At 61.8% G+C, this 113,544-nt stretch carries 109 protein-coding genes and 2 pseudogenes (1 of these 111 only partly in view); 31 read left to right on the plus strand and 80 right to left on the minus strand.

Translation table 11 applies throughout. The features are described 5' to 3' along the window. From V7S54_RS22525 to V7S54_RS22535, 3 genes and pseudogenes are all read left to right on the plus strand, one after another. Positions 1-1,881, plus strand: a pseudogene (locus tag V7S54_RS22525) (DUF5801 repeats-in-toxin domain-containing protein); the annotation flags it as partial. 91 nt (positions 1,882-1,972) lie between these two features. Continuing rightward, positions 1,973-3,826 carry a type I secretion system permease/ATPase gene (locus tag V7S54_RS22530; RefSeq protein WP_336408790.1) on the plus strand — a complete coding sequence of 618 codons (1,854 nt, stop codon included), beginning with the start codon at positions 1,973-1,975 and terminating at the stop codon, positions 3,824-3,826. Then, on the plus strand, positions 3,823-5,154 hold the full coding sequence (locus V7S54_RS22535) for an HlyD family type I secretion periplasmic adaptor subunit (protein WP_176707637.1): 1,332 nt from the start codon (positions 3,823-3,825) through the stop codon (positions 5,152-5,154). The genes V7S54_RS22530 and V7S54_RS22535 overlap by 4 nt, the downstream gene beginning before the upstream one ends. A gap of 538 nt (positions 5,155-5,692) precedes the next feature. Here V7S54_RS22535 and V7S54_RS22540 read toward each other — a convergent pair. Continuing rightward, positions 5,693-5,854, minus strand: coding sequence for a hypothetical protein (locus V7S54_RS22540; RefSeq protein ID WP_176707638.1), 162 nt, complete (start codon positions 5,852-5,854; stop codon positions 5,693-5,695). A 61-nt stretch (positions 5,855-5,915) separates the two neighbouring features. On the opposite strand from V7S54_RS22540, the gene V7S54_RS22545 reads away from it, so the two are divergent. Then, positions 5,916-6,173: a hypothetical protein gene (locus V7S54_RS22545; protein ID WP_058324660.1), complete on the plus strand. Its 258-nt coding sequence runs from the start codon at positions 5,916-5,918 to the stop codon at positions 6,171-6,173. A 56-nt stretch (positions 6,174-6,229) separates the two neighbouring features. Here the strand turns inward: V7S54_RS22545 and gndA are convergent, their stop codons facing one another. From gndA to V7S54_RS22600, 11 genes are all read right to left on the minus strand, one after another. Further along, positions 6,230-7,654 (minus strand): NADP-dependent phosphogluconate dehydrogenase, encoded by a 1,425-nt coding sequence (gndA, locus tag V7S54_RS22550; protein WP_336408791.1) that lies wholly within the window; start codon positions 7,652-7,654, stop codon positions 6,230-6,232. A gap of 26 nt (positions 7,655-7,680) precedes the next feature. Next, a complete protein-coding gene (locus V7S54_RS22555; protein ID WP_336408792.1) occupies positions 7,681-8,712 on the minus strand; it encodes an L-idonate 5-dehydrogenase in 1,032 nt (343 codons plus the stop codon). A 9-nt stretch (positions 8,713-8,721) separates the two neighbouring features. Beyond that, complete coding sequence (locus V7S54_RS22560; RefSeq protein ID WP_336408793.1) at positions 8,722-9,669, minus strand: 2-hydroxyacid dehydrogenase; 948 nt, start codon at positions 9,667-9,669, stop codon at positions 8,722-8,724. Beyond that, complete coding sequence (locus V7S54_RS22565) at positions 9,669-10,244, minus strand: gluconokinase (protein ID WP_442892597.1); 576 nt, start codon at positions 10,242-10,244, stop codon at positions 9,669-9,671. Before V7S54_RS22565 ends, V7S54_RS22560 begins: the two co-directional genes overlap by 1 nt. Then, positions 10,213-10,980 (minus strand): SDR family oxidoreductase, encoded by a 768-nt coding sequence (locus V7S54_RS22570; RefSeq protein ID WP_336408794.1) that lies wholly within the window; start codon positions 10,978-10,980, stop codon positions 10,213-10,215. The genes V7S54_RS22565 and V7S54_RS22570 overlap by 32 nt, the downstream gene beginning before the upstream one ends. A 45-nt stretch (positions 10,981-11,025) precedes the next feature. Further along, on the minus strand, positions 11,026-11,700 hold the full coding sequence (locus V7S54_RS22575; protein WP_065376073.1) for a 4-carboxy-4-hydroxy-2-oxoadipate aldolase/oxaloacetate decarboxylase: 675 nt from the start codon (positions 11,698-11,700) through the stop codon (positions 11,026-11,028). Between the two features lie 99 nt (positions 11,701-11,799). Further along, on the minus strand, positions 11,800-12,636 hold the full coding sequence (locus V7S54_RS22580) for an ABC transporter substrate-binding protein (RefSeq protein WP_336408795.1): 837 nt from the start codon (positions 12,634-12,636) through the stop codon (positions 11,800-11,802). 33 nt (positions 12,637-12,669) lie between these two features. Then, a complete protein-coding gene (locus V7S54_RS22585; RefSeq protein ID WP_336408796.1) occupies positions 12,670-13,437 on the minus strand; it encodes an amino acid ABC transporter ATP-binding protein in 768 nt (255 codons plus the stop codon). Beyond that, on the minus strand, positions 13,434-14,198 hold the full coding sequence (locus V7S54_RS22590; protein ID WP_336408797.1) for an amino acid ABC transporter permease: 765 nt from the start codon (positions 14,196-14,198) through the stop codon (positions 13,434-13,436). Before V7S54_RS22590 ends, V7S54_RS22585 begins: the two co-directional genes overlap by 4 nt. Next, positions 14,195-14,902 (minus strand): amino acid ABC transporter permease, encoded by a 708-nt coding sequence (locus V7S54_RS22595; protein ID WP_336408798.1) that lies wholly within the window; start codon positions 14,900-14,902, stop codon positions 14,195-14,197. Before V7S54_RS22595 ends, V7S54_RS22590 begins: the two co-directional genes overlap by 4 nt. Continuing rightward, positions 14,899-15,657: an SDR family oxidoreductase gene (locus tag V7S54_RS22600; RefSeq protein WP_058322056.1), complete on the minus strand. Its 759-nt coding sequence runs from the start codon at positions 15,655-15,657 to the stop codon at positions 14,899-14,901. The genes V7S54_RS22595 and V7S54_RS22600 overlap by 4 nt, the downstream gene beginning before the upstream one ends. A gap of 148 nt (positions 15,658-15,805) precedes the next feature. Between V7S54_RS22600 and nac the strand changes: the two genes are divergently transcribed. Next, positions 15,806-16,711 carry a nitrogen assimilation transcriptional regulator NAC gene (gene nac / locus V7S54_RS22605; protein WP_065376067.1) on the plus strand — a complete coding sequence of 302 codons (906 nt, stop codon included), beginning with the start codon at positions 15,806-15,808 and terminating at the stop codon, positions 16,709-16,711. A gap of 11 nt (positions 16,712-16,722) precedes the next feature. On the opposite strand, the gene V7S54_RS22610 is transcribed toward nac, so the two are convergent. The 7 genes from V7S54_RS22610 to V7S54_RS22640 are packed head-to-tail and all read right to left on the minus strand — an operon-like array spanning position 16,723 to position 22,724. Further along, positions 16,723-17,925 carry a pyridoxal phosphate-dependent aminotransferase gene (locus V7S54_RS22610; protein ID WP_336408799.1) on the minus strand — a complete coding sequence of 401 codons (1,203 nt, stop codon included), beginning with the start codon at positions 17,923-17,925 and terminating at the stop codon, positions 16,723-16,725. A gap of 49 nt (positions 17,926-17,974) precedes the next feature. Then, a complete protein-coding gene (locus V7S54_RS22615) occupies positions 17,975-18,742 on the minus strand; it encodes a LamB/YcsF family protein (RefSeq protein ID WP_336408800.1) in 768 nt (255 codons plus the stop codon). 9 nt (positions 18,743-18,751) lie between these two features. Beyond that, on the minus strand, positions 18,752-19,744 hold the full coding sequence (locus V7S54_RS22620; RefSeq protein ID WP_336408801.1) for a biotin-dependent carboxyltransferase family protein: 993 nt from the start codon (positions 19,742-19,744) through the stop codon (positions 18,752-18,754). Continuing rightward, entirely contained in the window at positions 19,741-20,451 is a 711-nt protein-coding gene (gene pxpB / locus V7S54_RS22625; RefSeq protein WP_336408802.1) for a 5-oxoprolinase subunit PxpB, read from the minus strand. Before pxpB ends, V7S54_RS22620 begins: the two co-directional genes overlap by 4 nt. Next, positions 20,448-20,915 carry a hypothetical protein gene (locus tag V7S54_RS22630; RefSeq protein ID WP_336408803.1) on the minus strand — a complete coding sequence of 156 codons (468 nt, stop codon included), beginning with the start codon at positions 20,913-20,915 and terminating at the stop codon, positions 20,448-20,450. Before V7S54_RS22630 ends, pxpB begins: the two co-directional genes overlap by 4 nt. Further along, the gene (locus V7S54_RS22635; protein ID WP_336408804.1) at positions 20,902-22,299 is read right to left on the minus strand and encodes an acetyl-CoA carboxylase biotin carboxylase subunit; all 1,398 of its coding nucleotides are present in this window, start codon (positions 22,297-22,299) and stop codon (positions 20,902-20,904) included. The genes V7S54_RS22630 and V7S54_RS22635 overlap by 14 nt, the downstream gene beginning before the upstream one ends. Further along, the gene (locus V7S54_RS22640) at positions 22,299-22,724 is read right to left on the minus strand and encodes an acetyl-CoA carboxylase biotin carboxyl carrier protein (protein ID WP_336408805.1); all 426 of its coding nucleotides are present in this window, start codon (positions 22,722-22,724) and stop codon (positions 22,299-22,301) included. Before V7S54_RS22640 ends, V7S54_RS22635 begins: the two co-directional genes overlap by 1 nt. 276 nt (positions 22,725-23,000) lie before the next feature. Between V7S54_RS22640 and V7S54_RS22645 the strand changes: the two genes are divergently transcribed. The 4 genes from V7S54_RS22645 to V7S54_RS22660 all read left to right on the plus strand — a co-directional run bounded on the left by V7S54_RS22645 (position 23,001) and on the right by V7S54_RS22660 (position 27,269). Beyond that, positions 23,001-25,358, plus strand: a complete 2,358-nt coding sequence (locus V7S54_RS22645) for an Orn/Lys/Arg decarboxylase N-terminal domain-containing protein (protein ID WP_336408806.1) — start codon at positions 23,001-23,003, stop codon at positions 25,356-25,358. Positions 25,359-25,381: 23 nt separating this feature from the next. Then, positions 25,382-25,942, plus strand: coding sequence for a GNAT family N-acetyltransferase (locus V7S54_RS22650; RefSeq protein WP_336408807.1), 561 nt, complete (start codon positions 25,382-25,384; stop codon positions 25,940-25,942). Between the two features lie 266 nt (positions 25,943-26,208). Next, on the plus strand, positions 26,209-26,664 hold the full coding sequence (locus V7S54_RS22655) for a pirin-like C-terminal cupin domain-containing protein (protein ID WP_336408808.1): 456 nt from the start codon (positions 26,209-26,211) through the stop codon (positions 26,662-26,664). A gap of 11 nt (positions 26,665-26,675) precedes the next feature. After that, on the plus strand, positions 26,676-27,269 hold the full coding sequence (locus tag V7S54_RS22660; RefSeq protein WP_065376056.1) for an NADPH-dependent F420 reductase: 594 nt from the start codon (positions 26,676-26,678) through the stop codon (positions 27,267-27,269). Between the two features lie 396 nt (positions 27,270-27,665). Here the strand turns inward: V7S54_RS22660 and V7S54_RS22665 are convergent, their stop codons facing one another. From V7S54_RS22665 to V7S54_RS22695, 7 genes are all read right to left on the minus strand, one after another. After that, positions 27,666-28,211: a flavin reductase family protein gene (locus tag V7S54_RS22665; protein WP_336408809.1), complete on the minus strand. Its 546-nt coding sequence runs from the start codon at positions 28,209-28,211 to the stop codon at positions 27,666-27,668. Positions 28,212-28,270: 59 nt separating this feature from the next. Continuing rightward, on the minus strand, positions 28,271-29,020 hold the full coding sequence (locus V7S54_RS22670) for an SDR family oxidoreductase (protein WP_336408810.1): 750 nt from the start codon (positions 29,018-29,020) through the stop codon (positions 28,271-28,273). Positions 29,021-29,169: 149 nt separating this feature from the next. Next, positions 29,170-30,099: an AraC family transcriptional regulator gene (locus V7S54_RS22675; protein WP_336408811.1), complete on the minus strand. Its 930-nt coding sequence runs from the start codon at positions 30,097-30,099 to the stop codon at positions 29,170-29,172. A gap of 91 nt (positions 30,100-30,190) precedes the next feature. Then, positions 30,191-30,556 carry an Atu4866 domain-containing protein gene (locus V7S54_RS22680; protein WP_442892598.1) on the minus strand — a complete coding sequence of 122 codons (366 nt, stop codon included), beginning with the start codon at positions 30,554-30,556 and terminating at the stop codon, positions 30,191-30,193. 12 nt (positions 30,557-30,568) lie between these two features. Then, positions 30,569-31,300, minus strand: a complete 732-nt coding sequence (locus V7S54_RS22685; protein WP_336408812.1) for an SDR family oxidoreductase — start codon at positions 31,298-31,300, stop codon at positions 30,569-30,571. Positions 31,301-31,350: 50 nt separating this feature from the next. Then, positions 31,351-31,644 carry a DUF1330 domain-containing protein gene (locus V7S54_RS22690; protein ID WP_336408813.1) on the minus strand — a complete coding sequence of 98 codons (294 nt, stop codon included), beginning with the start codon at positions 31,642-31,644 and terminating at the stop codon, positions 31,351-31,353. 127 nt (positions 31,645-31,771) lie between these two features. Continuing rightward, positions 31,772-32,134, minus strand: a complete 363-nt coding sequence (locus V7S54_RS22695) for a hypothetical protein (RefSeq protein WP_336408814.1) — start codon at positions 32,132-32,134, stop codon at positions 31,772-31,774. Between the two features lie 9 nt (positions 32,135-32,143). On the opposite strand from V7S54_RS22695, the gene V7S54_RS22700 reads away from it, so the two are divergent. From V7S54_RS22700 to V7S54_RS22710, 3 genes are all read left to right on the plus strand, one after another. Beyond that, positions 32,144-33,073, plus strand: a complete 930-nt coding sequence (locus V7S54_RS22700; protein WP_336408815.1) for a LysR family transcriptional regulator — start codon at positions 32,144-32,146, stop codon at positions 33,071-33,073. A gap of 362 nt (positions 33,074-33,435) precedes the next feature. Next, the gene (locus V7S54_RS22705) at positions 33,436-35,334 is read left to right on the plus strand and encodes a potassium transporter Kup (protein ID WP_065376046.1); all 1,899 of its coding nucleotides are present in this window, start codon (positions 33,436-33,438) and stop codon (positions 35,332-35,334) included. Between the two features lie 48 nt (positions 35,335-35,382). Then, a complete protein-coding gene (locus tag V7S54_RS22710; protein ID WP_113478428.1) occupies positions 35,383-36,348 on the plus strand; it encodes a magnesium and cobalt transport protein CorA in 966 nt (321 codons plus the stop codon). Between the two features lie 365 nt (positions 36,349-36,713). Here the strand turns inward: V7S54_RS22710 and V7S54_RS22715 are convergent. The 8 genes and pseudogenes from V7S54_RS22715 to V7S54_RS22750 form a co-directional block, all read right to left on the minus strand. Beyond that, positions 36,714-37,744: pseudogene (locus V7S54_RS22715) on the minus strand (LLM class flavin-dependent oxidoreductase). Between the two features lie 11 nt (positions 37,745-37,755). Further along, entirely contained in the window at positions 37,756-38,691 is a 936-nt protein-coding gene (locus tag V7S54_RS22720) for an ABC transporter substrate-binding protein (RefSeq protein ID WP_336408816.1), read from the minus strand. A 68-nt stretch (positions 38,692-38,759) separates the two neighbouring features. Continuing rightward, positions 38,760-39,704 carry an ABC transporter substrate-binding protein gene (locus V7S54_RS22725; RefSeq protein ID WP_336408817.1) on the minus strand — a complete coding sequence of 315 codons (945 nt, stop codon included), beginning with the start codon at positions 39,702-39,704 and terminating at the stop codon, positions 38,760-38,762. A 74-nt stretch (positions 39,705-39,778) separates the two neighbouring features. Beyond that, complete coding sequence (locus V7S54_RS22730) at positions 39,779-41,554, minus strand: amino acid ABC transporter permease/ATP-binding protein (RefSeq protein WP_336408818.1); 1,776 nt, start codon at positions 41,552-41,554, stop codon at positions 39,779-39,781. 62 nt (positions 41,555-41,616) lie between these two features. Continuing rightward, positions 41,617-42,180: a GNAT family N-acetyltransferase gene (locus V7S54_RS22735; protein WP_336408819.1), complete on the minus strand. Its 564-nt coding sequence runs from the start codon at positions 42,178-42,180 to the stop codon at positions 41,617-41,619. 10 nt (positions 42,181-42,190) lie between these two features. Then, complete coding sequence (locus V7S54_RS22740; RefSeq protein WP_336408820.1) at positions 42,191-43,378, minus strand: M20 aminoacylase family protein; 1,188 nt, start codon at positions 43,376-43,378, stop codon at positions 42,191-42,193. Positions 43,379-43,400: 22 nt separating this feature from the next. Then, complete coding sequence (locus V7S54_RS22745; protein ID WP_336408821.1) at positions 43,401-44,750, minus strand: LLM class flavin-dependent oxidoreductase; 1,350 nt, start codon at positions 44,748-44,750, stop codon at positions 43,401-43,403. Positions 44,751-44,771: 21 nt separating this feature from the next. Next, positions 44,772-45,767 (minus strand): MsnO8 family LLM class oxidoreductase, encoded by a 996-nt coding sequence (locus V7S54_RS22750; RefSeq protein ID WP_336408822.1) that lies wholly within the window; start codon positions 45,765-45,767, stop codon positions 44,772-44,774. A 251-nt stretch (positions 45,768-46,018) separates the two neighbouring features. On the opposite strand from V7S54_RS22750, the gene V7S54_RS22755 reads away from it, so the two are divergent. The 3 genes from V7S54_RS22755 to V7S54_RS22765 all read left to right on the plus strand — a co-directional run bounded on the left by V7S54_RS22755 (position 46,019) and on the right by V7S54_RS22765 (position 48,624). Further along, entirely contained in the window at positions 46,019-46,456 is a 438-nt protein-coding gene (locus V7S54_RS22755) for a VOC family protein (RefSeq protein ID WP_336408823.1), read from the plus strand. Between the two features lie 471 nt (positions 46,457-46,927). After that, a complete protein-coding gene (locus tag V7S54_RS22760) occupies positions 46,928-47,071 on the plus strand; it encodes a hypothetical protein (protein WP_176707599.1) in 144 nt (47 codons plus the stop codon). A 512-nt stretch (positions 47,072-47,583) separates the two neighbouring features. Continuing rightward, the gene (locus V7S54_RS22765) at positions 47,584-48,624 is read left to right on the plus strand and encodes a fatty acid desaturase (RefSeq protein WP_336408824.1); all 1,041 of its coding nucleotides are present in this window, start codon (positions 47,584-47,586) and stop codon (positions 48,622-48,624) included. Here the strand turns inward: V7S54_RS22765 and V7S54_RS33285 are convergent. Next, on the minus strand, positions 48,586-48,948 hold the full coding sequence (locus V7S54_RS33285) for a hypothetical protein (protein WP_442892599.1): 363 nt from the start codon (positions 48,946-48,948) through the stop codon (positions 48,586-48,588). The genes V7S54_RS22765 and V7S54_RS33285 overlap by 39 nt on opposite strands. A 211-nt stretch (positions 48,949-49,159) precedes the next feature. On the opposite strand from V7S54_RS33285, the gene V7S54_RS22775 reads away from it, so the two are divergent. From V7S54_RS22775 to V7S54_RS22790, 4 genes are all read left to right on the plus strand, one after another. Beyond that, positions 49,160-49,780, plus strand: a complete 621-nt coding sequence (locus V7S54_RS22775) for a hypothetical protein (protein WP_336408825.1) — start codon at positions 49,160-49,162, stop codon at positions 49,778-49,780. Between the two features lie 312 nt (positions 49,781-50,092). After that, positions 50,093-51,079, plus strand: a complete 987-nt coding sequence (gene nuoH / locus V7S54_RS22780) for an NADH-quinone oxidoreductase subunit NuoH (RefSeq protein WP_336408826.1) — start codon at positions 50,093-50,095, stop codon at positions 51,077-51,079. A gap of 131 nt (positions 51,080-51,210) precedes the next feature. Next, positions 51,211-51,777, plus strand: a complete 567-nt coding sequence (locus V7S54_RS22785) for an NADH-quinone oxidoreductase subunit I (protein ID WP_336408827.1) — start codon at positions 51,211-51,213, stop codon at positions 51,775-51,777. A gap of 41 nt (positions 51,778-51,818) precedes the next feature. Next, positions 51,819-52,259, plus strand: a complete 441-nt coding sequence (locus V7S54_RS22790; RefSeq protein WP_336408828.1) for a CBS domain-containing protein — start codon at positions 51,819-51,821, stop codon at positions 52,257-52,259. A 58-nt stretch (positions 52,260-52,317) separates the two neighbouring features. Here V7S54_RS22790 and nuoG read toward each other — a convergent pair whose 3' ends face one another. The 16 genes from nuoG to V7S54_RS22870 all read right to left on the minus strand — a co-directional run bounded on the left by nuoG (position 52,318) and on the right by V7S54_RS22870 (position 68,889). Beyond that, complete coding sequence (gene nuoG, locus V7S54_RS22795; RefSeq protein ID WP_336408829.1) at positions 52,318-54,894, minus strand: NADH-quinone oxidoreductase subunit NuoG; 2,577 nt, start codon at positions 54,892-54,894, stop codon at positions 52,318-52,320. A gap of 28 nt (positions 54,895-54,922) precedes the next feature. Next, the gene (gene nuoF, locus V7S54_RS22800; RefSeq protein ID WP_336408830.1) at positions 54,923-56,188 is read right to left on the minus strand and encodes an NADH-quinone oxidoreductase subunit NuoF; all 1,266 of its coding nucleotides are present in this window, start codon (positions 56,186-56,188) and stop codon (positions 54,923-54,925) included. Positions 56,189-56,192: 4 nt separating this feature from the next. Further along, complete coding sequence (gene nuoE, locus V7S54_RS22805) at positions 56,193-56,705, minus strand: NADH-quinone oxidoreductase subunit NuoE (protein ID WP_336408831.1); 513 nt, start codon at positions 56,703-56,705, stop codon at positions 56,193-56,195. Positions 56,706-56,721: 16 nt separating this feature from the next. Beyond that, positions 56,722-57,936 carry an NADH dehydrogenase (quinone) subunit D gene (gene nuoD, locus V7S54_RS22810; protein WP_336408832.1) on the minus strand — a complete coding sequence of 405 codons (1,215 nt, stop codon included), beginning with the start codon at positions 57,934-57,936 and terminating at the stop codon, positions 56,722-56,724. A 92-nt stretch (positions 57,937-58,028) separates the two neighbouring features. Next, entirely contained in the window at positions 58,029-58,565 is a 537-nt protein-coding gene (locus V7S54_RS22815) for an NADH-quinone oxidoreductase subunit C (RefSeq protein ID WP_065376027.1), read from the minus strand. Then, positions 58,562-59,065: a NuoB/complex I 20 kDa subunit family protein gene (locus tag V7S54_RS22820; protein WP_065376026.1), complete on the minus strand. Its 504-nt coding sequence runs from the start codon at positions 59,063-59,065 to the stop codon at positions 58,562-58,564. The genes V7S54_RS22815 and V7S54_RS22820 overlap by 4 nt, the downstream gene beginning before the upstream one ends. Continuing rightward, on the minus strand, positions 59,053-59,418 hold the full coding sequence (locus V7S54_RS22825) for an NADH-quinone oxidoreductase subunit A (RefSeq protein WP_058322069.1): 366 nt from the start codon (positions 59,416-59,418) through the stop codon (positions 59,053-59,055). The genes V7S54_RS22820 and V7S54_RS22825 overlap by 13 nt, the downstream gene beginning before the upstream one ends. Before the next feature lie 153 nt (positions 59,419-59,571). Then, positions 59,572-61,011: an NADH-quinone oxidoreductase subunit N gene (locus V7S54_RS22830; protein ID WP_336408833.1), complete on the minus strand. Its 1,440-nt coding sequence runs from the start codon at positions 61,009-61,011 to the stop codon at positions 59,572-59,574. Beyond that, entirely contained in the window at positions 61,008-62,483 is a 1,476-nt protein-coding gene (locus tag V7S54_RS22835; protein ID WP_336408834.1) for an NADH-quinone oxidoreductase subunit M, read from the minus strand. Before V7S54_RS22835 ends, V7S54_RS22830 begins: the two co-directional genes overlap by 4 nt. Positions 62,484-62,491: 8 nt before the next feature. Beyond that, positions 62,492-64,267, minus strand: a complete 1,776-nt coding sequence (locus V7S54_RS22840) for a Na(+)/H(+) antiporter subunit D (RefSeq protein WP_336408835.1) — start codon at positions 64,265-64,267, stop codon at positions 62,492-62,494. Then, positions 64,260-64,514 (minus strand): hypothetical protein, encoded by a 255-nt coding sequence (locus tag V7S54_RS22845; protein WP_065376022.1) that lies wholly within the window; start codon positions 64,512-64,514, stop codon positions 64,260-64,262. Before V7S54_RS22845 ends, V7S54_RS22840 begins: the two co-directional genes overlap by 8 nt. Beyond that, the gene (locus tag V7S54_RS22850; protein ID WP_065376021.1) at positions 64,511-65,974 is read right to left on the minus strand and encodes a monovalent cation/H+ antiporter subunit D family protein; all 1,464 of its coding nucleotides are present in this window, start codon (positions 65,972-65,974) and stop codon (positions 64,511-64,513) included. The genes V7S54_RS22845 and V7S54_RS22850 overlap by 4 nt, the downstream gene beginning before the upstream one ends. Positions 65,975-65,978: 4 nt before the next feature. Beyond that, positions 65,979-66,281, minus strand: coding sequence for an NADH-quinone oxidoreductase subunit NuoK (gene nuoK, locus V7S54_RS22855; protein WP_065376020.1), 303 nt, complete (start codon positions 66,279-66,281; stop codon positions 65,979-65,981). After that, positions 66,281-66,781, minus strand: a complete 501-nt coding sequence (locus tag V7S54_RS22860; protein ID WP_336408836.1) for an NADH-quinone oxidoreductase subunit J family protein — start codon at positions 66,779-66,781, stop codon at positions 66,281-66,283. Before V7S54_RS22860 ends, nuoK begins: the two co-directional genes overlap by 1 nt. Positions 66,782-67,013: 232 nt before the next feature. After that, the gene (locus V7S54_RS22865; RefSeq protein ID WP_336408837.1) at positions 67,014-68,009 is read right to left on the minus strand and encodes an ABC transporter permease; all 996 of its coding nucleotides are present in this window, start codon (positions 68,007-68,009) and stop codon (positions 67,014-67,016) included. 46 nt (positions 68,010-68,055) lie between these two features. Further along, on the minus strand, positions 68,056-68,889 hold the full coding sequence (locus V7S54_RS22870; RefSeq protein WP_442892600.1) for an ATP-binding cassette domain-containing protein: 834 nt from the start codon (positions 68,887-68,889) through the stop codon (positions 68,056-68,058). 99 nt (positions 68,890-68,988) lie between these two features. Here V7S54_RS22870 and V7S54_RS22875 point away from each other — a divergent pair, with 99 nt between their 5' ends. The 5 genes from V7S54_RS22875 (at position 68,989) to V7S54_RS22895 (ending at position 73,405) form a co-directional block, all read left to right on the plus strand. Beyond that, positions 68,989-69,969, plus strand: coding sequence for an NAD-dependent epimerase/dehydratase family protein (locus V7S54_RS22875; protein ID WP_336408838.1), 981 nt, complete (start codon positions 68,989-68,991; stop codon positions 69,967-69,969). A gap of 47 nt (positions 69,970-70,016) precedes the next feature. Next, entirely contained in the window at positions 70,017-71,009 is a 993-nt protein-coding gene (locus V7S54_RS22880; RefSeq protein WP_058327842.1) for a sugar-binding protein, read from the plus strand. A 183-nt stretch (positions 71,010-71,192) separates the two neighbouring features. Next, positions 71,193-72,089 carry an NAD-dependent epimerase/dehydratase family protein gene (locus tag V7S54_RS22885; protein WP_336408839.1) on the plus strand — a complete coding sequence of 299 codons (897 nt, stop codon included), beginning with the start codon at positions 71,193-71,195 and terminating at the stop codon, positions 72,087-72,089. Between the two features lie 43 nt (positions 72,090-72,132). Continuing rightward, complete coding sequence (locus V7S54_RS22890) at positions 72,133-72,915, plus strand: FadR/GntR family transcriptional regulator (protein ID WP_336408840.1); 783 nt, start codon at positions 72,133-72,135, stop codon at positions 72,913-72,915. Positions 72,916-73,201: 286 nt separating this feature from the next. Next, the gene (locus V7S54_RS22895; protein WP_057248747.1) at positions 73,202-73,405 is read left to right on the plus strand and encodes a cold-shock protein; all 204 of its coding nucleotides are present in this window, start codon (positions 73,202-73,204) and stop codon (positions 73,403-73,405) included. 85 nt (positions 73,406-73,490) lie between these two features. Here the strand turns inward: V7S54_RS22895 and V7S54_RS22900 are convergent, their stop codons facing one another. The 6 genes from V7S54_RS22900 to V7S54_RS22925 form a co-directional block, all read right to left on the minus strand. Further along, complete coding sequence (locus V7S54_RS22900) at positions 73,491-73,784, minus strand: hypothetical protein (protein WP_336408841.1); 294 nt, start codon at positions 73,782-73,784, stop codon at positions 73,491-73,493. Positions 73,785-74,035: 251 nt separating this feature from the next. After that, entirely contained in the window at positions 74,036-74,632 is a 597-nt protein-coding gene (locus tag V7S54_RS22905; protein ID WP_336408842.1) for an NUDIX domain-containing protein, read from the minus strand. Positions 74,633-74,699: 67 nt separating this feature from the next. Then, on the minus strand, positions 74,700-75,071 hold the full coding sequence (locus tag V7S54_RS22910; protein ID WP_176707598.1) for a nuclear transport factor 2 family protein: 372 nt from the start codon (positions 75,069-75,071) through the stop codon (positions 74,700-74,702). Positions 75,072-75,094: 23 nt separating this feature from the next. Then, positions 75,095-75,940 carry a PhzF family phenazine biosynthesis protein gene (locus V7S54_RS22915; RefSeq protein ID WP_336408843.1) on the minus strand — a complete coding sequence of 282 codons (846 nt, stop codon included), beginning with the start codon at positions 75,938-75,940 and terminating at the stop codon, positions 75,095-75,097. Positions 75,941-75,987: 47 nt separating this feature from the next. Then, a complete protein-coding gene (locus V7S54_RS22920) occupies positions 75,988-76,617 on the minus strand; it encodes a LysE family translocator (RefSeq protein ID WP_336408949.1) in 630 nt (209 codons plus the stop codon). 35 nt (positions 76,618-76,652) lie between these two features. Further along, positions 76,653-77,057: a VOC family protein gene (locus V7S54_RS22925; RefSeq protein WP_336408844.1), complete on the minus strand. Its 405-nt coding sequence runs from the start codon at positions 77,055-77,057 to the stop codon at positions 76,653-76,655. A 130-nt stretch (positions 77,058-77,187) separates the two neighbouring features. On the opposite strand from V7S54_RS22925, the gene V7S54_RS22930 reads away from it, so the two are divergent. Next, complete coding sequence (locus tag V7S54_RS22930) at positions 77,188-78,555, plus strand: aminotransferase-like domain-containing protein (protein WP_336408950.1); 1,368 nt, start codon at positions 77,188-77,190, stop codon at positions 78,553-78,555. Positions 78,556-78,743: 188 nt separating this feature from the next. On the opposite strand, the gene V7S54_RS22935 is transcribed toward V7S54_RS22930, so the two are convergent. The 4 genes from V7S54_RS22935 to V7S54_RS22950 form a co-directional block, all read right to left on the minus strand. Further along, positions 78,744-79,880: an aldo/keto reductase gene (locus V7S54_RS22935; protein WP_336408845.1), complete on the minus strand. Its 1,137-nt coding sequence runs from the start codon at positions 79,878-79,880 to the stop codon at positions 78,744-78,746. 47 nt (positions 79,881-79,927) lie between these two features. Continuing rightward, positions 79,928-80,647, minus strand: a complete 720-nt coding sequence (locus V7S54_RS22940; RefSeq protein ID WP_336408846.1) for a DUF4405 domain-containing protein — start codon at positions 80,645-80,647, stop codon at positions 79,928-79,930. 13 nt (positions 80,648-80,660) lie between these two features. After that, entirely contained in the window at positions 80,661-81,137 is a 477-nt protein-coding gene (locus V7S54_RS22945) for a cytochrome P460 family protein (protein ID WP_336408847.1), read from the minus strand. A gap of 137 nt (positions 81,138-81,274) precedes the next feature. Beyond that, positions 81,275-82,168, minus strand: a complete 894-nt coding sequence (locus V7S54_RS22950) for a LysR family transcriptional regulator (protein ID WP_336408848.1) — start codon at positions 82,166-82,168, stop codon at positions 81,275-81,277. Between the two features lie 187 nt (positions 82,169-82,355). On the opposite strand from V7S54_RS22950, the gene V7S54_RS22955 reads away from it, so the two are divergent. Beyond that, a complete protein-coding gene (locus V7S54_RS22955) occupies positions 82,356-83,345 on the plus strand; it encodes an aldo/keto reductase (protein ID WP_336408849.1) in 990 nt (329 codons plus the stop codon). Positions 83,346-83,436: 91 nt separating this feature from the next. Here the strand turns inward: V7S54_RS22955 and V7S54_RS22960 are convergent, their stop codons facing one another. Together V7S54_RS22960 and V7S54_RS22965 are read right to left on the minus strand one after the other, a co-directional pair. Then, positions 83,437-85,887 (minus strand): GcvT family protein, encoded by a 2,451-nt coding sequence (locus V7S54_RS22960; RefSeq protein ID WP_336408850.1) that lies wholly within the window; start codon positions 85,885-85,887, stop codon positions 83,437-83,439. An 85-nt stretch (positions 85,888-85,972) separates the two neighbouring features. Next, positions 85,973-86,758, minus strand: a complete 786-nt coding sequence (locus V7S54_RS22965) for a DeoR/GlpR family DNA-binding transcription regulator (RefSeq protein ID WP_336408851.1) — start codon at positions 86,756-86,758, stop codon at positions 85,973-85,975. Positions 86,759-86,972: 214 nt separating this feature from the next. On the opposite strand from V7S54_RS22965, the gene V7S54_RS22970 reads away from it, so the two are divergent. After that, positions 86,973-87,539 (plus strand): AraC family transcriptional regulator, encoded by a 567-nt coding sequence (locus V7S54_RS22970; RefSeq protein WP_336408852.1) that lies wholly within the window; start codon positions 86,973-86,975, stop codon positions 87,537-87,539. After that, complete coding sequence (locus V7S54_RS22975; protein ID WP_336408853.1) at positions 87,536-88,006, plus strand: helix-turn-helix domain-containing protein; 471 nt, start codon at positions 87,536-87,538, stop codon at positions 88,004-88,006. The genes V7S54_RS22970 and V7S54_RS22975 overlap by 4 nt, the downstream gene beginning before the upstream one ends. 75 nt (positions 88,007-88,081) lie before the next feature. Here V7S54_RS22975 and V7S54_RS22980 read toward each other — a convergent pair whose 3' ends face one another. The 7 genes from V7S54_RS22980 to V7S54_RS23010 form a co-directional block, all read right to left on the minus strand. Further along, positions 88,082-90,091, minus strand: coding sequence for a putative 2-aminoethylphosphonate ABC transporter permease subunit (locus V7S54_RS22980; protein ID WP_336408951.1), 2,010 nt, complete (start codon positions 90,089-90,091; stop codon positions 88,082-88,084). 8 nt (positions 90,092-90,099) lie between these two features. Next, positions 90,100-91,275, minus strand: coding sequence for a putative 2-aminoethylphosphonate ABC transporter ATP-binding protein (locus V7S54_RS22985; RefSeq protein WP_336408854.1), 1,176 nt, complete (start codon positions 91,273-91,275; stop codon positions 90,100-90,102). Between the two features lie 84 nt (positions 91,276-91,359). Next, on the minus strand, positions 91,360-92,382 hold the full coding sequence (locus tag V7S54_RS22990; RefSeq protein ID WP_442892601.1) for a putative 2-aminoethylphosphonate ABC transporter substrate-binding protein: 1,023 nt from the start codon (positions 92,380-92,382) through the stop codon (positions 91,360-91,362). 363 nt (positions 92,383-92,745) lie between these two features. After that, a complete protein-coding gene (gene phnY, locus V7S54_RS22995) occupies positions 92,746-94,200 on the minus strand; it encodes a phosphonoacetaldehyde dehydrogenase (protein ID WP_336408855.1) in 1,455 nt (484 codons plus the stop codon). 10 nt (positions 94,201-94,210) lie between these two features. Continuing rightward, positions 94,211-95,473 (minus strand): phosphonoacetate hydrolase, encoded by a 1,263-nt coding sequence (gene phnA, locus V7S54_RS23000; protein ID WP_336408856.1) that lies wholly within the window; start codon positions 95,471-95,473, stop codon positions 94,211-94,213. Between the two features lie 15 nt (positions 95,474-95,488). Then, a complete protein-coding gene (locus V7S54_RS23005) occupies positions 95,489-96,691 on the minus strand; it encodes a 2-aminoethylphosphonate--pyruvate transaminase (protein WP_336408857.1) in 1,203 nt (400 codons plus the stop codon). A 103-nt stretch (positions 96,692-96,794) separates the two neighbouring features. Continuing rightward, positions 96,795-98,447, minus strand: coding sequence for a Na/Pi cotransporter family protein (locus V7S54_RS23010; protein WP_336408858.1), 1,653 nt, complete (start codon positions 98,445-98,447; stop codon positions 96,795-96,797). A 116-nt stretch (positions 98,448-98,563) separates the two neighbouring features. Between V7S54_RS23010 and V7S54_RS23015 the strand changes: the two genes are divergently transcribed. After that, positions 98,564-99,439, plus strand: a complete 876-nt coding sequence (locus tag V7S54_RS23015; RefSeq protein WP_336408859.1) for a LysR substrate-binding domain-containing protein — start codon at positions 98,564-98,566, stop codon at positions 99,437-99,439. 19 nt (positions 99,440-99,458) lie between these two features. On the opposite strand, the gene pta is transcribed toward V7S54_RS23015, so the two are convergent. The 8 genes from pta to tauA all read right to left on the minus strand — a co-directional run bounded on the left by pta (position 99,459) and on the right by tauA (position 108,040). Continuing rightward, the gene (gene pta / locus V7S54_RS23020) at positions 99,459-100,469 is read right to left on the minus strand and encodes a phosphate acetyltransferase (RefSeq protein ID WP_336408860.1); all 1,011 of its coding nucleotides are present in this window, start codon (positions 100,467-100,469) and stop codon (positions 99,459-99,461) included. Continuing rightward, the gene (locus tag V7S54_RS23025; RefSeq protein WP_336408861.1) at positions 100,469-101,506 is read right to left on the minus strand and encodes a YeiH family protein; all 1,038 of its coding nucleotides are present in this window, start codon (positions 101,504-101,506) and stop codon (positions 100,469-100,471) included. Before V7S54_RS23025 ends, pta begins: the two co-directional genes overlap by 1 nt. Before the next feature lie 75 nt (positions 101,507-101,581). Continuing rightward, positions 101,582-103,357: a sulfoacetaldehyde acetyltransferase gene (gene xsc / locus V7S54_RS23030; protein WP_336408862.1), complete on the minus strand. Its 1,776-nt coding sequence runs from the start codon at positions 103,355-103,357 to the stop codon at positions 101,582-101,584. A gap of 34 nt (positions 103,358-103,391) precedes the next feature. Then, positions 103,392-104,792, minus strand: a complete 1,401-nt coding sequence (locus V7S54_RS23035; RefSeq protein ID WP_336408863.1) for an NAD(P)/FAD-dependent oxidoreductase — start codon at positions 104,790-104,792, stop codon at positions 103,392-103,394. A gap of 17 nt (positions 104,793-104,809) precedes the next feature. Continuing rightward, complete coding sequence (locus tag V7S54_RS23040) at positions 104,810-105,196, minus strand: nuclear transport factor 2 family protein (protein WP_336408864.1); 387 nt, start codon at positions 105,194-105,196, stop codon at positions 104,810-104,812. 111 nt (positions 105,197-105,307) lie between these two features. After that, a complete protein-coding gene (locus V7S54_RS23045) occupies positions 105,308-106,135 on the minus strand; it encodes an ABC transporter permease subunit (protein ID WP_336408865.1) in 828 nt (275 codons plus the stop codon). After that, entirely contained in the window at positions 106,128-106,940 is an 813-nt protein-coding gene (locus tag V7S54_RS23050; protein WP_065375984.1) for a taurine ABC transporter ATP-binding protein, read from the minus strand. Before V7S54_RS23050 ends, V7S54_RS23045 begins: the two co-directional genes overlap by 8 nt. 83 nt (positions 106,941-107,023) lie before the next feature. Beyond that, a complete protein-coding gene (gene tauA / locus V7S54_RS23055; RefSeq protein WP_336408866.1) occupies positions 107,024-108,040 on the minus strand; it encodes a taurine ABC transporter substrate-binding protein in 1,017 nt (338 codons plus the stop codon). 136 nt (positions 108,041-108,176) lie between these two features. On the opposite strand from tauA, the gene pdxR reads away from it, so the two are divergent. Both pdxR and V7S54_RS23065 read left to right on the plus strand, forming a co-directional pair. Beyond that, entirely contained in the window at positions 108,177-109,682 is a 1,506-nt protein-coding gene (pdxR, locus tag V7S54_RS23060; RefSeq protein ID WP_336408867.1) for a MocR-like pyridoxine biosynthesis transcription factor PdxR, read from the plus strand. Between the two features lie 737 nt (positions 109,683-110,419). Further along, entirely contained in the window at positions 110,420-111,979 is a 1,560-nt protein-coding gene (locus V7S54_RS23065) for an ABC transporter substrate-binding protein (protein ID WP_336408868.1), read from the plus strand. A 437-nt stretch (positions 111,980-112,416) separates the two neighbouring features. Here V7S54_RS23065 and V7S54_RS23070 read toward each other — a convergent pair whose 3' ends face one another. Beyond that, a complete protein-coding gene (locus V7S54_RS23070; protein ID WP_336408953.1) occupies positions 112,417-113,088 on the minus strand; it encodes a hypothetical protein in 672 nt (223 codons plus the stop codon). Between the two features lie 16 nt (positions 113,089-113,104). After that, a protein-coding gene (locus tag V7S54_RS23075) for a hypothetical protein (protein ID WP_336408869.1) crosses the window boundary here: on the minus strand, positions 113,105-113,544 show its end. It continues 745 nt past the right edge of the window; only the last 440 of its 1,185 coding nucleotides appear in the window; its start codon lies off the right edge, out of view; its stop codon occupies positions 113,105-113,107.

Genomic DNA, 113,544 nt, shown 5'->3' on the forward strand with positions numbered 1-113,544 from the left:
CTGTCGCTGACCTTCAACGACACCGATCCGACGCTTGAGATCACGGCCGCACCGGTGGTTGGTGCCGCCGTGGTGGTTGAGGCGAGCGGGGCTGGCGGGCAGGACGAGGTGACGATCACACCCCCGACCTTCGACGCCAGTGCGGTCGACGGCAAAACGACGAATGTGAGCTACGCGCTCTCCCTGGCGGGCGCACCGGCGACCGGGCTGCTGACGACGCAAGGCAACTTTGCGATCACGCTGGTGGCCGTCTCGGCCACCCTGATCTCGGGCCAGTACGACAGCGACGGCGACGACGTGCTCGATGCGACGGCGTTCGAGGTGACGCTGTCTGGCACGACGGTGACGCTGTCCTCGATGGTTGCCCTTGAGCACGATAACTCGCAAGGCGCGACCGAGGACAACACCCTCGACCTCAACGGCCTGATCAACGTCGTGGCAACGGTGACGGTGACGGACGGCGACGAAGACGTCGTGTCTGAGGAAAGCACCAGCTTGGGTCTGTCGCTGACCTTCAACGACACCGATCCGACGATCACGGCACCGTTCGACGCTGATCCCGTTGCTCCTGGCATCCAAACACCGGAGCACCTCGCCAACACGCTCAACGCGACGGCCAGCGGCACCTTTGGCTACGACATGACCGACAAGCACACGGCCGCGGAGTATGCGGCGGGTGCCAGCGACTTTGTCGATACCGACGCTGTTACGTTGGGCATTCAGATCGGGCTCACCGGCACGGTCGATAACGCGCAGAACCCGGCCATCACCCAAGCGGTCGCAACCCGCACGGCTGAGACCGAAACATCTGCAACATTCAACTTCTCGTTCCACTACGACAAGGATCCGATCACGGCTGGCGTGCAGGACGCAACGGCGGGCGGCACACTTGTCTTCAACAAGGAGGACGACACCTACACCTTCACCTTGTCGGACGTGATCGAAGGCTTCAGCTTCGACGTGCTGCACACCAGTGAGTTGGTGGCCAAGGCCCCCACCGGCAACACCGGCCATCCGCTGATTGTAGCGGAGCAGCTCACGCAGGACGACGATCCAAACCCGTTCTTTGTTCAGTTCACCGCGAACACGACCACCCGGCAGATCGGGTTCGGGTTCAACTCAACCGGCGATGGAGCGCCGGCTGGACCGCCTACCGATACCTCATTCACGCAGGGTGCCCATGACATGGTCACCAACGTCAATGAAGACTGGGTTAGTGCAACCCAAGCGACAAACGGGGTCGCCGGCGACACGATCCAGAAGGGTGAACTTCTGACCTTGCGGTTCTTCCAAGAGGACATTCTGCCGGATGTAAACCCGGGCGCGCCCGGTGGTGGCACTGAGAAGGTTGACCCAACCGCGAAAGCCAGTGGCATTGTCATCAAGTTCGATGGCATCGGCAACAGTGAAGACCTCGTCCTGATCCTCGACCTGAAGGACGCCAACGGGAACTCGATCACGCGGGCGGTTAACGTGCAGAACTCGGACCTGATCAAGGGGAACGCCAATGTCCCACCCCCGTACAACACCGAGTTCACGCTCGATAACAACGATGCCTTGCTCATCATCGAGCAGAACGACTACACGGTCGCTGGCGAAACCTACCAGATCCAGGGCATCCAGATCATGCAGAGCGCCAATGGGTTGACGGGTAACGGCATCAACCTGAACGGGGCGACCGGGGCGGCCAATGGCAGCAATGCCACCAGCAACCTGACTGCTTTCGACACGACCGACAACGATGTGCTGAAGATCGTGGACATCGGGTTTGTCCAAAACACGTCGGGAACGATCTCGGCCGACCTCGACTTCGCCTTCCAGGTCGCAGACGCGGACGAGGACCAGACAGACACGCAGCACATCCTAGTTGACGTCGCCTGACACTTCTGCACGGGGGCAGCCAAGCCTGCCCCCGTAATCTGCCGGGGTGTCCCGCTAAGCGTTCTTCTGGTTCCGCGTAGAGTTGTAAAAGATGAAAACAGGCCAACAGCCCCCTGCCCTGCAGGTTGTAGTGAAAGAAGCCAGACGCGCCATCAGGCCGCTTATCTGGTTCAGTGCCGGCATTAATGTGCTGATGCTGACGGGAGCGCTCTACATGCTCCAGGTATATCATCGGGTGTTGTCCAGCCATAGCCTGGAGACGCTGGTGATGCTGTCGCTGATGGCGGCAGGGGCGCTCGCCGCAATGGCGGGGCTCGAGGTGGTGCGCGGGCGTCTTCTGGCCAAAGTCGGGTCATGGATGAACGCGCGGTTGGCGCCGGTTCTCCTGACAGCATCGGTAGAGTATGCCGCCTCGGCACCCGGTCAGGTCAATGTCCGTCCGCTGCGTGACCTGGATCAAGTCCGGAATTTCTTCACGAGCCCGAGCATCTTCCCGATCCTTGATGCGCCATGGTCGCCGCTGTTTTTCGCAGCCATATTCCTCATGCACCCCTGGCTGGGTTGGTTGGCGCTGGGCGGCGGGATCGTCCTGTTTGGGTTGGCATTGCTCAACGAATATCTCACACGAAAGCCGTTGACCGACGCTGCAACTGCACAGACGCAAGCCTATGGGCAGGCCGAAGCGGCTATCCGCAACGCGGAGGTCGTGCAGGCGATGGGCATGCTGAAGCCGCTTATGGAGGCCTGGAAGACGCAGCAGGACAAGGCAAACAAAGGACAAGTTCTTGCTGCCAACCGGGGCGGCGTCATCTCGGCCCTTGCGCGGTGTCACCGGTTGGCCCTGCAAATGGCAATCCTCGGCCTTGGGGCCTATCTCGTGCTTCGGAACGAGGCATCACCCGGTATCATGATCTCCGCCTCGATCCTGATGAGTCGCGCGTTGTCTCCGGTCGAGCAGGCGATCGGCACATGGAAGGCGACAGTGGGAGCACGGGCCGCTTACCGTCGTCTTGCCGCAGTCGCCGGACAGCACCCGGAAGGCACACCGGTTCTGCCGCTACCGCGGCCGAAAGGCAGGTTTGAAGTCGATAGCCTTGTGCTTGCCCGACAGGGCGGCGAGCATATCCTCAAAGGGATCAGCTTCCAGCTCAAGCCGGGCGAGGTAATGGCGTTGATCGGCCCGAGCGCGGCCGGCAAGACAAGCCTGGCGCGCGTACTGGCCGGCGCCTGGCGCCCATCCGGAGGACGCGCGTTGCTTGATGGCATGGACGTCGCCCAATGGGCGGCAGAGGACCGTGGCCGCTATGTCGGTTACTTGCCGCAGGACATAGAACTTTTCGCAGGCACGGTCTCCGAAAACATCTGCCGCTTCGCGCAGCTGGACGCGTCGACCTTCAAACATGTGGTCAGGGCCGCGGAGCTGGCCGGAGTTCACGAACTGATCAAGCGACTGCCGAAGGGCTACGCCACCGAAATCGGCGAGTCTGGCGCAGCATTGTCCGGTGGGCAGCGTCAACGCATCGGGTTGGCGAGGGCGCTCTACGGCGACCCGGCACTCCTTATTTTGGACGAGCCAAATTCCAATCTCGACCGCGAAGGTGAGGGCGCGTTGATCGCAGCCCTCAGCGCGATCAAGGCCGCAGGCACGACGATTATCCTGATCGCGCACCGACCGAACATCATGGAGAAAGTTGACAAGATACTGGTTCTCAACCGAGGCCAACAAGATCTCTTCGGTCCGCGTGACCATGTCTTCAACGAACTTGCCAAGCGCAACGGCGCGGTAACCCAAATCACAGCCATAGCCGCGAACCAAGGCGTCGGCGCTGGTCCGGCCCGTCGATTCACAGTCCGAAATTCGTCACCTATGTCAGAAATTGTTGCCGGAAGCATTTCAGGAGGAGATGCAGACGCGGCACAACCACCGGAATGGAAAAAGATATGACCGTTGTGCCGCTACCCGCGCCACCATCCCCGATGCCGAAGCCGATACCCTTGCGTATCGCGGGCGTGACGTGGGCCGGATTCGCGATCATGTTCCTCTTCTTCGGCATGGCCGGGGGGTGGGCGGCACTGGCGCCGTTGGACAGCGCCGCAGTGGCACCGGGCGTTGTCAAGGTCGCCGGCGACCGCAAGCTCATCCAGCACCTCGAGGGCGGCATCATCTCGGAGTTGAACGCCGCCAACGGTGACATCGTCAAGGCCGGCAAGGTTCTGATCCGGCTCGACGACACGCAGGCCAAGGCACAACTGGACCTGGTTCAGAACCGAATCGCAACGCGCGAGGCGCTGGCCGCGCGGCTCAGGGCGGAGCGTGACGACAAGGCCGAGATCGACTTTGATCCGGCGCTGCTCGCAAACCGTGCGACCTCTGCCAAGGACGCGGTAGCCACGCAGCGCGACGTGTTTGCGGCAAAGCGCCACAACTTGAATGACGAGCGGACCATTCTCGGACAACGCCGCCACCAGGCCGAGGAGGAGATAACGGGACTGGAGAGACTCGTTGCGACCGAGGACAAGCAGATCGAGGCTCTCGAAGGGGAGACCAAGGATCTTGAAGCTCTGCTCAAAAAGGCACTCACCACCCGCGCACGGAACCTGCTGCTTAGACAACAACAGCGCGAGATCGAGGGGGAGCGCGCTACCAATATCGCGGCGATCGCTCGTGCCAGAAGCGCCATGGCCGAAATTGACGCGCAGATTCTGAACCTTAACACCGTGCGGCTGAAAGATGCTGTCGAGGAATTGAGCAAGGTCGAGGCGGAATTGTTTGACCTCAAACAACAGGAGCGTTCCGCCAACGACGTGCTTGCCCGCACCGACATCGTCGCACCGGTTGACGGCATCATCATGGACCTGAAGGTCCACACGGACGGCGGTGTCGTGAAGCCCGGTGAAACGCTAATGACCTTGGTCCCGCTCGGACAACAACTCGTGGTCGAGGCTATGGTGAAGCCGGAGGATGTCGAGACAATCGCCCCCGGACAGCCGGCGCGTGTCAGCTTTCCAGCCTTCGCACGCTACAACCTGCCGCCACTCGACGGCGTCGTGGAGATCGTATCGGCGGACCGCATGGTAGAGGAACGCAGCGGGATGCCATACTTCACCGCAACCGTGTTGATTGACAGACACGAGCTCGCCAAGCTCGAGGGTCGTAAACTGTTGCCCGGCATGTCGAGCGAAGCCATGATCCGAACGGGCGCCCGCACCGTGCTTGCCTACCTTGCAGAACCAATCACGCAGAACTTCCGCCGGGCGCTACGGGAAAAATAGGGAGCCAGCCCGGTTGCGGAGGGAGCAGCTTCCCGCCGGCAAGCTTGTCGAGCTCTTGCTCATCGACCACGATGATTGCGGAGGCAGCGCCGGTTCTGTCGTCGATGAGGCGCTCGGCGGATACGAATTCAAGTGCAAATTTCTCCGTTCGCAAACTTCTTTCGCGCGCTCTGTCTCATCATGGTCTGGGTGTTCCCGCTTACGTTTTTTGCAGCATGTTCCCACGTCGCTACGCAGAAACCGGATGGTCGACCGAGCGGGCTCCAAGGTCTGCCAACGGAGCCCAACTGATTGGCCCAGCGGTCGATTTTCGGGAGCCATTTCGTTGAGATCTTGTCAGACTTAGGTCTGATGCGCTCTGGCAAAGGTCGGAGCGGCGTTGCTCATTCCGAATCCGCTCGCCATTCTGTTTGAGCGCCAAGAGCCAAGGACTGCCCTCCGTCATTGGCGCTAGTGATCCCAGAGCGCTCGCCCCAGTCCCACCCGACTAAGCGCTCTGGGATCCACCCACTCCTCGTTCCGACACAAGCGCGTTTGGTCATTCGGCCGAGACGCGGCTGTCTAGCGACTGGTGTTTGTTCTTGACCTCGTCAACATCACTCCTGACGCTACTGATCTCACTGGTCGGATTGAGGATTTCCATCTCGCGGTCCTGGCGCGCGATCAATTGCCGCTGCAGAGACTGCACGGTCATATTCATGTTGCTACCTATCGGATTGTGGAGGACACTGGCCTTCAGGCGTTACCTAAAGGCTGAAACGATGGATTTCGAGAAGATCGGACGGGCACGCCTGATGATGCGGCTGCCGAGGCATCGGCAACAGCTTGCGGAGCTAAGGTTCCTGTCGCTGAGTACCCTTTTAGAGGCCTATGGCATCGCGGTGATCACCCGGGATGAACTCCGAGAGCACGCGATTTCAGGCGAACCACTGACCGCCCGGTACGAGAACGACTGTCAGGCGATCGAAGACAAAGTCGTGAGTTTGCTCACCAATGTCAGTCCTCGCTTTGTCAATTGAGCGCCCGCCTCTGAGCTCCTGAAAGGATTCGAACCGTTGCAATTTATGGGTGCCAGCTAGAAGCCACTGCCCCACGGGCCGTGGTGGCTGTCGGCGCCGTCAATGCGGTCGAAGCCGTGGGCGCCGAAGAAGTCGCGCTGCGCCTGGATGACGTTGGCCGTGCCGCGGCCGCGGCGGTAGCTGTCGAAATAGCCGAGCGCTGAGGCAAGGGCCGGCACCGGCAGGCCGCCGAGAACGGCAGCCGAGACGACGCGGCGCAGCGCTGCGTCGGTTTCCTTGACCATGGCGGCAAAGGCCGGCGTGACGATCAGGTTGGCGGCATCCGGCGCCTTGGTGAAGGCGGTGGTGATTTCGTCGAGGAACTGCGAGCGGATGATGCAGCCGGCACGCCAGATCTTGGCGATGGTCGGCATCGGCAGGTTCCAGTTGAACTCCTTCGATGCCGCCGACATCACCGCAAAGCCTTGCGCATAGGCGCCGATCTTGGCGGCCAGCAGCGCGCTTTCGAGATCCCTAATGAAGGCCGCCCTGTCGGCCACCTGGAAGGCGCCGACCTCAGGAAGCCCGAGGATCTTTTCGGCCGCCTCACGCTCGTCCTTCATCGAGGAGATGCTGCGCGCGGCAACCGCCGCCTCGATGCCGGTTGCCGGCACGCCCATGTTCTGCGCCTCGATCACCGACCATTTGCCGGTGCCCTTCTGGCCGGCCTTGTCGAGGATCAAATCGACGATCGGCTTGCCGGTCAGGGGATCAGCGGCCTTCAGCACCTTCTCGGTGATCTCGATCAGGTAGGAGTTGAGCCGCCCCTTGTTCCAGGTGCCGAAGACATCGCCGATCTCGGTCGCCGACATCTTCAGGCCGTCGCGCAGGATGCCGTAGATTTCGGCGATCATCTGCATGTCGGCATATTCGATGCCGTTGTGGATGGTCTTGACGAAGTGGCCGGCGCCGTTTTCGCCGAGCCAGGCAACGCAGGGGTCGTTGTCATACTTGGCGGCGATCGAGGTCAAAACGTTCTCGACGCGCTTCCAGGACTCCTCCATGCCGCCGACCATGATCGACGGACCGTGGCGCGCGCCTTCTTCACCGCCGGAAACCCCCATGCCGATGAAGGTCAGACCACTGTCCTTCAGCGCCTCGAAGCGGCGCATCGTGTCGCGGAAGTTGGCGTTGCCGGCGTCGATCATGATGTCGCCGTTGGCAAGATAGGGCTTGAGGATCTCCATCTGCTGGTCGACCGGCTCGCCGGCCTTGATCATGATGATGATCGGGCGCGGCGGGCGAATGGCGGCGACAAATTCCTCAATGGTGTCGCAGGGCACGATCTGGCCCTTGAGTTCGCCGGCTTCCGCGTAGAACTTGTGCGTCGCCTCGACGGTGCGGTTGAACACCGCGATCTTGTCGCCCTTTTCAGCGATGTTGAGCGCCAGGTTCGAGCCCATGACGCCGAGACCGATTAGGCCGATTTCCGCCTGTGACATTGCTATTCTCCAAACCTGTCGCCACTTCAGAAGCTCAACTGCACCTTCATCGAACGGCTACGATCGCCGGCGGTTTCGAAGGCGCGCACCGCATCTTCCAGGGGGAAGATGCCAGTCAAGAGTGGGGTCAGGTCCACCCGGCCGGCGTTGATGAGATCTACGGCCAGCCCGAACTCTTCGTGGAACCGGAACGTACCGCGCATCTCGATCTCTTTTGCCACCACAAGGTTTTGCGGGATGGCGACGTCGCCGCCAAGCCCGAGCTGGACGAGCACCGACCGCGGCTTGAGGACGTCGAGACCGGAGCGCACCGCCTGCGCATTGCCCGAGGCCTCGAATTGGACGTCGAAGGTGCCCTTATTGGCGGCATAGGCGGCAAGCTGATCGGGATTGTTGGCAACGTTGATCACCCGGTCGGCGCCGATCGACAGCGCCTTGTCGAGCACACCGTCCATTACGTCGGTCGCGACGATCTCACGCGCGCCGTGAGCGCGCGCGGCGATGATCGCCAGCGCCCCGATCGGGCCGCAGCCGGTGACGAGAACGCGTTTGCCGAGCAGCGATCCCGCCCGCGCCACCGCATGCAGCGTCACGGCAAAGGGTTCAGCCATGGCCGCCTCGTTGCTTGAGACACCATCAGCGATTTTGTGGCACTGCCAGGCCTCGGCGACCAGGCGCTGTCGGAACGCACCCTGGATATGCGGCATCGGCATGGCGCTGCCGTAGAAGCGCATGTTCAGGCAATGGTTCTGCTGGCCGCGCTGGCAATAGTCGCACGTTCCGCAGGGGCGGCTCGGCGACACCGCCACCCGGTTTCCGACGGCCAACGTCGAGACATCGTCACCGAGCGCCTTGACCGTGCCGGCAACCTCATGGCCGAGGATCATCGGTTCGCGCAGCCGCACCGCGCCGAAGCCGCCATGGTTGTAATAGTGGAGGTCCGACCCGCAGATACCGCCGGCTTCGATCTGGATCTCGACCTGACCCGTTCCCGGCGCCTGCGTCTCCCGATCCTCGATCCGCAAATCCTTGGCGGCGTGAATGACAACGGCTTTCATTTCAGGACCTCAAACGACAGGGGTGGGCAGAGGCTCGCCGGCAAAATGCGCAGCGAGATTGTCGCGCACCAGCTTGCCCATCGCCTTGCGGGTCTCGATGGTGCCGGAGGCGTGGTGCGGCTGCAGCAGGACATTGTCGAGCTTCAGGAAGCGGGCATTGAGCATCGGCTCACCCTCAAAAACATCGAGCGCCGCCGAACCGAGCGCACCGCTTTCGAGCGCATCGAGCAGCGCATCCTCGTCGATGTTGGAGGCCCGCGAGATGTTGATCAGCATGCCCTCCGGACCGAGCGCTTCGATGACCTTCTTCGAGACGATGTGCCGCGTCGCAGCCGAGGCCGCGAGCGTCACGAACAGCACATCCGACCGTTCTGCCAGAGCAACCGGATCGGCGACGAAGGTCATGCCGTCCGCATAGGTTTTTTCGGAGACGTCGCTATAAGCGATGTCCATATCGAAGCCCTTGAGGCGCTTGGCCACCTCAAAGCCGATGCGGCCAAGGCCGAGCACACCGGCGCGTTGCCCCCAGACCCGCCGTTTCAGCGGGTAGAGACCCTTGACTGCCCAGCTTCCGTCCTTCACCCAGCTTTCCGCGCCGATCATGCCGCGCGACTGGCAAAGCATCATGGCGACGCCGAGATCGGCAACGTCGTTGGTCAGCACATCAGGGGTGTTGGTAACGCGAATGCCCCGCTCCCGGCAGGCCGCGAGATCGACGGCATCATAGCCGACACCATAGACGGAGACGATCTTGACCTGCGGCAGCCTGCCGATCAGATCCGCCGATGCGCCGAGTTCGCCTCGGGTGGCAATCGCCTGGATCTTCGGCCCATGCGCTGCAAGGAAGGCGTCCCGATCCTCGGCCTCGTAGATCTTGTGGACCGCGTAGCGGGCTTCGAGTTCCATCAGGTCCCAATCCGGATAGGGACCCATCAGCAGGATGTCCGGTTTCGTCATCAGTTTCCTCCCGTGGTTTGTTCACTGGCCGCGCGATCGGCGCGGATCGCCAGCGTGTTCATCGCCAGCGCAACGATGCGCTCCAGCGACTGATCGATTTCAATGGTAACGACGTCCGCCTCCCCCGATGGCAGTTCGAGGGTGGCAAGTTGACTGTCGAGCAGCGACAGCGGCATGTAGTGGCCCTTTCGCTCTCCCAGACGCGCGGCGAGCAGCGCCCGCGTTCCCTGCAGGAAGACGAACGTGATCGGCTGCCAGGCGACTTCCCTTAGGCGTTCGCGATAGGCTCGCTTCAACGCCGAGCACGACACGACGGTCGCGGCCGGACTGGCCAGACGGGTGCCGATCTCGTCGAGCCAGGGCCAGCGGTCAGAATCGGTCAGCGGGGTGCCGCTGCGCATCTTCTCGATATTGGCCGCCGAATGCAGGCTGTCGCCCTCGATGAAGCGCGCGCCGAGATAGCTGGCGAGCCGTTCGCCGACGGCGGACTTGCCGCAGCCGGATACGCCCATGACGACGACCGGGCCGACGCCGGGGCCGACCTCAGAGACTGGTAGTGATGCCGCCATCGACATAGAGCGTGTGTCCGTTGACAAAAGAGGAAGCGTTGCTCGCCAGGAAGACCGCCGCACCCACCAGTTCTTCGACGTCGCCCCAGCGGGCCGCCGGCGTGCGCTTTTCCAGCCAGGAGGAGAACTCGGCGCTGTCGACCAGCGCCTGGTTCAGCGGTGTCTTGAAGTAGCCGGGCGCAATCGCATTCACCTGCAATCCATACTTCGCCCAGTCGGTGCACATGCCGCGCGTCAGGTTCCTGACCGCGCCCTTCGTCGCCGTGTAGGGCGCGATCGATGGGCGCGCGAGTTCGCTCTGCACCGAGGCGATGTTGATGATCTTGCCGGCGCCGCGACCGATCATGTGCCGGGCGACCGCCTGGCCGACATAGAAGACGCTGGAGACATTCGTCTTCAGCAATTGCTCCCAGCGCTCGGCGGGAAAGTCTTCAAGCGGCGCGCGGAACTGCATGCCGGCATTGTTGACGAGGATGTCGATGGCGCCGATATCCTGCTCGATCTGATCCACGCCGCGCTTTACCGCGTCCGCGTCCGTGACGTCGAAGGCCGCGACATCGACAGTGTCGCCGGCATCCTTCAATGCGGCAGCGGCCGCCTCCAGCTTCGAACGGTCGCGACCGTTGAGCACAAGTGCCGCGCCGTGCGCGGCGAGACCACGCGCCAACGCCAAGCCTATCCCTTGCGACGAGCCCGTCACCAAGGCGCGCCGCCCGTTGAGGTCGAAAAGTGGAAATGACAAACCTATTCTCCTTAACCGCCGGGCGCTTGCACGAGGAGCCCTTGGTCAGCCTTCGACCACGAGCCCTTTTGCCTTCAGCACCGGCTCGAGCTTGCTGACTTCGATGACCGATTTTCCTGCCTTGTATGCGGCAATGTACTCGGCTTCGGCATCTTCGCGCGCCTGCGACAGCTTCGCGACCTCAAATGCTTCTTCCCGCCGCACCACGACAAGGCCGTCCGCGTCGCCGACGATGATGTCGCCGGGACGGACAACCTCTCCACCGATGATGATCGGGTCGTTGGTCGAGGTCAGGGTTTCCTTGACCGTGCCCTTGATGCAGACGCTGAGCGAAAACACCGGGAAACCGAGTTCGCGCAGTTGCAGCGTGTCGCGCACGCCGCTGTCGGTCACAAGACCGCCAATTCCCTTGGCAAGGCAGGCGTTGGCTAGCACGTCGCCGAACGATCCGGCCTCTTCGTATTCGCCCGCCGAAACGACGATGATGTCGCCCGGCTGAGCGTAGTTGATTGCAAGCTGCAGCATGATGTTGTCGCGGGGTGCGCAGCGGACCGTAAAGGCCGGACCGCAGAGCTTCATGCGATAGTCGACGGGCTTGATGCGGGAGGACAATGCCCCCCGGCGTCCCTGCGCCTCATGGATCGTTGCCGGCGAGAATTTGGCCACCGCTTCCACTTCGGCGGCACTCGGGCGAACGGGCATTTTCTTGATATGCGTCATGATTTTTCCCATGGGTGGTCGCGGCGGGCGCGACGCCCGCCGTTTGCGTTGTTCAAGACATTTGGAAAAACGGGGTCGCTTACGCGTGACCCGGCCCCATCAGGGGATCGGGTCGAACTTCAGTTCTGAGAGCGGCGCAACCTTGTCGGTGCGAGCCATCTTGTATTCGGTGTTCGGGCCAAGCCATTTGTCCCAGATCTGGTTGATCTCGCCGCTATCATCGAGCTTGTGCAGCACTTCGTTGATCTTGGCCGTCAGTGCCGGCTGATCCTTCGCCATACCGACGCCGATCGGCTGGAACAGCATCGGCTCCGGGATCATGCGCATTTCCTTGCCGCGGGTCTTCGATTCGTTGACCAGCTTGGTGGTTGTCATCGTGTTGGCGACCATGCCGCGGGCTTTGCCTTGCTGCACGGCCAGGTAGGCCGATGCGGTGTCCTGGAAGGTGAGCGGCTCGGACTTGTTGAGCTTGATCGACATTTCGGAGGTGGAGCCCTTGGTAGAAGCAAGGCGCTGGCCGGCATAATCGGTCTTTGCCTTGCCTGCATCGTCCGCCGGCACGATCAGCATTTCCTTGGCCAGATAGTAGGGGTCGCTGAACTGGATCTGTTCGGCACGGCTCTGGGTGTAGGCAAGGTTGGCGACGGTGATGTCGACGCGACCGAGTTTGACCTCCGGCACGCGGGCTTCAACCGAAACTGGCTTGACCTCGGCCTTCACGCCAAGTTCGCGGGCGATTGCGCCGCAGAGATCGACGTCGAAGCCGACCATTTCACGCGTCTTGGCGTCTGGAGCGGCGAAGGGCGGCACGTCCGCGAAAGTCGCGCACCGCAGTGTCTTGTTCGCGAGGATGTCTTCGAGCTGATCGGCCTTCGCCGGTCCCGCGAGCGCTGCCGCCGCGACGGTCATTCCAAGAATAAGATGGCTGAATTTCATTGCTGTTCTCCTTCGTTGTTGGTCTTGCTTGTTCTAGTGGCGCAGATCGGCGAGAAACCGCTGCGCACGCGGATGCCTGGGGTTCTTGAAGAATTCCTCAGGCGTCGCGGTCTCGATGATCTGACCTGCGTCGATGAACCAGATGCGGTCGGCGACATCACGGGCGAATCCCATTTCGTGCGTGACGCACATCATGGTCATGCCTTCGGCGGCGAGCGACTTCATGACGTTCAGCACTTCTCCGACCATTTCCGGGTCGAGCGCGCTGGTCGGCTCGTCGAACAGCATCACGGGCGGCTCCATGGCGAGGGCGCGAGCGATCGCAACGCGCTGCTGCTGCCCGCCGGACAACTGGCCCGGATAGGAGTTGGCCTTTTCGCGAAGGCCGACGCGGTCAAGCAGCTTCAACGCCTTCTCGTGGGCCTCTGCCGGGGCCACGCCCTTCACCCGGATCGGGGACATCGCGACATTGTCGACCGCGGAGAGGTGCGGGAAGAGGTTGAAGCTCTGGAAGACGAAACCGATGCGGCTACGCAGGCGGTTGAGGTCTCGACCGCTCATCGAAGCGTGAACGTCCTGCCCTTCGAAGAAGATCGAACCGCTGTTGATCTCCTCGAGCCGGTTCACCGTCCGGATCAAGGTCGACTTTCCCGAACCGGACGGGCCGCAGATGACAACCACCTCGCCCCGCGCCACTGTCGCGTCGATGCCTTTCAAGACGTCATAGTCGCCATAGCTCTTGCGGACATCGGCGAGCCGGATCGCCTGATCCTTTGCAATAGTGGAGGTTGACGCGGTCATGGCTGCTCCGTGGCGTTCGGTGTCAGAGAAATCGGCAACTGCCCGCGGCGTTTCGGGGCAACAAGGCCAGCGCGTCGGCGTGTAATGCGCCGCTCGACGACATTGGTGAGCCAGGTGAGCGACCAGCAGATCACGTAGTAGGTCAGCGCCAGGATGAGGAAGACCTGGAAGGGCTGCGTGAGGAGCTGGTTGTTGACCTGGCTGGCCGCGAAGGTGAGGTCCGGCACATTGATGACGTAGCCGAGCGTCGTGTCCTTGATGGTTGCGACGAAGGTCGACAGCATGCTCGGGATCATGTTGTAAAGCGCCTGAGGCAGGATCACGTAGCGCATCGCGCTGAAATAGCTGTGACCGAGCGCGCGAGCCGCATCCATCTGACCCTGCCCCAAGGCAACGATGCCTGCCCGGATGATCTCGCTCAGGAACGCGCCCTGGTAGACAACCAGGGTCGTCAGCATGGTGAGGAAGCTCGGCACATCGGCGCCCGTGAGTAGCGGCACGAGGAAGTAGCTCCAGAGCACCAGCATCAGCAGCGGCACGCCGCGCGTCACATAGACGAGCACGGTCACCGGCCAGCGCAGGACCCGGTACTTGGAAAGTCTGGCGAAAGCCAGGAGGATCGCGAACGGAAAGGCAATCGCGATGCTGAGCGCCGACAGGATCAGCGTATTGGCAAGGCCGCCGAGCGGTCCGTTCGGGTACTGCCCGATAAGGAGCAGCAACCAGTATTGGTCGACGATGGCGATCAGGTCATGGATCATCGTCTCGCTCCATTCGCCGGATCAGCTCGCCAGGTGAGGTAGGCACCAGCGCCCATGATTATCAAGGTGAAGAAGAGATAGAGGACCGTACCGACCAGATAGATTTCGAAGGTTCGGAAGGAGAGGTTCTCGATCTCCTTGACGGCATGGGTGAGCTCCGGCGCGCCGATCACGATGGCAAGGCTGCTGTTCTTGAAGAGCGAGACGCTGTGATTGACGAGCGCCGGCAAGGCATTGCGTACACCCTGCGGGATCAGCACGAAACGCATTGCAGAGAGATAACCGTGACCCAGGGCACGCGCCGCCTCCATCTGGCCGGGATTGACCGAGCGCAGGCCGGAGCGCAGGTCCTCGCTGAAGTAGGCCGCCTGGCAGAGACCGAGCCCGAGGACGGCGAAGATCATTTCCGCGGAATGCGCAGAAAGCCAGTCGGCAAGCCCGGTGGGCAGGATGGTGTAGATGCCGAAGTACCAGAGCATGAGCTGCACGAGCGTCGGCACGTTTCGGTGGTAGGAGACGTAAGCTGCGACCACCGCATTGCCGATGCGGCCGGGAGAAAAACGGACGGCGAGCAGGATGACCGCAAGCGTCATCGCCAGGGTCCACGAGCACACGGCGATGATGAAGGTCATCTCGATGCCATGCAGCAGCATGGCCACGTATTCCGGGTTCCCGAGGATCGCGGCGAGTTCGAAGCCCTTCACGACCGTGGTTCCTTCGTCTGCGGCTTGGCCGTCTGCAGGCCGCCCATCACCTGAAGCGTCGGGGTGATTTCCATGTGCCCGATGTTGACCGCGACGGGTGCGGCGATCGCAAAAGCGATCGCATCGGCGATGTCGCTCGCCTGCGGCAGTTCAAAACCGTCGATGAAGCGCTCGCGGATAGAAGGGTCGTTGCCGTGTACATGGTTGAAGATGTCGGTTGCGACCCGGCCCGGGCAGATCTCGGTTACACGCACGCGCTTGCCGAAGGTGTCGATGCGCAGCTGGTTGGACAGCATGCTGACGCCGGCCTTGGTCGCGTGATAGGTGGAGTTGCCATTGAAGTTGTAGTTGCCGGCAATCGAAGAGATGTTGATCACATGGCCGCGGTCGCGTTCAGCCATGCCAGGCACGATCAGCCGGCAGAGATGGAGGACGGCGCGCAGGTTGACATCGACGAGGAGATCGATGTCGCCATCCTCCGCTTCGAGAAATTTCTTCGGCCGGTCGACGCCGGCATTGTTCACAAGAATGTCGAACTCAACTTCACCGGCAAGCTTCGCCAGTGCGGCACGGTCGGTTACGTCGATTGCGTGAGAAATGCAGCCCGTGCGCTCGGCAAGTGCCTTCAGCGCATCGGCGCTGCGGGCGACCGCGTGCACTTCGAGGCCCTCGCGGCGGAGCCGCTCGACGACCGCAGCACCGATCCCGGAGGATGCGCCCGTCACGAGTGCGGTTCTGTAATCGGAAAAGGACATTTTGGTTCCCCTGTTGTTGAAAGAGAGAGTAGCGAAGCTTTCCGGCTCTGAATAAGACCGTTTGAATCTGGATGGATAAGGATGGCTTATGGACTTGCGGCGAGCCCGTTGCCCTGTAACATCTGGGGCGAACAGGCAGGCAGGGCATATGGATATCAGGCGTCTCAAATCCTTCATCGTCATCGTCGACACCGGCAGCATCACGCGGGCCGCCGATGTTCTCCACATCGCCCAACCGGCCCTCAGCCAGCAGCTTGCCGCGCTGGAAGATCATTTCCGCCAGAAGCTTCTGATCCGCAGCCAGCAGGGTGTCTCGATGACCGAGGCCGGCAGGGCCGTGTACCGTCACGCCCAAATCATCCTGCGGCAAATGGACCAGGCACAGGCAGACGTAAAGGTGGCAGGCGACACGCTTGTCGGGCGCGTCTCGGTTGGTCTCGTGCCCTTCTCAAGTGCTGCAACGCTCTCGGTCGACCTGTTGACAGAAACGCGCAAGCGCCATCCCGGCATCCTACTGCATCTGACCGAAAGCGTGGGTCAGACCTACAGCCAGATGATCATGAACGGCCGGCTGGAAATGGCGCTGATCCATGGCACCGGACCCATTAAGGGTGTTCGGTTCGAGCCTGTGTTCGTGGAAGAATTTCATCTCGTGGCGCATCGCGATTTCGGCATCGAGCCGGGTGACGCGCCGCTGCCCTTGAGCACGCTTAACGACGTTCCGCTGCTTCTTCCGCCGCCTTACAATTTCGTGCGCAGGGCGATCGACCTTGCCTTCACGCGCGCCCGCTTCTCGCTGAATGTCGTGGCCGAGGTCGAGATCGTCCGCACCCTTGCGCGCGCCGTCAGCGCCGGGGTCGGCGCGACCATCATGCCGCGCGCCATAGCTGAGCGGATCATTGCAGAGTCCCCTGAACCTCTCGTCTCGCGCATGGTCACGCCGAAGATCGAAGAGACCCTATCGCTCTGCGTTTCCGATCAAAGCGAACTGTCAGAGCCGGCACTGGCGGTGAGATCCATTCTCGTGGAACTCACCGCTCGTCTCAAGGTTTAACGGCTGAGCGCTTACCGCAATCCGGCGCAGAAATCAGCGATGCGGTCGCAGGCCTCACTCAGTTGCTCCATGCTGGTGGCATAGGAAATGCGGAGGAACGGGCTCATACCGTAGGCGGCCCCCTGCACGGTCGTCACGTGATGTTCGTCGAGCAGGGCCAACACGAAATCCGTGTCGTTCTCGATCCTGCGACCCTTCCTGCTGGTTCGGCCGATGAGCTCGGCAATGTTCGGGAAAACGTAGAAGGCGCCTTCCGGCTTGTGGCAGCGGATTCCTTCGATAGCACTCAGCCGCTCCACCACGAAGTCGCGTCGCTTCCTGTAGATAGTCGCCCGTTCCCTAAGAATGTCCTGCGGACCGTCCAGCACGGCGGCAACAGCGGCCTGGGTGATCGTCGACGTGCCCCCGCTGTTCTGGCCGTTGACGTTGCTGATCGCCTTGATCAGGTCTTTCGGACCGCCGCAGAAGCCGAGGCGCCAGCCGGTCATCGCATAGGCCTTCGATGCACCGTTGACCGTCAGTACGCGATCCCTCAGGCGCGGTTCGACCTCGGCGATCGTGCAGAATTCGAAGTCGTCGTAGATCAGGTGCTCGTACATGTCGTCGGTCATGATCCAGACATCCGGGTGCCTGAGCATCACCTCGGCAATCGCTTTCATCTCGGCGCGTGAGCAGGCAGCACCAGTCGGGTTGTTCGGGAAGTTCAGAAACAGCCATTTGGTGCGCGGCGTGATCGCGGCCTCGAGGTCTTCGGCCCGGAGCTTAAATCCGTTCTGTTGCGGGCAATCGACCGGGACGGGTACCGCGCCGGCGAATTTCACGATATCCGCATAGCTGATCCATGAGGGGGAAGGGATGACGACCTCGTCGCCGGGATTGCAGGTGGCAAGGACGGCGTTGAAGATGATCTGCTTGCCGCCGCCGGCCACAACGATCTCGGAGGGATCGTAGTCGAGGTTGTTGTCCCGCTTGAACTTGCGCGCAATGGCCTGCCGAAGTGCCGGCGTTCCGTCGAGCGGTGGATACTTCGTGTCGCCGGCAAGGGCTGCGGCATGGGCCGCCTCGACGGCGTTGGCGGGCGTCGGAAAATCCGGCTCGCCTGAGGAGAGGCTGATAACCTTGATGCCGTTTGCTGCAAGGTCGCGGGCGCGCTGGCTCATGGTAGCAGAAGCGGAAACGGAAACGTTCTTTAAGCGGTCGGCAATAGCGGGCATGATCGTTGCTTTCGATAGGGACGGATAAGGTTTTGCAGTGTGCGAGGGCTCAACCCAGAAGCTTGGAGACGGGCGTGACCACGCCCCCAGCCGCCTCGATTTCGCTGCGGACGGTACGGGCAAGTTCAAGCGAACCCGGCGTATCGCTGTGCACGAGGATGGAACGGGCCCGCATCGGGATGACGGTTCCGTCGATCGCGGTTACGGTCCCCTCGATCAGAAACTGCCGCACCCTTGCGCGCACCAGGGCCTGCTCCTTGACGAGGGCACCGGGCATGCCACGAGGCACGAGTTTGCCTTCGGCGTCATGGGCGCGGTCCGCCAGGAAGAGGGTCAGCGTCTTGAGCCCGGCATCGAGCGCCGCGCGTTCAATGACGCTGCCGGACGTACCGAAGACGATCAATTCGGGATCGACGGCACGGATCGCCGCCATCATCGCCGCCGCCAGGGTCGGGTCGCGATTGACCATGTTGCCCATGGCAGCGTGGAAACTGACATGTGAAACGCGTACATCTTCCGCGCGGGCGATCGCAATCAGCGCGCCCAGTTGGTAGAGCATCTGCTGGCGCAGTTCGTCGGGTCCGAAGGGCAGTTCGCGACGGCCGAAACCTTGCCGGTCCGGCAAACCCGGATGCGCACCGACGTCAACTCCCCTCGCCCGTGCGAGACGCACCATCCGGGCCATCGTCTCCGGGTCGCCGGCATGAAAGCCGCAGGCGACGTTGGCAGAGGTCACGACATCCATCATCGCCTCATCATCGCAAAGCGAATAGGGTCCGAAACCCTCACCCATGTCGGAATTGAGGTCCACCTTCATCAATGTCTCCTAAGCCATGGCGGCGAGCGCCTTGCTGACGAGGCGCGCGGTATTTCTGATGTCTTCGACATAGGCAGCGAGCGCCTTCTCTATAGCCCTAGCCTCAGCGTGCTTGGCCGGCACGAAGCGCAGCGTCGAACCGATGCGAGCCTGCCCCATCCGCCAGAGATCCGCCTCGATGACGCCGGCGATCTTCGGATAACCTCCGGCCGTGTTGGCATCGCTCATCTGGACGATCGGCTCGCCTGCAGGCGGCACCTGGATGACACCGGGCACCACGCCGTGCGAACGCATCTCCACCACCTCCACCGGATGGATCGGATCTCCGTTGAGACGGTAGCCGGTGCGGTCGCTGCGCGCCGAGATCTTCCACGGCTGGCGCCAGAACCGGTCCGCGTCGGCTCCGAAGAGGTCGTGTTCGCCGGCCGGCAGTGCGCGAATGAGAAGCGCACCATCTTCGTCGACTGGAAACACATCCTTCAAGGCAACCGCTGGCGGCACAACGCCGAAACCACCTTTCGGCAGGACAGCCGGTTCGACCGGACCCGTCGCGATGCCGTCGCCGGCGGCAAGGGTCCTGCCGGAAAACCCGCCGAAGCTTCCACGCAACGACGTGCTGCGCGATCCCATCACCTGCGCCACATCGACCCCGCCAGCCAGGCTCACATAGGCCCGTGCATCGCGAAGCGGCGGGAAGAGCTCCAGCACCTGACCGGCCTCAGCTTCCGCAGCCCACCAGGGCGGCAGGGCGACACCATCGAGCTTCGCCCGGCAATCGGCACCCGTAAGTGCGAATGCGCCACCTTTGGCAAAACATAGCCGGAAGGGGAAAGTCTGGACCTCGATGACGGCGGCCCCCTGCGGATTGCTAAGGAGGACGTTCCCTATCTCCAGTGCCACGGGGTCCATTGCTCCTGAGGCCGTGACCCCGATATTCCGATAGCCCGGACGCCCCCGATCCTGGACAGTGTTCAGCGGGCCGGTTTCGAGGATTTCGATCACAACTCGATCCTTTCAGGGCGGAAGCGCACGGTATCGCCAGGCGCCATCAAGGCGGGCGCTGCAGCCTGGGGGTCGAACATCTGAAGTTCGGCAAAGCCGATCGAATTCCATCCGTTCGGGCCGGTCAGCACGGCCACACCGGTTTGCATGCCGCCGATCGTGACGCAGCCCCGCGCCATCTTGAGCGAGGGCACGGTCTTTCGCGGCATATGGATGCGTGGATCAAGCCCGTGCAGGTACCCGAAGCCCGGCGCACTGCCGAGAGCGAAGACGCGATAGATGCCTTCGTGATGAATACGCACGACTTCCCGGTCGCTGAGACCGCTGAGGTCACAGAGCGCCGGCAGATCCGTGGCATGTTCGCCGCCATAGGTGACGGAGACCTCAATTTGTCGACCGGCAAGATCAATGCCCTGCGAACGCTGCCATTCGTCCTGCAGTTGCCGGACGACCGCTTGCGCATCGTCCGGGGTCTCCTTCAAGATCACGAGCAGGTTCGTCATGCCAGGAACGATCTCGGCGACGTCTTCGTGCGTCTCGAGCGCGCGGGAGAGCGCCCAGATGCGCCTCTGGTTCGGCAGGTCGAAGGCCCCGGGTGCTTCGAGCAGAAAGGCACGCGTGCCGATGAAGGATATCTTCGCCAGTTCCTCGGTATTCGGGACGATTGAGGCAGGCGACGGGAACGGGGCCTGTTGCAGGAGGCTCATTGGGCGTGTTCCATGGTCAAAACGGGGTCTCCGTAGCCGATCAACTCTCCGGCACGGGCATGAACGCCAGCGACGATCGCAGTCGCCGGCGCGATCACCGGGAGCAGGATGGGTCCGACCTCCACGAAACCGGCGACGCCGCCCACCTCAAGCGTGCAGCCCTCACCGGCAAGCGGTGAAGCATCCAAGCTACCGGGATGTCGATCACGAAACACCCCGGCGAGCGGCGCCTTGACGGCCCACCCCTCAGTCACCGGCGAGGTGACATCCTGAGCCTCGTCACGACGCCTCACCGGGTTGGCGTCGGGGGCCAGCACAATCTTCAGGGCGTGGCCGTCCTTCGTGCTGATCTCCAACTCGCTCGCGCCGGAAGCGCCAAGCCAGGTGGTCAGAGTGGAGATGAGAGCCGGATCGGAGAAGTCACCGATCCCGGATCTGCCTGACGAGCGGTCACGCCTTGACACCGGCTTCCTCCCTCAAACGTTTTTCAAGATGATGGATATCGACGCAGCCCTGCATGAAATCCGGATCTGCAAAGATCCTTTCGTGCAGCGGAAGGTTGGTGGAGATGCCCTCGATACTGGTTTCCGAAAGGGCGACCTGCATGCGCCGGATCGCCTCGTCGCGGGTCGGCGCATGGACGATCAGCTTGGCAATCAGGGAATCATAGTACGGGGAAACCCGGTATCCGGCCGAGATATGGGTATCGACGCGAATGCCCGGTCCGCTCGGAAAACGAACCGCTGAAATGCGACCGGGGGCGGCCACGAAAGTGGTTGGGTCCTCCGCGTTGATCCGGCATTCGAAGGCGTGTCCCCGCGCCTCGCCGCGAAAACGGCCCGTGTCGAGCACGTCGCCCTGGGCTGAACGCAGCTGTTCGTGCACGAGATCGACACCGGCTGTCGCCTCCGTCACGGGATGTTCGACCTGCAGCCGGGTGTTCATTTCGATGAAGTAGAACTCTCCGTGCTCGTACAGGAACTCGAAGGTCCCAACGCCGCGATAGCCGATCTGCCGGCAGGCTTCTGCGCAGCGCGCGCCGATTTTCTCTGCGAGTTCCGGTGCAATACCGGGTGCCGGCGCCTCCTCGACGACCTTCTGGTGCCGTCGCTGAACGGAGCAATCGCGATGACCAACCCAGACGGCATTGCCGTGATTGTCGCAGAGCACCTGGAACTCGACATGGCGCGGGTGCTCCAGAAACTTCTCCACGTAGAGCTCAGGCTTGCCGAAGGCGCGGCGCGCCTCCTCGCGCGTGATCGCGACCGCATCGGCTATATCGGCGCCGTCGCGCACGACGCGCATGCCCCGCCCGCCGCCGCCACCGGCCGCCTTGACGATGACCGGGTAGCCAATGGCCTCGGCGATGGTGCGCACGGCGTCCAGGTCATCAGGTAGAGGTTCGCCCGGTCCCGGCACGCAAGGGACGCCGGCAGCCATCATAGCGCGCTTGGCAGCGATCTTGTCGCCCATGATGCGGATTGCCGAGGCCGGTGGACCAACGAAACCCAGTCCGGCTTTTTCGACCGCTTCGGCGAAATCCGCATTCTCCGAGAGAAACCCGTAACCCGGATGGATCGCCTCCGCGCCGGTCACACGCGCTGCAAGCAGGATCGCCGCCTGGTTGAGGTAACTCCTGGCTGGCGCCGACGGCCCGATCGAGAGTGGACCACCTTCGCCCGGAGCTGCCGCTCCCACCCTATCCGCCTCGGATGCAACACGGATCGCGCGAAGGCCGAGTTCCTTGCAGGCCCGTTCGATCCGCACGGCGATTTCTCCGCGATTGGCGATGAGGACAGACTGGAATGGGTGGCCGATTTTCCGGGCGGCCTCGAAAGACGCGTCCATCACCCGATCTCCACGAGCGGGTCGCCAAAGGCGACCTCCTGGCCGTCCGCAAAGAAGATGCGTTTGACGATACCGCCGAACGGAGCCGATATAGTCGTGAAGACCTTCATCGCCTCCACGATGCAGAGAGCTTGCCCCACCTCTACCGGATCGCCTGCCGCCACCATTGGAGCGGATCCCGGGCTGTTTGACTGATGTACGATGCCTGAGGTCGAAGCACGAACAAGCTGCGTTTGCGGCTGGTCATCCAACCTTGGTGGCTCGACCGTCGATGGCGTTGCCTGCACTGCGGTTGGGATTTCCAGGTTGGCTAAACGAGCCGGATTGCGAATGACGACAGTCGTGTCGGCATCGCTGACTGTCAACTCCGAGACACGCGAGCGCCCGACAAAGTCGAGAAGCGTCTTGATCTTTTGCAGATCCATTGTTTTCCCCACGGAACGAAGATCACCGGGGTTCGGCCCTGAGGGCCGTGATCCGTCCGGTGCAGTTGGGGAAATCTTACACAGCATCCCGTTTGATGGGGGCAGACAAACTTTGAATAGAGAGACCACTGCCCCCTCTCCCGCTGCTCCACGAGGACTCTTGGACGAATGGCCGGCACGCGTCGGTCTGCAAGATCACAGATAATCCGGGCCGCTGTCACAACATCGTCACGAAACACACGAACAACTCGCTGCTTATTGATGGCGGAGGCTCAGATGGACTACTTCAGGCGCTTCACCTTTTTGTTCGCGACACCCGCCTTCGACAGCGAGGATCTGGAGGGAGCCCGCTACCACCAAATCGTCGAGGAGATTGAACGGTCCGGTTTCGAGGTGGTGCGCGCACGCAATCTCGAAGACGCTGAGATCGCCGTCCAGACGGACGCTGCCATCGGCTGCATGATGGTCGATTGGGGCAAGAAGGGCATGGAGGGCAAGACAGCCTCTCTCATCAACCTGATGCGCCGTCGCGGCCTCGAATTCCCCATCATTCTCTTGATCCGCCGCAAGCGCTTCGAGGATGTGCCGGTAGAGGTGCTCGACTTCATCGACGGTTATGTCTTCCTGTCCGAGGAGACCCCTGCCTTCATCGCGAAAAACCTCATCAGCCGCCTCAAGCAGTATGCCGAGACGATGAAGACACCTTTCTTTGGCGCGCTGGTGGACTACGCCGAGGAAGGCAACCAGCTCTGGACATGTCCCGGCCATAATGGCGGTGTGTTCTATAGCCGCAGCCCGGTCGGCCGCGTGTTTATGGAGCATCTGGGCGAAGCGGTTTTCCGCGACGACCTCGACAATTCCGTGCTCGACCTCGGCGATCTCCTGACCCATGAGGGCCCGGCGCTCGCGGCGCAGAAGGAAGCCGCCAAGATTTTTGGCGCGGAGAAGACTTACTTCGTCCTCAACGGCACCTCGACCTCCAACAAGGTCGCGCTCTCCGCCCTCGTCACCGATGGCGACCTGGTTCTGTTCGACCGCAACAATCACAAAGCGGCGCATCACGGCGCGCTGATGATTTCCGGCGGTATCCCGGTTTACGTGCCGACCGCACGGAACGCCCATGGCCTGATAGGCCCCATGGATTTTGGCTCCCTGAACGAGGAGACGCTGCGAGCGCGTATTCGCACCCACCCACTGGTCAAGGACCCTGACGCCTGGCAAAAGCCGCGCCCGTTTCGGGTGGCGGTCGTGGAACAGTGCACCTATGACGGCACGATCCACAATGCCGAGATGATCCTGAAGGCCATCGGGCATCTGTGCGACTACATCCTGTTCGACGAGGCCTGGGCGGGCTTCATGAAGTTTCATCCGCTCTATGCCGGTCGTTTTGCCATGGGCCTCGCAGAACTCGGACCCGAAGCGCCGGGCATCATCGCCACGCAATCCACGCACAAGCAGCTTGCGAGCTTTTCACAGGCTTCGCAGATCCACATGAAGGATCGGCACATCACTGGCCAGAAGCGCCGGGTCGAGCACCGGCGCTTCAACGAGAGCTTCATGCAGCACGCTTCGACCTCACCCTTCTATCCCCTCTTCGCCTCCCTGGACGTCGGCGCGCAGATGATGAAGGGCCGCTCTGGCGAAGTGTTGTGGGATGATACGATCCGCCTCGGCATCGAACTGCGCAAGAAGATACGGGCTGTGCGCCGGGAGTTCGAGGAGAAGGAGCGTCGGCCCGAGCGCCGCTGGTTTTTCGAGCCGTTCGTGCCGGACCGGGTGGCGATGCCGGATGTGGCAAGCCCTGGAGCGGTGCACGACGTGCCCTGGGAGAGCGTCGCCACCGATCAGCTCGCCATCAATCCGGCCTTCTGGCACCTCGCCCCAGGTGCTGCGTGGCACGGCTTTTCCGACATGGCGCCGGGCTTCGCAATGACCGATCCCAACAAACTCACGCTGCTCACGCCCGGATTCGACAGGTCGACCGGCGCATATGCCGACCACGGCATTCCGGCGCCGATTGTCGCGCAATACCTGCGTGAAAACCGGATCGTCGCGGAAAAGAACGACCTGAATTCCCTGCTGTTCCTGCTCACCCCCGGCGTCGAGGCAAGCAAGGCGGGCACATTGATCAGCGGCCTTGTTGCTTTCAAGCGGCTTCATGACGACAATGCGCCTCTGGAAGAGGCAATCCCGGAATTCTATCGCCGCCGACCCGGTCGTTACGCCGACGTGCGGTTACGCGACCTGTGCGGCGATATGCATCGCTTCTTCCGCGACGCCAATGTCAGCGCGCTGCAGGCGAAGCAATTTTCAGAAGCGCACCTGCCTGATATTGCCCTTTCGCCCCACGACGCGGCGCGCTGCCTCGTGCGCAACGATGTGGACTATCTGCCGATCGACGCCATCGCCGGGCGGATCGCAACGACGCCTTTCGTCGTCTATCCGCCGGGGATCGCCACCATCGTGCCGGGCGAGCGGTTGACCGAGCGAGCGCAGCCGATGATCGACTATCTCAAGATGTTCGAAGCCTGTTTCAACACGTTTCCCGGCTTTGACGTTGAGATCCAAGGTCTCTACCGTGAAACGGACGCATCGGGCCGCGTACGACTTCATACCTACGTCGTCGCCGAATAGGATTTAGGAATTTCGGATCCCTCATGCAGCAGGACAAGTCAATCGTCATTCGCCCATCGCGGGACGGCGACGTGGACGCGATGCTGGCGATCTATCGCCGCCACATTCGCCGCGGCATCGAGGAGGGTGTGGACGAGGGTGACACGCCGCAGCCGGACGATCTGCGCGAGCGGCGGAAGAACTTCAAGAGCCGCCGCTTCCCGCACCTTGTCGCGATCAAGGAGGGCGCAGTGGTCGGCTACGCCTATGTCGTCCTGTTTCGCAAGCGACCTGCCTACCGCTACACCGTCAAGCACTCGATCTATGTTCATCACGAGCATCTTGGCCAGGGCCTCGGAGGTCTGCTCATGCGCGGCCTGATCGACGCCTGTGCCGCAGCCGGCTTCCGGCAGATGATCGGCTATATCGATGCCGAGAATGTTGCCTCGCTGTCTCTGCACGATCGGTTCAACTTCGTTCGCGTTGGCCTCCTGCAGGGGGTAGCCTATCGCTACGGGCGCTGGGCGGACAGCGTCATGGTCCAACGTTCGCTCGGCACCGGCGCGACAACGCCACCGCCTCCCCCGCCCCTCTCCACCCGTTGACGATCGAAGTTCGAAAACCCAGTGGGCTGCGCCCGCTTGAGCCCCCCAAGAGGCGGCCGCGACTCCCCGACCTTCATTCAGCACTCGATCTCTGGCGCCGGCTAAAAACCTTTGCGTAAACTGAGGGTGTCTTTCCGACATAACCAAAGAACGCACTCGAAAACGCGGAGCTCGAAGAGAAACCGACCATGCACGAGGAAACGGACCCTGGCTTCCAGCATATTGCGGCGGATGCGCTGCCGCGCATCGAGGGGGAAGGCGTCGACATGCACCTGATCGCAGGCTCGCTTTATGGCGAGCGCGCGCCGGCAAGAATGTTCTCCGACATGTTCAACGCCGACGTGGCCCTTGCCGCCGGCGCGCGCTTCCGCCTCGACGGCGAGCACATCGAACGGGCCGCCTTCGTCATCAGCGGCACGATCGAAGTCGCCGCACAGCAAGAGCGGTTCACTCAGGATCAACTGGTTGTGTTCAAACCCGGCTCCGAAATCGTCCTCAAAGCGATCGTCCCGACGCGGCTCATGGCGCTCGGCGGCGAACCGCTCGCCGAGAAACGGCACATCTTCTGGAACTTCGTGTCAAGCCGCCGCGACCGCATCGAGCAGGCGGCCTTCCACTGGCAGAACCGCTCATTCCCCGGCGTGCCGGGAGAAACGGAGTTTACGCCGCTGCCCGACGGGCCCAGAAACATCACCTGGCCCCATCCCAAACAAGGAAACTGAAGGAAATCGAAATGACCTACGCAATCATCGGATCCGGTGCCATCGGCTCGGCGCTCATCGCACATTTCGCGTCAAAGGGCATACCTGTCAAAGTGGCAAACAGCCGGGGACCCGCATCGCTTGCCGCCGCCAGGAAGTCCGCCGACACGACAATCCCCGTCGAGATCGACGAAGCCGTGGCGCAGGATATCGTCATCCTCGCCCTGCCGTTCACGGCGGTGCCTGATCTGGCAAAGATTCGCAACGACTGGACGGGGACGATCGTCATCGACGCCACCAATGCGATCACTTTCCCCGAATTCCGTCCCGCCGACCTGGGCGGCAGGCTTTCGAGCGACATCGTCGCCGAGACGCTTCCAGGCGCAAAAGTGGTCAAGGCCTTCAATACGCTTCCGGCCGCCTTGCTCGCAGCCGACCCCGCCGAGGCCTCGGGGCGCAGGGTGGTGCTGCTGTCCGGCAACGATGAGGGCGCCAATGCCAGCGTCGCAGGTCTTATTGAGAACCTGGGCTTTGCAGCGCTCGATCTCGGTGACCTCAAGGCCGCCGCGCCCATGCAACAGTTCGGCGGTCCTCTGGTGGCGGTCAATCTGATCAAGAAGGGCTGACGGCGCCCTTTCACGGCCGCCCGGAAATATCCGTTGTCGGAAGCGCAGCGCGCGCATGCCGACATTCTCGAACGCCGCAGCGACGGCCCCACGGTGCTCGTCCCTTGATCGCGTTCGAAGGAAACCGTCATGTCCGGTTGTGACAATCTTCATCCCGCCTTCCGGGATATTGCGGCGGCCGACGACAACCGCCGCAGGCGCCCCGCCCGTCGCTGGTCGAAACTCTCGCCGCAACGGTCGTCCTGCTGCTCGTGCTTGCGGTCAACTTCGATCGATGGAACGGTAATGCCAATGCCGGAGCGCCCTCGGCGCTAGCCGCTTTCGACTGGACCGGGCCGGAGCTCGACCATTGCCCGAGGAGTTTCCTACCCGGCGACTGCTAGGGCGGCGATGGCGTCACCTCGGAAGGTGATGCCATCTCACCATATGCTCGCTGAGATCGAGCACATCGCCGTCGGCGGCAAAAACACCGTCGCCGCGATGATGCAGGGTCCGCCGCTCCTTGCGGTCCGTGTCGATCCACAGCCGTTCGGCCTTAAGGATGAAGAGGTTATAGGCTTCGACGATATCGACCACCCTGCATTCGATATTGGCAAGGCACTCGCCGATCAGTGGCGCCGCGACGCTGCGTGCCGGCTGCGGCGTCAGGCTGAAACGCTCGAACTTGTCGACCGTGTCGCCCGAGCAATTGCCGATATCGACGACCGCTCTTGCCAGATCGATGGTCGGGACGGCGATGACGCATTCGCCGGTCGCCCTCAGCGCGCGGTAGCTATGATCACAGGGACCGATGACGCAGCCGATCAGCGGCGGCGCATGCTGGATCATCATGTGGAAGCCCATCGTCATGACGTTGGGCGTTCCTTCATAGCTGGTCGTCACGAGCACGATCGGACCCGGTTCGAGCTGACGAAAGACCCCGGAGGCCGGTACTTCCTTCATGGGAAAACTCCTTGATCGTCGGCCTCCCCGTCCCGGACGGGAAGGCCGATGGTTTACGACTACCAGCCCTGTTCAACCGGCAGGACGAAGAGCTCGGCCACATTGACGTGCGCGGGTGCCTGGGCCGCAAACACGAGCGTGTCGGCCACGTCGGCGCTTTGCAGGAAGGTCATCTGCTTGGCGAGATCGTCCATCTGCTGGCGGTAGCCCGGATCCGTGATCTGGTCATAAAGTTCGGTCGCGACCGCGCCGGGCTGAATGCAGGTGACGCGGATGTTGTGCTTCTGGCCGACCTCCATGCGCAGGCCGTCGGAAAAGGCGGTCACGGCATGCTTCGTGGCGCAATAGACCGACAGCCCCTTGAAGACCTTGCGGCCGGCGATCGAGGAGGTGTTGAAGATATGGCCGGAATGCTGCTTGATCATCTGCGGCAGCACGGCTGCCGTCGTGTTCAAGAGACCCTTCACGTTGACATCGACCATGCGAAGCCATTCGGCGGTCTTGAACTGGTCGATGTCGGAAAGCGGCATCAGGCCGGCATTGTTGAAGAGAATGTCGATCGCGCCATAAGCATCAATCAGCTTCTTCACGCCAGCTTCGACGGAAGCCGGGTCGACCACGTCCATCTCGATGACCAGGGCTTCGCCACCCTTCTCAGTGATTTCTGCCTTCAGCTCTTCCAGACGATCGGTGCGCCGTGCAGCGATGCCAACCTTTACGCCGGCTTCGGCAAGCGCACGCGCCGTTGCTGCGCCAATGCCGCTCGAAGCACCGGTGACCAGTGCGACTTTGCCGTTGATATTCGTCATCAAGATATCTCCTTGTTGCTTGCAACCCGCTCCGGAAGCGGAGAGGTGTTTGCTTTCGACAAGGAGAACCCTATGAAATCTGGGATTTTTCCTCTCGCGGTGGCTTGCCGAGGCTATCGGGATTTTGCTCCATTCTGTGCCGAATGAGCCTAGCCCCTGCGATAGTCGCTCGGCGTGAGCCCCGTTTCACGGCGGAAAATCTGGGCGAAGTGGCTGGGACTGGAATAGCCGACCGAAAGGCCGATCTCGATGATGCTGGTGTCGGTTTCCTGCAGCAGCTGCTGGGCCTTGGCTACCCGCTGCCGGATGAAATAGTGTGAGGGAGGAAGACCCGTCGCCTTCTTGAACAGCCGGCTGAAATGGAATTCGCTGATGCCGACCTCCTGAGCCAGGCGGCCGAGGTCGAACTGTTCTTCCAGCCGGTTCTCCATGAAGGCGATCGCTCTCCTGAGCTTTGCGCCGGGCAAGGCGTTCTGCGCACGCATCTCGGTATTGGCGACCGCATAGTGGCGCACGAGATGGACGGCAAGGCTTTGCGCCAACCCTTCGACATAAAGCGGGCTGCCACCGCCATCCGCTGCCAGTTCCTCGTTAAGGAGAGTGAGGATATGCGAGAGCGTCGCATCGCGGCCGCCGGAGACGTCCTTCAAGGTAACGTTCCCGGCGTCCTTGCCGAACATCGCCTCGACTATCCGCTCGAACAGCGGCACGGAAACGTAAAGATGCATTACGCGAAATGATTGGTCCCCCTCAGCCTGCCAGCGCATTTCATAGGGCACCGGCGAACAGGTCAGGAAAAAATCGCCGACCTCGACGCGGTTTGCCATCCATTCTCCGCCGAGATCGCGCTCCTCGACAACCGCGCTGCCGGACATGACCCACACGATGAGCGGTTCGGCGACGGCAGGCACCAGGAACGGGTGCTGAGCGCGGTGGCGCGAGAGCACCTGCACGAAGATATCTCTCCACGCCGGTCCGTCGCCGCTGACCAGCGTGTTTCCGCTGATATAGTTTTCGAGACCGACCGGGGAGGTTCGCTCAGGGATGGGCAGACACGCGGATGGTTCGTCCAAAGCCATCATCCCTCCCGACAGATGCCTCCAGCCAATGTGGCGCCGGAATCAAGGATATCCAGCGCCACGGAAAAGGAAAGAACGAAGACTTCGCCGCTTACTCCGGCTTCTTTCCGTCGCGATAGAGGATCATGCCGGCATGGTGCAACACTCCCTCGATGAAGTCGCCATCGGCGGTAAATCCGGTATCGTCCCAATAGTCGATGTGATTGCCGCGGACTTCGTACCGCCCCTGATAGGCGCTCTCCTGTCGACCGCGCGCCTCGTCGTACCGACCGTTCGGCAACAGGTTGTGACGAATGCGGCCATCCGCGGTGATCCACATACCGACATAGGGATGCGTTTGGTCTGGCACAGTTGTGTTCCGGATCATTTTCATCTGGGAATATCCTTCCTGGGCGGAGGCCATGCAGAACAGCATCGCGGCAAGGCCCACCGTTGCAAGTCCAGATCGGTTCGACATCCCGTCCTCCGATCACATGCTTGCCGTGGGCCGGATGACGATTTCGCTGGTATCGACATCCGCAGGTTGGCCGATCACATGCACGATCGCGTCAGCGATGGCCTCCGGCTTCAGGGCTATCTGGCGATAGGCGACCATCGCTTCGGCGGCAGTCGGATCGGTGATGCTATCGGCCAGTTCCGATTCCACGACGCCCGGATAGACGCAGGTCACGCGGATCCGGTCGTTCTCCTGTCGCAACCCGTCGGAAATGGCCCGCACGGCATATTTGGTGGCGCAGTAAACGGCGGCCGTCGGCGATACGGAAAGGCCTCCGATGGACGAGACGTTGATCACCTGCCCGGCGCCCTGCCGGTTCATGGCGGGCAGCACGGCGGCGATGCCGTAAAGCACGCCCTTGATGTTGACGTCGACCATCCGGTCCCATTCATCCACTTTCAGCGAAGCCATCGGCGAAAGCGGCATGACGCCGGCATTGTTGACGATGACGTCGATGCGCCCAAAGGCATCGAGCGCGGTATCGGCGAAGGCCTGGACATCCGCGCGGGATGTGACGTCGAGGCTCCGGTAGAGTGCCTTGCCGCCTGTGGCAGTGATCTCGGCGGCCAGGGTTTCGAGGCGGTCGATGCGTCGTGCCCCAAGCACGACCACGGCGCCGGCCCTGGCAAGGGCGCGCGCCGTCGCCTCGCCGATGCCGCTGCTGGCGCCGGTGACGAGAACGATCTTGTTTGCGATATTGCTCATGGGATTGATCCTTTCTTGAAGTGGCGATGGTCAGGCGGCGCCGACGGCCGTCACACCGGCTCGAAACCGCGCAGGGCGATGATCCGCGATCCCGCCGCAGACTGTCTTTGCCTTGCGAGAGGCGCATAGGCCGGCGAGGCGAAAAGAGCGCGGATCGCCTGCATGTCGGGGAATTCGATGATCAGCATGTTGCTCGCCTCCCAGCCTTCGAGCTGGAGCGGGGCATCATCAAGGGCAATGAGCCGGCCGCCGGCTTCGGCGACGAGCGGCAGGGCCTTGGAACGGTAATCGGCAATCGCATCATGGTCTTGAATGTCGAGATCGACAACGAGGTAGGCTGACATGCGTGGCTCCTGTTTGCTGCGGCCTCATCCAATCCGGACGGGTCGACTGAACCTAGGCTCATCACCGGCAGAACTCTCTTGCCGGCTTGCGCGAGCCGTCGGGATCTTGCGCAAGGCGTTTCTCTGGCTACGCCGCAGGCGCCTGTCTGGCATCGAACAGCGACATGCGCTTCTGCGCGATCAGCAGAGCTTTTTCGTCCAGCAGATAGCCGGCATAGCGAATGACGTTAAAAGGCGTTTCGACGATTTCTTTCCGGGAAGCCCCAAGGGGCGCTTTGTGGCCATCCTGCGGGCAAGCGGCAACCTGGCCGGCAACTGCGCCGACGATTGCCCCGGTGGCAAACATGATTTTCAAAGAGGTCATCGTACTTCCTTTCATCGCGGGTGCCGTTTCGATCCCCACTCGCCGTCTGCGCCGTGGGATGAAGGAAGGATAGATGCGGTTGATTGTCGTCGGAATTCCCTTATAGCTAATCAGATTGGTTAGCATGGCACGACAATGATGCTGGATCTGAACCTGCTGCCGCTTTTCCTCGCGGTGGCCGAGGAGGCGAATTTCGTGGCCGCCGCCACCCGCCTCGGCGTCACTCGCTCGGCCGTCAGCCAGGGCATCCGGCGGCTGGAAGACGGCTGCGGAATAGCGCTCGTCACCCGCACCACGCGCAGCGTCCGGCTCACCGAAGCGGGTGAGCGCCTGCGCGACACGCTTTCGCGTCCCATGGCCGACGTCCTGTCTGCGCTCGAAGATGTCGGCGGCAACGCCAACCCCCACGGTGTGCTTCGCATCGCGGTGACCTCGATTGCCGAAGATTTTCTCTCCGGGCCGCTTGTCGCCTCCTTTGCCGAGGCCTACCCCAGTATCATCGTCGACGTGACGGTGACGGACGATACGTTCGATATCGTCGCCGGCGGCTTCGATGCAGGGGTGCGGCTGGGGGATGTCATCGAGCAGGATATGGTGGCCGTTCCGCTGTCGGGCGAACAAAAGGAAGTCGTCGTGGCGAGCCCCGCCTATTTCGAAACCCACGGGTTTCCGACACATCCGAGGGACCTGATCCATCACCGCTGCATCGGATGGCGTCCGTCACCGGACACGGCTCCCTACCGGTGGGAATTCGCCGAGGAAGGGGAAGCCTTCGACATTTCGGTCGAACCCCAGATCACCACGAATGACCTGCGCCTGATGATACGGACAGCGCTGGCCGGCGGCGGCATTACATTCGCGCTGGAGGAGACCTTTCGCCCCTATCTCGAACGAGGCGAGTTGGTTTCAATCCTGGAAGACTATCTGCCGCCCTTCCCGGGTTTTTTTCTCTATTTCCCCAGCCGGCACAATATGGCGCCCAAGTTGCGCGCCCTGGTCGACCACGTCCAGCGCTTCAGGCGCGAACGCCTCAGGACCAAAACAAGTGCTACGCACTTGGCGTGAGTCATCCGGTTTCCAGCAGGATCGGCAAGTACCCGTGACACAATGCCAAATGGCTGGCCGCAAGCCGGCGAAGCCGAAGGGCCGCTGCCCGAACTTTCGGGCAACGGCAACTTTCCTTACTTGATCTGAACGCTGTAACCACCATCGGCGATGACGACGGAGCCAACGATGAAGCTCGCGCGGTCGGAGGCGCTCGCTCCACACGGCGAGTAGCGGCGCTCGTCCTCCCGAGACGCAAATTCCCGCGCACGAGACGGATCTGAGGCATACCAGGCGGGAAACTCGCAAATCCGTATTTGCCTCACCTTTCGCAATGCACCATATACTGGGTCCGTTTTTAGCGGTTCGATCCAGGAGACCTCATGCCCACCTCGCATAGCGAAGCTTTCGAGCCTCAAACGGAGACGCGAAACTTCCTTGTTCTCCTGCTTGGATGCGTTGGCGTCGTCTATGGCGACATCGGAACCAGTCCGCTTTACGCATTTCGCGAAGCACTCCGCCCTTTCTCGAACGACGGTGTACAGGGTGAAGAAGTAATCGGCCTTATTTCCCTTATGGTCTGGACGCTGACGATCATCGTCACGTTCAAGTACGTGCTCTTCCTGCTGCGCGCAGACAATGACGGGGAAGGCGGAACTCTATCGCTTCTCGCGCTTCTGATGAAAAAGACAGGCAGCTTCATGCCGGTGTTGTTTTTTGCGGGGTTGGTCGGGGCGGCACTGTTCATCGGCGACGCCATGATCACCCCTGCACTGTCGGTCATGTCGGCTCTTGAAGGCATGAAGCTCGTCACGCCTGCCCTTTCAGATTACGTGCTCCCGCTGTCCGCCGCCGTCATGGTCGCGCTCTTTGCGGTCCAGTCAAAGGGCACTCAAGCGGTCGCGAAGTTCTTCGGGCCGATCACGGTGGTCTGGTTCCTCGCGATGGCCTGGGGCGGGCTGATCCACATTGGCGACGACTGGACGATCCTGCAGGCAATCAACCCCATCAATGCACTCTGGTTTGTCACCCATGCGGGCTGGGCCGGCCTGGTCGTACTCGGTGCCGTCTTCCTGACGGTCACGGGAGCGGAAGCCCTTTATGCGGACCTCGGCCACTTCGGGCGCAAGCCGATCAGCACGGCATGGTTTGCGCTTGTGTTCCCCGCATTGGCGCTGAACTACCTCGGACAGGGTGCGCTCGTGCTCAGCCACCCTGACGCGGCGCACAATCCCTTCTACCTCCTCTATCCGGACTGGGCTCTACTGCCGATGGTCATCCTCGCCACCATGGCTACAATCATTGCCAGCCAGGCGGTCATCACGGGGGCGTTCTCGCTCGCACGGCAGGCGGTTCATTTGGGCTTCCTCCCTCGGCTGCTGATCAAGTTCACCTCCGAGACCAACACCGGCCAGATTTATGTGCCTGCCGTAAACGTGCTCCTGTTTGTTGGCGTCATCGTACTCATCTTCTCGTTCGGCGACTCGGAGTCCCTTGCCACCGCCTACGGGATCTCGGTGACCGGCGCCATGGTCGTGACAACAGTGATGGCTTTCCAGTTCCTCCGTTCCGTCTGGGGCTACTCCACCCTTCTCGCAGGACTGATGCTTGCACCTTTGCTTGTTATCGAGACCGTCTTTTTGCTCGCCAATTTGCTCAAGATCCATGATGGCGGCTGGGTGCCTGTAGCGCTAGCATTGACGATCATGGTCGTGATGTGGACCTGGACGCGCGGATCCCAAATGCTCCGCGAAAAGACCGCGCGCAACGACATCCCTCTCGAAACGTTTATCCGCTCGATCGAAAAATCCACCCATGCGCCCCAGACCGTTCGCGGGACGGCAGTCTTTCTGACCAGCGTGGGCGACAAGACGCCCGCCGTGCTCCTCCACAACATCAAGCACAATCACGTCCTACACGAACAAAACGTCATCCTGACCATCCGGACGACCGAACACCCGTATGTGGCAGAGGAAGACCGCGTATCACTGACCGAACTTTCGGACAGGTTTGCAAGGCTCGAGCTCTGCTTTGGCTTCATGGACGAGCCGAACGTCTCGAAGGCGCTCTCGCTCTGCAAGAAAGCAGGGTTCAAGTTCGAGATCATGCAGACGTCGTTTTATCTGGGGCGCAGGACCCTTATCAGTGATCCAAACTCCGGTCTGCCGGGCTGGCAGGACAAGCTCTACATCGCGCTCGCGGGGCTCGGCATCGATCCGTCGTCATACTTCAAGCTCCCCGCCAATCGGGTCGTCGAGATCGGCGAGCAGGTCACGATTTAGTCTCCGTTCAGACGCTGAACGCGACCAACGCAATTTCGGAAAGCTTAAATGACAGTCGTCGCCTCCTATCTGTATCGTTCGGGCAAGCGCGCCGAAGAAGTGCCCCTTGCTGCCCAGCCATTCGAGGCGTCAGACGGCGAGTTTGCCTGGATCGGACTGACGGATCCCTCCACGGACGAGATGGCGAGCCTTCAGGCGATGTTCGGCCTTCATCCTTTGGCGGTTGAGGACGCCCTCAACGGCAATCAAGTGCCGAAGGTGGACATCTACGGAGACCAGTTGTTCGTTGTCGCCAAGACGGCCCATCTTGAGGGTGACAAGATTGCCTACGGCGAAACCTGCATCTTTGTGGGAAAGCACCATCTCATTTCAGTTCGCCATGGTTCAGCCCGCTCCCACAAGGAACTGCGCCTGCAACTCGAGCAATCCCCACGGCTTCTCGAACACGGTCCCGACTACGTCCTCCACGGCATCATTGACTTCGTTGTCGACGGCTACCTGCCGGTGGTCGAGACGCTCGAGGACAAGGTTCTGGAGCTTGAGAAGCATGTTCTCGTGTCGCTGCTGCAGCCGGAGCAAATCCGGCGCATCTTCCGCATGCGTCGCCAAGTGATCCGCTTTCAGCGAGTCCTCGGACCCATGGGGGAAGTGGCAGGAAAGCTCAGCCACCTCGAACTCCCTTGCATCGACGACAATGCGAAACCCTTCTTCAAAGATGTGTATGACCATGTGAGGCGCGTTGAGGGGTTGGTCGGCGGCCTTCGCGAGGTGATGACGTCCGTGTTCGAGGCCTCCAATCTCTTGGAGCAGCAGCGCCAGGGCACCATAACTCGGCAGCTTGCGGCCTGGGCGGCAATCCTCGCCGTGCCGACAGCCATCGCCGGCATCTACGGGATGAACTTCGAAAACATGCCCGAGCTTGCGACGCGCTACGGCTACTTTGCCGTCCTCGGCGTTATCGTCACGCTTTGCGCCATCCTGTATTGGCGTTTCAAAAGGTCTGGCTGGCTTTAGGAAGTCTGCTGGCGATCGAGTGCCAACGCCAAGATGCTGCTGATAACGTCGATCAATGTCTCCGGTATGTCGGGGCGCCGGTCGGGATCGAACGCAAGCCCAATCACGGCGCGCTGACCGGACGCCGTAGCAACAGACCAAAAGTCAAAACGCGACTCCGGATAGATCTCGGCTGTTGAACGGTTCCCGTCGCCGCTGACGATAGCGCCGCGTCGAACTCGGCCTTACGATTTCGCGGCTATAGTCCTTGAGTGGCCGACGAAGGTGTCTAATCCGATATACGACCAGAGCGAGCCATTGGAGAAGAAGTAGTCGATCTCAGATGCTCCTGTTTTGCGAGGCCTCATCTCGGAGGCCCCTCGTTTCTAGGCCGCTTTCTGGTCGGCCGGCGACCACCCGAGCTCCGGAGCAATGCGAGCAACAAAGTCATCGACGATCTGGCGGTAGTCCTCGTCCTCGAATTCGTAGGGAAGCTCGAGCCTGAGTTCGCGGACATGCGGCAGGATCGGGTCTGCAAACAACCGTTCAAGGATTTCATCCGAACTACCGACGAGGTCGCGGGCGTAAAGCGGCGCCGATCGCCTTGCGGCGTAAGCGTTCGCTCGGTGCGTCCGGCCGCGTAGTCGAGATAGCGCTTGCGCGTTCTCGCGTCCGCACCATCCAGCGGAACAATGACCCGGCCAAGCGCGACCCGCCTCTCCGTACCGCCCTCCGCGCGATAGGTCTCGAGCTGGCGCTGCTGTGCGAGGAAGAAATCGTCGGTCCCTTCCCCGGTCGTGACATTGCCGATCAGGAGATTGAGATCACTGCGCCCTGCCCATCCGGCAGACTTCAACGAGCCGCCGCCGTACCAGATCCGGTCCGTCAGTCCCTTGGCATGGGGCTGGAGCCGGGGGCGCTGCGGGCCAAACGGCGTCTTGATGAAGGTGTTTTCATCGCCGATCGGGCGACTGCGCAGATTTTCGACAAAACGCAGAACCCGCGCATGCGTGAAGTCGAAATTCTCCCAGCCGTCGTCGAAGACAAGGCGGCCGATCAGATCGGCATGCAGCGGACGTCCGGCGCTGAGGCCGATGTTTAGACGACCGCGTGAGAGGACATCGACGGTCGAGAGATCCTCTGCCAGCCGGTACGGACTTTCATAGCCGATCGGAATAACCGCAGTGCCAAGCTCAATGCGGCTCGTCCTTTGCGTCGCGGCAGCGAGAAAAGCGGCGGCCGACGATATCCCGGGCTCCAGGTGTCGCTGGCGCACCCAGGCGCTGGCAAAACCGAGCGCCTCGCCATACTGCAGCAACGCCAAGGTCTTCTCCAGCCCATCCAACGGGTCGTCCGCCGGGTAGTTGCCTGGGCTCAGGAAGCCAATATGGCTGATCGATATCTTGTTCGGCGTCACGCCAAGGCTCCTTAGAATTTCGGAAGACCGGGTGGGTTGGTCTGGGATTTCGGCAAAGCCTCCTCCTGGAGGTGCCAGCGTTCCAGAACCTTGCCATAGGTGCCATCCGCAATCAGACCGTTGGTGGCGATCGTCAGAGCGTTGGCGAGCCCACTGCCCTTGCGCGTTGTGATCGCCACGTCCGAACGTTCTGGCCAGCCGGCGCTGAGCGTGCCGACGCGCTTGATGTTGTTGTCGCGAGCGGCAATGAAGACGAGCTGCGCATGCGGCTGGACGATGACGTCAGCCCGGCCGGAAGCAAGCGCCACCAGGCTCGTCGCTTCGTCGTCGTAGTATTGCAGCTCCAGCGGCTTCAGACCCGCTGCGACGTTCTCGTCGCTCCATTTGAGCAGGATGCGCTCCTGGTTGGTGCCGGCGCCGACGATGATCCTGAGACCCGCCGCATCCTTCGGTTCCTTGATCGAAGTTATGCCGCTATCGGATTTGACGAAGAAGCCGTGCAGCCCCTGCCGATAGGTCGAGAAGTCGAACTTCTCCTTGCGCTGCTCGGTGACCCCGACATTCGAGATAACCGCGTCGTACTTGCCTGATGTCAACCCAAGCGGCCAGTCGATCCAGGCGGTGGGCACGAGCTCGAGTTCCAACCCTAAGCTGTTTGCGATCGCGCCGGCATATTCCGGATCGGCGCCGATGACGGTGCGCGCGTCGGTCGCGTAGGTCGCAAGCGGCGGTCCGCCGGGGCTGACGCCGACCGTAAACTTGCCCGGTGTCACGAACTTGAAGTCGGCGGGAATTGCCGCGACTGCCGTCTCGTTGCGAACGGCATGAATGCGCCCGGGCTGCTCGGGGCTGAGATCGAAGCCGGCATCTGCCTGCGCAGAACCGAAATGAAGAAGAGCTGCCGCTGCGGCGGCGAGAATGGTGCGAATGGCCGTTGTGCCGTTCATGCTGATGGTCTCCGGGTGAAAGACAGAAGCTGGACCGGCGGCGGCGCCGTCGATCCAGCGAGGCCGGATCAGGAACCGCTCTTCGGCAGGCCGGGCGGGTTGGTCTGGGCCTTGTCGACCGCCTCGGCGCCAAGGCTCCAGCGCTTCAGCACCTCGCCATATTTGCCGCTCTTGATCAGATCGTTGAGCGCGACGGTGACGGCATCGGCGAGGCCGCCGCCCTTGCGGGTGGTGACGGCGATCTCAGCCGTCAGCGGCCAGCCGCCGCTGGCGATGCCGACGACTTTGGTGTTGTTCTTGATCGACGCTGCATAGGCGCGGGTCGCGTTCGGGTTGAACTCGACGTCGGCCCGGCCCGACTGCAGCGCCAGATCGCCGGCGGCGCGATCGTCGTAATACTGCACCTCGATCGGCTTCAGCCCGGCCGCGACGTTCTGCCGGTCCCATTCGAGAATGATCTTTTCCTGGTTGGTCCCCGCACCGGTGATCACTTTCAGCCCGGCGACGTCCTTCGGTTCCTTGATCTCGGTGATCTTGCTGTCGGACTTGACGAAGAAGCCGAGCACGTCCTTGCGATAGGTGGAAAAATCGAACTTCTCCTTGCGCTCCTCGGTCACCGTGACGTTGCTGATCACCGCGTCGTACTTGCCAGAACTGACGCCGAGCGGCCAATCGGCCCAGGCGACGGGCACGAGTTCAAGCTCCAGACCGAAGCTGTCGGCGAGCAGCGAAGCGATATCAGGATCGGCGCCGACAACGGTCTTGGAGTCCGATGCGTAAGTGGCAATCGGCGGATCCCACGGGTTGATGGCGACGGTAAACTTGCCCGGGTTGACGAACTTGAAGTCGGCAGCGATCGCCTTGATCGCCGCTTCGTTCTTTTCCGCACGCACGCGGTTGGAGATGTCGGGACTGAGGTCGAATTTGTCCTGGGCGTTGGCCGCGGCCAGTCCGAGCGTTGCAGCGGTGACAACGCCAGCAAACAGCAACTTTACAGTGTCGAGTATTGTCATATCTCTCTCCTTCTCAATCATTGGTTGTCATTGATGACGAGGCTTCGCCCTCGGGAACAGGCGGGCCGATATTTTCAGAGAACGCGCGCCAGGAATTCGCGGGTGCGCGGATGTTTGGCGTTGGCAAAGATCTGCGCCGGGGGTCCTGCCTCCAGCACACGCCCCGCCTCCATGAAGACGACGGTGTCGGCAACCTCACGGGCAAAACCGGTCTCGTGGGTGACGATGACAAGCGTCGTACCGGTGCGCGCCAGTTCCTTGATGACATCGAGCACTTCGCCAACGAGTTCCGGGTCGAGCGCAGAGGTCGGCTCGTCGAAGAGCAGCACCTTGGGGCGCAGCGCCAGCGCGCGGGCAATGGCGACGCGCTGCTGCTGTCCGCCCGAGAGCTGGCGCGGATAGGCGTGGATCTTGTCGCTGAGGCCGATGCGAGCCAGCAGTTCCTGGGCGAGGCGCACCGCCTCTTCCCGGCCAAGCCCGCGCACGTGAACGGGCGCCTCGATCAGGTTTTCGAGCACGGTCAGGTGCGGGAAGAGATTGAAGTTCTGGAACACCATGCCGATATCGGCGCGCCGCTTCAGGATGTCCTTTTCCTTGAGCTCGTAGAGCGTGTCGCCCTTCTGGCTGTAGCCGACAAGTTCGTCGTCGATTGCAATGAAGCCGTCATCGACCCGTTCCAGGTGGTTGATCGCCCGGAGCAAGGTGGATTTGCCGGAGCCCGACGGTCCGAGGATCGCCGTGACGCTGCCCGCCGGCAGGTTCAACTCGACGCGATCAAGCACCTTCAGCGGCCCGAAGCTCTTCGATATGCCGTGCACATGCACCGCCCCGCCGGAGCGCAGAACCTCTGCGTCACGAAAGCCAACCTTTGCGGTTGCGGCAGCCGGTCGCGCGACGTCCGGCAGCCGTCGACGAAAGCGCGAAACGAGCGCCTGGAACGGGAGCGGCACCGGGTTGCGCACTGCACCTTTCGAGTAATAGCGCTCGATGTAATGTTGGGCGATGGAGAGCCCGGTCATGATCACCAGGTACCAGACGGTCGCCACCATCAGCAGCGGAATAACCTCGAGATTGCGGCGATAAATGACCTGGACCGTGTAGAACAGCTCGGGCAGGGCCAGCACGTAAACCATCGACGTGCCCTTGGCGAGGCCGATGATCTCGTTGAAGCCGGTCGGCAGGATCGAGCGCATGGCCTGGGGGAGCACGATGCGGAACGCCTGGCGCCGGCGTGGCAGGCCGAGGGCGGCGGCTGCCTCGTGCTGACCCTGATCGACGGCGAGAATGCCGCCACGCACGATCTCGGCGAAGAAGGCCGATTGATTGAGGGTGAGGCCAAGGAAAGCGGCGGCAAAGGGCGTCAAGAGCTGGGTCGTCGGATAGTTCAGCCAGACCGTGTCCGTGAATGGCACGCCGATCGCGATCGTCTCGTAGAGGTAGCCGAGATTGTTGAGCACCAGCAGAAGCACGATCAGCGGGATGGAGCGCAGCAGCCAGATATAGCCGAAAGAGAGGCTGGCTAGCAGCGGCGACTTCGACACGCGGGCAAGCGCAAGTGCCGTTCCAAGCAGCGAGCCGGAGACGGTGGCAAGCGCGGTCAAGAGCAGGGTGCGGCCGAGTCCCGCCAGCACCGGTTCGGCGAAGAACCATTCGGCAAAAACCGGCCAGCCCCAGCGCGGATTGGTCAAAACCGAATAGAGCACGCCGGCAATGACCAGCGCTGCAAACAACGTTCCGAGCGCGCGCCCCGGATGGCGCGCCGGCACGATGCGGTAGTGCGCGTAGCCCGGGTTCGGCTCACTGGTTCGGCTGGCGCCGGGAATACCGGCGAGGTCGGTCACAACTGCCATGATGGATCCACTCCTGGAAATCGGTTGGGCGCCGTGCTCGCGACCGGCACGTGCGGTAACTGTCACGCATGGTTGACGGCCTGCGGCTGTGAGGGCGGCGCATCGCCAAGAAGTGCCAGCGAGGCGACGAGATGGGTGATGTGCTTCTCGAAGGGCAGCGTCTTGTAAACTTCCGGGTCGGCTTCGACGTCGAAGAGCGCGGCGTAGCCGTTGGTGAGATAGAGGCCGACCGCCTCCGGCTGCCTGAAGCCGGTGGTCAGATAGATCCGCGAATAGCCCTGGCGTGCCGCCTGCGCCTCGAGCTCGAAGAGCACCTTGCGCGCCAGACCCTGACGCCTGAGATCGGAACGGGTCCAGATGCGTTTGAACTCGGCGGTATGGTCGTCATAGTGCTTGAAGGCACCGCCGCCGATGGTTTCGCCGTTGCGGATGAGGAGCACGAAGTTGCCGTGCGGCGGGGCGAAGGCCTCCGCCGGATAGCGGTTCATTTCGGCCGCGGCCCCCTCTTCGCTGAAATAATTGCCGTAGCGGCTGTCATATTCCACGATCAGCTCGTCGATCAGCGGCTTGGCGCGCGGGTCGAGGGGCGTGGTGTAGAGAAACGTGTCGCTCATGTCTTTCGCCATCCCATGGTCGTCATGCGAGGAAGGTTTCCACCAGCCGGACCCAGTAGCGGGCGGCGGGTGCGATGATCGCGTCGTTGAAGTCGTATTGGGCGCTGTGAAGGGGAGCGCTGTCGCCGTTGCCGACGAAAGCGTAGTTGCCCGCCTTCTCCTCCAGGAGATAAGCGAAGTCCTCGCTGGCAGTGCGCGGCTTGAACTCGGCAATGACCGCTTCGGGACCGAAGGCCCTAAGCGCGACATTGCGGGCGAGATCCGTTTCGCGGTGGTGGTTGACGAGTGCCGGAAAGCCGAGCCTGTAGTCGACCTCGGCCCTTGCGCCAAAACTTTCGGCCTGTGCCCGTGCCAGCGCCTGCACACGCTCGCCGAGCAGGCGGCGAACCTCGCCATTGAAGGCACGCAGGGTCAGCCTCAAGGAAACGCTCTCGGGAATGACGTTCGACGCCTGGCCGCCATGGATGGAGCCGACAGTGACGACGGCCATGTCCTGCGGATCGACATTGCGTGAAACCAGGCTCTGAAGCGCCGTGATCAGCGATGCCGTCGCCAGCACTGGATCAACCGTCAGATGCGGCTCTGCTCCATGCCCGCCCTTGCCGACGACCGTGATGTTGGCCTGATCGACAGAGGCCATGGCCGGGCCAGCGACGAAGCCGAAACGGCCGGCCGGCACACCCGGCCAATTGTGCAGACCGAAGACGGCGTCCACAGGGAACCGCTCGAACAGGCCCTCCGACAGCATCTTGCGGGCGCCGGCGCCGATTTCCTCAGCGGGCTGGAAGATCAGCCGCAGCGTGCCATCGAAACGGCCCTCGGCGGCAAGAAAGCGCGCGGCGGCGAGCAGGATCGCCGTGTGCCCGTCATGGCCGCAGGCGTGCATGACGCCCTTATGCAGGCTGGCATAGGCAAGCCCGGTCGCCTCATCGATCGGCAGCGCGTCCATGTCCGCGCGAAGACCGATCGCCTTCCCGCCCTGTCCGCGCCGCAGCGTCGCGACGATGCCGGTTCCGGCGATGCCGCGGCTGACCTCATAACCCCAGGAGGCGAGCAGATCGGCGACGAGGCCGCTGGTGCGTTTCTCCTGAAAGGCGAGCTCCGGATGCTGGTGCAGGTCGCGGCGAACGGCGACGATCTCGTCGAGAAAGGCGGCAAGGCCACGCTCGACCGCGGCGGATCGCTGGGTGTCGGTGAGGATGAGGTTCATGAGTCCGCCTCCGACGAAGCCATCAGGCTCCGACTGCCCTTCCCCGTTCGACATCCGGTGTCGGCGCGGCATAGCGGCTTTCGCGATAGGGGAGCCCCAGATGATCGCGCAGCGTCTCGCCCACGAGCTCGCGCTTGAAGTAGCCTTTGCCTTCGAGGATGGGCAGAATATGCGCGGCAAAATCGGCAAGTCCCTCGGCGATCACCGGGAAACCGAGAATGAAGCCGTCGGCCGCATCCTCTTCGATCCAGCGGATGATCTCGTCGGCGATATGCTCGGCCGTGCCGATGAAGGCGGTCCTTGGCGTTGCGACGTCGAGCGCGATCTCGCGCAGGGTTGCACCTGTTTCGCGCGCCGTCTTCTTGATGCGGTCGGTCGTTGCCCGGAAGCTATTCTTGCCGATGTCGCCGATATCCGGAAACGGCGCGTCCAGGGGATAGGCGCTGAAGTCGTGGTGGTCGAAGAAGCGGCCAAGATAGAGAAGTGCCTCTTCGATCGTCACCAGATCGCGAATGGCACGGTACTTCGCCTCCGCTTCCTCGGCAGTCGCGCCGACGATCGGGCCGATGCCCGGGAAGATGCCGATCTCCGAGGTGCTGCGCCCTTGAGCCACCGCACTTTGCTTGACCTGCTTGTAGAAGACCTTCGCGTCCTCGATCGGCCCACCATTGGTGAAGACCGCATCGGCGTGTTTGCCGGCAAGCCGGACGCCGGAATCGGAGGCGCCTGCCTGGAAGACAACCGGTTGGCCCTGTCGCGAACGCTCGATGTTGAGCGGCCCCTCGATCCGGAAGAACCGTCCCTTGTGGTTGAGCCGGCGCAGCTTGGTCTTGTCGGCGTAAACGCCGGTTGCCCGGTTACGCACGAAGGCGTCGTCGTCCCAGCTATCCCAAAGCCCCTTGATGGCGTCGAGATATTCGTCGGCGATCTCGTAGCGCAATTCATGCTCGGGGTGTTCGCGCCCGTAGTTGCGGCCCGAACCTTCAAGCGGCGAGGTCACCGCGTTCCAGCCGGCCCGGCCGCCGCTGATGAGATCGAGCGAGGCGAACTGGCGGGCGACCGTGAACGGGTCGCTGTAGGAGGTCGAGACCGTGCCGACGAGACCGATCTTCGAGGTCGAGGCGGCGAGCGCCGACAGGATGGTCAAAGGTTCGAAACGGTTGAGGAAATGCGGGATCGACTGCTCGTTGATGTAGAGACCGTCGGCGACGAAGGCGAAGGCGATGCCGGCGGCTTCGGCCCTGCGCGCCGTTTCGACGAAAAAGCCGAAATTGACGCTGGCATCGGCCGGCCCGCTCGGGTGTTTCCAGGCGTTCATGTGCCCGCCCGGTCCCTGCAGCATGATGCCGAAAGTCACATTCTTCTTGGTCATGACAGTTCCTTCCCGGAATGATCAGGCGGCGAGAGACAGTCGTTCTCGTGCAATGAGTTCGATCGAGGCGAAGCGTTCGGAAGCAGCAACCGAAGGCGTATCGATGATGAATTCCTGGACGCCGTAGCGACGATGCAAGTCGTCGAGCTCCCGGCGCACCTGCCGCGGCGTGCCATGGAGAATGCTTGGGGTCTTTTCCTCGACACGGTAGTCGGTGACGCCGGCCTGGCGGGCGTATTCGGCTGCCTGCTCCTCGCTGCCGACATTGACGCTCTGGCCATTGCCGAAGAACACCTTGAAGATTTTCAGATCGGCAACGCGCTCGCGTGCCCGCTCTTCGCTCTCGGCAGCAAGAGCCGCCAGAGCCAGCAGCGGCCGCTCGCCGCCCGTGGCGCGCTCATAGGCTTCGAAGGTTTTTTTCAGATTGTCTGGATCGCCGTTGAGATGGCCGGCAAAGACGAGCTTCCAGCCCTTTTCGGCCGCCAGCAGGGCGCTGTCGACGCTTGCCCCCAGGAGGAAACGTTCCGGCGCAGCAGGCGGCAGTGGCGTCGCCAGCAACTCAGCGTCCGGTCCAGCCTGCGAAAGCAGATAGCGATTGAGATCGCTCAATTGCTCCGGGAAACTCGGCCGCAATGCCGGATCAATTCCGGCCTGCAGTGCCTTGGTGGAAAATGGAAAACCGCCAGGCGCCTTGCCCACACCGAGATCGACACGCGACGGGGCGAGGCTGGCGAGAAGATTGAAGGTCTCGGCGACCTTGTAGGCACTGTAGTGTTGCAGCATAACGCCGCCGGAACCAATGCGGATCTTCGACGTCTTCGCCAGCAGATAAGCGATCAAGGTTTCGGGCGCCGAGCTCGCAAGGCCGGCTATGTTATGGTGCTCCGCGACCCAGAAGCGATGGTAACCCCATTCCTCCGCCTTCACGGCAAGGTTGGCCGTCGCATGCAGGGCGTGTGTCGGCGTGCCTCCGGGATCGACGGGACTCTTGTCGAGAAGGCTGAGCAGATAGGACATGGGTTCTGAGTTCCGGCACGATTGACAATCTAACATCATTAAATACATATTTTTTATAGATTATAGGAATGACGTTCTCTTTCGCTGCCCAAAATAAGAAAAGTTGCCGCTTTCGTTGACGTCCCGAGAGGCGCCTTTCTCCAATCGTGGATCGGGCCCGGATGGCTGCCGATGTTCGGGGCGTCTCAAGCGTCCGTTGTTCGACGAGGCGACACCTTATAGATTGGAACGCCACCCTGGAGATTGGAAACATGGCGCTCAAGCGGATGGACAACGTAGGAATCGTCGTCGAAGACCTGGCAGCGGCGATTGATTTCTTTCGCGAGCTCGGCCTCGAGCTCGAAGGGCGGGCAACGATCGAAGGAGAATGGGCCGGACGCGTCACCGGACTGGGTGATCAGCATGTCGAGATTGCCATGATGCGCACACCGGACGGCCACAGCCGGCTCGAGCTCTCCCGTTTCCTCACGCCACCCGTGGTCGCAGATCACCGGAACGCCCCGGTCAACGCCCTGGGCTACCTCCGCGTCATGTTCGCCGTGGACGACATTGACGAGACCCTTGAAAGGCTCTTCAAGCGCGGCGCGCAGCTCGTAGGCGAAGTAGTCCAGTATAAGGACGCGTATCGGCTCTGCTACATCCGTGGACCTGACGGGCTTCTCATCGGACTCGCCCAAGAACTCAGCTGAGCGCAATACGAAGACAAATAGTAAAGAGTGGCCAATATCAGCGGGCGCGTCTGGGGCCGACCCGCCTGTTCAAGGAGAGAACAAGGGCCATTGCGTACGACCTTCAAATAGCACATGCTCTCATCTTCAGCAGCCATATTCAGGGCGCTGCTGCTTCGGGGCGTTAGTGTCCTGGCCCCAACGAAAGGAGGACCGAGTGTCTTCCGACCTTCACCTTCACAGTACCGCGCGCAATCTCGTCAACGTCAGCGGGTTTGGATACCGCGAACACGGTCGGCTTCAGCAAATTCGTAAAGATGAAACTACGTCCGCACTCCGTATCAAGCGGTTCAGTTCGGTAGCACGAGGCCCCAGGCTCTCCTGCCTACGTGGCGGAACATTTCGTCCTTGCTGAGTGGACCCAAAGGCACGGTCATGTCGCAGCATTGAAATTCTGCAACCCATAATCAACCGAAAATCCAGGAGGATCAGATGGCCAAAGGCCAAGTAAGAAGCAATCGCGAAGTTCGAAAGCCGAAAAAGGACAAGTCCGTGGCACCGGCCGCCGCCGCCACGCAGGGCAATCAGGTCAAGTTCGCCACGAGCGCGCCCAGCGTAGGCAAGAAGCAGAAATAGCTCTAGTGGAGCAGAGGCGACTTGCATGCCGCCTCTGCCAAAGCTGATGACGCCAAGGTTATCGGCTTATCGACGGCGAGCGGGGGGCAGGTTTGATTAAGGCGGTGGCTCTGTATGGAGCTTCCGTTTTCATCCGTTCGGCTACCTGATCCGGCCGGCACGCGCGGGGGTGCGTGGCGATCCCGGATTTGCTAGCTTTTCGAACGCCGCCCTGCAGGAGATAATTGCGGTCAACGCTATTGCATTGCGCATCCACTTCGTAGGATACGTTCCGGCACGCAGCGCCCGAAGGTTCAATGCTGCCAAGCTATGGCACCCTCCTGCGACATTCACCTTGCCACCAGAAGCGCACCCATGACGACATTTTGACCGACGAGGCCGAGCGCGATCGCCGTTATGCGGCGCGCATGGCTCGTCGGGCCTGACACTCTCCACCATTGCGCTTGAAACTCCGGCGCAAGCCATAGGCCTGGCAGGTTATTTGCGAGGCGAGGAAATACGGACCAGTTTTGATGAACACACATGTCTACTCACCGGCATCACTTGTAGAAAATGATGCCCGAGCGTGGTTGAAGATCCTCGCGAAATACCGTCAGCCCCGCATTGGGCGCAGCGCCTTGGAGCTTCTTGTCACAGTCGTGCCGTTCGCCGGCTTCTGGGCCATCGCCTATTTTGCCCTCGCGTATGGGTTCTGGTACGGGCTGATCGCAATCATTCCGGCCGCAGCCTTCCTCCTGCGCCTTTTTATGATCCAGCACGATTGCGGCCACGGTTCGTTCTTCGCCCGTCGCGGCCCCGACGATTGGACGGGTCGTGTCATCGGTGTGCTTACGTTGACGCCTTACGATTACTGGCGCCGGGCGCACGCCGCTCATCACGCCTCGGCTGGCAATCTGGACGAGCGGGGTACCGGCGACATCACCACGCTCACGATCTCGGAATACCGTGCACTTTCACCCGTGAAACGCCTGGGCTATCGCCTGTACCGGCACCCGCTTGTGATGTTCGGCATCGGCCCTGCCTGGCTCTTTCTCCTTAAGCAGCGTGTGCCTTTCGGGATGATGAAGGGGGGTGCCCTGCCCTGGGTCTCCACCATGGCGACGAACGCTGCGATCCTGATTTGCGCCGCCTTGGTGGCTTGGATGGTTGGGCTCCTGCCTTTCCTCTTGATCCACCTGCCGATCGTGCTCTTGGCGGGCGCCGCCGGCATCTGGCTCTTCTACGTGCAGCACCAGTTTGAGGAGACGCACTGGTCGGCCGGCGAGGATTGGCAGTTTCCCCAGGCAGCCCTCCACGGCGCATCCCACTATGACCTGCCGCTGGTGCTGAGATGGCTGACCGGCAATATCGGCATTCATCACGTGCATCACCTGTCGAGCAGGATCCCTTACTACAGATTGCCGGAAGTTCTGCGCGACCACCCCCAACTCGCGGATATCGGCCGCATCACTCTTTGGGAAAGCTTGCGCTGCGTCAGGCTCGTCCTGTGGGATGACAGCCGCCAGAGACTCGTTTCATTCCGCGATGCCGCCAATAAGGCCATTCACCCTTAACAGGTGGGTTCCGGCTTCGTTTGGGTGTTGGTCATACGCCAAGGAACCTGCGATGAGGCGACGTAGTCTGATCTGGCCGTTCTCGATCGAGCGGACATGTCGCTGGTCGACCCGCTCGTCACATGCAGGGCCTACATCCGGGAACTTCCGGCCAATACGCGCGAGGAACGCCGGCAGCACGCCTATTGTCGCCGGATAGACGGCTCCTATCTTGATCGTGCGCGCCGCCTCGCCGGCAACCGAGCGCGACGCCTCCATCGATAGTCCGACATCACCAATGATCCGGACCGCGCGGCCGGCATCCACGATCCAGATAGGGATCAATCCAAAAGCCGCATCGTCAATCTACAAATTACTGAATTAGCACGGCATCATACTTGACAATGGAACTCACCATTTCATAGAACGGGCTCGCTCCGAGACCGGGTCCCGATCGCGTTTCGGAGCAGCAAATCACAACAGTCCGAAGCATCGGACGTGCCCTGTTTCGGGGTGCGAATGCATTTGCGCGTTTTCTTGGGGGAGGATTTGGGAAATGGGTGTTTTGGATCTTTCTTTGTCGTCAACCCCGCACGTGGTCTCATACATCCGCACATCGCTACGGCTAATCCATTTCTCAGGATTGGTTCTCGGGCTCGGCGGCGCGGTGTTTCTTGATCTGATGTTGTCACGCTACCGTCGGATGATCGTCAGCGCCGAACTCGTCGAACATGTCGAATGGATCAGTCGGTTTATCGCAGCCGGACTGTTGCTGCTCTGGGCCTCGGGCTTGGGATTTCTCCTGCTATATCAAGTGACCGAACCCGAGAAGCTGCTGAACCCCAAGATCTGGGCCAAGGTGACGATCGTCAGCATCCTCACCATCAACGGCTTCGCCATCCATCGCTTCGTGATACCGTTCATCCGTCGCCAAACTGGCTCCGCGCTCCTCTCGGAAATCAGACCCGCCACGAAGACCGCTCTGATCGGATGCGGCGTGATTTCAATTGTCTCCTGGAGCGTGCCGGTCATCCTCGGCGCCGCGCCACAACTGAATTTTGTGGTGCCGTGCGAAGTGATACTCGGGGGATACGCACTGCTGCTAGCCCAGGGTTTTATAATCGCCACTCTCGTCATGCGCGACCGGCGCGACAGGTGTGCCAGCATCAGCGCCTGAAACAAAAGAATCCAAGGGCTTCGGCTAAACCTAGCTTCGACTTTGTTGCCTCGGTGCGGCGATGTCCGCGCGAGAACTCGAGCGAGGCCCCTCGAGCACCTACGCTCTCTGATCTTTCGAGCCACCGAGAGCTGCATGCTTGCTCGTCGCTGATCTTGTCATTCGCCGTCAAGCGCAGAGCTGGAAGCAGCAGCTTGTCCACAGCCGCCGTTTCGTGAGAGAATCGAGAAATCGGAAGTACCGAAGCGCTCAACGGGTAAGCTCGGCCAAGTCCAGTCGTGTTTCAGCCTGTTGACTAGTAGGCCGCGGAACATGGAACTTCTCATCGCTCTTGGCGTGATCGCCATCAAGATCGCGTTGCTGATCGCAATGCTGCTTCTGCTGCCTTTGCCGCTGACCTGGCTGGAACGCAAGATTGCCGGCCATATGCAGCAGCGGATGGGTCCCATGCGCGTGGGGTGGCACGGGCTGCTGCAGCCGGTGGCGGACGGTATCAAACTCCTGACGAAAGAGGACCACATCCCTGCAGAGGCTGACCGCTTCCTGTTTAAGCTGGCGCCGATCCTGGCGCTCGCTCCGCCCTTTGTCGTATTCGTCGCGGTCCCCTTCGGGGAGACCGTTTCAGTGCTCAATGCCGAGATCACGCTCTACGTTTCCAACCTGAACGTGGCATTGCTTTTCGTCTTCGCCGTGATCGGGTTGGAGGTCTATGGCGTCATCTTCGGCGGCTGGGCCGCCAACAGCAAATACGCGGTTCTAGGCAGTCTCAGGACCTGCGCGCAGATGATCAGCTACGAGATCCCCATGGGTTTCGCGGTCATCGGCGTCGTCATGCTGGCACAGTCGATGAGCCTCGTGGACATCGTGCGCGCCCAGAGCGATCTCTGGAACATCGTCTATCAACCGATCGGGTTCTTCGTCTTCTTCGTCGCGGGCTTGGCCGAAGCGCAGCGCATTCCCTTCGACCTGGCCGAGGCGGAAGGGGATCTCGGCGCCGGGTTCCACACCGAGTACAGCGGGATCCGTTTCGCGCTCTTCATGGTCAGCGAATACGTCATCGTGCTCTTGGTATCGGTCCTCTCCGTCATCCTGTTTTTCGGCGGCTGGAACGGTATTCTGCTTCCGCTGCCACCGCTTCTCTGGTTTGCGCTCAAGGTGGCATTCTTCATTTATGTTTTTATGTGGTTCCGCTTCACCCTACCCCGCTATCGCTATGATCAACTGATGGCGATCGGATGGAAGGTCTTGCTTCCTTTGTCGATGGCGAACATAATTATCACTGGTATTGCTTTCACTTAGGGGCCATGGCGGCTCCTCCGCGTGCGTTCCTAGATCGATGTCGATCTGAGGAAGGTACGTGCAGCGATCGAAGGGACTACAGCGACCTCCTGCGTCGGAATAAACGCACGTCGCTGTAGAACGGCGCGACGATGTCACGCGTAGTCGACAGAGCTGGAACATGGATCGGCTGGGCGCTTTTTGCCGATCTGCTAAGCGCCTTTACGCTGACCTTTGGCTATATGTTCTCCAAGCCGGTGACCATGCAGTATCCGGACAAGGAGAAATGGCTCCCCTACTCGCGCTATCGCGGACATCACTTCCTCAAACGGGACGAAGAGGGCGAAATCAAATGCGTGGCGTGCGAACTCTGCGCTCGCATCTGCCCCTGCGATTGCATCGAAGTCGTTCCTTATGAGGACGATAAGGGCAACCGCCGCCCAGCAAAATTCGAGATCGACACGGCCCGGTGCCTGTTCTGCGGCCTGTGCGAGGACGCCTGCCCTGCGGACGCCATCGCACTTGGCCAGCAGTATGAGTTCTCGAGTTTTTCGTCACGTGACCTGGTGATCGGACGTGACGATCTGCTTGGCAAACCTGGAAAGGCAATGACCGGCGGTGGCGTCGTCGCCGCACGCCTGAACACAGAACAGGACGTGCTGGTCGAGACGAGCGAGCCGCATGGCTATAACTGGTGGCGCAACATCCGGCGAACGTGAGCAGCAACGATCAAACCGGCGCGCGCAGATAGGAGGCTCAGATGCTTGTCGGTGAAATCGTGAAAGACAAGGGCGCTGGAGTGATCGCGGTCGCTCCCGACCAGACGATGGTGGAGATCCTGCGGCTCTTTCGTGACAACAATATCGGCTTCGTGGTCGTCAGCCACGCGCCCGGAAGGTATATGGGCACGCTGTCGGAACGGGACTGCTGCAACGCACTTGCGGAATACGGGCCGGAGGCGGCGCTGATGCCGGTGGCCGACATCATGAACCGCAACGTGGCGATTTGCTCGGCTGTCGATGGGCTACCCCTGGTGATGTCGATCATGACCCAGAGACGGACACGTCACGTGCTGGTCATTGAGGAGGAGGCCATTGTGGGCGTCGTCAGCATCGGCGACGTGGTCAAGCATCGGCTTGACGAAGCGCAGCGCACGGAGCGGCATTTGCACGAATACATTGCCGGGGCCGGTTACCACTGATGGGGTTTCCTGCCGACCGGGTGGAGAGAATGCAGGGAACAGTGCCTCGCGCCCAACCTCACGCTCCACGCCAGATCCGGTTCGTGCCCTTGATTTCGTGGGCGGCTTGCACCTTTTGAACCTCGACCGGACACGGGTATTCACCCCGCTGCATCAAGCTGTTGAGGCGAAGAGACCGATAGTTTTCGGGAATAAAGACGAGACCCTTGGGAAACGGCTTCTCGACCTTGAGTTGCGCCGTCAGTTCGCCACGGGTTGAACGAACGACAACCTGAGCACCATCCGCAAGGCCAAGCTGCGCAGCATCCTCAGCGCTCATCGCGACATAAGGGTCGTTGGCGACCGTATTCAGAATCTCCGAGCGCTCCGAAAGATAGCCATTGTGGAACAGACAGTTGCCAGTGACGAGCATGAGCCCGTCGCTCGCCTGGAAACCAGCCGGCGGTGCATAGAAAGCGCCCAAGGATGGCGTCTGACCCGCCTTGGTGAAGGCACCGTCGGAGCCGAGCCCGGCCCACGTCAACGCCTGATAGGCCGGAAGCAGCCGGGCGATCTCATCGAAAATCTCGACGTGCGTCGAATGCTGCAATGTTTGGCCGCGCAAAGCTGCGACAAAATCGAAGATCGCGAGATTGCCTCGCGCCTCGAAGACCGGTTCCCGGAACTTGCGGACCTGCTGGACGCGACCCTCGTTGTTGGTAAAGCTGCCGTGCTCTTCACCGTAGCCCGCCGCTGGCAGAACGACCTCAGCCAGTGCGGCCGTCTCTGTCAGGAAGCTGTCCTGCACGATCAGCAGATCAGCGGCGCCAAGGGCCCGCGTCATGAACTCCCTGTCCGGATAGGCGATCAGGGGGTCGGTTCCGACAAGATAAAGGGCGCCCATCTGCCCAGCGACGCACAGATCCAGCATCGCGTCGAGATCGGAACCCGGCTCGTGGGGGATTTCGGTGTCCCAGTCCCGGGCAAGAGCGCTGCGCACCGTATCGTCGGCGACCGCCTGCTGGCCCGGGAAGGCGCCCGCCAAAGCCCCCATATCCCACGCGCCCATCTGGTTGGCGCGGTCGAAAAGGATCTGCAATGCTGGGGTCTTGCCGAGGAGGCGGAGCAGTTGCAGCAGGTTGTTGAGCTGGTGCAACGCCACCCGAGCTTCGGTCGATCTCAGGAGGTCAACACCGACGAGCACGGCGACGGTGCTACCTTCGTTGAGCGCGGCGGCCAGACGATCCGGTCCGTCGCTGCCATTGCGAGCCGCCGGGCCGCCGATTGTCGCTCCGATCTCTGCAAGAACGTCACCCGACAGTTTCTCGCGGGCTGCCACCGCAAGTGCGGCGACAACGGACGCAAGGCTCGTTGCCTCGCCACCGGGCGGTATGCGAACCACAGCCTCCGCATCGGCGTCGAGACGGGACGGTCGCGTTGTGAGCATGAGCAGTCGGGTGCCGCGCCGCCGGGCGGCATCCCGCAGCAGATATTCTGTGACCGGGTTCTCCTCGGTCACGTTGCCACCGATGACAAGCACGCGGTCGACGCCGAGCACCTCCTGCAGCGGCGCACGCGTGTAGCTCGCCATCAGAGGGGCGAGCGCATCGAAGGGCGTAGACCAACGCGACGAGCAGTCGATGTTGTTGGTCCGGAAGACCGTACGCATGAGCTTCTGGAACTGATAGAGCACCTCGTTGGGCAGGCGCGGCGAGACAACGCCGCCAGAAGCCTTGCTTTCGACCGCCGCCAGCCGCCGGCGCAGATAGTCTCCCGCCTCGTCCCAGGAAACCGGAACCAGCGCGCCATCGCGGCGGATCATCGGTCGTTTGATCCGGTCGTGGCCTTCGATGAAGTCAAGGCCGAACCGGCCGCGTGCGCATAGCGTTTCGCGGTTGACGCCGTGTTCCTCCTTGGATCGGACCCGCATGAACTCGCCCTTGCGCGCGCCGACCGTCAGCTGACATCCGGTGCCGCAATGCGGGCAGACCGTGTCGACCTCGGCGAGGTCCCAGGGCCGCGCCTTGTAGCGATAGGGAAAGCTCATCAGCGCGCCGACCGGACAGACTTCGATGCAGTTGCCGCATTGGTCGCAACTGGCGAGACTGCCCTCGAAGCCGGTGACGGCCGTATCCATGCCCTTCTCGACGGTGCCGAGAGCGACCGCGCCGACGACCTCTTCGCACATCCGCACGCAGCGCTGGCACTGGATACAGCGGTTGACGTTCATGATGACGACGGGGCTGAGGCGAATGTCGCGGGAATGGAACACACGCTTGGGATCATGAAAGCGGCTTCTCCCCGGACCATAGGCCATCACCATGTCCTGAAGCTCACATTCGCCACCCTTGTCGCAGATCGGACAGTCGAGCGGGTGGTTGGCGAGCAGCATGTCCAGCATGGAAGAACGCGTTTCATCAATCAGCGGCGTGTCCGTTCGCACGACCATGCCTTCAGTGACGGCTGTGGCGCAGGACGGCTGTAGCCGCCGCAGCCCCTCTATCTCGATGAGACACATGCGGCAGGAGGCAAGCGGCGGCAGGCGCTTCAGGTAGCAGAAGGTCGGAATTTCGATGCCCAATCGCTGGGCGGCCTGCAACACAGTCGAGCCGGCCTCGACGTCCAGTGTTTGCCCATTGATCGTAACGCTCACCATGACCTACTCGCCCGCGCTAGAGCGCTCCTCAGTGGAACGGACACTTCCGCTCCTCGATATGGGCGACGAACTCCTCGCGGAAATGCGCCAGCGAGGCCCGCAATCCCATCGCCGCACCGTCACCCAAAGCACAAAACGTATTGCCGAAAATGCCTTTGCAGAGCATATCCAACTGCTCCATGTCGCCGGGGGCGCCCTCGCCCGCTTCGATCCGGCGCAGTACTTTCACAACCCAGTTCAACCCCTCGCGGCAGGGTGTGCACTTGCCGCAGGACTCGTGGTGAAAGAACTCGATGATGCGGGTGGCGACCTTGACCATGCAGGTCGTGTCGTCGACGACGATCACCCCGGCCGAGCCCAGCATCGTGCCGGCGGCAGCAAGCGAGTCAAAGTCCATCCCGACGTCCAGCCCCGGCTCAGGGATCACCGGCGCGGAAACACCACCCGGGATCACCGCCTTGATCTTGCGACCGGCCGGCGGCCCGCCGGCATGGTCCTCGACGAGTTCGCGAAGCGGAATTCCCATCGGCAGTTCGTAAAGCCCGGGTTTGCGCACCTGCCCGCTGACGCAATAGAGCTTCGGTCCGGGGCTCTTCTCCGGTCCGATGCTGCGGAACCAATCGGCGCCCCGCGCCACGATATGCGGCACGCAGACCAGCGTCTCGACATTGTTGATGACGGTCGGGCTGGCATAAAGCCCCGCAACCGCCGGGAATGGCGGCTTCAGGCGCGGCTGAGCCCTCTTGCCCTCGAGCGAGTCGAGCATCGCGGTCTCCTCGCCGCAGATATAGGCGCCGGCGCCGCAATGGACATGCACGACGAAATTGAAATCGGAGCCCAGTATCCTCGCTCCGAGATAACCCTTGGCCTTGGCCTCCGCGATCGCCTGTTCCAACCTTCGGATTGCCAGCACATACTCTCCGCGAATGTAAACATAGGCGACCTCGGCCCCGATCGCGTAGGCACTGATCGCCATGCCCTCGATCAGTTGGTGCGGGTCACGCTCCATGACGATACGGTCCTTGAAGGTGCCGGGCTCCCCTTCGTCGGCGTTGCAGCAGAGATATTTCGGTTTGTCGGCCCGCTTCGGCACGAAACTCCACTTCATGCCCGTTGGAAACCCGGCTCCGCCGCGGCCGCGCAGGTTCGATCGCTTGACGAGCTCGACGATCTCGTCGGGCGTGTATTCCTTGAGGGCTTTGGCAAGCCCTCGATAGCCACCGCCGGACTCATAGGTGGAGAGGAGATGTCCATCCGGCACGTGCACGTTCTTCAGAAGAACCGGTTCGTACATGGCGCTATTCCCCCGGTGGTTCGGCGGCCGCAAGATCGGCGCCGGTCGTCTCGAGCACCGTCGTGCGCAGCCTGGCGAGGAGCGCATCGATCCGCTCGATGTCGAGGTTGCCGTGATAGTCGTCGCCGACCTGCATCACCGGCGCCATCTCGCAGGCGCCGAGGCATTCGACAGTCGACAGTGTGAACAGGCCATCTTCGGTCGTACCACCCCTCTTGATCCTAAGGGCTTCCTCCAGATGCGTCAGCAGATCCTCGGATCGCCGCAGCATGCAGGAGACGTTGTCGCAGAGCTGCAGATGGAACGTCCCCACCGGCTCGGTATGGAAAAGCGTATAGAAGGTCGCCAGCTCGTAGACCCAGATCCGCTCAACGCCGAGGATTTCGGCGACCTCTTCCAGCACCGGCCCGGGCAGGTGGCCATGTTCCCTTTGTGCGATCAGAAGCGCGGGCATGATTGCCGAGCGCTGGTCGGGGTACCGCGCTGCCGCCTGTTCGATCTTTTCGCGCATCGTCATCACGTTCAAATCCCTGCTACTTGTCCACCTCCGCCATCACAGGATCTAGGCTGCCGAGCACCGCAATCATGTCCGCCAGATAGCGGGCGTTCGTGACGCCGAAGACCGCCTGGAGGTTGACGAACGAGGGTGCCCTGACCTTCATGCGGAACGGTTTCGGTGACCCGTCGCTGATGATGTAGAAGCCCAGCTCGCCCTTGGGTGCCTCGATTGCCGAATAGACCTCGCCCTTCGGCACGTTGAAGCCATAGGCCGACAGGTCGAAATGCTGGATCAAAGCCTCCATCGAGCAATGCACGCGCTCCTTGTCGACGGGGAAGGCGATCGTCGGCATGTCGACCTGGAACGCCCCCTCTGGCATCTGGTCGATGCATTGCTCGATGATCCGCATGCTTTCACGCATCTCATCGACACGGCACCGCCAACGCGCATAACAATCGCCCTCGGTGCGGATGATGACATTGAAATCGAGCCGGTCGTAGATCTCGTAAGGCTCGTCTCGGCGGATGTCCCAATCGACGCCGGAGGCCCGCAGGTTCGGACCGCTCAGTCCAAGATCAATGGCGTCCTCGGCAGAGATCACGCCAATCCCCTGGGTGCGTTTCAGGAACACCCGGTTGTCTTCGAGCAGCCGCTCATAGTCACGGATCCGGTTCGGGAAGATGTCGCAGAACTCCCGGATCTTCGGGAAGAATCCATCAGGAAGGTCCTCGCGCACACCACCAACCCGGCAGAAAGAAGTGTGCATACGCGCACCGGTGACCATTTCCATGAGATCCATGATCATTTCACGCTCGCGCATGACGTAAAGCAGCGCGGTCATGGCGCCGAGATCCATCGGCAGCGCGCCGGTGATCAGCAGATGGCCGGAGATACGCGCGAGTTCCGCCATCATCACGCGGATATATTGCGCCCGCACCGGGGCTTCGATGCCCAGGAGCTTTTCCACTGCCAGGGCGAAGGCCAGGTTGTTCGAAGGAGGGCAGAGATAGTCGAGCCGGTCGGTCAGCGGGAAGATCTGCGTATAGGTGAAGCTTTCCGCCAGTTTCTCGGTGCCGCGATGCAGGTAGCCGATATGTGGGTCCACGCGCTTGACATATTCGCCGTCCAGTTCGAGGACGAGCCGAAGGACCCCATGGGTGCTGGGGTGCTGGGGCCCGAGGTTGAGAAGCACTTCCTTGCTGTTGAGCGCTTCGCCTTCTGGCCGCGTAAGCTCGGTGACTTCGGTCATCTCAACTCTCCGGCGTCGATCGGTCTCCGTAGTTCATGATGATTTCGGATCGGTCCGAGCGGAAAACCGCCCGCACCAGTCCTTCTCCCTCCCTATGGAATCTCCCGCGTGGCGAGGTCGGGCTGTGTCGGCGGCGGACCTTCGGCACCAAACGGGTTCAGCTTGTCCTTGTACCCCCTGAGCGGGAAATCCTTGCGCTGAGGAAAGCCCTCGAAGCCCTCCCACATGTAGATCCGGCGCAAATCGGGATGCCCCTGGAACCGGATGCCATACATGTCCCAGGCTTCGCGCTCGTGCCAGTTGGCGGTGCGCCAGACCGCGGTGACCGAGGGGACCTCGGGCGGGTCGCCAAGCCGACACTTGATGCGGACCCGCCAGCGATTGGGCAGCGAATAGAGATGGTACACCGCCTCGAAGCGCGGCGTTTCGGGATAGTGGTCGACCCCGCAGATGTCGGAAAGGAAATTGAACCTGAGCTCCGGATCGTCTTTCAGGAACCGGCAGAACTCGACGATCTTTTCGGGCGGAACAACAAAGACATCGATGCCATGTGCAGTGCCGAGATCCTCGATCGTTTCCCCGAAGCGCTCCAGGATCGGAGCGCGGTTGAGAGAGGGCTCGACACTCATGATGCCGCAGCCCGATCGAGAGGCGTGCCGGCGAGTGCGCGGGACCTCTTGATCTTTTCTTGCAGCAGCAGGAAGCCATGCATCAGCGCCTCGGGCCGCGGTGGGCATCCGGGGACGTGCACGTCAACCGGAACGAAGGTCTCAGACCCTTGCACCACGGCATAGGTGTTGTAGACGCCGCCCGATATGGCGCAGGTACCCATGGCGATCACCCAGCGCGGCTCCGGCATCTGGTCGTAGAGTCGGCGCACGACGGGCGCGAACTTCCGGGTCACGGTGCCGGCGATGATCATCACATCGGACTGCCGCGGCGAAGGGCGAAACACCACGCCGAACCGGTCGAGATCGTAACGTGCGCAACCGGCCGAGATCATTTCGATGGCACAGCAGGCGATACCGAAGGTCTCGGGCCACAGGGCCGACCTTCGGCTCCAATTGATGACGCTCTCGGCCGTGGTGAACAGCACGCTGTCCTGGATCGTGTTTCCTACTCCTCCCATTCCAGCGCTCCCTTCAGCCAGGCGTAGGCGAAGCCCACGAGAAGCAGGACGATGAAGACGAACATCTCAAGATAGCCGACGATGCCGATCTCTTTAAGGACGACCGCCCAGGGAAAGAGAAACATCGCCTCGACATCGAAGACGACCAGGAGGATCGCGAGGATGAAGAACTGCACCCTGAAGCGCCCCCCGGCGGCTTCGCCTGCCGGGTCCATGCCGCACTCATAGGGCATGTTCTTTTCGGGATAGGGATTGGACGGCCGCAAGAGCGACGAAACAAAAAGCGTCGCCCCCACCACCAGAACAATTCCGGCGATCATGAAAAGAACCGGGAGGAATTCCGCTGCAGACATATTGCGCAGCCCGGTCACCCGTCGGGGACGCTGCTCAAGCCGCGATCGGCTCCTTCGGGCCGGTAACGCGGTCGCCCCGGGAAGCGACTAAGGGCATTCCTTTCCTAAACCGCTAGTTTATTCCGTCGCATAGGCCAATGCAAATGCGATCGCTCAGCCGCCGAAAGCCGACTGCTGAGCGAGCTTCAGAAACCACGCAGGAAACAGTCCGATGCCGACCGTGCCGGCGGCGGTGACAGCGAGAGTGATGCCAACGAGAGGCGTCAGCGCCGGCTCGAACACCCGCTCCGGCTCGCGCATGAACATCACCATGACGATGCGGATGTAGAAATAGGCAGCGACAGCGCTCAAGAGCACTGCGATTACGGCCAAAAGGACGAAACCACGCTCGACGAGCGCGACCAGCACGTAGAACTTGGCGAAGAAGCCTGCCGTCGGCGGAATGCCCGCGAGCGAGAACAGATAGAGCAACATCAGTAGAGCCAGCCCCGGATGCAGCTTGGCGAAACCGGCATAGTCCTCGATAACCTCGCCCGAGAAATTGCCGTTTCGCATCATGATGACGGCGCCGAAGATGCCGAGATTCATGAAGGTGTAGATCAAGAGGTAGAGCATCACACTGGCGACCCCGTCGGCACCACCGGCCACGATGCCGAAAATGGCAAAGCCAGCATGGGCGATGCTGGAATAGGCGAGCAGACGCTTGAAATTATCCTGCACCAGCGCCACGAAACTGCCGAGCGCCATCGTCACGACCGCGATCACGGCTAATATGATCCAGACGTTGGAGCCTGCGACCAACGGATTGAGAAACACCCTGAGGATCACCGCAAAGCTCGCCGCCTTGGGCCCGACGGACATGAAGGCGGTAATCGTCGTCGGTGCGCCCTCATAGACATCCGGCACCCACATGTGGAACGGCACTGCGCCAACCTTGAAGACCAGCCCCGCGACGATGAAGACCACCGCCAAGAGCAAGCCCGGATCGAGCGGCTCATCGGTGACTGCCGCCGCCATCCGGTCCAGCTGCGTCGTACCGGTGAGGCCGTAGACCAGCGAGACTCCGTAAAGAAAAATCCCGGTCGAGACCGCACCGAGGATCACATATTTCAGCGCCGCCTCGTTCGACCGTCGTTCACGCCGCAGGAAACCGGTCAGCACGTAGGTGCAGAGCACCATCAGTTCGAGGCCGACATAGATCGAGAGGAGATCGGTCGCCGAGGCCATGATCATCATGCCGGAAAGCGCAAGGAGCAGCAGGACGTAGTATTCGCTGCCGCCGATCCCTTCGATGTCGGCATATTTTCGCGAGAGCAGGAACGTCAGAATGGTCGCCAGATAGAACACGGACTTGAAGAAGACAGAGAAGGGGTCGGCGACGAACATGCCCGCATAGGCCGGCTGCGCCCCATCCGACAGCGTGAATGTTGCCAGTGCGGCAAGCAGCACAACTGTGACCGAGGCCCAGACAATGACCGATTCCTGTCCCTTCGGCACGAACTGCCCGGCGATCAGCAGGATGCAGGCCCCCGTAACCACGATGATTTCGGGCAGGCTCGCGAGGATCGACGGAAGGAGCGCTGCGGCGGTCATGGGCCGTTCCCCTTGTCGTGCACCTGCTGCAAGAGATGCGTGACCGAGCTATCGATGATGGCGAGAAAGGGCTTTGGGTAGAGCCCGACCCAAAACACGAAGACGGCGAGCGGCAGGATCGCCGCCATCTCGCGGCCGTTGACATCGCGGACCTTGAAGCGCGTACCGACGCTCACCGGACCAAGCGCGACCTTCCGGTACATGCCGAGCAGGTAGGCCGCGCCCAGCAACGCGCCCAAAACGGCGGCCGCGCCAAGGCTGAGGTTGGCTGCAAACCCGCCCGACAGCACCAGCAGCTCACCCACGAACGAGTTCGTACCCGGCAGCGCCATCGAGGACAGCACGAACAGCGCCAGAAACCCGGTGTAGACAGGTGCGACCTTCATCAAGCCGCCATAGTCGGCGATGCTGCGGGTGTGGGTCCGCTCGTAGATCAGGCCGACGAACAGAAACAGGGCGCCGGTGGTCACGCCATGATTGAACATCTGAAGGATGCTGCCTTGGAGCCCGAGCGGGTTGAGGGCAAATATCCCAAGCGTCACGAAACCCATATGGCTGATGCTCGAATAGGCCACCAGCTTCTTCAGGTCGTCCTGTGCCAGCGCTAGCAGGCCGCCATAGACGATCGCGAGCGCCGAAAGCGCCATCATCAGGGTCGAATAATAGACCGAGGCCTCCGGCAGCATCGGCAGCGAGAACCTCAGGAAACCGTAGGCGCCCATCTTCAGGAGCACGCCGGCAAGGATGATGCTGCCCGCCGTCGGAGCCTGCACATGGGCGTCCGGCAGCCAGGTATGGAGCGGGACCATCGGCACCTTGACCGCGAATGCGACGAGGAAGGCAAAGAACAGCCACGACTGGACCTCGAACGGCAGGTCCTGCGCCATCAAAGCGAGGATGTCGAAGGTCCTGCCGCTCTGGAAGTACAGCACGATGACGCCGATCAGGAACAGGAGGCTGCCCGCCAAGGTGTAAAGGAAAAATTTGAAGGCCGCGTAGACCCGGCCTTCGCCGCCCCAGACACCGATGATCAGATACATCGGGATCAGCATCGCCTCCCAGAAGACGTAGAACAAGAATAGGTCGAGCGCGCAGAACACACCCAGCATCAGCGCCTGCATGCCGAGCAGACTGACCATGAATTCCTTCACCTTGCGGTCGATGGCGACCCAGGAGGCGAGCACTGAGATCCAGCCCAACAGGGCAGTGAGGAACACGAAGAGTGCGCTGATGCCATCGATGCCAAGCGCATAGGTAATGCCGAGCGCGGGCACCCACGGGTGCCTCTCGACGAACTGCATCTCATGGGTGGTGGTATCGAAACCGGCCAACATCGCGACAGCAAGCGCCAAGTCGAGCACGGTGAAAGCGAGCGCCGTCCACCGAACCACATTGTCGTTGCGCAGGACCATCAAGGCTGCTGCCCCGGCGGCGGGTATAAAGACGATGAGGCTGAGCAGCGGCAACGCCATCACACCCCCTACTGCCACATGACGGCAAAAACGGCGATTGCAGCGATGACGCCGGCGATCATTGCCAGCGCGTAATGGGTCACCATGCCGGTTTGCAGGCGCCGCAATGCGCCGCCACCATCAAGGATCGCGCGGGCGAGACCATTCACGACGGCATCCACGCCGTTTAGATCGACCCGCAGTCCGGCGCGCGCCGTACCATGCAGGAAGGGCAACGCCGCGGTCTCGGACACGTTGCTCACCGCCTTTTCGTAGCGCGCCAACGGTTTCTCGGCGAGCCACAGGAAGCCCCGCGCACCCTTGCGGTAGAACCAATCGGTGTCGATGCTGATGGTGTTCTCCGGGTCGAGCGCCCTAAGGAACAGCACGAAACCCAGCGCGGTAAACATCAGCACGCCGAGGCTCTCGGTGACATGGGCGCCGGTATAGGGCTCGAAGTCGACCGGATAGGGAAGCAGCGCGTAAAGCGGCTCCGGGAACACGCCGATCGCGATGCAGAGCACCGCCGCCATGGCCATCGCAACCAGCATGTTGCGGGGTGGCTCCCGCGCCTCCAGCTTTCGATCGGTGCCGAAAAACATGTAATACGGCAGCTTGAGCCCGGTGTGCAGGAACGTGCCCGAAGACGCCATCGTTAGGGCCAGCACCACCAGCGCGCGGTGATCCTGCCCCGCGGCGGCCACCACCATCGACTTGGTGACGAAGCCCGAGAAGAACGGAAAGGCCGAGATCGCGAAGGCACCGACCATGTAGAGGGCAACTGTCAGCGGCATGGTCTTGTAGAGCCCGCCGAGCTCGGTGAGTTTGCGCCGCCCGGTGACGTGGATCACTGCCCCCGCCCCCATGAAGAGAAGCGCCTTGTAGAGGATATGCGCGAAGGCATGGCTGGTGGCTCCGTTTACAGCCATCTCGGTGCCGATGCCGATGCCCGCCACCATGTAACCCACCTGGCTGACGATGTGATAGGCGAGAAGCCGCCGACAGTCGTTCTCCAGCACCGCGTAGATGACGCCGTAGAGCGCCATCACAGCGCCGAGCCAGACCAGCAACTCGGTCCCCGGGAACGCCCGCGCCAGCACGTAGACGGCCGTCTTGGTGGTGAAGGCGCTCATGAACACCGCCCCCGTGACGGTCGCCTCGGGGTAGGCGTCAGTGAGCCAGGCGTTGAGCGGCGGCACCGCGGCATTGAGGAGGAACCCTGCCAGGATCAGATAGCCACCTGTATCCATTGTTCCCGCGAGAGCGCCGCCCCCGATCGGGCCGAAGAGCAGCGAGCCGGCCGCGAGCCCGTGAAGCACGATACCGCCGAGCAGAGCGACGCCACCGGTGAGATGCACCATCAGATAGCGGAACGCTGCACGGATTGCCCGTTCTCCCCCTTGCGCGAAGACCAGATAGGCCGACGCAAACGCCATGCCCTCCCAGAAGAGGTAAAGGGTGAGGTAGTCGCCGGCGAAGACAACACCGAGCGCGCTACCGACATAGACGAAGGCAGCCACGTGCTGGCCGGCTTGCGACAGATGCAGCGCGTAGACCATGCCGATCAGCGCCATGATGGTGAAAACGGTGGCGAAGACGATGCTGAGCTTGTCGACCTTTGCAAACAGGATTTCCTGCCCGATGAAGCGCCCCGCGCCATAACTGCCCGGCTCCATCGTGAGGACCGCGACGATCGCCAAAACCGGGATCAGCACCAGGTAGGTCTTGCGGATCGATCCCTTCAGGAACGGGATCGGCACGGCGCCGAGAATGAACAGAAGGGCGGGATGGACGAACTCAATCATAATAGTCCTCGCGCCGCATGAGCCCGCCCTGATGGCCGAGGAACTTGGAAACGAAAATGATGAGCACGCAGGAGCCGAAGCCGTAGACGGCAGACCAGCCAGGCAAGCGGTCCCAGAGATATTCGGCGTGTTCGCGCGGAACCAGAAAATCGGCGACGACGATGAGAACGAGCACAATATAGAACAACCGGCGGCGCGACCGCGCATAGCCCTCGTCACCAAAGAAATCGACGACACGCTTGATCATCTGACCACTCCTTCCGCCAAGGCGAGGAAATAACCGGGGAAGATGCCCATCAACACCGACAGGGCAGCGGTCGCGACCAGCGGGATCGTCACCAGCGGAATTTCACGGACAGGTTCCGCCGCTCCCGGCGCCTCCGCTTTGAAAAAGGCGATATAGCTGACCGGCAGGAAGTAGGCGGCGTTGAGGACCGAGCTCGCCAACAGGACGGCGAGGAAAGCCATCTCTCCTGCTTCGACCGAGCCGAGCGTCAGATACCACTTGCTGACGAAGCCTGCGGTCGGCGGTACGCCGATCATGCTGAGCGAAGCGACGAAGAATGCTCCCATCGTCCAGGGCAGCCGGCGGCCGATACCGGCCATGTCGCTGATGTTTCGCTTTCCCGAGGCGCAATAGATAGACCCGGCGCAGAAGAAGAGCGTGATCTTGGAGAAGGCGTGCACGGCGATATGAAGGATGCCGCCGATCATCGCGACGGGGGACAAAAGCACCGCGCCCAGCACCACATAGGAGAGTTGGCTTACCGTCGAATAGGCGAGCCGCGCCTTCAGGTCATCCCGGGTCAGAGCATAGATCGACGCCATCAGGATGGTGAAGGAGACCAGATAGGCCGTCGCGATGCCAAGACCCAGCCTGCCCACCAGATCCACGCCGAAGACATGGAACACCACCCGCAACACGCAGAACACGCCCATCTTGACCACGGCCACCGCATGCAAGAGCGCGCTGACCGGTGTCGGCGCCACCATGGCGGCAGGCAGCCAGGCGTGCATCGGCATCACCGCCGCCTTGGCGAAGCCGAAGAGGTAGCAGAAATAGATAACCGTCAGGAGCGGCGCCGAGGCATCGACCCTCGCCAGCAACCCTCCGGGTACAAAGTCGAGTGACCCGGCAATTTGATAGGTCAGCGCCAGCGCGGCGAGAAGCACGCTTTTCGACGCGCCCATCAGGTAGACGAGGTACTTGCGGCTGCCCGCCCATGCCTCCTCGTCCTCGTGATGGTAGACGAGCGGATAGGTCACGAGGCTCAGCACCTCGTAGAAGATCACGAGCGTGAACAGGTTGGCGGCGAAGGCGCCCCCGGCGGCGGCGGCGAGACTGGTAGCAAAGCAGGCGAAGAAGCGGGTCTGCGCGTGCTCGTTCAGGTGCCGCATGTAGCCGATGGAATAGACCGCCGCGACGATCCACAGGAGCGATGAGACGGTGGCAAACACCATGCCGAGCGCATCGACCCGGAAAGCGAAGTCGACCCCCGGCAGGATCTCGAACAGGCGCAGTTCGACTGTGCCGCCCGCCAGCACAATGGGCGCCATCGAGATGACGATCGCGAACATGGCGACCGCCGCCAGAGGCGAGACGGCATCCCGGATTTTCTCGTGCTTGTTCAGAAGGAGAACTGCAAGTGCCGCCAGCCCGGCGATGGCGACGGCAAGTAGCGGCCGGACTGATAGCACCGGTTCCAAGCCGCTATCCTTTCATCGCCGTCACGTCGTCGATCTTGAGGGTGGCCTTGTTCCTCACGAGGGCGACCAGAATGCCGAGGGCGACGGCAACCTCCGCCGCGGTGATGGCGATGACGAAGATCGCGAAGATCTGCCCGCGAAAATCATCGTAGTAACGTCCGAAGGCGATGAAATTGATGTTGACCGAGTTGAGCAGCAGCTCCAGCGACATCAGCACGACCAGGATGTTGCGCCTGAGCAGCACACCCGCCGCTCCGATCACGAAGAGGACCACTGCGAGCGAAATGTACCACCAGAGCGGAACCATCACCCGGACTCCTTCCGAGCCAGTACGATGGCGCCGACGAGTGCCGCCAAAAGGATGATCGAAGCAACTTCAAACGGCAGGAGATAATCGGCGAAAAGTGTCGTGCTGAGCTGCCGGACTTGATCGCCGCCGCGCTGCGCGATGGGCTCAACCGCCGAAAAGCGACCACTCCAGAGCACCAGCGCAAGCATCTCGATCCCAAGCAGGACGAGCAGGGTCAATGCAGGCAGATTTCGCCCCGGCAGAAACCGCTGCAGGACCGCCTCGCGCACGTCGATCATCATGATCACGAACAGGAAGAGGACCATGATGGCGCCGACATAAACGAAGATCTGCACGACCGCGAGCAGCGGCGCCTCGAGCAGGACAAAGATTGCCGAGATCTGCAGGAAACATGCCATCAGCGCCAATGCGCTGTGAACAGGGTTGCGCGCCAGGACGACTGTCAGGGCGGTGATCACGGCCCCCGCAGCAAACAGAAGGAAGAACCCCTGGGCCATTGACGCAGCCTCTCCCGCGCGAACCGTTCCGCGGCGCGTGTCGGTCGGAATTCCGATAGCGCCGCACTTCGGTTGCGTTCATAAATTGTGCCTTAGGGAAGGATTTTTCACAAGAATATTGTCGGCAACATAATCGAATGAGGCCGCGCGGAGCCCAAACCGGCTTCGTACAGGCGACGTGCCAGTGTGCGACCCTCAGGGTGACTCCCTTCTTGGCCAGTCTTCGTACGGGTCACTCGCTCTGGCGGAAATTGCGAATACGATCGAAAAGAACCGCAAGGATAGTCGCACTGCCGATGAACGTACCCTGCCAGAAGGCGTTGATGCCGAGAAGTCCGAGGCTGTTGCGGATCACTTCGATCAGTGCTGCGCCGACGAGCGCGCCGAAGGCAGTGCCGACGCCGCCGGCAAGATTCGCGCCCCCGATCACGGCCGCGGCGATGACCTGCAGTTCCATGCCGGCGCCGATATTGGTCGTCACCGCACCGAGCCAGCCGGTTTGGATGATGCCGGCGATGCCGGCCGAGAGCGCCGAGATCATGTAGACGCAGACCTTGATCGGTCGCACGGGAAGGCCCGTGGCAGTGGCCGCCTTCTCGTTGCCGCCGATCGCGTAAACGTAGCGGCCAATCCGGGTCCAACGCAGCACGAAACCGGTCAAAAGTGCCAGCAGGATCATGTAGATCACAGGGTTGGCGATACCGAAGACGGATCCGCCGCCGAGCGACAACAGCTTGTCGTGGTCCGGGCCGAACTCGAAAACCACCGTATTGTTGGACGCGACCATGGCCAGGCTTCGGGCAATCGAGAGCATGCCGAGGGTCACGACAAAGGGCGGAAAACCGAGATAGGCAATGAGAATGCCGTTGAACGCGCCGATCGCCAGCGCCGTCGCCACGGAGGCGGCAATGCCGGTCTCGATGCCGTATCCCGCGTGCATCGTGACGGCGAGCACCATGCTGCACAGGCACAGCACCGAGCCCACCGAAAGGTCGATCCCGCCGGTGATGATGACGAGCGTCATGCCGAGAGCGATGATTGCGACGAAGGTGACGTTGCGGGTGATGTTGTAAAGATTCTTTGCGGTCGCGAAGCTGTCGGTGGCAAACGACAGAAAGATGCAGGCAAGGATGACGGCGATCAGAACCCAGAAGGTCTGGTTCCCGAGGATCGTTCCTCCGAGCGTGCGTTGCCTGCGCTCGATCGTCTGGTCCAGCGTCGTTGCCATCGTTCCTCCCATTCCTCCGGTGCAGACGATCGAGATCGCTTTTCCCTCATCCACCCTCGATGGCTCCGGTAATCAGCCCCGTCACTTCCTCCGGCGAAGTCTCTGATATCGGTTTGTCCGCCACCTTGCGGCCCCGGCGCATGACGACGACGCGATCGGCGACATCGAAGACATCGGGCATACGATGGCTGATGAGCACAACCAGGATACCGCGATCGCGCAACTGCCGGATCAGATGAAGCACTTCGGCCACCTGGCGCACGGAAATTGCCGCTGTCGGCTCGTCCATCAAGACGATCTTCGCCTGCGAGATCATCGTACGCGCAATCGCCACCGCTTGCCGTTGGCCACCCGACATCTGCCGCACGAGGTCGCGTGGTCTGGTCTCCGAGCGGAGTTCTTTGAAGATCTCCCCGGCGCGGCGGTACATTGCCTTGTAGTCTAGCACGCGCAAGGGGCCGATGCCGCGCCTCAGTTCGCGGCCGAGGAAAACATTCGCGGCCGCGGAGAGGTTGTCACAAAGGGCAAGATCCTGGTGAACGATCTCGATGCCGAACTGCCTTGCCTCGATGGGGCGATGCAGGACGATATCGCTGCCGTTAAGGCGCATGGTTCCGTGGCTCGGACGGAAATTGCCTGCGATCATTTTGACAAGCGTCGATTTGCCGGCGCCGTTGTCGCCCATCAGGCCGACAACCTGACCGGCCTCCAACGACAGCGAAATGTCGTTCACTGCCTGTATGGCCCCGAAGTGCTTGGAAATATTGCTGAGTTCTAGCAGCACGACCAGCCTTCCAGACAACACGCGCCAATCCGCCACGCCTCGCCGCGTGTCCGCCCCCTCGCGGGCCAGCGACTGCTTATTTACGCAAATCGTCATGAATGCGTCAATGATCTCTCACCCGATAAACCTGTTTTGTATGACAAATAGACATTGGGGCGAAGCGATCATATATTAGCTAATTCTTGGGAGATAAGCATGCTTATCCTTGTCACCGGGGCAACTGGCAAGGTCGGGCGGCACCTCATAGCAACGCTGCTTGATCGGCCACGTTTTTCGCAAGCGCGCGTTCGCGCGCTCTGCCATAACCGTGTGCTCGATCCAGCCGCGCGGCTGGAGATCATCCGCGGCTCTATCGCCGATCGCGCGGTCGCGGAAGACGCGATTGCCGGTGTCAGCCACGTCGTGCATCTGGCGACTTGCAAGGAAACACCGGCCGACGTCATGGACGTAACCGTCAAGGGCCTCTTCTGGCTGCTCGAAGCGTTCAGAACGAGCCCCACAGCGCGGCAGTTCATCCTGATCGGCGGCGACGCCGCGGTCGGCCATTTCTTCTATTCTCATGACGGACCGATCACCGAGTCGACATCGCACCGCGCCTATCCTGGCTGCTACGCGCTCTCGAAAGTGCTCGAGGAAGTGATCGTCGAGCAGTATGCAATCCAATACGGATTGAACGTCTGTTGCCTCCGGGCGCCGTGGATCATGGAGAAGGACGACTTCAAATATTCGCTTTCCTTCGGTGACGACGTGTTTGGCGGACCCGACTGGAAAACGTTTTTTGGGGCCGACGAAGCCAGGCGTCACGCGGAGGCCGGAACGGTTCCGTTACTGCGCGATGCCGACGGGAGACCGCTTAAACGCAACTTCGTCCACGTCAGCGACCTCGTCTCGGCAATACTCAACACAATCGACAATCCGCGCGCAGAGCGCCAACGCTTCAACATCGCCATGGATCGCCCGGTCGACTACGGTGAGGTCGCAAGCTACCTCAGGCGCACGCGCGGTCTGCCGTCCGTCGACGTTCCAAGCCACTTCCATTCGAACTGGTTGGACAACAGCAAGGCGAAGTACCTGCTGGGCTGGCAGCCGGAATACGATCTTAAAAAGCTTATCGACCAGGCCTGGCAATACGAGCGTCCGTCAAGCGACCCTCGCATCGTCTGGTATCCGGGTTGATTTGTGCCGCGGACAGACGGTGTCCGCTTGTTCAACGGGAGGATAGAATGAGGAAAGCATTGGTGCTTGCAGTTGCAGCACTCGCGCTGGCCGCCGGTTCCGCCGGCGCCCAGACGAAGAAGCAGCTCGTCATTGTCGTCAAAGGCCTCGACAATCCGTTCTTCGAGGCAATCAACCAAGGATGCCAGAAGTGGAACAAGGAAAACACAAGCTCGGAATATGAGTGCTTCTATACCGGCCCGGCGTCGACCTCCGACGAAGCCGGCGAGGCGCAGATCGTCCAGGACATGCTCGGCAAGCCCAGCACGGCTGCGATCGCCATTTCGCCATCCAACGCCAAGCTGATTGCCCAGACGCTGAAGACGGCCAACCCGACAATCCCGGTCATGACGCTCGATGCCGACCTCGCCAAGGAAGACGCGGGCCTGCGCAAGACCTACCTCGGCACCGACAACTACACGATGGGGGCGCGGATCGCCGATTACATCAAGAAGGCCAAGCCGAACGGCGGCAAGATCTGCACGATCGAGGGCAACCCTGGTGCCGACAACATCCTGCGGCGTGCCCAAGGCATGCGTGACGTGCTCACGGGAAAAGAGGGGCTTGCCGAACTGAAGGGTGAAGGCGGCTGGACGGAGGTCGCAGGTTGCCCGGTCTTTACCAATGACGACGGCGCAAAGGGCGTGCAGGCGATGACCGATATCCTCGCTGCCAATCCCGACCTCGATGCCTTCGGCATCATGGGCGGTTGGCCGCTCTTCGGCGCACCGCAACCCTATCGCGACCTGTTCAAGCCGATGGCGGACAAGATCGCGAAAAATGAATTCGTCATTGGCGCGGCGGACACGATCGGCGACGAGGTGGCGATTGCCAAGGAAGGTCTCGTAACTGCGCTCGTCGGCCAGCGCCCGTTCGAAATGGGCTACAAGGCGCCGTCAGTCATGCTGGACCTGATCGCCGGCAAGCCGGTGGAGGATCCGGTATTCACGGGCCTCGACGAATGCACCAAGGATACGGCGGATACCTGCATCCAGAAGTAAAAACGGTGGCCGGGGCGTCGTTTGAGGGTTCCCCGGCGCCTCCGCCCTATCCGCTGCGACCGTGGTCAGCACGCAGTTTTGCCGGCTGGCCGCGGCACCTTGCGACGACCCCGCCTGGAAGATCCCTTTGACGAACTATCCTCGATCGGGATCACCCCAATCTTGCAGAGCATGGAGAACACAATGACCAAGCGGATCATCTTCACCGGAGGGAGCGGCAAGGCCGGCCGCCATGTCGTGCAATACCTCGTCGAACAGGGCCACCAGGTGCTTAACCTCGACACGAAGCCCCTCGACAACCCGAAGGTGCGCACGCTGATCACCGACATCACGGACAGCGGCCAAGTGTTCAACGCCCTGTCAAGCTACACGGGCCTGCACGAATTCGACCCGTCGCTCGCGCCGCAGCCAATCGATGCCGTCGTCCACTTTGCCGCGATCCCGCGCATCCTGATCGCCCCCGACAACGAACTCTTTCGCGTCAATGCGATGGGCACCTACAATGTCATCGAGGCGGCGGTGAAACTTGGCATCCGCAAGATCGTCATCGCATCGAGTGAGACGACCTACGGCCTCGTCTTCGCCAACGAGCCGCGAAACCCGCGTTATTTTCCGCTCGACGAGGACTATGACGTCGACCCGATGGATAGCTACGCACTCTCCAAAGTCGTCAATGAAAAGACCGCGCGCGCCTTTGCACTCAGAAGCGGCGCCGACATCTATGCCTTGCGCATTGGCAATGTGATCGAGCCGCACGAATACCATCTCTTCCCCGGCTGGTTTGCCGATCCGGGCTTTCGCAAGCGCATTGCCTGGAGCTATGTCGATGCGCGCGACCTCGGCCAGATCACACTCAGGGCCGTGGAGACGGACGGTCTTGGGTTCCAGGTCTTCAACGCAGCAAGCGACGATACGTCCTCCGACATTCCAACCCGCGAACTGATCGACCGGTTTTACCAAGGCGTTCCTGTCAGGGGGCAGATCGGCGAATACGAGACTCTCTTATCAAACCGCAAAGCCCGCGCGATGCTCGGCTTTGAGCCCCAACACAGCTGGCGGAAATATGTTGACGTCGAGTGACGCTCTGCGCGGCTGAGCGGTACAGACGCGAGAAAAGACGAAAATGGCTGAACGACAATCAGGAAAAGTCTCCGCCGGATCGACCACGGCAGAGGCGAAGCGTGCGAGCCGACGCCTCGATGCGCCTCGTATGTCGGGACCCAGCGTCCACATGTCGCTTGCCGATGACATCGGGCTCAGTATCGTGCGTGGCGACTATCCGCCCGGAACGATCCTGCCGAACGAGACGCAATGGACGGAAATCTTCAACGTCAGTCGCACTGCGGTGAGAGAGGCGATCAAGATATTGATGGCCAAGGGCTTGCTCGCCTCGCGCCCGAAAGTCGGCAGCTGGGTGGAGCCGAGGGAGCGCTGGAACCTGCTCGATCGCGACGTTCTGAGCTGGTATGCGGTCTCGCCGGACCGTCTCCAGTTCCTCAAGACCGTACAGGAATTTCGCCACATCCTGGAGCCGGAGGCGACCGCGCTCGCCGCCACCCGCCGGAACGAAAAGCAGATGATCGAAATCAGCGCAGCATTGAGAGACATGCAACAGGCGACAACGCTGCAGACCCGCATCCAGGCCGACACGCGCTTCCACCTTGCAATCCTGCACGCGTCGGGAAACGATCTTCTGGTGCCGCTCGGGGCACTCATCGAATCTGCACTCAACCACCTTTTTCTGCTGGTGACCCGGGAGGACAGCAGCTCCGTCCACGCACTGAAGCTTCACGAGAACATCGAGAAAAGCATCCGCCTCGGACGCCCGAACGCGGCTCGCAATGCCGTACGGCGACTTCTAGCCAATACCGATGAGCTCATAGCGCAATCGGGGCGCAATGCATGATCGTCAGGTCGTATGGCATGAGGACCTCGAGCGCACTTCCGTTTGCGTGAAAGTTCGCTGTCCCGCCGCGCTATATCGTGCACGAAAAATCGCAGCGCTCGCCTTCATCATCATTAGGCACTGTCTACGACGGGCAATGGCGCACAGGCGGCCTTCGCTGACAGGACACGAAAGAGTTCGACCGCGTGCCGTCCGAGCCGCAACCGCGTGAATGCGTGGTTGCGGGAGGCGGCAGCCTTGAATAAGCTGCAGCGAGAATTTGCAGACTCAGCTGACGAGGATAATCATGGCAATCGGTACGGTTAAGTTTTTCAATCAGGACAAGGGCTTTGGCTTCATCACACCGGACAACGGTGGAGCGGACGTCTTTGTCCATGTGTCAGCGGTGGAAGGCGGAAGCCCACTTCGAGAGGGTCAAAAGGTCAGCTACGAACTTGGCCAGGACCGCAAGACCGGAAAATCGAAAGCCGAAAACGTCAGGCCAGCTTGAACGTCTCGACCTACGGGACTTCTTACGGTCGAGCGCTCTCGGCAATGGCAGGCTGAGCCATCAAAGCGGAAAGCAGATCACCGCTTTAGGTTGGTTTAAAGCCAAGGACGAAATCGACGACCTTCGACGAGGACATTTCGCAGGGCTTGAGCGTGGTGCTCGCACCAGAAAGCACATAAATGTTGAAGCTGACGACATCCGCTCCGCCCAGTTCCTCGCCAAATAACCAGATCCGCCTGCCATCGGCCGAGCGCCTGACGGTCACGCCCCATGGGCGACCTGCGAAGCTTCCTTGTCGATAGCCGTCGGGAAGCTGCGCAAGCGCCTTCGCAAACTTGACCAGCACCTCGGATGATGGCTCTGGCACCGACGGCGTCATGGGGCGAGGCACTCGTCACAATTGCAGCAAGCGTCGGCGTCCATTCGCGAGGCCGACCGCTTCTTTTGACGACAGAGGCCTATCATCGCGTTTCCGGACTGGCCTCGGTCGTGCTCGGGCGGGATGACTTCGATGTCGATGTCGAAAAGGACATTCGTTGTAAACTGATCCATCTCGAGGTTCCATGTCGAGGACGGCAATCTTAGCAGGATCATCATCTATCCGAGATCGATATGGCCCGGAGATCCGGTTCAGCGCTTCACGTCCTTTTCCTGAAAGAGCCGGATCGTCAGGTGCTGAAGCAGAATGATCGTTTTGGCGTCGCGAATCTCACCACCGTCGATCATCTGGATCGCGTCGGACAACGAAATTTCCAGTACGTCTATGTCTTCTCCCTCGTCAGGAGCGCCGCCGCCAGTTCCCACCCTGTGTTTCTCGGTATATTCGCCGTAGAAAAATGCCAGGTATTCCGTGACCGATCCGGGGCTCATGTAGATGTCGAAAAGATGCGTCAGCTCGGAGACATCATACCCAGTTTCTTCAATCAGTTCTGCACGCATCCGTGTTGCCGGCTCGGCACCATCAAGCAGTCCCGCCGGGGTTTCGATCAATGACTCCAGACCGCCATTCAAGAAAACCGGCAAACGAAACTGACGGGTCAGCAGAACACGGCCACTTCGGGGATTGTACAACAGACATGTCGCCCCGTTGCCACGATCGTAAGTCTCTCGGGTCTGCCGCTGCCAACCTCCATCCCTGAGCCGAAGTTCATATTCGTACTTGGTCAGCCGTCCCCAATCATCCGCCAATACACGCTCCGCGATCGGCCGGAAAACACTCTCGTCCATTAAGTCACCACTCTCTTGTTTACCGCTTCAAAGGCCGTGCAATCGGCCCCGTACAGTCTGCCTAAGGCTACAAAAGCCTCCGCTCGCTGATCTTGAACCAGGCTTTGGCAATCTTGCCGTTTTCAACTTCATAGATACAAACGACATCGACCTCGCCCTTCCCTTCCGGAAAAGTTCGAGCAACCGTTTCGTGGTCGATGACGACATTGCCGACCACGATACGTGTCAGCAAAGTTCCGTGTAGATCGGGCTCTTTGAACCGTTCGATATGTCGCTCCCGAATTTCGACAGCGCTCCCTGCCAGAAGCGTGGAGGGAAATGCGTAGTACTGGCAATCATCAGCCCACCAAGGCATGAATGCCTCAATGTCTCGGGCGTTGTAGGCTTCGAGCTGTCTTTGGACGGGGAGCTCAATTTCTGCCCTATCGATTGTATTCAATGAAACACCTCTTCTTTCCCTTTTCAAAGGCCGTGCAGCCCGCCTTCGACATGCGTGCGCGTTTCGCCGCCTACCCAAATTCGGCCAACATCATCGCGGCCCACATGAATCCGGCCATGGCGCCCAAGACGGGTCCCCTGGGCGGCGACATAGTCCTCCGCAACCACACTTCCAGCGAACAACCACTGTGCGATCGAGGCATTGAGGCTTCCGGTGACGGGGTCTTCGACGATTGCACCCAGATGGTCGCTGAAGAACGCGCGAACCTCGAAAGCTGCATCGCCACCCTTTGCATGCGGACCAACCACACCAACATCGATCCGACCGGGCCAGCTTCGGAGCGGACTGAGCGAAAGCACTTTCTCCGCCGATGCCAATCTGATCCCCAGCCATCCAGGCCCATTGTCGATCCAGGCGGCATCAAGGATATCGCAAGGTTCAATGCCCAGCAGTTGTCGGGCCCCATCCAATTCACCCTGTGTTGGCGCGCCGGAACGGATCAGCGGCGGAGCGGCAAACGAAAGCCGCCCATGCGCACGCCGGATCGTGACCAGACCGGCCCGGCATTCCTGAATGATTTCCGTCGCCTTCTTCGGCACCCGACCCGTCGAGAGCCAGACATGACAGCTTCCAAGCGTCGGGTGCCCGGCGAAAGGCATCTCCCTGTCCAGTGTGAATATTCTGACCCGGTAGTCTGCATCTGGATGCGTGGGCGACAAGAGAAAGGCGGTCTCGGACAAATTGAACCACCGCGTCAACTGCTGCATCTCATCGGTCGTCAGGGTGTCGGCGCCCATGACCACCGCCAGCGGGTTACCAGAAAGCGGCCTAGCGCCAAACACATCGACCATATGGACGGCAAAGGTCATGACATTGCTTCTCAATTTGGATCAATTCATTGGGGTATCGACGAACATCAGCTCTGCGAGGCAAGCAGTTTAAGTCCCGCAACAGCAAACACGGCTGAAAGCACACCTTCAATCCAGCGCCGCAATCTGGCGTACAGGGCAATCATGGAGGCTGTCGAAAAGACAATGGCGTAACCGCCAAACACCAGGACACCGAGGATGGCGCAACCGCCGACGATCAGTGGCAGCGTGCTTGCCGGCGCGTCTTCACGGAACCCCAGCGACATGATCGCCATCCAGGCCATGATGGCCTTAGGGTTTCCGATATGCATGAGGATGCCCTGCCGGTAGAGCGACCGATAGCACGGCGTCGTACGCTCTGCGTCCATCTTCGTAAAATCGGAAGTTGGCTTCAGAGACGACTTGCCCGCACGAAACGCCAGATAGAGCAAATAGACACCGCCAACGATCTTGATGACGAAAAGCGCCTCTGCATAGGCGGCCAACACGGCGGAAATGCCCGTCGCCGCCAGTACTGCCCAGAAGAGCGAGCCCGTGATGACGCCCGCCGCCAGGACGAGGGCGGGCAGGCGGCCATCGCGCATCGCCGTTCCCATGATCGCCATGTTGCTCGGCCCAGGACTGGCGGTGGCGACGAGATAGGTGCCGTAGACGAGTGCTATCTGACTGCCGATCATTCGAAATTCTCCAGAAACAGAAGGCTTCTCCAGCATCAATGCTGGAGGTCTCCGCGGTGAACGATGTGGACCTTGTTTCCATCGGGGTCGCGCAGATACGCACCGAAGTAACCGTCGCCGTAGTGTGGGCGCGGGCCTGGGGCGCCTTCGTCCGTCCCGCCGTGCGCGAGACCCTCCGTGTAGGCCGTCGTCACAGCCTTCCGCGAGGGGGACAGAAAGGCGGCCATGCAGCCATTGCCGGCCGTCGCCGGCTCGCCATCGAAAGGGATGTAGACATAGAAGCGCGGCAGTGGCGCTTGAATAGCCACCCAGCAAAGCGCCGGAGGCCCGCCATCGGAGGCAACGACGCGGCGTTTCAGGCCGAGCGGAACGAGCACGGCGTCATAGAAACGACCCGCCCGCTCAAGATCGCGCGCCCCGACGGTAACATGACTGAACATCTGGCTCTCCATGCGCCCGTCATCGCGGTCAGGCGCCTCCTGCAAGTGTGTATTTCGTTCAACGTCGTCATAGCGTATGTTACACTTGCTGTTTATATGAATAGTGTCATGTGACACTTTTATCGAGGTGGTGAACATGCTCCTTCAATCGCCATGGGCACCACGTCTCGCCGACATAGAGGCGAATGCCGCCGAGCGGCTGGTGCTCGCTCTGGCCGACGACATCATCGAAGGGCGGCTGACGGGAGGCGACCGCTTGCCGGCGCATCGCGATCTCGCATGGAAACTGGGGATTGGCCTTGGCACGGTGACGAAAGCCTATGCCGCTCTTGAACGGCGAGGTCTGACACGCAGCATCAAGGGCCGGGGAACGTTCGTGGCGATCCGCCACGCACACAAGGATCGGCAGATCGATCTCTCATCCAACGCCCCGCCAGCAACGCTCAACGCACGCCTTCTGGCGCGGACATTGACGGGGATCGCGCGCAAGATCGATGCGGATCATCTCAATCTCTACGCCCCGCCCGCCGGACATCTGGAGCACCGCCGTGTTCTGGCCCGCTGGCTCGAAACACTGGGTCTCATCGTCGATCCGTCGCATCTGGTGCTGGCGAGCGGCGCCCGCCAGGCGCTCTCGCTGGCCTTCGACCTCGCCTGCGGTCCGCAGGGGCTCCTTCTGACCGAACGGATCACCTATCCCGGTGCAATCGCGCTGGCCCGGCGGAAGGGATATCGGATGCAGGGTGTCAGGATCGACGCAGAAGGGATGGTGCCAGAGGCACTGGCAGAGGCGCTCGACAGGGCCGCATCGGGCGGCAGAAAGGCAGTTTACCTCACCCCGACGCTTCACAATCCGACCACCGCCACGATGGGCGGGGAGCGAAGGCAGGCCATCGCGGAAATTTGCCGTCGGGCGGGCGCGTGGATCATCGAGGACGGCGTCTATGCGCCGGCCGAGCCGGCTTTGCCCCCGCTGACGGCATTGGCGCCCGAGATTGCCTTTCATGTGAACGGGCTGTCCAAGTCGCTTGGCCCCGGATTGCAGATCGGCGTGCTCGCGCTGCCGGCTGGGTTTAACGAAGCAGCGCAAGACGCCTTGCAAGACATGCCTCTGGCCCCGTCGCCACTCTCCTGTGCAGTGGTCGAGGAATGGCTGGCCACCGGCGTCATCCCTTCGATCCAGCGGGATCTGCGCCATGAGGCGCGGCGTCGAGCCAGTCTGGCTGTCTCTCTTCTCGGTACGGCCGAACTTGTCTCTGATCCCGATGCCTATAACGCCTGGCTGCCGATGCCGCGCGAGGCTGCGAACCGTTTCGTATCCACCGCTGCGGAGGCCGGCATCAAACTGACCCCTCCGGATACCATGATGGTGGACCGAGAGGATCGGGCGAGCGGAATTCGGCTTTGCCTCGGCGGCCCGTCGTTCGAAGATCTGAGTGAGGCACTGACACTTCTGGCGCAGTGGCTAATCGAGATGCCAAGGCAATCTGCGACATAACACCCGCGAACGCCCCACCTCACGCAACCAACTTGAGCGCCCGTTATTGCGACAAACGAGCCACAAATGAGCGCGGCTTCCTCCGACACGACGACTTTAGAACACGAAGTCGCCTCTCGCAGATAGCTCCCGATTTGCCGTAGCTGGCCCAAAGCAAACAGATTGCTTTGGGCGGGCCTAAGTTGCGATTACGACTTCAGCGGTGCTTCAACATCCGAATAGGCCTGGACAGCGTCTGGCAGCCTCGCGCCACGGATCTCGATCGCCGATACGGAGACGTTCAGTTCGGCAATTTCGGCGGGCGAGAACTGTATTGTCGGCGCACCGATGTTCTCGATCATGTGCGCCATCTGCGTCGTTCCTGGGATCGGCACGATCCATGGCTTTTGAGACAACAGCCAGGCTAGAGCAATTTGCACCAGTCTGGCCTGCTTGCGTTCGGCCCAAACTTTCAGGAGCTCGACGAGCGCCAGGTTGTGGGGCAGGTTTTCAGGGGCGAAGCGGGTCTCGATGCCGCGGATATCCCCGGGGGCAAACCGCGTCTCCGCATCGATCGCACCGTTGAGGAAACCTACACCAAGAGGGCTCCACGGCACGAATCCTATGCCGAGTTCCTCGCAAATCGGAATCGCACCGGTCTCCGGGCCGCGCCAAAGCATGGAATATTCGCTCTGGACAGCGGTCAGGGGCAGCGCCGCATGTGCTCGGCGCAGCGTGTTCAAGCCCATCTCGGACAGGCCCCAATGCAGGACCTTGCCTTCGGACATCAGGTCTTTGACGGTCCCGGCGACGTCCTCGATTGGCACCTGTGGGTCAACCCGGTGCTGGTACAGAAGATCGATGCGATCGGTACGCAGCCGCTTCAGCATACCCTCGACGACAAGCTTGATGTGCTCGGGGCGGCTGTTAAGACCGGGCTTCCGTTCCCCGGTTTCCTGATCGATGTTCCAACCGAACTTCGTGGCGATGACGACCTGGTCGCGGAAAGGCTCCACACCCTCGCCAAGGATCCTTTCCACCTCGTGCGGACCATAGGCTTCGGCGGCGTCATAGAAAGTGAGGCCACGGTCGAAGGCGGTTCGGATGATATTGTGCATCTCCGCGCGCGTCGGAACGGTGCGCTGATAGGTCCGGCTCATATTCTGGACGCCGAGGCCGACGCTCGAAACTTCGAGAGAGCCGAGTTTCCGCCGTCCGATTTCCGACACAGTCGTGCTGGTATGGGTCTGCTCCGGTGTGGCGGTCTGCGCCTGCGCGACACCGGCGTTGGTCACTGCGGCCAGGGTGCCCGCTGCCAAAAGCAAGTCTCGACGGTTAAGCTCCATGTTCTCGTATCCTCTCTTGTTTTGATTTGAAGGGGTGGGCGAACTGGTCAGGAGATGGATTTCGCTCGGTCCTCGCCGAGTGCGCTGACCTCGGCCGGCCGACGTCTAGAAGCCTGAATGGCCGTGATGCCGTAGTGCCCCGCGGCGACGTAAAGTCCGGTGATGGAGGCGACGCGGAGGAAGAACCCAGCGGCGCCTTCGTTGAAATCCCAGAACTGCATCGTGGGGACCAGGAGAAGTCTCGATCCGACATCGAGTTCGAAGGAACTGTAGACGCCGCACGTTGCGATCCCACAGGCGGCAAGCCTGAGCAGTGTCGTTCGGCCGCGGTGGTTTCGACGGATGCCGAGCAGGCTTCGGACGACGTTCATGACGATCGACCAGTGAAGCCCGAGGTGGATCGAGACGATGATCAAGGCCCAATAGGCGGCCAGGATATGAGCGTCTCTGGCGGAGCGGCCGCCAACGGCGAGAAACCCGAAAAGCGACTGCGAAATCAGGATGCTCGTGGTCAACAAGGTCACCATCGTGACCAGCAGCGTCAGGTTCAGCCCGATGGTCACCAACGGCCTCGCCTGACGCGGCGTCCGTGCTACTCCCCCGTACCAGCGGCGATTGAAGACGTTGTGGAGGAGAAGCAGCGCGAACATGCCCGTGCCGATCAGTTCGTGCGAACGGTTGTCCATCCACCAGTATGCCATGGCGACCACGAACAGACCGACGGCGAGAAAGTCCAATCCGAGGCGCAGCAGGAAAACCGGGGTCATCGCCAACCCTCCGTCATTCGATCACCGTGCCGTCGAATGCTCCGAGCGCGTCGAACGTGTAGAGGAAGTTCTCACCAGAGCGGGAGGAATGGCAGGACTGGCAGCGGGCGGTGTCCTCGTCCATGTTGACGGACTTGTCGGCCCAGAACCATTGGAACTGCCAGTCGTCCGTCCGCCGGTTCTCGGGGTAGTCGTTGCCCCAACCTTCCCCCTTCTGCATGACAAAGTAGCGGTGGACCTTTCCGTCGCGGTGGTCGACCAGCACGAAGTGCGTGCCATCAGGGATGGGTTGCCCGTTCTTGACCGCGTCGACCGCCTCGCGCGTGGTCATGATGTGTTCGGTCACCTCGCCCCGGCGGACGGTCGTGTAGTGCACGAGGCCGTCTAGATTTTCCGGAAACTGGACGCGGTTCGCTTCGGCGTGGACCTGGGTGTCAACGGCTACGGCGGAAAACGCCAGCGCGCCCAGCCAGAGTTTAGTGCGTGTCATCGTTTTCTCTCACGAATTGGACAATCGAACCGTACGTGAGAGCGGGCCGCGGCATTAGACGCCGAAACCGGGATGAGCTTATTAGGCCTACTTCTTAATCGCGGTCAGTTGATAAGCCGTGATTGAAAAAATAGTCTTCAGCCCCGAAACCGAAGGGCGTCTACAAAGGCGGCAAAGGCGGGCGAAGCATGCCTTCGGTTCGGATAATAGAGGTGATAGCCGGGGAACGGTTCGCACCAGTCCTCGAGGACGCGCTCAAGGCGACCAGTTGCAAGGTGCTCGGTCGCCTGGTCTTCGGGTAGGTAAGCAAGGCCCAGGCCGGAAAGTGCTGCGTCGATCCGCATGGCGAGATTGTTGAAGACAAGCTGGCCGTCGACCCTGACCCGGATTTCACGGCCGTCGCGCTCGAACTCCCAAGGATAGATGCCGCCGCGGGTCGGCAGCCTCATGTTGATGCAGTTGTGACCGGTTAGGTCCTGGGGCGTCTCCGGCCGCCCGTAGCGCGCGAAGTATGCAGGGGAGCCGACGACCGCCATCCGCATATCGCCGCTCACCTTCACCGCAATCATGTCCTTGGCGACCTGCTCGCCGAGCCGGATGCCTGCGTCGTAGCGTTCTGCCACAATGTCTGTCAGGCCATAGTCGACGATCACCTCCACGTTTATGTCGGGATACTCGATAGCAAGTTTCCGGATCGCGGGTGCGAGAACGGAAATCGCCGGGTGCTCGCCGGCCGTTATCCGGATGGTGCCCGACGGCTTGTCCTTGAGCTCGCTGAGCGCGCCGAGTTCCACCTCGATCTCGTCGAACCGCGGGCCGACCGTCGTGAGCAGGCGCTCTCCTGCCTCTGTCGGCGAGACGCTTCGCGTCGTGCGCGTGAGCAACCGGATGCCGAGGCGGGCCTCCAGTCCCCGGACGGTCTGGCTCAGCGCCGATTGCGAGACGCCGAGTTTTGCCGCAGCCTTGGTGAAGCTCCGTTCTCTCGCGACGGTCAGGAACGCGACGAGGTCGTTGTAATTTTCCTGGGGCATTCAGTAGTCCACCTAATAGGTTCATACCGATTATAGCGACTAATCGAAAACAGTCCCGATCGCTAGATTCCAGACAACGAAACACCGCGCTCCAGGCAGCGCCCTGTGCCAAAAGGCCCGAGCCGCCCGGCGCCCAACAACGTTTGTCACCGATGTGTCGTCGCCGCAAACACAAGGAAAAAGAGAAATGGAAACGCGCAAACTAGGAGCACTCGAGGTCTCTGCCATCGGGCTCGGATGCATGGGTATGAGCGCGGCCTACGGTCCTCCGGCCGACAAAGCGGAGATGATAAAGCTTATCCGCGGTGCGTATGAGCGTGGGGTCACGTTTTTCGACACTGCCGAAGCTTATGGGCCCTTCGTGAACGAGGAGCTCGTCGGAGAAGCGCTGGCACCAATCCGAGACCAGGTCGTGATCGGGACGAAATTCGGCTTCGACATTGATCTGGAAACCGGCAAGCGTGGCGGGGGAACGAACAGCCGCCCTGAGCACATCAAGGCGGTCGCCGACGCCAGCCTCAAGCGGCTCAAGACCGATCGTATCGACATCTTCTATCAACATCGCGTCCATCCGGACGTGCCGATCGAGGACGTTGCCGGAGCCATCAAAGGCCTCGTCGCAGCAGGAAAGGTGAGACATTACGGCCTTTCGGAAGCAGGTGTCGGTACAATCCGTCGCGCCCATGCCGTCCATCCGCTTGCCGCCGTGCAGAGTGAATATTCGCTGTTCTGGCGTGGACCTGAAGCCCAACTGCTTCCCTTACTCGAGGAACTGAACGTCGGCTTCGTCCCATTCAGCCCGCTCGGAGCCGGGTTCCTGACGGGCAAGATTGATGAGAACACCACGTTCGATCCGACGGATTTCCGGAACATGGTGCCGCGCTTCTCGGCCGTGGCCCGCAAAGCCAACATGGCCCTGGTCGATATCGTGAAAGCGGTAGCGGATCGCAAGGGAGCCACGCTCGCGCAGGTCGCTTTGGCTTGGCTTCTTGCCCAAAGGTCTTGGATCGTGCCGATCCCGGGCACCACGAAGTCGCACCGGCTCGAGGAAAACCTCGGCGCGGTTGACCTTGAGTTGACTGCCGAAGACCGCTCCGAGATCGCCGCAGGCCTCTCCAAAATCGAGGTTCAGGGCGAGCGTCTTCCCGAAGCGGCGCTCAAGATGGTCGGCCACTGAGGACGTTCGACCACATTCCCTCGGCAGATATCGCCTTGCGGCAATATCGATTGGCGCGCGCGATCGGCGTCGCGCCAAGTGCTCGCAGCGACTAGGCCTTGATGCGGGTGGCTTTCGGGTCATAGGCGGCCATAACGTGAGCGGTGACAGCGAAACGAACGCCGGCGAGTTCGACCTCGAAGTTGCCGGACTTCACGAAGTCGGTATCCACGCCGATTGCATGTTCGATGAGTGCCAGCGCGACCGAACGTCCAAGGGTATGGCCGTATGCGGCCGAGCGCACCTCTCCGACGGGCTTCCCATCGCGAAGGATCAGTTCGCCGCCCCAGAGCATTGGCCCCGGATCATCCACAGTAAACTGCACGATACGGCGAGACGGTGCGCCCTTCGCCTTTGCGGCAAGATAGGCCTGCTGGCCGATGAAGCCGCCAGTCTTGTCGGCGGCGACTGCAAATGAGAGACCCGCTTCGCAAGGATTGACGTCCGGCGTCAGCTCGCGACTCCAGGCACGATAGCCCTTCTCCAGCCTCAGGGCCTCCAGCGCATAGTAGCCGCAATCGGTCAGCCCGAAATCGCGGCCGACCTCGTGCAGCGCCTCGTAGACCCCGACAGCGAACTCCGTCGGCACGATCAGCTCCCAGCCGAGTTCGCCGACATAGGTCATGCGGTTGGCAAAGGCCGTGGCATAGCCGACATCGATTTCGCGGATCGTCGCGAAGGGGAAACCCTCATTCGAAATATCCGCCGAAGTCAGCCGGGAGAGGATGTCACGCGACTTTGGTCCCATCAGCGCCAGGACCGAATAGGCCGACGTGACGTCGGTCAGCACCACATGGGCGTCGGTGGCAATGGTCTTGCGGATCCAGTCCGCGTCATGCACGGCCTGCGCCGAACCGGTGATCAGCAGGAAACGGTCGGCAGCAAGGCGCATGACCGTGAGGTCGCTTTCGTAGCCGCCGCGCTTGTTCAAGATGCCCGTATAAACGGAACGGCCGATCTCGACGTCGATCTCCGCAGCGCAGATGCGATTGAGCTCTGCTGCGGCATCCCGACCCTGGACGAGCAGCTTGGCAAACGAGGTCTGGTCGAAGATACCGGCAGCCTCGCGCGTCGCCTTCATCTCGCGCTTGACCGCGTCGTGCCAGTTCTGCCGGCCGAAGGCGTATTCCGTCACCGGGCTCTCGCCTTCGGCGGCAAACCAGTTGGCGCGCTCCCATCCCATCTTGGAGCCGAAGCACGCCCCCTTGGCGGCGAGCCGGTCGTAGAGCGGCGAGCGACGGAAGGGGCGCGCCGTGTCCAGTTCCCGGTTCGGCCAGGGCATTGCATAGTGAAGGCCGAGCGTTTCCTTGACGCGGTCGTGCAGCCAGCGCGGATTGTTGTTGAAGCCCGCGAAGCGGCGGATATCGACCGGCCAGAGGTCCATCGTCGGCGCGCCATTGACGATCCACTCGGCGAGCGCCCGCCCTGCCCCGCCGGCACTGGCGATCCCCATGGAGTTGAAGCCCGCGCCGACAAAGAAATTCTTCAGCTCCGGCGCCTCGCCGAGAATGAAGTTATTATCAGGTGTGAAGCTTTCCGGGCCGTTGTAGAACTTCTTCACCTCTGATGTCGCGAGCTGCGGCACGCGCTGCAGCGCATTGTGCATCAGGATCTCGAACTGGTCCCAATCGTCAGGCAAGAGGGCAAACTCGAAATCATCGGGAATGCCCGCCATGCCCCAGGGCTTGGCCTCCGGCTCGAAGCCGCCCATGACAAGGCCGCCGACTTCCTCCTTGAAATAGATGTAGCCGTCTGGATCGCGCATGACCGGCAGATCGGGATGCACGCCCTCGATCCGCCCGGTGACGATATACATGTGCTCGGCCGAGTGCAGCGGCACCGTGACGCCGCACATCTGGCCGACCTTGCGCGCCCATTGCCCGGCGCAATTGACGACAATCTCGGCGGCAATCGCCCCCCGATCGGTTTCAACGCCGGTCACGACACCGTTCTTCGTCGAAATGCCGGTGACCCGGACGCGCTCGATGACCCGGGCGCCGCGATTGCGCGCGCCCTTTGCAAGCGATTGCGTCAGATCGGTCGGGTTGGCCTTGCCGTCGCCCGGCAGCCAGACGGCGCCCGCGAGGTCGTCGATGGCCATGACCGGCCAGAGGTCCTGTGCCTCCTTCGGCGAGATCACCTCGATCTCGACCCCCTGCGCACGGGCGGATGCCGCCGTGCGCTTCAGCACGGTCATGCGGTCTTGCGTGCGCGCAACCGAAAGCGAGCCGCAATTCTTCCAGCCGGTGGCAAGGCCGGTCTCGGACTCCAGCTCGCTATAGAGCTTGGTCGAGTATTTAATCAGGCTCGTCATGTTGGCGTGGCTGCGCAACTGGCCGACGAGACCGGCAGCGTGCCAGGTGGTGCCGCCGCTCAGCTGTCCCTGCTCCAAAAGAACCACGTCGTTCCAGCCGAGCTTGGTCAGATGATAGGCGACCGAACAACCGATGATGCCGCCACCGACAATGACGACCTGTGCCTGCGTTGGAAATTCCTGCGCCATGAAACGACCTCCCGAAACCATGGAAGACCGCACGGTAACAAAACGCCGACAGGAAACAAGACAAAAAGTTACACAATATTACATTTCACAATTCGGCGACGATCAGGGCAGGCCCTTTCCGCTCCAGCGCCTCGCGGATCGCCTCCGGCGGACCCCGGTCGACGATCACGCCGGCAGCGACCTCGAAGCGCGGGATGCGCAACGGCGTCAGCCGCCCGAACTTGGAACTGTCGAGAACGAAGTAGGCTTTGGCCGCCGTCGTCACCATGCGGGAGCGCTGTTCGGCGCCGCTGCGGGTAAAGTCGGTCACCTCGCCATCCGGCGAGAGCCCGCCGCCACCGAGAAACGCGACATCGACGCGGAAATGGTTGATCGCCTCGAGCGCATCGATGCCAACAGCCGCCTCCTCGTCCGGATCGATCTCGCCACCGAGCATATGAACCCGCACCAGCGGTTGCCGGCACATCAACAACGCGATCGATAGCGAAGTCGTACAGATCGTTAGGTTTTTCCGTTCGGACAACGCATGTGCCACGGCCAGCGTCGTGGTGCCGGAATCAAGAAAGATCACCATGCCGTCGCGCACCAGGTCCGCCGCAGCACGGCCGATCGCCGCTTTCGCCCCGGCATTTTCCTCGCGCCGCTCAACAAAGGCCGCTTCGGTCGGCTCGAACAGAGTGGCACCGCCATGCACGAGATCGAGCTGGCCGCGATCAGCAAGCAGCTTCAGGTCGCGCCGGATCGTCTGCCGCGAAACATCGAAGAAGTCCGCAAGCTCGGCGATCCCCACGGTACCGTCGGCAGCAAGACGTCTAAGGATTTCGCCATGCCGGCGCGGAGCGAGGGCTCGGGTGCTTTGAGTGTCAGACATGGAACCACTGTGTTCATTTTTGTCCATTTGACAAGCCGGGCCACCGGCTCGCACGTCGCTTCGGTGGCAAGTAGGCGCTTTTCAAAGGAGAACTCGGAAGAGTTTCCTCAGAAGCGGGCCGAAACCGACTTGGCAACAGATCGTTATGTTGCATAATGTAACTATTCTATCTAACTCGCAACACGTCACGACCTTTCATGATCAGGAAGAGACAATGCAGCAGGCACGCGCGCTGGTCCGCCACTTCACCTTCTATCTGCTCGATGGTTTTGCCCTGCATGGCTTTTCCGCAGCGATCGAAGCGCTGCGCCTTGCCAATGACGTGGCCGGGCGCCCTGTCTACCACTGGCACATTGTAACGGCGGATGGCTCACCCGCCGTCTCATGCTGCGGCACACGCCTTGCTGCGGCCGGACCGCTCGTGGATGAACGCGGCCGGCTCCACCGAGGCTCGCCGGGGTTCGTCGTCATCTGCGGCAGCCGCACGAAGCCGCCTGCCGACCGGACACTGGAGGCCTGGCTTCGGTTATGCGCCCGCAGTCAGGTGCACCTCGCCGGGCTTGCCGGCGGCGTCTACTGTCTGGCGCGTGCAGGACTGCTCGACGAGCGTCGCTGCGCGGTGCACTGGGAGCATTTTCCGGATTTCTCCGAACGGTTCTTCATTGCCGGTGCGCGTCAGACCGCCTTCGAGATCGACGGCAACCTTTACACCTGCGCCGGCGGCAATGCACCCTTCGACATGTTCCTGCGCTCATCGAAGCGGACCTCGGCCCTGATGTGATCAACCGCATCTGCGAGGCGGCGCTCTGCGAGCGGCTGCGCGAGACGGGCGAGCGCCAGCGCCTTCCGCTGCAGGCACGCCTTGGCATCGATAATCCGTTGCTGATCCGGATCGTCGCGCAGATGGAGGCCAATCTCGCCGAGCCAATGAAGCTTGCCGACATGTCGCCGTCGACCGGCCTTTCCCGGCGCCAGATGGAGCGCCTGTTTCGCAAGGAAATGGGCCGCACGCCGGCGCGCTACTACCTCGATCTCAGGCTTGAGCGCGCCCACCTTCTGCTCATCACCTCATCCCTTCAGGTCATCGAGATCGCGGTCGCCTGCGGCTTCTCCACCGCCTCGCACTTTTCCCGCACCTACCGTGAACGCTACGGGCTTACGCCACAGCGCACGCGTCTCGCGGAAATGGAACGCCTTCGCGTGGGAAACGATGGCAGGGCCGCGATGGCAGAGCTTCGGGTGGCCTAGATTGAGGCCGAAAAAGCGGCGCCTCCCTTCGACGACGAAGGAAGGCGACACGAATTGCGGCGATTTGAAAGCGGCCTAGCGCCACGCCTGCGTGCGGGCGAGCAGGCCGCGGGCGATCAGCGCATGGACAAGCTTGGCGGCAACATTGGTGTAGAAGATCATCATGCCCATGGCCGCGGCCGGTGCGATGTCGCCCGCATCGTCCATGTTGAGTACCGCGACCGAGGCGAGCTTCGTGTCCGTCGCATAGAGGAAGACCACCGCCGACACCGTCGTCATCGCATTGACGAAGAGATAGATCGCGATATTGAGGATCGCCGGAAGGCAGACCGGCACGGTGACCCGGAAGAACAGCCGGTGGAAGGGCTGCTTGAGCGAGGCGGCGACCGATTCGAACTCCGGATCCATCTGCTTCAGCGCCGTCAGCGCGGTCAGATGCGCGACGGTGTAGAAATGCGTCACCGTCGAGACGACGAGGATCGTCATCGTGCCGTAGATCGGGTGCAGCGGATTGGCCGGGTTGTTGAAGAAGAAGATATAGGCAAGGCCGAGCACCATGCCCGGCACGGCCATCGGCATCATCGCCAGGAAGTGGAAGAGACCGCGACCGAAGCGGAAGCCGTCGGCCTTCTCGACCATATAGGCGCCGGCGAAGACGACGATCGAACCGAAGAGCGCGGTCAAAAGCGCGAGCCTGATCGAATTGCTGTAGGCAGCCCAGCCGCCGCCGTCCATCAGGTCGAAGGCGAAGTTCTTGGCCGTCAGCGTCAGGTCATAGGGCCAGAACTTCACCACCGCCGCGATCTGGCACATGGCGATCATGCCGAGGATGAAGAGGCTGACGAGACAGGCGAAGGCGAAGCAAAGCCCATCCGTGCGAGGATTGCGTTTCGGCGAATAGGGTACGGCGCGCGCTGACAGAAGCGCCACCTGTCGCTTCTGCATGTGCCGGTCGACGTAAAACGCAAGCACTGCAGGCACCAGCAGGATGACGGAAACGACCGCGCCCATCTCGAAGTTCTGCTGGCCGATCACCTGCTTGTAGATGTCGACCGCCAGCATGCCATATTGCCCGCCGATCACCTTGGGCAGGCCGAAATCGGTGATGACAAGCGTGAAGACGACGAAGGCAGCCGAGACGATGCCAAAGCGCGCGCCAGGGACCGTGACGGTGGTGAAGGTTCGCCATTTGCTGGCTTTGAGCGACGCGGCGGCCTCGTAGTGGCGAGCATCGGCAATTGAGAGCGCCGTCAGGATGATCAGAAAGGCGTGCGGCAGGGTGAAGAAGATCGAGCCGATGACGATACCGATCGGACCGTAGATCGAATAGCCGAGAAGCCAATCCTTGAAGATGCCCTGATTGCCGAAGAGATAGACGAGTGCGATGCCCGGCAGTAACGACGGCACAAGGATTGGGATCGTCAGGATACCGCGGAACAGACCCTTCAGCGGCATGCAGCTACGCGTCAGTCCGTAGGCAAGCGCAAAGGCGATCGAAATCGTGAACACCGTGCTGATCACCGCCATCAGCACGGAATTGTAGATCGACTGCGCCAGCGCTGGCGTCGAGAAGTAGGTCGTGAAGTTCGTAAAACCCAGGGCACGTGCGGGCCGCAGCACCACGCGCCGGAAGGTGCCGGAATCATATTCCCGCCACTCCGTCCCCTTTTCCAGGGTGGAGCCGACAAGGAAGGCCGCATCATCCGTGGTGCCGCGAATGCGGTAATGAACGGGACTGCGGAACTTGAATGTCGGAAAGAATTTTGTGGCCGCGAGCCGCCCGTCGGAACTGCTGGAAAGCTCGGCCTCCGTCACCGCTCCGAGTTCCCGGTTCAGGTCGGCGGCACTGATCACCGGCCCCCAGCTCGCACCCGTCTCGTCGCTCACCTGGAATTCGAAAGCTGCAAGCTCGAACCGATAGGTCGATAGCGACTTCGACAGCATGACGAAGAGCGGCGCGCCGAGCGCAACCATCAGATAGAGCCCGATGACGGCCATGAAGCCGAGCTTGACGCGGTCGCCACGGGAGGACTCCTGTCGGAGCCGCTTGCCGATCAGCGGAAGATGAGGCGCTTCGAGGACCATGTTCATCGTCACGCACCCCTTGGATAGAGCAGCAGGCGCTCGCGCGGGATTTCCACCTGGATAGCGCCGCCCGTTTCGATCCTGAGCCGTCTGACGGCGTTGACCGAGAAATCGGCGACAAGCGTGCGCTCGCCAAGACGTGGTGCGGTCAGGCGTGTGCGCCAGAACATGCCGAGGAATTCCATTTCCTGCACCTCCGCATCGATCAGGTTCTGCGGCGTTGCCGGCCGGTCGATGGCGTTGGCGGCATGCGCATCGGCCCCGTGCGGGATGATATCGACCGGACGAACGACAGCCGTTGCCCCGTGGCCGGCCGAAAAATCCTCCGTCGAGCAACAGAAGGCCGAATGGCCGATCTCGACCTCGCCGTCCCCGATGACACGGGCCGGAAACTGGTTGGTCTCGCCGATGAAGTCGGCAACGAACAGCGTTTCGGGGTGGCGGTAGATTTCGGTCGGCGAGCCGACCTGCTCGATGACACCGTGGTTCATGACGACGATCCGGTCGGCCATGGCGAGCGCCTCCTCCTGGTCGTGGGTGACCATGATGGTGGTGACGCCGAGCTTGCGCTGCAGTGCCTTGATCTCGTGGCGAAGATGCACGCGGACCTTGGCGTCGAGCGCCGAAAGCGGCTCGTCGAGCAGCAGCAGCCCCGGGGAAATGGCGATGGCGCGAGCAAGCGCGATGCGCTGCTGCTGGCCGCCGGAGAGCTGGGCCGGATACTTCTTGCCGTGAGCCGACAGGCCGACCGTTTCCAGCAACTCGGCGACACGGGACGCGACCCCCGCCTTCGAGCGACCGGTGTTCTCCAAACCGAAGGCGATGTTCTGCTCGATCGTGAGATTGGGGAAGAGCGCATAGGACTGAAAGACGATGCCGTAGTCGCGACTGGAGGCGGGTAGCGTCGAGATGTTGCGGCCGTCCTGCAGGATGGTGCCTTGCGTCTGCAGGTCGAGACCGGCGATTGCTCTCAGCAATGTCGTCTTGCCGCAGCCGGAGGGGCCGAGGAAACAGATGAACTCGCCTCTGGCAATGCTCAGCGAAATGTCGCGCAGCGCGACGAAATCGCCATAGGTCTTCCAAAGATCCGAGATCTGCAAATACGGAGCCGGCTCCGCGGCCGCGTCATCGGCGAAGTGCTGACGGCTGGTGGGCGTCGGTTCGATCGACAGGGCATGCCTCATCTGCAAGCTCCGCTGGCTTGAGGGATTTCTTGAGAGAAATGCGATCGGGCGCAGCGCGAAGGCGCTACGCCCGGACGATCCGGCTTAGCTCTTCGGCTCAGACTTGGCGTCGTAACGCTTCTGCCATTCCTTGAGGATTTCCGCGCGGTTGTTGGCGGCCCACTCGAAGTCGTTGACGATCATCCGGGAAGCGATGTCGTCGGGCAGGTGTTCGACCTGCTTGGCGACGCCCGGATAGGCAACGACGGCATAGCCGGCGTTGTACATCTCGTTGGCTTCCTTGGTGACCGACCAGTCGACCAGCGTCTTGGCGGCTTCGAGGTTGGCCGTGCCGGCGATGATCGCGGTTGCCTCTGCCTCCCAGCCTGACCCCTCCGCCGGGAAGATAATGTCGATCGGTGCGCCGGCACTCTTGGCCTTGGCACCCGGAAACTCGAAGGACACGCCGATGACGGCTTCACCGGCACCCGCCATCTTGCACGGCTTGGAGCCGGAATGGGTGTAGGCGGAGATGTTCTGGTGGAGCTTGTCCATAAAGTCCCAGGCCTTCTCGTCACCCCACATCTGCATCCAGCCCGAGACGTCGAGGAAACCGGTACCCGAGGATGCCGGGTTCGGCATCACCACATGGCCCTTGTATTCGGGCTTCGTCAGGTCCTTCCAACTCGTCGGCGGCTTGAGGCCGAGCTTTTCACCCTCGACCGTGTTGTAGCAAAGGGCTGCGACATAGGCGTCCATGCCGACCCAGCTCGGCGGCGTGTCCTTGTCGACGAACTTCTGATCGAGCGCCTCGACACCCTTTGGCTGGTAAGGCTCCAACATGCCTTCGGTCTTCAGGAGAAGCAGCGAGGTTGCCGCGAGCCCCCAGACGACGTCGGCCTGCGGATTGTCCTTTTCGGCAAGCAGCTTGGCGGTCATGACGCCGGTGGAATCGCGCACCCAGTTAATCTTGATATCCGGGTGAGCCTTCTCGAAGGTCGCCTTGTAGCGGTCGAGGTCGACGGCTTCGACGGCTGTGTAGACGGTCAACTGAGTTTCAGCGGCAGCGATGGCAGGAAGCACAGCGGAAACGGCGCCGGCAAGCATAAAGAGCATGCGTCTGTTCATGATTGAAGTTCTCCTCTGAGGTCCTGGTAAAACCGGGGAAGCACGGCGGGCAATCTTGTCGTTGCCCTCTTGAGATCGGCCTCGGGAAACATTCTGCGCAGCGGTTTCTTGTAAGTAAAATTTATTATTCTTATCGTTCAGAAGATTAAAACTATGGATCAATTGCCGCAGAACGAGGCGCGACAACCGGAAAACGATCAAGTCGTCAGCAGTTTTCGATACAACTTCGAACGATCTGCCGAATGAAGCGGCAAATCCTAGATTGCGCGGAATGCCGGTTGGTCCCGTGCCCGGCCGCCTAACAAAAAAGGGAGCCGCCGGGGCGGCTCCCAGAGGGGTGAATCAGCGGGGGAAACGCTCAGATCACCATGGCAAGGAGAATGTCTTGACGTTGGTAAAGCTCTTCATCGCCTCGATGACGCCTTCCTTGTAGCCGTTGCCCGAATCCTTGATGCCGCCGAAGGGGCTCATCTCGATGCGGTAGCCCGGCACTTCCCAGATATTGACCGTGCCCACCTTCAGCCCGGCGATGTATTTCTGCATGCGCCGGAAGTCGTTGGTGCAGACACCGGAGGAAAGGCCAAAAGCGGTCGAATTCGACAGCGCGATCAGCGCATCGTCGTCATCGGGCGCACGCACGATCGGAATGATCGGAGCAAAGGTCTCCTCCATCACCAGCTCGCTCGAATGCGCGACCCGGTCGACCACAATCGGCGGCAGCAGGGCACCCTTTCTGCCGGGATGATAAAGGATCTCAGCCCCTTCTTCCGCCGCCTTGTGCACGCGCTGTTCGAAGACTTCCGCCGCGCGGGCATGGACGATCGTGCCGAGTTCGGTCGACCTATCCATCGGATCCCCGAACTTCAGCTTTTTCGCCCGCTCCAACACCAACGGCACGAAACGATCGGCGACGCTCTCCTGGCAGAGAATGCGCTTCACCGCCGTGCACCGCTGGCCGGAATTCTTGGTCGCACCGGCAACGGCTAGGTCCGCGGCTCTTGCGAGATCGTCGTCCGAGAGGTCGTTGAGGATGATCAGCGGGTCGTTGCCTCCGAGTTCCAGCACCTGCCGCTTGTAATGGGCGTGCGCGGCGATCAGCTTTCCGACCGGCACGCTGCCGGTAAAGGTGATGAGATCGAAGTTCGGGTTGTTGATCATCTCCATGCCGATATCGGCGGGCCAGCCGGTGACGACCGAGAGCATTTCCGGCGGCAGACCGGCTTCATAGAGAATGTCGGCGAAGACGAGCGCCGTCATCGGCGTCAGCTCGGTCGGCTTCAGGACGACGCAATTGTTGGTCGCCACGGCCGGCGCCACCTTGTGCGCCACCATGTTGAGCGGATGGTTGAAGGGCGTGATCGCCGAAATGGCGGTCAAGGGTTCGCGCGTGGTGAAGATCTTGCGCGCCTTTCCGTGTGGAGTGAGGTCGCAGGAGAAGATCTCGCCATCGTCATGGATGCACATCTGGCCCGACAGCGTCAGCACGTCGAAGGCGCGGCCGACCTCGTAGAGTGAATCCTGCTTGGAGATGCCAAGCTCCAGCGTGATCAGGTCGGAGATTTCCTCCTTGCGGGCGACGAGCAGATCTGCGGCCTTGAGCAGGATGCGCTGACGCTCGTAGCGCGTCAGCTTCGGCTGGTAGGCCGCGGCGATCTCGAAGGCCTTGCGGGCATGCTCGGCGTTGCCCGCCGGCACCGTGCCGATGACGGCGTCGTTAAAGGGATAACGCACCTCGATGCGCCCTTCTGTATCGACCGCCTTGCCGGCAATCCGCATCGGCTCATGGCGAATGGCGAACGTCGTTTCCACCTTGGTCATCGCGTCCTCCTCAATGCGCAACTTGCGCGGCCGCGACGAGCGCATAGAAGAACGCGTCGAAATTGCGCAGCGTGCCCGCCGTCAGAAGTTCGGGAAGCTTGCGGTTCGCGATGAAGGGCACTTCCTGTTCCGTGAGACCGCCATGCGAGCGCAGCGGCTCGTTGAGTGCGGCGAGATCGTGGCGATGCTCACTCGTGCCGAGCGTCTTGTTTTCGGTCGAGATCAGCACGAGGTCGCCGATGCGATCATCGGGCAGTTCGAAGCGTACGCAGGCTTCCGGACGGGAGAGCACAACGGCGATGCCTTCGATCGCCTTCAGACGCTCGATGATCTCCTCCTTGTCCGTTCCTTCGGGCAGATAGGCCGTGGCAAAGGAGCCGAGAGCGCCGTGGTGCACGACATAGGGGTCGGTGATCGGCAGGATCACGCGGGCGGCGTCCTTGCCGAGCCATTCGTCGAGCAGATCCTGAACATAGACGACATCCGGCGAACCATCCGCCTTGTGCTTCGGCTTCATGCCGTGGTCGGCGGTAACGATGATCGCCGCACCAAGCGAGTCGAGCTCAGTCAGGTATTTGTCGAACATTTCATAGAAGGAATTCGCCCGCGGCACGCCCGGCGCATACTTGTGCTGCACGTAGTCGGTCGTCGTCAGATACATGACGTCGGGCCGGAACTCCTTGAGCAGCTTGACGCCGGCGGCAAAGACGAATTCGGAGAGATCGGCGGAGTAGACTTCCGGGACGGGGCGGCCGAGCCAGGCCGATGCATTGTCGAGGCCGTTTTCTGCCTTGGTCGTCTTGTCGGACTTTTCCGAAGAGAAGCAGATCGCCCTGCCCTCGTCGAACTTGAGGCCGTGGCCGAGAAGTGCCCGCAGCTTGTCCTTCGCCGTTACCACCGCCACCTTCGCGCCGGCATCGTAGAATGCCTTGAAGATGGTCGGGGCGCGCAGGAAGCGCGGGTCGTTCATCATCACCTCGTTGCCGGTCTGCGGTTCGTAGAGATAGTTGCCACAGATGCCGTGGATCGCCGGCGGCCGGCCCGTAGCGATCGAAAGGTTGTTCGGGTTGGTGAAACTCGGGATGACGCTGAGCGCCGTGCGCTCCGTTCCGGTCTTGCGGATGCGCTCGAGCGTCGGCATCAACCCGGCCTTGATAGCCTCATCGAGATAGGCCGGCTCGCAGCCGTCAAGGCAGATGGCGATGGCCGGAACCTTCGGCCAGGGGTAGGTGCGGCGGTTGGCGGTGACGGTGATCTTGGACATCTGGTTCATTGGAATTTCCTTTGTTCAGGCAGCGAGACGGCGGCGTTCCTCAAGGGCGACGGCCGGCGGGGCGGCGCTGTCGACGCCCATTTCATTGAGGGATTCACGAGCAGCTGCGACCACACGGCGCATGACGTGCTCGTCCATGCGGCCGATGCAGCCGACGCGGAAGCTGTCGACCACGGTCAGCTTGCCCGGATAGATGATGAAGCCCTTGTCCTTCATCAGATCGTAGAAGCGATCGAAGGCGAAGGCGGGATGGGCCGGGCTGAAGAAGGTGACGATGATCGGCGACAGCCACTGGTCGGCCAGCAGCGTTTCGAAGCCCGCCTCGCGCATGCCGGCGACCATGACATCGCGATTGCGGGCATAACGCGCGCCGCGGCCAGCGACGCCGCCCTCCTCGCGGTGCAACCGCAGCGCTTCGAGGAAGGCCGCAACCACGTGGGTCGGCGGCGTGAAGCGCCATTGGCCGGTCTTGTTCATGTAGTCCCATTGGGCGTGCACATCGAGGCTGAGCGAATGGCTGCGGCCCTTGGCGGCCTCCAGCTCGCTCTTGCGGGCGATGACGAAGCCGAAGCCGGGCACGCCCTCGATGCACTTGTTGGCCGACGAGACGATCGCCTCGTAGCGGAAATCGTTGATGCCGGCCGGAACGGCGCCGAAGGCGCTCATGGAATCGACCAGCAGCTTGCGGCCGCGCGAATAGACGGTGTCGGAGATTTCCTTAAGCGGATTGAGAATGCCGGAACTGGTCTCGCAATGGACGACGACGACATGGGTGATGGCAGGGTCGGCATCGAGTGCGGCGGCGACTTCCGGACCACGGGGCGGCATGTAGTCGCCCTTGTCGATCGTCACGTGGTCGCGGCCGAGATAGGTCAGCGTCTGGGCGATGCGCTTGCCATAGGCGCCGTTCATCAGCACCAGCACCTTGCCGTCCTTCGGAACGAAGCTGCCGAGCATTGCCTCAACCGAGAACGAGCCGCTGCCCTGCATCGGCACGCAATCGAACTCGCCCTTGGTATCGCCGGCAATGTCGAGCAGTTCGCGGCGCAGCCTGGCGGTCATCGCCCGGAAGTCGCCATCCCAGGAGCCCCAGTCCCGCAGCATGGCTTCCTTGACCTCATAGGCCGTCGTCAACGGGCCGGGCGTCAAGAGATAGGGTTCGCCGAGCCTCGGCGTTTCCAGGGGCGCGATGGTTCTGTCAGAAGCGGTGTTTGGCATTGTCCGTCCTCGCGGTTGGCGTGTTCGAGAACGACAATGGGGCGGAAACATATATCTGTAAAATCGTTCTTTTGTATCAATCTATCGACCTGATTTATACTTCCTACGCGGCGGGAACCAACCGGCTTTCCAGCAGGTCACCGCTCTCGCGCAGGCGCGGATAGGCCATGGTGGTCACCAGCGAATTGACCTCCTTCAGCGCCCGCACGATCTCCAAGTGCATGTCGCTCGACAGGATGCTGGCCGCTACACCTTGGCGAAGCCGCTCCAGATGGCTCTTGCTGCTATCCTCGACCAGACGGCGCACATGTTCCTTTTGCCGGACCATCTCGCGGGCGATCACCGGGTCGGGTGAAACGAGAAGATTGGCCGCGAGCCTGACGTTGGAGGACACGGCCGCGTGCAGCAGAGTGAGTTCGCGCCACCCGTCGTGCGAGAACGCACCCGCCCCCTCCAGCCGCTCCTCGGCCATTTGCAGGAGGCTTTTTGCGACCACGTCGCCGGCATATTCGAGATGGATTGCCGCCTCGGTGAGTTCGATGCCGCGCCTGGATTGGTCTTCTGTGAGGATACCTCGGTTGACGGCGGCGATGTAAAGTTTGATTTCGCTGTGCGCCCGATGGATCTCCCCGTCGATGCTTCGCAGCGTCTTTACGGCCTCCGGCGTTGGCGCGTGGATGACTGTCATCACCGGCTCCAGCATTCGGGCGAGGAGATTGCCCATATGCAATACCTCGCGCGCCGCAGCGGCAAGCGCCTGCGGCGGCTTGTCGATCAGCGTGCGGTCGAGTGCGCTGACATGGACCGATCGGTCGCCGGCGCCGGCGGCATCCGGCATGAACAACTGGACAAGACGCGCCATCAGACCGCAGGAGGCCATCCCGACGAGAACGAGGGCGGCATTGAAAAGCACATGCAGGTTGACGAGCTTTGCGGCCGCCGTCTCTCCCGGAAGCCAGTCGAAGGGGGCATGCAGCGAGAAAACGCCGAAGACGGTTGCGCCGAACAGCGCGCGAAAGAGAAGGTTGCCGAGCGGCAGCCGTCTCCCCTCGACCGGCAGGCCGCGCGTCAGCCAGAGCGCGATCAGCCCGCCACCGATATTGACCCCGAGAACCAGCGGAATGCCGACATCCACAGGCACGATGCCCTTCGCGGCGAAGGTCAGGATCAGCAGGATGGCGGCCACGCTCGAATGCAGCGCCCAGGTGAAAAGCGCAGCGAGGATCATCACCGTCAGCGCGTCCTTGCCGACGAAGGCGACGACGGAGGGCAGGACCGCGCTTTGGGCGAGCGGCTGCGTCGCATGGCCGATCATCTGGAGCGACAGAAGCAACAGGCCGATGCCGAGCAAGGCGCGTCCGGCTTCGACCGCCTTGCGGCTCGATGCCTTCAGATGCACGAGGCCACCGGCCGCGATCAGGAGCGGCGCCAGCCAATGCAGATCGAAGGACAGGATCTTGACGACGAGCGCCGAGCCGAGATCGGCGCCAAGCAGCACCGCGAGACCGGTGTCGAGCGCCAGCGCCCCGCTGACGGCAAAGCCGGCGGCAAGCATGGCGACGGCTGTCGAACTCTGCAGCGCGATCGCCACGGCGCAGCCGCAGGCGGCGGCGCGCGGCCGGCCGCCAGCACCGCCGACCGTTCGCGCGACGATGTCGCCGGCGGCCGCTTCGACGCCTTTTTTCACGAGACTGACGGCATAGAGCAACAGGACGGTGGCGGCGGCAAGTTCGAGGGCGACAGCCGGGAGGTTCATGGGCGCGCTCCGGAAAGAGGGTGAATCCGAAAACTATCCTTTGCCGCTTTACATAAATCAAATCGTTCGTTTTAATGAATCCATAGATCAAATCTATCCTGAAAGGCGTCGCACGCATGCGCTATGTCCAGCTTCGCGCCTTCCACAACGTGGCAATCCACGGCGGCTTCTCGCGCGCGGCGGAAGCGCTGTTCCTCACCCAGCCTGCAGTATCCGACCAGGTGCGCAAGCTCGAGGAGGAGTACGACGTCCTGCTCTTCAACCGAAACAAGAAGCAGGTAACGCTGACCCAGTCGGGCCAGCAGCTTCTCGAAGTGACCCGCCGGATGTTCGATGTCGAACAGCAGGCGCTGGATCTTCTTTCGGAATCGCGGGCACTGAGGGCTGGAAAGCTGCGCATCGTCGCCGATGCCGCCCACCATCTGCTGCACATCCTCGCCGCCTTCCGGCGCACCTATCCGACGGTGCAGGTCTCGATCGATTCCGGCAACACCGAGACGGTCATCACCAGCCTGCACGCCTACGAGGCGGATATCGGCGTTCTCGGCGAAATCCCGCAATCGAGCGATTTCGACATCCTGAAACTGAACTCGACGCCGATCATCGCTTTTGCCAGCAGCGACTATCCCCTCGCCGGTCAAAAGACCGTCACCTTCTCCGACCTTGCCAAACACCCGCTCGTCATGCGCGAACAGGGCTCCAAGACCCGGCAGAAGCTGGAAGCGATGGCCGAACAATGCGGCGTGCCTCTGACGCCGCTCATCGAAGCCGAGGGCCGCGAGGCCGTGCGCGAGATCGTGGCGGCCGGCGGCGGGGTCGGCTTCGTCTCTTCGGCCGAATTCGGCCAGGACAATCGTCTCGTTCCCATCCGGATCGACGCGCCGGAAATGCTGATGGACGAAGCGCTGATCTGCTTGCGCGAACGTAGCAACGGCAAGCTTGTCAGCGCCTTCTTCGACATCGCGCGCAGTCTTTCAAAAGCGGTAGCGTGAGCTGTCGACCCTCTTCCGCCTACCCACTCGATTTCCCGCCTGAGGCCTGAACGACGGTGACGGCGATCATGTGGAAGACATCGTCGACATTGCAGCCGCGCGAGAGGTCGTTGGCCGGTTTGGCGAGCCCCTGCAGGATCGGGCCGATGGCCGTCGCGCCGCCGATCCGCTGCGCGATCTTGTAGCCGATATTCGCCGCATCAAGGTTCGGGAAGACGAAGACATTGGCCCCGCCGTTGAGCGCCGAGTTGGGGGCCTTGGCGGCACTGACGGCCTCGACGAAGGCGCTGTCGAACTGCAGCTCGCCGTCGATCACGAGACCGGGTGCTGCGGCATGGGCGAGCCTGGTCGCCTCCACCACCTTGGAAACGCGCTCGTGTGCGGCACTGCCGGCGGTCGAGAAGGAAAGCATCGCCACCTTCGCGGGCTTGCCGGAGAGCTGCTCGAAGGAGCGCGCCGACGTCACCGCGATATCGGCAAGGCCGGCGGCGTCCGGGTCAACCACCAATCCGCAATCGGCAAAGACGAAAGCCCCCTTCTTCAAGTGATGCGGGGCGCACAGCATCATAAGGAAGAAGCTCGACACCAGCCCGACATCCGGCGCACGGCCGATGGTCTGGAGTGCGGCGCGCACGGTATCGGCGGTGGTCGCGACCGCGCCTCCTACCGTTCCGTCCGCCTCACCTTCGCGCACCATCATGGCGGCAAAGACGAGCGGCGAACGCACGGCTGCGGCCGCCGCTGCCTCGTCAATGCCCTTGCTTCGGCGAAGTTCATGATAGGCGTTCACCAGGCGCTCGGTCAGCGCCGACGACGCCGGATCCTCGATGCGGACTTCACCTGGCTCGCCACCGGCGGCCTCCAGCCGCTCCTGAACGACGCTCCGGCTGCCGACGAGCGTGATCTCGGCAATGCGGGCGCGCACGGCGCGCAATGCCCCTTCGACGATGCGCGGGTCTTCCCCCTCGGCGAGCACGATGTGGCGGGGAGCAGCCTTGGCGGTTTCGAGTATGCGGTCGAGCGGTTTCATCAGGCGTGCCCCAGATAGTGAATGCCGACGAGGATGAAGAGGGCGATGAAGACGGTTTCGGCGACGATCAGCGCGACGGCATCGCCGCCGACATCGAGCACGCGGCGAAGCGAAGTGCGCATGCCGACGGCAACGATGCCGGCGAGCAGCGCCCAGCGCGAAGTTTCCATCCCGGCCTTGGCGACCAGTTCCGGAACGAATCCGAAGGAATTGAGCGCCGCAAAGATCAGGAAGGCCAGGACGAAGCCCGGCAGCAGCGGCGGGCGCTTACCGGTTTCGCCTTCGGGCTGCGGCACCTTGCGCAGTGACAGCGAGAAGATGAGGACAACAGGCGCCAGCATGGTGACGCGGATCAACTTGACGAGCGTCGCCGTCTCGCCCGCCTCCGGCGAGACCGAGAAGCCGGCACCGACGACCTGCGCGACATCGTGGATGGTGCCGCCGAAGAAGATGCCGGTCGCGCGGGCATCAAGCCCCATGGTCTGGGCGATGATCGGATAGGCGATCATCGCAAGGGTCGAAAGGACCGTGACTGAAAGTACGGTGAAGATCAGATTGCGCTCGGAAAACTCGTTCTTCGGCAAGACCGCAGCGATCGCCATTGCCGCCGACGCGCCGCAGATGGCCACAGAGCCGCTGGTGATGAGCGCCAGCCGCCAGCCACGGCCGAGCAGCTTTGCGGCCAGCAGGCCGAAGCCGATCGTGGCGGCGATCGCAGAAATGAGAAGCAGGATCGTGCCAGCGCCGAGCCCGATCAGCAGGTCGACGCTAATGCGCATGCCGAGCAGCGCCACGCCGATGCGCAGGACCTTCTTGGCGCAGAAATCGATGCCGGCGACGCAGCGCCCTTCCTCGGACAGAAAGTGAAAGGCGATGCCGAGCAAAAGCGCCATCAGCATGGCCGGCGCGCCATAGTGATCGGAAAGGAACTGGGCGGCGACGGCGACGGCCGCGGTGACGGCAAAGCCCGGCCAATAGGTCGCAAAGCCGGAGGGCACGCTGCGGAAACGTTCGTGGACAGAGGCGGTGAAGGTCATGGTGTCATTCCGGTCGCTCGCGGGAAGCTCAGCCCGCCCGGTTTTTCCGGGCGGGCATCGGGGCAATCGGTGGGATCACGCCCGCTTCTGCGGGCGCATGTCGGCGCGGTCTATGCCGGCAACCGGTACCGGCTTCTTCATCGCGTCGCGCCGGAAGGGCTCGCCAAGCTCCTGATTGAGGATGACCTCGACGAAGGTCGTCACCCCCTTCTTCTGGTCGGCGATCGCGTTGGACAGCGCCTCGGTGAGTGCTGCGGTGTTATCGACGGCTACGCCCTTCAGACCGCAACCCTCGGCCACCTTGGCGTAGGAGAGGTTGGGGTTGAGCTCGGTTCCGACGAAGTTGTTGGCGTACCAGAGCGTCGTGTTGCGCTTTTCCGCACCCCACTGGTAGTTGCGGAAGATCACCATGGTGATCGCCGGCCAGCCCTCGCGGCCGATCGAGCCCATCTCGTTCATCGAGATGCCGAAAGCGCCGTCACCGGCAAAGCCGACCACCGGGACGTCTGGGCAACCGATCTTGGCGCCGACGATCGACGGGAAGCCGTAACCGCAGGGGCCGAACATGCCCGGTGCCAGATACTTCCGGCCGGCCTCGAAGGTCGGGTAGGCATTGCCGATTGCGCAATTGTTGCCGATGTCGGTGGAGATGATCGCCTCCTTCGGCAGGGCGGCCTGGATCGCCCGCCAGGCCTGGCGCGGCGACATGCGGTTCGGTTCGCGCGAGCGGGCGCTCTCGTTCCATTCCGTACCCGGATCGTCGTCCTCGTGATCCATCGAGGAAAGCTGCTGCTGCCAGGCCGAGCGGGTCTGGTGGATCGTCGCCTTGCGCTCCTCGCGGCCGGCATCGCCCGCCGACGGCGAGAGCAGTTCGAGGATCTGGCGGGCGACCTGCTTGGCATCGCCGCAGATGCCGACCGACACCTTCTTGGTGAGACCGATCCGGTCGGCATTGATGTCGACCTGGATGATCGAAGCGTTCTTCGGCCAGTAGTCGATGCCGTAGCCCGGAAGCGTCGAGAAGGGATTGAGCCTTGTGCCGAGCGCCAAGACAACATCGGCCTTGGAGATCAGCTCCATCGCCGCCTTCGAACCGTTGTAGCCGAGCGGGCCGACCGACAGGCGGTGGCTGCCGGGGAAGGCATCATTGTGCTGGTAGCCGCAGCAGACCGGCGCATCGAGCCGCTCGGCGAGCTTCATGGAATCGGAGATGGCATTGCCGATGACGACGCCAGCGCCGTTGAGGATGACGGGGAATTTCGCCTCCGACAGCAGCTTTGCCGCTTCCGCAATCGCCTGCGGGCCGCCGGCGGGACGCTCGAAGCGAACGATCGCCGGCAGGTCGACGTCGATCACCTGGGTCCAGTAGTCGCGCGGGACGTTGATCTGCGCCGGCGCACAGCCGCGCCAGGCCTTTTCGATGACACGGTTGAGCACTTCCGGGATACGCGAGGGATCGCGCACCTCTTCCTGGTAGCAGACCATCTCTTCGAACATCGCCATCTGGTCGACTTCCTGGAAACCGCCCTGCCCGATCGTCTTGTTGGCCGCCTGCGGCGTGACCATCAGGAGCGGCGTGTGGTTCCAGTAGGCCGTCTTGATCGCTGTGATGAACCCGGTGACGCCGGGGCCGTTCTGGCCGATCGCAACCGACATCGTGCCGGTCGCACGACTGAAACCGTCAGCCATCATGCCGGCATTGGTCTCATGGGCGCAGTCCCAGAACTTGATCCCGGCCCTCGGGAAAAGGTCCGACACCGGCATCATCGCCGAGCCGATGATGCCGAAGGCATGTTCGAGGCCATGCATCTGCAAGACTTTGACGAAGGCTTCTTCGGTGGTCATTTTCATGGGGTGGTTCCTTTCCTGGTATTATTTCAAAGAGTTAGAGGATCTCGTCGCGGAGGTAGTACCAGCGGTACATTCCCCATTGGCCAAGCCTTCGGAACGGCGTCAGCAGTCCGTGGCCCGGCAGGGACGTGGTGAAAATCGGAAGGTCGAGACCGCCGCCCTTGCCGGCAACCATCTGGGCCATGCGGCGGCCGGCCTGGGCGGAGTACATGACGCCGTTGCCGCCATAGCCCATGGCGTAGAACAGCCTCTGGCCCGGATCCGGCTGGAAGATGCGCGGCATCATGTCGTGGCTGACATCGACCCAGCCCCACCAGGAGTAGTCGATATCGATGCCGCGAAGCGCCGGGAACTTGCGGTAGAGACCGGAGAGAAGCAGTTCGAGATGCTTCGGGTTGCTGGCGTCGCGGCCGGTAATGGCGCTGCGGCTGCCGATCTGCACTCGCCCGTCGGGCAGCATGCGGTAGTAATGGCGCAGTGTGCGCGTGTCGGTGAGCGGTATGCGCGCCTTGAAATTCAGCGCCTGCCGTTCGCTATCCGTCAGCGGCCGGGTCACGATCGAGTTCGACAGGATCGGCATCAGCCTGTGACGGGTGAGCGCGTTCATGCCAGGCGAGGTGTAGCCGGCCGTGGCGATGCAGACGGCGCGTGCCCTGACGGTGCCACCGGGCGTCCTCAGATAATGCACGCCGCCCTTGGCGGTGCACTCAAGCACGGGGCTCGACGTATGCACCTTGGCACCCAGCCTGCGCGCGAGCCTCAGATAGCCGAAGGCGAGCTTGGCTGCGTGGATGCCCATACCGTCGGGCTCGTACATCGCCCCGCGCGCTTCCTCGTCGCGGACGAAATCGCGATGGATCTCGTCGCGGGAGACCATACGGGCACGGTAGCCGAAGGTGTCGTTGAGGACACGCACTTCGCTTTCGAGCGCCGGCAGCATCTTGTCGCGGTGGGCGATATAGAGGTGGCCGCCGTCCTGCGGGTCGCAGTCGATTTCCGGCTCGCGGATCAGCGAGCGAAAGAGCTCAAACCCTTCGGAAATCTCGGCGTGCATCTTGCGGGCAATGTCCACGCCCCAGCGGGCGATCCATTGCGAGCGCTTCAGTCGGCCGGCCGAAATCTGCGCCTGCCCACCATTGCGGGTGCTGCACCCCCAGGCGACGCCGTTGGCCTCCAGCACGGTCGCCTTGATGCCGTGCTCGCGGGCCAGATGGATGGCGCAGGAGAGACCGGTATAGCCGGAGCCGATGATGGCGACGTCGACATCGATGTCGCGGGTGACCGGACCGTCGTCCTCCGGCTCCGGGCCGGCGGTGCCGATCCAGTAGGTCGGTGCATAGTCCTTGCCCGTGCCGGGGCTGCGGGCATGGTTGGGATCATAGGCCGGATCAAACGGCTGCCGTGCGGGCTTGAGAGGTGTGGCGCGCAGTTGCATGGCTTTCGCTCCAGCCGTCAGTAGCGGGGTTGCAGGACCGGGCGGTTCTTGCGGAACGCCTGCTTGCGCACGATCTTGCCGTTGCGGAAGGTGAAGAGGTCGCAGCCCTCGGCCTCGATGCGGCTGCCGTCGGCGGCCGTGCCGGAGAAGGTCCATTCGGACACGCCGCGGTCACCTTCGACGAAATGGCTGTGATTGCCCCATTCGGCATCCGGCATCGATGTCCAGACGCCGCTGAAGGCATCGGAGATCGGACCAGTGCCGACGAAGCGGTTGCCGTAAACCTCCGGGCCGCCGACCGCGTTGAACACGCAGTCCTCCGAGAAGAAGTGCATGACCCCATCGATGTCGTGCCGGTTGAAAGCATCGAACAAGGTTTTGAGATCGGTTGCAGAGAGTGTCATCTTCCTGTCCTTTGGCTTGGTCGCAAGGCATGGCTTCGCCGGAGACGGGAAACGCCGTCTTCAAAGGCCGCCAGGCCGGGGTACGAATGGAGTGTCGAAGCTGACGCCTGTTTAGAGGCGGCCCTTCCAGGGGATCAGCGCCTTTTCGAGGTAGCGGATCAACAGATCGAAGGCGAAGGCGAAGATGCCGATGATGAAGATGCCCATGATCACCGTGTCGCTTTCGAGGTTTTCGGCTGCGTTCAGAACCATGAAGCCGAGGCCTCGGTTGGCAGCCACCATTTCCGCCGCCACCAGGGTCGTCCAGCCGACACCGATGCCGATGCGCATGCCGGTGAAGATCTCGGGCAAGGCGGCCTTCATAATGACCTGGCTGATGACCTGCCCGCGGGTGGCGCCCATCGCATAGGCCGCGTGGATCTGTTCGGTGGAGACCGAGCGCACCCCTGCCCTTGCCGCGATCGCCATCGGCGCGAAGATCGCCAGATAGATCAGGAACACCTTCGGGAACTCGCCAATGCCGAGCCAGATGATGACAAGCGGCAGGTAGGCAAGTGGCGGCAGCGGCCGGTAGAATTCGATGATGGGGTCGAACAGACCGCGCACGAAGCGGTTGACGCCCATCAGGATGCCGATCGGAACCGCCGTCACCAGCGCCAACAGGAAGGCACCGAAGACGCGACTGATGCTGGCGAGCGTGTGCTCGATCAGCGTCGAGTTCGAAACACCGTCCGTTAGCGCCAGCATGAACTTGTCCCAGACCGAAAGCGGCGATGGCAGGAACAACGGCTTGACCCAGCCGGACTCGGTAACGAGGAACCAGAGCGCAACGATCACGATCGTCGTTGCGAAGCTGATCAATCCGCTGCTTCCGTCACCCGGAGCGCCGAAGATCTTGCCGGCCTTGGCGGGCCTGGCCCGTGTCACTCTGTCAAGCATGGGCCACCTCCGGGTTGCCGGACGCACGTTCGTCGCCATAGATGATGCCGAGCACCTCCTCGCGCATGCGGATGAATTCCGGGCTGGACTTGATCGCGCGGGCATTGCCCTCGGCAAGAAAACGTTTGTTGAAGTTGAGCTCGTAGGTGTGGGTGATGCGGCCTGGACGCGGTGACATGACGATCAGCCGCGAGCCGAGGAACAGCGCCTCCTCGACGCTGTGCGTGATGAAGAAGAACATCTTGTTGGTGAGCTGCCAGACCTTGAGCAGCAATTCCTGGATCGTCTCGCGCGTCAGCGCGTCAAGGGCCGCCATCGGCTCGTCCATCAGGAGCATGGCCGGGTCACAGGTGAGCGCCCGCGCGATACCGACGCGCTGCTGCATGCCGCCTGAGAGGTGATAGATCATGTGGCGGTGGAAGTCCTGCAGGCCCACCAGAGCCAGGTTCTTGGTCGCAAGCTCCCGCCGGGTCGCCTTGTCGACACCGCGCAGCTTGAGGCCGAATTCCGTGTTCTCGATCACGTTCAGCCAGGGCAGAAGCGCGTGCTTCTGGAAGACCACGCCGCGCTCCGCACCCGGTCCGTTGACCTGGTGGTTGCCGAGCGTGATGTCACCTTCCGAAGGCGCCATGAAGCCCGCCATCAGGTTGAGCAAGGTCGTCTTGCCGCAGCCAGATGCGCCGAGGGCGACGACGAAATCGCCGCTGTTAATGGTGAGATTGACGCCTTTCAAGGCGATGATCGCCTGATCCGAGTACAGGCCCGGGTAGGTCAGACTGATGTTCCTGACGCTCAATGTTTCCATGAGAAATGCCTCCCTGCACCTCGGTCACGGTCTATGATGGTGCGCCGGCCGCTCCTCAGGGCCGGCGCAGTCGAGAGAGTAGCCTATTGCGCCGCTGCCTTGGCAAAGTCGGCGTTCACGTAAGGGCCGTAGTCGTCGAGCGCGTTGCTGATCTGCTTCTGCTCGACCAGGAACTTGGCGCTTTCGGTCAGCGCCCGCGTGGCGCCACCGCCCAGCCAGACCTCGGAGGCCTGCTCGTCCGCATTCGGGAACGAAAGCAGGCGCAGAGCCTCCACCGTGCTCGGGCCATCGCCGCCGATCAGCTTGACGATGCCCTCCACCTGCGGCGATTCCTCCGTCCACGCCGCCTTGTTGGCGTTGTAGTCGGCGTAAGCTTGCGCCAGAACCTTGGTGAAGGCTTCCATGAGTTTCGGGTTCTCCGCGGCCCAGGCCTTGTCGACCACCAGCCCGTCGAAGGTCGGCACGCTCGCAGCCCCGATCACTTCGGAATCCGAGATCGTCTTGCCGGTCTTCTGAATTTCGGAAAGCGCCGGCGGCCAGACATAGGCGGCATCGATATCGCCGCGCTGCCAGGCGGCAACGATCTGCGGCGGCTTCAGGTTGAGGATTTCCACTTCGCGAGGATCGACGTTCCAGACCTTGTTCATGCCGACAAGCAGATGGAAGTGCGAGGTCGAGACGAAGGGCACGGCTACCTTCTTGCCCTTGAGGTCCGCGGGCGTTTCGATGCCCGACTCGTCGCGGGCGACAAGCGCCTCCGACTGGCCGATATTGTCGAGGATCCAGAAGAGCTGCAGTTCGACCCCACGCGTTGCCGCTGAAGCAGTACCGGTCGAACCGAGAACGCCGATCGGCACGTCGCCCGAGGCGAGCGCCGTGGTGATATCGCCGGCCGAGCTGAACTGGCGCCAGTCGATCGCATAACCCGCTTCCTTGGCGGCAGCATCGAAGCGGCCATCGGCGATCGCGGCGACGAACGGGCCGACGATCTGCTGATAGCCGACGACGACCTTCGTCTCCGCATAGGCGACGCCCGATGCGGCAAGGCTCGCCACGATGCTGGCCGCCGCGGCCAGTCGTCTGAAATGTCCATGTAGCATACTTCGTCCTCCTCTTTGATTGTTCCCTGACCGTTTTTCCGGTCTTGCTGATGACGATAAGGCCGGGATCCAGCTTGCGTTATATCCAGATTGGAAGTTGAATAGATCCAGATTAGCGTCGTTGGGGGGCGGCGGCGTGCAAATAACCGTTTCCGAAACCATCTTCTTCATCGACCGCGAAAGCGGGATCGGCCTGCAGGCGCAATTGCGCGAGACGATCGTCTCGGCCGTGCTGGCCGGCCGGGTTCAGCCGCACGCCCATCTGCCATCAACGCGCAAGCTCGCCGACTATCTGCAGATCTCGCGCATCACGGTAACCCTCGCCTATCAGGAACTGATCAACCAAGGTTATGTCGAAGCCGTCAACCGCAGTTCCTACCGGATTTCCGGCAACCCGCCCGGCATGGATGTGGAGGGCAACCGCCCAGCGGCCGGCGCGGATCCGGTGGACTGGAGCCGCAAGATCAAGATGAATTTCGACGTGGTGCGCCAGGTGCCCAAGCCGCTCGACTGGCGACGCTATCCGTTTCCCTTCCTTTATGGCCAGATGGATCCGACACTCTTTGATCTCAACGCCTGGCGCGATTGCGCCCGCCGAGCCCTGGCGCGGGAAGACTTCGTGCTGATGGCGAGCGACTTTGCCGCTGCCGACGACGTGCGGCTCGTCAACTACATCTGCTCGCGCACGCTGCCGCGGCGCGGCATTCATGCGACGCCGGACGAAATCCTCGTCACCGTCGGCGCGCAGAATGCGCTCTGGATCGTCACCCGATTGATCCTCGACAAGGGCTCCGCCGCCGTCTGCGAAAACCCGTGCCACCCGGATATCAGCGCGTCGCTGCTCCTCAGCGGGGCCGATGTCACGACCGTCGACGTCGACCGCGAAGGCCTGTCGCCGGATGCCCTGCCGGAGAAGGTCGACGCCGTCTTCGTGACGCCGAGCCACCATTCGCCGACAGGCGCAACGATGCCGGTTGATCGGCGGACGCGACTGCTGCAGGCCGCCGAGGAGAAGGACTTCGTCATCGTCGAGGACGATTATGAATTCGAGATCAGCTTCCTCGCCCCTCCCTCGCCCGCGCTGAAGGCGCTCGATCCGACGGGCCGCGTTCTCTACATCGGCAGCTTCTCGAAATCGCTTTTTCCCGGGCTTCGGCTCGGTTATCTCGTCGCTCCCGCGCCCTTCATCCGTGAGGCGCGCGCGCTTCGCTCGCTGATGTTGCGCCACCCGCCCGGCCACCTGCAGCGCACGGCTGCCTATTTTCTGGCGCTCGGGCATTATGACGCCGTGCTGCACCGCATGCGCACCGAGTACCACAAGCGCCACGTGCTGATGGCCGAGGCGCTGCGCCGGGAGAATCTGACGATCGCCGGCTCCTCGGCCTTCGGTGGCACGTCCTTCTGGATGGAAGGGCCGGAAGGACTCGACGCCGACCGGCTGGTCAGCGAATTGCGGCAGGACGGGGTTCTGGTCGAATCCGGCTCGCCCTTTTTCCCAAGAAGCGACCAGCCTTGCCGCTATTTCCGCATGGGATACTCGTCCATTCCGAGTACGAGCATTTCCGAAGGCGTCGCCCGCGTTCGCGCCCGCATCGACGTACTTTCTTGCGGCAGCAACGACGAGAAATTCGTTGCGAAGTGAAGGCCTCGGGCGACAGATGGCCAGTCGTTGAGTGGCAACCCCACGCCCGAGCCGAACAAGCCCCTGACTTTGCTACCAAAACTGCGGCAAGCCGCCCGCGCGCCTGATCGTGCAGCTGTAGCATTTCAATATTGTCGACAATCATCAAACATGTCGTATCCAAAATTGTCGACAAATACGTTGACAAATACTTTTGGCGTGCGATGGTTCCGATCAGCAGCAACGAGCTAGGGAGGAGCAGGTTGATGCAAGGTCTTTGGAAGACGACGCGCCGGCGTATCCGCGCGACTTTCGGGGAAGAACACCAACGCCGACCCGCGCCACCGGGCGAGCTAGCCTGACACCTCTACATTCGATCCCCGTTCCCACGTCCCAAATCGAACCTGAGCTCTTCAACCGCACCCACGAAGGGGTGCGGGGACGAGCCTGTGTCCAGGCGGTGCGTGCGCTGGCTATCGAATGAGCTGATCGACAACCGGACTTGGCGTTTCCAAGCGTCGCCGGGGGTTTCGACATGACTGCCTCGCTGGCCAGGGAGGGGCGTTCCTCGCACGAACTGTCGATGGTCCGGGCGGCAACCGACAGATCGACCCGGTCATGCCTGCGCCGACGACGGGCCGCGCCACCGCCGACCCGTATCTTGCGACCAGATGTACGGCCGGCAGGCCGTCATTGCCTCTTCAAGAAGAAGATTCCCGTTCAGGGGACAGGTGACCTCAACCAAGGAGAACAGCAGAATGCTCAAGAAATTAGTGCTTGCAGCCGTCATGTCGGCTGCGCTTTCCGCGCCGGGCCACGCGGAAACGCTCAAATGGGGTGCTTCGCGCGATATCTATTCGCTCGACCCTTATTCTTATGGCGACAGCTATACGCTGTCCTTCCTCAACCACGTCTATGAGGGGCTCGTCCGTTTTGATGCCGAACTGAAGATCGAGCCGGCACTGGCGACGTCCTGGGAGACCGTATCGGACACGGTCTGGCGGTTCCATCTGCGCGAAGGCGTCAAGTTTCACGACGGGGCCGATTTCAGCGCGGACGACGTGATCGCCTCCCTCACGCGGGTTAGTGATCCCGACTCACCGCTTCGCGGCAACCTCCCCGCCTACAAATCAGCGATGAAGGTGGACGACCACACCGTCGACATCGAACTCACCGGCCCCTATCCGCTGCTTCTGAACGACCTGACGAACATCCACATTTTCGACGCCACCTGGCTGACCGAAAACAACTCGCTGAAGCCAACGGACGTCGGCAAGAAGATCGAAGGCTACGCCACTTACCACACCAACGGCACCGGTCCGTTCAAGCTCGAGAGCCGCGCGCCCGACAGCAAGACCGTTCTCATCAAGAACGATGCGTGGTGGGACAAGTCGCAGTCCAACATCGATCGCATCGAGTTCACGCCGATCGTCTCGGCCGCGACGCGCGTCGCCGCATTGCTATCGGGTGAGATCAACTTCACCGAGAACGCGCCGGCGCAGGATCTTCCGCGCCTGGTGGCGCAGCCGGATCTCAAGGTCATGGAGCGCACGGACCTGCGCACCATCATGATGGGCTTCAACCGCAAGCCGAAACTGGCCGACGGGGTCGACAACAAGTTCAACGACCTGCGTGTCCGCCAGGCCGTCGCCCACGCGCTCGACAAGGAACTCATCCAGAAACGGGTGATGCGCGGCAAGTCGAGAACGGCGGGCGCGATCATTGCGCCGGAAATCCCCGGATATAGCGAAGCGCTCGACAAGGTCGTGCCGTTCGATCCCGAAGTGTCGAAGAAGCTTCTGGCAGAAGCTGGCGCAACCGACCTGCCCTTCACTCTCGTCTGCACCAACGAGGCCTATGTCAACGAGGAGGAGCTTTGCCAGAGTATCGTCAACATGCTGAGCCGCGCCGGCTTCAAGCCGCAGCTTGACATCGGCCCGACGGCCGCACAGGCACCCAAGCGCACGGGTGGCCTCTCTGACGTCTACATCATCGGTTGGGCGAACGAGCCGATGCTCGACAGCTACTCGATCCTGCTCCAGATGATCGAGACTAGGAGCGATAAGGCGGGCGTCTTCAACTGGGGTGGCTGGAGCTATCCGGAGATTGACAAGCTCGTCATCCAGGCGTCGACCGAAATGGATCGGACGAAACGGCTCGAGCTGCAGACCAAGGCACTCCAGATGGTCAAGGACGAAATGATCATGTTGCCGTTGCACCAGCAGCCCATGGCCTGGGTGATGAGCAATAAGATCGACCGGGTCGCACAGCTGGCGGACAACAAACCGCGCCACTGGCTGACTCATTTCGCGGAGTAACCCTCGCGGAGCCGGAACGGCCAGGCGTTCGGGCTCCTGCTCGACCTGCGAGGGCGGACCAACAGATCCCCGCCCTCACCTGCCCGGCCGCGCCAGCGACCGGGCAAAGTCGATGATGTCGCCTCTCGCTGCGGTCGGAAGCTTTCGAACAGTTGGGGGCGGGTGATCCCCATACAGTCGCGTCATTTGCAGCTCGTTGGTCGAAACTCGGACGATCGGCTCGCGAGTTTCCACCTGAGGCGAATGCTTCGGTGAGACCGGCGCCACAATAGCCATTTGATTGCGTTGCTTGCCCGCCGGTCTGAACTCGCCGACGTAGCGTCGTTCATTGCAAAAGTCTGTCCGGTCCGGCGAAAATCGCGCAGTTGCCAAGCTGGAAGATTGGGAACTCATCGGGTGTCAGGCCATGAGCTCCCGAGGAAAAAAGGGCACTCCCGTCAGTCCCGCTGCCGCTGTGGGGCCAACGCCATCGTCTGCGCATAGGCGAGCGGCGACCGGTTGCCTGGCAGATTCTCGTCCAGCACCAAAGTCTTGAGATTGTCGGCGCGGATGTCGAGAGATATCGCACGTTCCAGCTTGTCGATCGACCAAACAGCATAGCCGAATGCCGGATCAAATCCACAATCGCAGCCGCAATCGCCCTTGGCGATTGCCGTCGGCCTTTCGGATAGGCACATGATCTGCGGCTTTGGCAGCTTGTAGCAATGCCCCTCATAGGCATAGCCATAAATCACGCCAATGCTATTAATATATTCTACTTCACCACCCAAAGTAACAGGAAGGAAACTATAGTCCTTTCCATCAAATACTGCGATTGTTACTCCATCCCCCACGATGCCAGAGCTTTTCTTTATGTAATCAATAAGCTCTACAATCATTCTATTTATATCATCAACTATTCCCTTATCCTCAATAGATCGCAGCTTATCTTCAATCCCCTCTAAAATTTCTCTAATATTGTTATCTTTATTCTTCTTTTCATAGAACTTTGTCGGGCGTCCATATAATCTAATATCTCCTGGGCGATACGATTTATATTTAATTACATCTTCTAGGTCCTTTGCTTCTACAGGTTTTCCAACAACGGGATTAACACAGCAGCCACTCATCTTTCCCTCCTTTGTTTCACCGTGAAGCGGTGATTTCACGCCAGGCAAAATTCTCTTCGAGCAGTTCAGCCGCCGGCCCGTCCGCCGAGGCGACGATGGCGTCTGCCGCCTGCTCAAGGCGCAGTGTGTTCAGATCGAGTGTGCTCAATGACGTCGCGAGTGCCGCACCCACCGCGTCTCGCGCGGCGGTCAATGCCAGCTTGAAATATAATGGCTTGGTGCTGAAGGCCTCCGCGGTCGCCTGCCGAAATGTATCAAATTCGTCCCGCGCCAGTTCCCGGATATCGACATCCAGAAGCCGCCTGTCGGCGCAACCATTCGCAACCAGATCGCGATGATAAAGCGCAACGATGCTATCGAAGATGGCACCAACGAACGGCAGCGCGCGGTCGTGCACCTCGCGGGTAGTGGCGGACATTCGCCGGAAATTGGTGGCCAGGCGGATCTGCGTTTCGG

It is taken from the genome of Ensifer sp. CCNWLY38 (genome assembly GCF_037120565.1).
Taxonomy (GTDB): domain Bacteria; phylum Pseudomonadota; class Alphaproteobacteria; order Rhizobiales; family Rhizobiaceae; genus Ensifer; species Ensifer adhaerens_H.

Bases quoted from the DNA above. Each gene is read 5' to 3' on its own strand.
- V7S54_RS22530 (WP_336408790.1), top strand. From the start codon at position 1,973: ATGAAAACAGGCCAACAGCCCCCTGCCCTGCAGGTTGTAGTGAAAGAA.
- V7S54_RS22535 (WP_176707637.1), top strand. From the start codon at position 3,823: ATGACCGTTGTGCCGCTACCCGCGCCACCATCCCCGATGCCGAAGCCG.
- V7S54_RS22540 (WP_176707638.1), bottom strand. From the start codon at position 5,854: ATGAATATGACCGTGCAGTCTCTGCAGCGGCAATTGATCGCGCGCCAG.
- V7S54_RS22545 (WP_058324660.1), top strand. From the start codon at position 5,916: ATGGATTTCGAGAAGATCGGACGGGCACGCCTGATGATGCGGCTGCCG.
- gndA (WP_336408791.1), bottom strand. From the start codon at position 7,654: ATGTCACAGGCGGAAATCGGCCTAATCGGTCTCGGCGTCATGGGCTCG.
- V7S54_RS22555 (WP_336408792.1), bottom strand. From the start codon at position 8,712: ATGAAAGCCGTTGTCATTCACGCCGCCAAGGATTTGCGGATCGAGGAT.
- V7S54_RS22560 (WP_336408793.1), bottom strand. From the start codon at position 9,669: ATGACGAAACCGGACATCCTGCTGATGGGTCCCTATCCGGATTGGGAC.
- V7S54_RS22565 (WP_442892597.1), bottom strand. From the start codon at position 10,244: ATGTCGATGGCGGCATCACTACCAGTCTCTGAGGTCGGCCCCGGCGTC.
- V7S54_RS22575 (WP_065376073.1), bottom strand. From the start codon at position 11,700: ATGACGCATATCAAGAAAATGCCCGTTCGCCCGAGTGCCGCCGAAGTG.
- V7S54_RS22580 (WP_336408795.1), bottom strand. From the start codon at position 12,636: ATGAAATTCAGCCATCTTATTCTTGGAATGACCGTCGCGGCGGCAGCG.
- V7S54_RS22585 (WP_336408796.1), bottom strand. From the start codon at position 13,437: ATGACCGCGTCAACCTCCACTATTGCAAAGGATCAGGCGATCCGGCTC.
- V7S54_RS22590 (WP_336408797.1), bottom strand. From the start codon at position 14,198: ATGATCCATGACCTGATCGCCATCGTCGACCAATACTGGTTGCTGCTC.
- V7S54_RS22600 (WP_058322056.1), bottom strand. From the start codon at position 15,657: ATGTCCTTTTCCGATTACAGAACCGCACTCGTGACGGGCGCATCCTCC.
- nac (WP_065376067.1), top strand. From the start codon at position 15,806: ATGGATATCAGGCGTCTCAAATCCTTCATCGTCATCGTCGACACCGGC.
- V7S54_RS22610 (WP_336408799.1), bottom strand. From the start codon at position 17,925: ATGCCCGCTATTGCCGACCGCTTAAAGAACGTTTCCGTTTCCGCTTCT.
- V7S54_RS22615 (WP_336408800.1), bottom strand. From the start codon at position 18,742: ATGAAGGTGGACCTCAATTCCGACATGGGTGAGGGTTTCGGACCCTAT.
- pxpB (WP_336408802.1), bottom strand. From the start codon at position 20,451: ATGAGCCTCCTGCAACAGGCCCCGTTCCCGTCGCCTGCCTCAATCGTC.
- V7S54_RS22635 (WP_336408804.1), bottom strand. From the start codon at position 22,299: ATGGACGCGTCTTTCGAGGCCGCCCGGAAAATCGGCCACCCATTCCAG.
- V7S54_RS22640 (WP_336408805.1), bottom strand. From the start codon at position 22,724: ATGGATCTGCAAAAGATCAAGACGCTTCTCGACTTTGTCGGGCGCTCG.
- V7S54_RS22645 (WP_336408806.1), top strand. From the start codon at position 23,001: ATGGACTACTTCAGGCGCTTCACCTTTTTGTTCGCGACACCCGCCTTC.
- V7S54_RS22650 (WP_336408807.1), top strand. From the start codon at position 25,382: ATGCAGCAGGACAAGTCAATCGTCATTCGCCCATCGCGGGACGGCGAC.
- V7S54_RS22655 (WP_336408808.1), top strand. From the start codon at position 26,209: ATGCACCTGATCGCAGGCTCGCTTTATGGCGAGCGCGCGCCGGCAAGA.
- V7S54_RS22660 (WP_065376056.1), top strand. From the start codon at position 26,676: ATGACCTACGCAATCATCGGATCCGGTGCCATCGGCTCGGCGCTCATC.
- V7S54_RS22665 (WP_336408809.1), bottom strand. From the start codon at position 28,211: ATGAAGGAAGTACCGGCCTCCGGGGTCTTTCGTCAGCTCGAACCGGGT.
- V7S54_RS22670 (WP_336408810.1), bottom strand. From the start codon at position 29,020: ATGACGAATATCAACGGCAAAGTCGCACTGGTCACCGGTGCTTCGAGC.
- V7S54_RS22675 (WP_336408811.1), bottom strand. From the start codon at position 30,099: ATGGCTTTGGACGAACCATCCGCGTGTCTGCCCATCCCTGAGCGAACC.
- V7S54_RS22680 (WP_442892598.1), bottom strand. From the start codon at position 30,556: ATGTCGAACCGATCTGGACTTGCAACGGTGGGCCTTGCCGCGATGCTG.
- V7S54_RS22685 (WP_336408812.1), bottom strand. From the start codon at position 31,300: ATGAGCAATATCGCAAACAAGATCGTTCTCGTCACCGGCGCCAGCAGC.
- V7S54_RS22690 (WP_336408813.1), bottom strand. From the start codon at position 31,644: ATGTCAGCCTACCTCGTTGTCGATCTCGACATTCAAGACCATGATGCG.
- V7S54_RS22695 (WP_336408814.1), bottom strand. From the start codon at position 32,134: ATGCTAACCAATCTGATTAGCTATAAGGGAATTCCGACGACAATCAAC.
- V7S54_RS22700 (WP_336408815.1), top strand. From the start codon at position 32,144: ATGATGCTGGATCTGAACCTGCTGCCGCTTTTCCTCGCGGTGGCCGAG.
- V7S54_RS22705 (WP_065376046.1), top strand. From the start codon at position 33,436: ATGCCCACCTCGCATAGCGAAGCTTTCGAGCCTCAAACGGAGACGCGA.
- V7S54_RS22710 (WP_113478428.1), top strand. From the start codon at position 35,383: ATGACAGTCGTCGCCTCCTATCTGTATCGTTCGGGCAAGCGCGCCGAA.
- V7S54_RS22720 (WP_336408816.1), bottom strand. From the start codon at position 38,691: ATGAACGGCACAACGGCCATTCGCACCATTCTCGCCGCCGCAGCGGCA.
- V7S54_RS22725 (WP_336408817.1), bottom strand. From the start codon at position 39,704: ATGACAATACTCGACACTGTAAAGTTGCTGTTTGCTGGCGTTGTCACC.
- V7S54_RS22730 (WP_336408818.1), bottom strand. From the start codon at position 41,554: ATGGCAGTTGTGACCGACCTCGCCGGTATTCCCGGCGCCAGCCGAACC.
- V7S54_RS22735 (WP_336408819.1), bottom strand. From the start codon at position 42,180: ATGGCGAAAGACATGAGCGACACGTTTCTCTACACCACGCCCCTCGAC.
- V7S54_RS22740 (WP_336408820.1), bottom strand. From the start codon at position 43,378: ATGAACCTCATCCTCACCGACACCCAGCGATCCGCCGCGGTCGAGCGT.
- V7S54_RS22745 (WP_336408821.1), bottom strand. From the start codon at position 44,750: ATGACCAAGAAGAATGTGACTTTCGGCATCATGCTGCAGGGACCGGGC.
- V7S54_RS22750 (WP_336408822.1), bottom strand. From the start codon at position 45,767: ATGTCCTATCTGCTCAGCCTTCTCGACAAGAGTCCCGTCGATCCCGGA.
- V7S54_RS22755 (WP_336408823.1), top strand. From the start codon at position 46,019: ATGGCGCTCAAGCGGATGGACAACGTAGGAATCGTCGTCGAAGACCTG.
- V7S54_RS22760 (WP_176707599.1), top strand. From the start codon at position 46,928: ATGGCCAAAGGCCAAGTAAGAAGCAATCGCGAAGTTCGAAAGCCGAAA.
- V7S54_RS22765 (WP_336408824.1), top strand. From the start codon at position 47,584: ATGAACACACATGTCTACTCACCGGCATCACTTGTAGAAAATGATGCC.
- V7S54_RS22775 (WP_336408825.1), top strand. From the start codon at position 49,160: ATGGGTGTTTTGGATCTTTCTTTGTCGTCAACCCCGCACGTGGTCTCA.
- nuoH (WP_336408826.1), top strand. From the start codon at position 50,093: ATGGAACTTCTCATCGCTCTTGGCGTGATCGCCATCAAGATCGCGTTG.
- V7S54_RS22785 (WP_336408827.1), top strand. From the start codon at position 51,211: ATGTCACGCGTAGTCGACAGAGCTGGAACATGGATCGGCTGGGCGCTT.
- V7S54_RS22790 (WP_336408828.1), top strand. From the start codon at position 51,819: ATGCTTGTCGGTGAAATCGTGAAAGACAAGGGCGCTGGAGTGATCGCG.
- nuoG (WP_336408829.1), bottom strand. From the start codon at position 54,894: ATGGTGAGCGTTACGATCAATGGGCAAACACTGGACGTCGAGGCCGGC.
- nuoF (WP_336408830.1), bottom strand. From the start codon at position 56,188: ATGTACGAACCGGTTCTTCTGAAGAACGTGCACGTGCCGGATGGACAT.
- nuoE (WP_336408831.1), bottom strand. From the start codon at position 56,705: ATGACGATGCGCGAAAAGATCGAACAGGCGGCAGCGCGGTACCCCGAC.
- nuoD (WP_336408832.1), bottom strand. From the start codon at position 57,936: ATGACCGAAGTCACCGAGCTTACGCGGCCAGAAGGCGAAGCGCTCAAC.
- V7S54_RS22815 (WP_065376027.1), bottom strand. From the start codon at position 58,565: ATGAGTGTCGAGCCCTCTCTCAACCGCGCTCCGATCCTGGAGCGCTTC.
- V7S54_RS22820 (WP_065376026.1), bottom strand. From the start codon at position 59,065: ATGGGAGGAGTAGGAAACACGATCCAGGACAGCGTGCTGTTCACCACG.
- V7S54_RS22825 (WP_058322069.1), bottom strand. From the start codon at position 59,418: ATGTCTGCAGCGGAATTCCTCCCGGTTCTTTTCATGATCGCCGGAATT.
- V7S54_RS22830 (WP_336408833.1), bottom strand. From the start codon at position 61,011: ATGACCGCCGCAGCGCTCCTTCCGTCGATCCTCGCGAGCCTGCCCGAA.
- V7S54_RS22835 (WP_336408834.1), bottom strand. From the start codon at position 62,483: ATGGCGTTGCCGCTGCTCAGCCTCATCGTCTTTATACCCGCCGCCGGG.
- V7S54_RS22840 (WP_336408835.1), bottom strand. From the start codon at position 64,267: ATGATTGAGTTCGTCCATCCCGCCCTTCTGTTCATTCTCGGCGCCGTG.
- V7S54_RS22845 (WP_065376022.1), bottom strand. From the start codon at position 64,514: ATGATCAAGCGTGTCGTCGATTTCTTTGGTGACGAGGGCTATGCGCGG.
- nuoK (WP_065376020.1), bottom strand. From the start codon at position 66,281: ATGGTTCCGCTCTGGTGGTACATTTCGCTCGCAGTGGTCCTCTTCGTG.
- V7S54_RS22860 (WP_336408836.1), bottom strand. From the start codon at position 66,781: ATGGCCCAGGGGTTCTTCCTTCTGTTTGCTGCGGGGGCCGTGATCACC.
- V7S54_RS22865 (WP_336408837.1), bottom strand. From the start codon at position 68,009: ATGGCAACGACGCTGGACCAGACGATCGAGCGCAGGCAACGCACGCTC.
- V7S54_RS22870 (WP_442892600.1), bottom strand. From the start codon at position 68,889: ATGACGATTTGCGTAAATAAGCAGTCGCTGGCCCGCGAGGGGGCGGAC.
- V7S54_RS22875 (WP_336408838.1), top strand. From the start codon at position 68,989: ATGCTTATCCTTGTCACCGGGGCAACTGGCAAGGTCGGGCGGCACCTC.
- V7S54_RS22880 (WP_058327842.1), top strand. From the start codon at position 70,017: ATGAGGAAAGCATTGGTGCTTGCAGTTGCAGCACTCGCGCTGGCCGCC.
- V7S54_RS22885 (WP_336408839.1), top strand. From the start codon at position 71,193: ATGACCAAGCGGATCATCTTCACCGGAGGGAGCGGCAAGGCCGGCCGC.
- V7S54_RS22890 (WP_336408840.1), top strand. From the start codon at position 72,133: ATGGCTGAACGACAATCAGGAAAAGTCTCCGCCGGATCGACCACGGCA.
- V7S54_RS22895 (WP_057248747.1), top strand. From the start codon at position 73,202: ATGGCAATCGGTACGGTTAAGTTTTTCAATCAGGACAAGGGCTTTGGC.
- V7S54_RS22900 (WP_336408841.1), bottom strand. From the start codon at position 73,784: ATGACGCCGTCGGTGCCAGAGCCATCATCCGAGGTGCTGGTCAAGTTT.
- V7S54_RS22905 (WP_336408842.1), bottom strand. From the start codon at position 74,632: ATGGACGAGAGTGTTTTCCGGCCGATCGCGGAGCGTGTATTGGCGGAT.
- V7S54_RS22915 (WP_336408843.1), bottom strand. From the start codon at position 75,940: ATGACCTTTGCCGTCCATATGGTCGATGTGTTTGGCGCTAGGCCGCTT.
- V7S54_RS22920 (WP_336408949.1), bottom strand. From the start codon at position 76,617: ATGATCGGCAGTCAGATAGCACTCGTCTACGGCACCTATCTCGTCGCC.
- V7S54_RS22925 (WP_336408844.1), bottom strand. From the start codon at position 77,057: ATGTTCAGTCATGTTACCGTCGGGGCGCGCGATCTTGAGCGGGCGGGT.
- V7S54_RS22935 (WP_336408845.1), bottom strand. From the start codon at position 79,880: ATGGAGCTTAACCGTCGAGACTTGCTTTTGGCAGCGGGCACCCTGGCC.
- V7S54_RS22940 (WP_336408846.1), bottom strand. From the start codon at position 80,647: ATGACCCCGGTTTTCCTGCTGCGCCTCGGATTGGACTTTCTCGCCGTC.
- V7S54_RS22945 (WP_336408847.1), bottom strand. From the start codon at position 81,137: ATGACACGCACTAAACTCTGGCTGGGCGCGCTGGCGTTTTCCGCCGTA.
- V7S54_RS22950 (WP_336408848.1), bottom strand. From the start codon at position 82,168: ATGCCCCAGGAAAATTACAACGACCTCGTCGCGTTCCTGACCGTCGCG.
- V7S54_RS22955 (WP_336408849.1), top strand. From the start codon at position 82,356: ATGGAAACGCGCAAACTAGGAGCACTCGAGGTCTCTGCCATCGGGCTC.
- V7S54_RS22960 (WP_336408850.1), bottom strand. From the start codon at position 85,887: ATGGCGCAGGAATTTCCAACGCAGGCACAGGTCGTCATTGTCGGTGGC.
- V7S54_RS22965 (WP_336408851.1), bottom strand. From the start codon at position 86,758: ATGTCTGACACTCAAAGCACCCGAGCCCTCGCTCCGCGCCGGCATGGC.
- V7S54_RS22970 (WP_336408852.1), top strand. From the start codon at position 86,973: ATGCAGCAGGCACGCGCGCTGGTCCGCCACTTCACCTTCTATCTGCTC.
- V7S54_RS22980 (WP_336408951.1), bottom strand. From the start codon at position 90,091: ATGGTCCTCGAAGCGCCTCATCTTCCGCTGATCGGCAAGCGGCTCCGA.
- V7S54_RS22985 (WP_336408854.1), bottom strand. From the start codon at position 91,275: ATGAGGCATGCCCTGTCGATCGAACCGACGCCCACCAGCCGTCAGCAC.
- V7S54_RS22990 (WP_442892601.1), bottom strand. From the start codon at position 92,382: ATGAACAGACGCATGCTCTTTATGCTTGCCGGCGCCGTTTCCGCTGTG.
- phnY (WP_336408855.1), bottom strand. From the start codon at position 94,200: ATGACCAAGGTGGAAACGACGTTCGCCATTCGCCATGAGCCGATGCGG.
- phnA (WP_336408856.1), bottom strand. From the start codon at position 95,473: ATGAACCAGATGTCCAAGATCACCGTCACCGCCAACCGCCGCACCTAC.
- V7S54_RS23005 (WP_336408857.1), bottom strand. From the start codon at position 96,691: ATGCCAAACACCGCTTCTGACAGAACCATCGCGCCCCTGGAAACGCCG.
- V7S54_RS23010 (WP_336408858.1), bottom strand. From the start codon at position 98,447: ATGAACCTCCCGGCTGTCGCCCTCGAACTTGCCGCCGCCACCGTCCTG.
- V7S54_RS23015 (WP_336408859.1), top strand. From the start codon at position 98,564: ATGCGCTATGTCCAGCTTCGCGCCTTCCACAACGTGGCAATCCACGGC.
- pta (WP_336408860.1), bottom strand. From the start codon at position 100,469: ATGAAACCGCTCGACCGCATACTCGAAACCGCCAAGGCTGCTCCCCGC.
- V7S54_RS23025 (WP_336408861.1), bottom strand. From the start codon at position 101,506: ATGACCTTCACCGCCTCTGTCCACGAACGTTTCCGCAGCGTGCCCTCC.
- xsc (WP_336408862.1), bottom strand. From the start codon at position 103,357: ATGAAAATGACCACCGAAGAAGCCTTCGTCAAAGTCTTGCAGATGCAT.
- V7S54_RS23035 (WP_336408863.1), bottom strand. From the start codon at position 104,792: ATGCAACTGCGCGCCACACCTCTCAAGCCCGCACGGCAGCCGTTTGAT.
- V7S54_RS23040 (WP_336408864.1), bottom strand. From the start codon at position 105,196: ATGACACTCTCTGCAACCGATCTCAAAACCTTGTTCGATGCTTTCAAC.
- V7S54_RS23045 (WP_336408865.1), bottom strand. From the start codon at position 106,135: ATGCTTGACAGAGTGACACGGGCCAGGCCCGCCAAGGCCGGCAAGATC.
- V7S54_RS23050 (WP_065375984.1), bottom strand. From the start codon at position 106,940: ATGGAAACATTGAGCGTCAGGAACATCAGTCTGACCTACCCGGGCCTG.
- tauA (WP_336408866.1), bottom strand. From the start codon at position 108,040: ATGCTACATGGACATTTCAGACGACTGGCCGCGGCGGCCAGCATCGTG.
- V7S54_RS23065 (WP_336408868.1), top strand. From the start codon at position 110,420: ATGCTCAAGAAATTAGTGCTTGCAGCCGTCATGTCGGCTGCGCTTTCC.
- V7S54_RS23070 (WP_336408953.1), bottom strand. From the start codon at position 113,088: ATGAGTGGCTGCTGTGTTAATCCCGTTGTTGGAAAACCTGTAGAAGCA.